This is a genomic window from Shewanella vesiculosa (assembly GCF_009994065.1).
Lineage (GTDB): Bacteria > Pseudomonadota > Gammaproteobacteria > Enterobacterales > Shewanellaceae > Shewanella > Shewanella vesiculosa.
Genome location: NZ_JAACSD010000013.1, coordinates 57672 through 149379, shown reverse-complemented (window position 1 = coordinate 149379; position 91708 = coordinate 57672). Strand labels below are relative to the sequence as shown.

The following is a 91708-nucleotide window of genomic DNA, read 5'->3' as shown; positions in this document are numbered from 1 at the left end:
TGTTGCGGGGCGGCTGGGCTAATTCATTTATAAAGAGTAAAGAGGGAATAGCCGTTGATTTCCTCTTGGTCTGGTGTGGGCGAAGCACCACGACTTTAGTGGCCGCAGGTCATAGCCTAACCAACTTTGGGGCATCAATGCGTTAGCGACTTATTGTAAAATGAGTCTAATTTAATCTTTAACCTTTACCCAATTCATGTATTTCTCATCAGCAATACTCAACATATCTAAATCTTCAGTGGTATCGCCGTAAGCATAAACACAATCATAATGATCTAAATTAAAACGTTCACAGATCCGTTTAGATTTCATTTTTTCACTACAATCGCCTGAGGTATAAAAGCCAGATAATTTGCCATTGTTTACCGCTAACTCACTACAAATCAACATCACTCCTAATTCATTACACCAATGCTTTAAATAGATATCAATGGATGCAGATACCACAACAACATGATCGCCGTTATCTTTATGCCAGCGAATTTTATCAAGTGCGTGTGATCGAATGAACTGAGGAATAACTTGTTTGGTAAAATCCAATCCCATTACATCAAGCGCATGGTGTTCTTTTTGATAAAAAGCGACAAAACTGGCAATGGGGCGCATTTTATTGGCAGGAAGTATGCCCAATTTATACATAATCACAAAAGGAGCGAGCAACACATTACCTACTATTAATCGAGCACCTGTGGTCGAGTAACGTAAAAATTTACTATACATATCGGCATTCGTAATCGTGCCATCAAAATCAAATAAGGCTAAATTCACTTTAATCTCCTTTAATGCATTAGCTTTTATGGCGATGATTAAGTGACTCACAATCTATTGACTGAATATATATAAATTTTCTGCTTCGATTCAGATTCGATGTCATGACACTTATTAGCTGAAAAAATAAAATATGCTACTCAATTATAATTGCTGCAACCTTTGAACATGCTGCATCAGTAAAGTGTCTAACACTTCAGGGCTTAAGCTAAATATTTGTACTATTTCTTCGCCGGTTTTAGAAAGCGTTGCTTGCTTGTCTTCAAAAGTAATATGTAAACCTAACGCTTTTAACGTCTGCTGATCATAACTGTATAATGGCGTGTTTCGTTTATCTTTTAAGCTTGGCATCATCCCCAATACTGTGACAGCTTGATTAACCTTAACCTTGTCAAAAAATACACGTTCGGCTTGTTCCCACTGCAAAATATATTCAACCATAGTTTTGCTGTACTTACTTAAGTCTTCCGAGCCGTATAATAGTGGTTGTAACGCCCCACCATGCCAACCTAACAGGGCATCTTGTTTTATCGTCACATCATCACTGGCCGTTACAACATAATTAGCACAAGATGACGCACAGACTTTATCGACTGTGACCTTTAATTTATGCCGATATACCAATTCACCTAATCGTATTCCAGCAAACACATCGCCCCCACCACTAGTAATAACCAATGAGGTGATTTGAGTTGAGCTATTTGCTATACCTTGTTCAAAGGCGGCAACATTGTCTGGGTTAATTTCACCGTTATAATTAATGGTATTGGGAAGTAAGGGATCGATAACAAGGCTGAAAGGAGGTTGTTTGCTTGCACAACCGGTTAAGGTTAGCAGCATAGCGAGCAGTAGATAACGCATTCATATTCCATCATGATGTTGAGTTGGCAAAAAATTAGCACAACAAGTTCATTATCCACAAGTAAATGATGTCACTTCCTCGATAATATTGATTAATCAGACTCTAACTGAACATTATTGCCAAATACCTCTTATTGCAGGTCGTTGGACTATATAGCTTTTAGATTATGTTGCTGCTTTAACCATCCGGTTTCATTTTGATTGAGTGCGTTGAAGACTCTTTATAAAAGAATGCATGAGCCTGACATGGCCTGTCTCGCACATCTGACCTATATGGATATTGGAAATGTCATAATGATGTCGGGAACATCATTGACCATGTGCTTTAAGGTATTCAGACATCCTGTCTATCAGATTCCCATAGGAAGCGTTAGTATTTTACTGTTTATTAATAAGATGGCCGAAGCGGAACTCAAACTAAGCCAAAAGCTGGCTCAATCCCCATGGCGACCTTTTCGTATATGTTGTTTTGTAAATAGCGAAAATGTTGCGGGGCGGCTGGGCTAATTCATTTATAAAGAGTAAAGAGGGAATAGCCGTTGGTTTCCTCTTGGTCTGGTGTGGGCGAAGCACCACGACGTTAGTGGCCGTAGGCTATAAAAAAGCTGGATTCCGGCTCAAAAAATAATGCCGGAATGACAGCAACATTGGCCCTACTCTATTGGTAAAGCTGCATCTCCGCCCCACACAGCCCAAGAACCATCGTATAAAACCGCTTGATGGTGTCCGGCTACATAGGAAGCTAAAATCAAAATACATGCGGTAATGCCTGAACCGCAACTAAACACTCGTTGAGCATTATTACTGGTATCTAAGGTCGCGAAAATAGTATGCAATTCACGAATCGATTTCATTTTAAAACCATTTAATACCTGCGCAAAAGGCAAGTTGAGCGAACCGGGAATATGACCACTGCGCATGCCCACTCTAGGCTCTGGTGAGGTACCATTAAAACGCCCTGCTGCACGAGCATCAATCACATCAACATTGGCATGGCCAAGATGGGTTAACACAAACTCAGTGTCACACATTTTGTGTTGTTGCAAACGACCTTTGATATCGCCTAAGTGAGTAGCAGATGAGAATTGGCGGACGGTATCTCGTCCTTCTGCATGCCATTGTGGTAAACCACCATCGAGTACAAATACCTTATCAAAACCCATAGTTTTGAAAGTCCACCACGCTCGCGGAGCAGAATAAATACCTTGATTGTCGTAAATCACTACTGTGCTGTTATGGGTTATTCCCAATGACTGCGCAGCATCAGTAAACTGCTCAGCCGTAGGCATTGCATGAGTTTGTGATGATCGATGATCAAAAAAAAGCTTGTCCATTTGGCATGATAACGCGCCAGGGATAACGAAAAGTTCATCGTATACTAATGGCTCTTTTCCCAGCACAATTTCCATACTGGCATCAAGTAACACAAGCTCAGGATCATCAAGATGTAATGCTAACCAATCAGTTGTCACTAAAGGATTATTCACGATTAACCTCACTGCAATTTGTTTATAAAACAACAATATTGCACTGTCATAACGCAATAGCAAGTCATTCAGCTATTGATAGCAATTAACCTCATTGTGCTCGATTAATATCCATATCTTTATTCGCTGGATAAATGAAATCCTACACCTTAAATTGTGACACTAGCTGGTTTAACTGCTCAGCTAAACGGGCTATTTCAGCACTTGAACTGCGGGTTTGAGTTGAAGCTTGTGAGTTTTCTTCGGCGATACGTTTAACATTAATAATATTCTCGTTAATGCTCTCAGCCACTGAACTTTGTTCTTCTGCGGCGCTGGCTATTTGCATGTTCATGTCATTGATCAAATTTACAGCATTCGTAATTGATTTTAGTGCAGTATTGGCTTTACTGGCTTGCGCTACACAATGTTCAGCTTGTGTTTTTCCCTGGCTCATCACAGAGACGGCATTTTCTGTTCCGGCCTGAAGCTGTTCTATAATGGTCTGGATTTCAGACGTTGACCTTTGAGTTCTCTCTGCAAGAGTGCGAACTTCATCAGCCACAACGGCAAAACCTCGCCCTTGCTCTCCTGCTCTAGCGGCCTCAATAGCAGCATTTAACGCAAGTAAATTGGTTTGCTCTGCAATACTTCGAATAACACCTAAAATGGAACTGATGTTTAGGACTTCTTTTTGCACTTCGTGTAATTTCTCTGAGGAATCATTCACACTCGATGACAGAGAATTGATAGAGCTTATTGTTTGGTCCACAACTTGTGAACCTGATAATGATTCAATATTTGCCTGATTAGCGGCATCAGCCGCTTTTGCCGCACTATCTGCAACATCATGAACGGTTGCAGCCATTTCATTCATTGCGGTGGCAACCATATCCGTTTCAGATTCTTGTCGAGAAATCCCATTGGACGTTTGTTCTGTCACAACAGCGAGCTCTTCAGATGCTGATGCTAACTCAATACTGGCGGCATTAATTGTGGTGAGCATCAGTTTTAATTTAGTTGAAGTATCTTGAATAGCATTCAGCAACATACCCGTTTCATCTTTACTGCTACTCTCTAACCGAACCGTTAAATCGCCTAAAGCCAATTGATTTGCCGCATTAACAGCGGTTTGGATGGGCCGAGTAATACTGATGGTAAGAAGATATGCAATAACGAGCCCTATGACGATTGCAGCGATAGACATGATCAATGTGAACTGAATACTGTCTGCAATGGTGACATCAAGCTCAGAGCCTAATGCTTTTTGCTCATTCATTACTGAGAGTTTGATGTCTTCTGTGGCATGAGCGATTTTAGGGCCATGCACATCTAAAACATTTTTAATTAAGTTATTTCTGCTGACAATAGAATCATGTACCTGATTCATTGATGCTAAGTAAATTTTATGGTTTTTTTCAAACTCGAGCATTAAACTTCTTTGCTCGCTTTGATTAAGATTTTTATCGAGTTGATCGAGCTTAGTTGCCATCAGATTAGTCATTTTCTCAAGGGCTAAGCCAAAATCACTTTCTTGATTAGTTTGCAAATACTTCACCATAAATAAACGCCCCATTAGCAGGGTGTCTTTAACATAACTGGCATAATAAACCGCTTGATTATCTTCATTATCATTTGACGATTGAATAAGACTTTCTATGGTGGCAAGCATTCTCTCTCCGCTTGGTACCAGCTGAGTGTCATTGATTTTATGTCTTTGTCGAATCAACTCAACAACCTGCTCAAATGATTGTTGGTAAGTGCGAAATGATTCTTCAACAAAGGTAATCTGCGCGGCTCTCTCAGGCGCCTTGATTTGCTTTTTCGCTTCCTCAAGGTAAGTTTTCATTTTGGTCACATCACTGTTGTACTCGACTAAATCTTCATCGGACTGGCTGATGAGATAATCTTTCACCTTAATACGCACCAATAACATATTAGCCTGAAGTCTTCCGGCGATATTCGTGTCTTGTGCTAGTGATTTATAATGAAGAAAACTCGAACCAGATGAGTTAAGTGCGCTAATGCTAGTCACCACAACAATTGCAAGTAGTATGAGCACCAAACCAAAACCGCCACTGATTTTTGCACCGAGCTTTAGATTGTTAAACATGAGTCACCTCAAATAATATCAACTAGCAAAATTGTGATTAGCTGAATGTCGCCATCAACAGCTAAAAGGATATAACCAGCAAATATTATTACCAATATCTTGCCAACATATCAATTTAAATAATTGATTTAAAATGCTAAAAACCATATTTATCAACCAATGATAAAACCAAAGGTTGACATTTAAATTGATAATTAATACTTAAGGCTAGTGTTAAATAAAGAGTAAATAAGAAATACAAAGGTAGCTAAATAACAATGAAAACTGAGAAATTTGACGGGAATGACTAGGACAATAGTCGCTGGATGAAGCATATTTGGCGGCAGTACTCACCACATAAGGGGGGCTAGAAAGGTGTTACTTTTAGCAATATGCTTTTGCATCTATGCTGATATGTTAATCATAAATAAACCGTGAGATCATCCTGCAATCAATTTATCATCTGACTAATTTTGAATCATTTATACACTGTGGTTTAGGGCGAGTAATCACATTCTTTAGCTTGAATACCTACTAATAAAAAAGCCCTTTATTAGCAAATAAAGGGCTTTTCACATCTAAAACCTTAGTGACTATAGAGCAATCCAAGTCGCTTTAAGTTCAGTGTACTTATCAAACGCATGTAATGACTTGTCGCGGCCATTACCAGACTGCTTATAACCCCCAAATGGAGCCGTCATGTCACCACCGTCATAATGGTTTATCCACACCATACCGCTGCGCAGCGCTTTAGCCGTTTTATGGGCTTTACTTAAGTTTGAGGTCCACACACCAGCAGCTAGGCCATAGATAGTGTCGTTGGCAATCTTAATGGCTTCTTCCATGCCATCAAATTCAATAACCGATAACACAGGACCAAAAATCTCTTCACTGGCAATTTTCATGTCATTTTTAACATTACTGAAAATAGTCGGTTGCACAAACATGCCGCCGGTTTCTACCATCACTTGTTTGCCGCCATCAACTAAGGTAGCACCTTGTTCGCTGCCGCTTTTAATATAGTTCAATACATTAGTGAGCTGTTGTTGATCGACCATAGCACCACAAGTGGTTTTAGGATCAAGTGGATGCCCTGGTTGCCAGCCCTGCATTTGTTCAACTATCAACTTGATTAACTCATCTTTAACGCCTGACTCAACCAATAAGCGAGAACCAGCAGTACACACTTCGCCTTGGTTAAACGCAATCGCTACCGCAGCGGCTTCTGCTGCCGCTTTCAAATCTGGTGCATCGTTAAACACAATGTTTGGGCTCTTACCACCAGCTTCCAACCATACCCGCTTCATGTTCGACTCACCCGCATAAATCATTAACTGTTTGGCAATTTTTGTTGAACCGGTAAATACCAAAGTATCAATGTCCATGTGCAACGCCAGCGCTTTACCCACTGTATGACCAAAACCAGGCAATACGTTTAATACGCCGGCAGGAATACCCGCTTCAATGGCTAACTGGGCCATACGAATAGCGGTTAATGGCGATTTTTCTGATGGTTTTAAAATCACACTATTACCTGTCGCTAATGATGGCCCTAGCTTCCAGCACGCCATAATCATCGGGAAGTTCCACGGTACAATCGCGGCAACCACACCAACGGCTTCACGGGTAATCATGCCAATTTCGTTATGGGCTGTTGGCGCTATTTCATCATAAATTTTATCGATTGCTTCACCAGACCAACGGATAGCACGGGCAGCACCGACAACATCAACCCCTTTAGAATGCTGAATGGGCTTCCCCATATCTAGGGTTTCGAGTAACGCCATTTCATCGGCATTGGCTTCAAGTAAATCGGCAAACTTAATCATGACTTCTTTACGTTTTACTGGTGGTAAATTAGCCCAGGTACCCGCTTCGAATACTTCACGCGCATTGGCAACAGCAAGGTTTGCATCGGCTAAATCACAGCTCGCGACTTTGGCAAGAACTTTGCCATCAATTGGGCTGATACAGTCGAAAGTGTCACCAGACACAGCACTTTGATATTGACCATTGATAAATGCACTGCCATTGATTTGTAAACTTGCTGCCAGTGCTTCCCAATCGCTACGACTTGTTGGAGTACTCATTGTGACCTCGAAATAATAAATGGATTGATAAACACCAAAACTAAGAAATAAAGCAGGTGCCAAGACTAATTTGTGCCGTCTAAAATGGATTACTGACACATTTATGTTAATCAATATTGTCACCTGATTATGCTGAACAGCAAGAAATTTTCAATATATTTTACAAAATAGGCACATTTAGTTTAAATAAATGCACAAAACACTTTTATGTTCATTATTTTTGACATAGCATAGCGAATATTCGTCACTCATTATTTAATCAGTTTAAGATGAATCCCTAATAATTGTAGCTATCAATGTAGAGTCAATTTATGAGCGAATATAAGCAAAATGGAATCAGCGATTCATCACAATCTTGGCCAAATATGGCGCACTTTTGGATGCCATTTACCGCCAACAAGCAGTTTAAAGCCAATCCACGTCTCCTTGTTTCGGCACAAGGAATGTATTACACCGATATTGAAGGCAATAAAGTACTCGATGCTACCGCAGGTCTATGGTGTTGTAATGCGGGACACGGAAGGCAAGAGATCTCAGAAGCGGTAAGTAAACAAATTAGCCAAATGGATTATGCGCCGTCGTTTCAAATGGGTCATCCACTTGCATTTGAATTAGCGCATAAACTCAGTCAGCTCAGTCCAGATGGATTAGATAAGGTATTTTTTACCAATTCAGGCTCAGAGTCGGTTGATACTGCACTTAAGATGGCACTTTGTTATCACAGAGCCAATGGTCAGGCATCTCGAACGCGCTTTATCGGCCGTGAGCTTGGCTATCATGGTGTCGGTTTTGGTGGCATCTCAGTGGGTGGCATTAGTAATAACCGTAAAACATTCAGCCAACAATTACTGCAAGGTGTTGATCACCTGCCTCACACTCTCGACATTGCCAATAATGCTTTCAGTCATGGTTTACCTCCACATGGCTTAGATAAAGCCGAAGTACTTGAGCAACTGATTACGTTACATGGCGCGGAAAATATTGCCGCTGTCATTGTCGAGCCAATGTCAGGATCAGCAGGGGTTATTCTGCCACCAGACGGTTACTTGGCGCGCCTGCGTGAAATCACTCAAAAACACGGTATTTTGCTTATTTTTGATGAAGTGATCACCGGCTTTGGCCGAGTTGGTGCTGCTTTTGCCAGTGAACGCTGGCAAGTGACGCCAGACATGATAACCACAGCGAAAGCGATTAATAACGGTGCAATTCCGATGGGCGCTGTATTTGTCAGTAATACCATTCACGATACATGTATGAATGGCCCTAATGAGTTAATTGAATTCTTCCATGGTTACACTTATTCAGGCCATCCGGTTGCCGCAGCGTCAGCACTTGCAACTTTATCAATATATGAAGATGAGCAGTTATTTGAACGCGCTAAGGGACTTGAGGCTTACTTTGAGCAAGCCGTTCACAGCCTTAAAGGACTGCCAAACGTCATTGATATTCGCAATACCGGTTTAGTGGCAGGTATCCAACTGGCACCGAGCGATAAAGGTGTGGGTAAGCGAGGTTACGCCATTTTTGATCACTGCTTTAGGCAAGGTGCCTTAGTGCGAGCAACCGCTGACATCATCGCGTTATCACCGCCATTGATTGTAGAAAAATCACAAATCGACGACATGGTTAATCACATAAGCGATGCGATTAACGCGGTTGGTTAATCGTTTTTAAATACCAATTTCTTGAATACCTATTTTGCTTAGAAGGATCCAGTTCATGCTTAACATTACTCATTTTGTCGATGGGCAACACACACCAGCGAGTCAGCGTAATCAAACAATCTATGATCCTGCAACGGGTGAAACCCGTGGCCAAGTATCACTGGCGAGTCATGAAGAAGTGAGCTTAGCGATTAGTGCGGCCAAAAAAGCTTACCAAACCTGGTCACAAGTCACCCCACTCAACCGTGCTCGGGTATTATTTAAATTTAAAGCCTTAGTCGAGCAACATGTTGATAAATTGGCACAATTAATCACTCTTGAACACGGCAAAGTATTAGATGATGCTAAAGGTGAAATCACCCGAGGGCTAGAGGTTGTTGAGTTTGCTTGTGGCATTCCACATTTGCTCAAAGGCGAACATACTCAGCAAGTCGGTGGCGGCGTTGACTCATGGTCAGTTAACCAATCATTAGGTGTGGTGGCGGGTATTTCTCCGTTTAACTTTCCAGTGATGGTGCCAATGTGGATGTTCCCTATCGCGATAGCCTGCGGTAATGCTTTTATCATGAAGCCATCTGAAAAAGATCCAAGTGCAGTAATGTTTATTGCCGAATTGCTTAAACAAGCCGGTCTACCTGATGGTGTATTTAACGTTATCAATGGTGATAAAGAAGCGGTTGATACCTTGTTAACTCACCCTGATATTCACGCCGTCAGCTTTGTTGGCTCAACCCCTATTGCTGAATATATTTACAGCACAGCTTCTGCTCACGGTAAACGTGTACAGGCGTTGGGCGGTGCTAAAAATCATATGTTATTGATGCCAGACGCTGACTTAGATCAAGCCGTTAATGCGCTAATGGGAGCTGCATACGGTAGTGCCGGTGAGCGCTGTATGGCGATTTCAGTCGTATTGGCGGTTGGTGATGTGGCTGACAAATTGGTGGAAGCATTACTGCCACAAATTAGTGCCTTAAAAGTGGGTAGCGGTGTGACGCCGGAAATGGACATGGGGCCGTTAATTTCGGCGCAACACTTAGCCAAAGTACGTGATTACGTTGATGCTGGCGTGAATGAAGGCGCGACGTTAGTGGTTGATGGCCGCGATATCAGCATTAGCGACCACCAGCAAGGTTACTTTTTGGGTGCGTGCTTATTTGATCATGTCACGCCAAACATGAGCATTTACCAACAAGAAATTTTTGGCCCTGTATTAGCAATAGTGCGAGTCGATACCTATGCCGAAGCCTTGGCGTTAATTAACCAACATGAATTTGGCAATGGCACCGCCATTTTCACTCAAAGCGGCCAAGTTGCACGCCATTTTTGTCACCATGTTGAAGTGGGTATGGTCGGAGTGAATGTGCCCATTCCGGTACCTATGGCATTTCATAGTTTTGGGGGGTGGAAACGCTCACTATTTGGGCCTCTGCATATGCACGGACCTGATGGAGTACGTTTTTATACTAAGCGAAAAGCCATTACGGCTCGCTGGCCACAAGCTAAAAGCGACAGTAACGAACCTTCAGCATTTATCATGCCTACGATGAAATAAGTGAATTCGATGAACAAAAACATTAGCGATATTACCGTGTTTAGTCGCCAATCAACTGCGGTTGAGTCTTATCACTTGGCCAATGAAAAACTGATAACAGGTAATCCATTACAGTCAGTACAAAATCATTTTGAAAGCCAATGTAAGCAATTTAATGTCGGTATTTGGCAAAGTGAGTCTGGCAGTTGGAACATTAATTATAGCGAATATGAATATTGCGACATTCTCGAAGGCACTAGCATCATCACTGACAGTCAAGGCCAACGCTTAACCGTCAGTACGGGTGATAAGTTTGTTATTCCAGCTGGATTTACCGGCACGTGGGAAGTGGTTAATCACTGTAAAAAAATCTACGTTATGTTTGAACAACAGTAACGTTTAACCGCCATGCGGTACAGACGAAACCATGACGGTTTTGCTTCTGATAAGTGGCATACGCAGTAGCTAGATAGCTCAATATCAGTCACTGTATTTTATGTAAATGGAGATAATATCGTGTCGAAAACATTTAAAAGAACGCGAATTGCACTGTTAAGCGGATTAACGTTATCAGCTACTCTTCTGGCTCCGTTAGCCACGGCAGAAGTATCTGGTGCGGTCACTGTAACCAACGATTATCGTTTCCGTGGAATATCACAAACCGCAGGGGATCCAGCGCTACAAGCTAATATCGATTGGAGCCATGAAAGTGGTTTTTTTGTCGGTGCTTGGGGCAGTAATGTCGATTTCGATGAGCCAGATTACAATGGCCCAGACGTCGAAATAGACTTGTATGCTGGTTACTATGGTGAACTTAACGACGATACCAGTTATGACTTAACCTTATATCGTTACAACTACCCAGGCGAAAGCGATCTGGATTATTTAGAGATTAGCGCAGGTATCGACTTCAGTGGTTTCAGAGCAGCCTATTGGTATACTAATGACTACGGTGGAAGCGATCTTGATCTGCACTATACCGAAATCAATTATGGCTGGGAGTTTGCCGAAAACTGGAGTTTAGACCTGCATTATGGCTACAACTTTGGTGACGCCATTGATGATGGTGAAGGTTTTGACAGCTATTCAGATTACTCTGTGGGCGTATCAACCGAAGTCTCTGGTTTTGGCTTATCTTTAGCTTATTTAGACACCGACATGAGTGGTGATTACAAAGTAAGCTCTGGGCTATATAAAAACTCAGGCACAGTACTAGCCAGCGTTAGTTACGCATTTTAACCCCTAGGGGTTAATTGCTACGCAACAGCGCTGATCATTGTTTATCGTATTAGCACTAGTCCATTGTGGCTCACTATGTACAAGTTGCAATGTGACATGAGTGTTGACGATTAAACGGATATCAGCCGGTGTTAAAAACAAAAAACCGCATAATGCGGTTTTTTTATGTTTTAACTATAAACCAAGATTGGATATTGATTAAAAAGGTCATAAAGCAGAAGTTATTTGGTCGACAATCCATTTAGCGATTGCCCTTGGGCTTGCTTTTTAACGCATTGCCAGCCGTCAGCAATATGTTGTAATTGTTCGCGTCGCTGCGGGAATTTATCAGCTAAATCGAGCATTAAAGATGTTTGGATTTCACAGATTTCGGCCCAACGACTAGCATTAGAGAGTGACATATTTAGTCCTTAAATAAGTTATACATCCATTTACATGCACCTGCATCGTCATTAAATGTAGCACATATTCATCGTTTATAAAGCCATTTCGATAACTAAACCAGCCTAAAGATCACCCCCTCAGATATCCATTATGCCCTAGCTTAAATGACAGCAAATTTGCTTTAGGCAGCACTCAAATGACAAAATCATCTTGGATTAATCAATAAGGTCTTAACCATAGAATATAACTTGGATCTAGCGCATATATTTTAATAAATTAGCATTGCATCCAGAGCGTAGCATAGTATCTTATGGTAATAGCCATCGTATAAATATACGGTTTAAAGGAGCAAACTATGGTTGATACCATCATCAAAGTACTGATAATTGCAGTATTATTTTTTCTGGCCTACAAACTAATTTTCAGTGGTAGCCGTGGATTAACCCTTTTTGAAATGCATTTCAAAGATGGCAAACTCAACAGACACAAAGGCAAAATACCAGAGAAGTTTGAGCGAGACTGCCGTGCAATCGCTAAATCAAACAAACTCACTTGCACTATTAGAGCGGAAAAGTCAGGTGACGTGCGTTTACATGTTTCGGCCAATATAGGCGATAACCTAGTACAACAGATCCGCAATCAGTTTCCATTTGAATATTACGATAAAAAACATGTTGATGCGTCTAAGCTTAAAGGCTAATACAGCTTAATGACGAACATAAAAAATGGACTCTAATGAGTCCATTTTTTATGTTCGCAAAGCACCAACCTATAGCTTGGTCCGCTACTTAATCAGCTTGCTTAGCAATAACTAAAGTGACCTGAGCTACCGTAACACCAAACTTAATGATGTCACTTTTATTGATAATGGTTTGGTCATCGACTAAAAACATCCAATCATCAAAATGCACTTGATACTCACTGCCATCAACAGCTAATTGCATATCATAGCGCCAGCGTAATGCGCTGCCGCGCGACTCACCCTCTGCAATACCTAATATATCATTGGCTGTGCCTTGGTAAATACCATTACCTTTGTCAGTAATTTTCCATACTCGAGTTTGTTTTTCGCCATCATCGTAAACAAACCATTCGTTAATCACACCTTGCTTGCCTTGTGGTGTGTCGGTCCAGTGCGCTTCCATAGTCACAGTAAATTTACGCGTCACCTTGCCAGAAAAATCTTGTACTATGCCTGCCGCCGTTAGCTTACCGTCAAAAAATGTGGCTAAGTCTAACTTAGGCGTCGTTTGTTGATAATCTTCAATCGAGGCTGATGAACATGACATCACACCTAAAAGTAATCCGCTAAACAAACACACATGAGCAAACTTTTTAATCATGCCGCGCGCTGAGAAAGATATCTTTTGAGGTATGGATAATAGACTGGTGCGCATTAGTTGACTCCAATTAATTGTTTACGTAATTCGGGGTGACTGGTTTTTTCTGACAACCAGATATCGAGAAAAGCTTCAGGGAACTGACTGTTATTAACTTGATAATATGGCTTATCATTAAGTAAAAATGCTGCATCTTCAGGCGTGTTAACTCTAAACGTGAGTCTGTCGCCCTCTTTAACATCAGGCCATGCTTTGACTATCTGTTGACGATAAAGCTCAATATTATCTTTAGTTAACCCTAGATGCTGCCATTGCTCAATTGTCGCATCAACCAAATCACCGGCATCAATATCGCGGTGATATTGGATGTCGAGAGTCATTGGAAATCGATTAGCTTGATATTTACCGTCGATGGAAAATAATTTAGCGCTATAGATATCCAGCCACAGAAGGCTCATGTCGGCTGTGCCAACTTCAATCAGTGGCACATCAGCTGTGTCGGCTTTAACCAAGGGGGCTGTTGTCGCAAGATGTGAAACACTGTCACCATCATTAGCAAAAGCATCACTGACACTCAACATAACAACAAGTGCTAATACCATTGCGCCCACCACACCAAAGAGTAATTCTGCTAACCAGTGCATCGATTGAGGTATCTGCCAATTTGGCTGCGATTTAGCAGTCTTGGTTAAGGTTTTCATCTAGGATTCTCCAAAACGAGAGCCACCGTTGTAATACGGGAGTTTTTTGCTACTGATTATTAACAGTACGGGAAATAAGCCACTCCAGATCAGTGCCAATATCAGTGCACTCCAAGCATCTCCCAATGGCAGCTCCACGGCATCAAATTTAGCGCCAGCAAGATAACTTAAACAACCAAATACCCCACCCAATACTGACTGTAACCACAGAGGGAACTTTCTGAACACAGATAAGCTGTAGTCTAAACAAAGTGCAAAATAGAGCCATAATAGTCCCAACCAATAAGGGATATTAGCGAATTCAAATACGCCAAACCACACCAATAGACTATCAACCGCGATGCCAATTGCCCCACAAACACCCATAACTAATGCATCATGACGCGCTGATGGTGACAATAAAAAGTGACTAATGATCAATAAAATAGACAGTAATAAGAGTTGATTTTGAGCCAGTACTCCCGCCCACCAAACTAATTGGAAGCACACGGCGTTAATTAAGATAAATAACGTTGGCGGAATACCGTAAGAAGACATAACACCTCACACACAGGATGAGACGTCCCGGTAATATATTACCGGGGATGTAAATAGCAAGATAACACTATCATTGATTAAGATCGGTATTGAGGACGCACGGCAACTAAATGCACTGTACTTGTGGTACGTTCTAAAAAACCACCTTCGCAGTAGCTCAGATAAAACTTCCACATACGAATAAAGTCATCACCATAATTTAAGGCTTTTATTTTGTCGTAAGCAGCATCAAAATTCTCATGCCAATGCTTTAAAGTACGCGCATAGTCTTTACCCATATCATCAATAGACCAGGTGACCATGTCGGTTTTCTTGGCGATGTGACGAGTCATTTCACTCACCGACGGTAAGCAACCGCCGGGGAATATATAGCGCTGTATAAAGTCGACACTCTTGCGATAGCTATTGTAACGTTGGTCGGCAATGGTAATCGCCTGGATAAGCATGCGCCCGTCTGGTTTAAGCATATGCTGCAGTTTTTCGAAAAAACCGCCTAAATATTCGTGGCCGACAGCTTCAATCATTTCAATCGATACGACTCGGTCATATTCACCCGTCAATAAACGATAATCTTGTTTCAATAAGGTAATACTATTTTCAAGCCCTTCTTGCTTCACTCGCGCTAGTGCATAATCGTACTGAGCATCGGAAATGGTCGTGGTAGTAACATGCACGCCATAATGTTTCGCCGCATAAATGGCCAAAGCGCCCCAACCGGTACCAACTTCAAGCAAGGTTTGGCCTGGACTTAAATCTAAACGCTCACAAATGGTGTGCAACTTGTGTAATTGCGCTTCATTTAGACTGCTATCATCTGCCGGATAAAGTGCACTTGAATACATCATTTCTGGGTCAAGAAACTCTTTATACATGTCATTACCTAAATCGTAATGCGCCAGAATATTTCGCTTAGAGCCGGTTTCAGAATTACGATTAAATACATGTTTAATGCGATTGAGACCATTGCTCAACCATGAAAAATAACGCTCGATATTGTCTAGCAAGGCTAAGTTTTTGGCAAAAATCTGCACCACTTTGGTCAAATCAGGGCTACACCAATGGCCTTGAATATAAGCTTCACCAGCGCCAATTGAACCGCCAAACACCACTTGACGATAAAAGTTAGCATGCTGAACCTGCATTGTGGCGTGCACATCGCTTTTAGGATCGCCAAATTCTGAAGTTTGATTACCATCAACAATCGTTAAATGACCTTCAGCAAGATGCGCTAATGCGCGAAGAAGAATTTTCCTTGCCAGGCTGTCAGATAAACTCGCTTGAGTCATACTACTTTCTGTCACCATATTTTCCATGTCATTTCTCCAGTTCATACACTGTCTTATTCGATCGCTTTATTGGCGTAATGCAACTGTAATACGTGATAACCACTTATTTGGTTTACATTTTTCAATAATGATTAATTCAACTTAACGGTCTGCTTGCCAACAAATGGGATCCGTTTAATAAATAACTTCATAGCTTGCCAATAAATACCCAACATAATTTTGAGCGTCATCAATGGGTAACCCAACATAAATTGGCGTATCGAACTTGAGGTAATTAGTTGGCGTTTTAACACTAAACCAGCATCAAATAGCTTATCGTTATTGGCATTTCTATTTTCAATAGTCACTTTCAAATGTTTAGCTGGGGGCGAAATACGCCACAAGTAATGCATATCTAAGTTCATAAAAGGCGACACATGAAACACTTTGTCTGTTTGAGTAGTATTGGCAATATCCACCAGATAACAATGACGCTCATTCCAAGGGGTATTACTCACCTCAGCGAGCATATAGATTAGCTCATCTTGATGATAACAAAAGTAAAAATTGACCGGACTAAAATAAAAACCAAAATGGCGTATCTGCCCAGAAAATATCACTTTATCGCATATTTGTGTAGCACCTAAATGCTCAATGGTTGCCAACACGCGATGTTTCAATGCCACAGCATCAGAGCCTACACAAGCTTGGCTTAACGCAAGTTCCTCACCAAATTGCTGCTCAAGCGCATTGAGATAATCGCTAGGCTTAAATTTAAGTGGGGTAAACTTGTCTGTTGAAAACAACTTACTCACCGCGGTTAATGCTGGCAGTTCATCTAAATCAATTGCCATCATCGCAATGTTATAACCGAAACTGTGCACCTTAGGCGTATGACGGCGATGGTTAACCTTGCCACAATAAATGCCACTGTTTAATTGATCATGTTTCATTACCGATGTGGGTTGATTCATAAACTAATCCCAAAAAGATCGCATACTTCAACCGCACTCCGAACGCCGTCTTCATGAAATCCGTTGTGCCAGTAAGCTCCCGCAAAGTAGGTATTGTGTTTACCATTGATAAGCGATCTTTTTGCTTGAGACTTCATGCTGGCATCATTAAATACTGGATGAGCATAATTAAACTTACGCAAAATTTTACGTTCGTCAATTAACGCCGTTTGATTGAGAGTGACACAGAATGTTGGCGCACTTGCTGGTAAACACTGCAAAATATTCATGTTATAAGTCACACTGGCAGGACGCTGGGCAATATCTTGCTGATTTTTACCATCTAAACGATAATTCCAGCTTGCCCATGCTGCTTTGCGTTTAGGCAGCAGATTAATGTCGGTATGTAATACCACTTCATTATTCTGGTATTCCATCGCACCTAACACGTCGATCTCATCTTGAGTGGCATCAGTTAACATCGCTAATGCCTGATCGCTATGGCAACTTAATACCACATCATCAAAACGCTGCCATTCCCCTTTAGCCACTTGAACATATACGCTATCATCGCTGCGCTTAATACCTGTAACGGGAGAATTAAGCTGAATGCGATCTTTGAAAGGTGCCGTTAAAGCAGGAATATAACTGCGCGAACCGCCTTCAAGTACATACCACTGCGGGCGATCATTAATATTTAATAATCCATGATGTTGGAAAAAACGAATGAAAAATCGCAGTGAAAAACCGCGCATATCATCAATACTGGCAGACCAAATAGCGGCGCCCATAGGTAAAATATAATGCTCACAGAAAAAGGCAGAAAAACCTTGCTGGTCAAGATATTCACCTAGTGAAGCCGTAGGGTATTTATCTGCCTCATAAATCACTTTACAACCATTGTTAAACCGAACTATCTCGCCTAAAAACTTGTAAAAACTTGGACGAAATAAATTACGGCGCTGGGCAAATAAACTCCACAAATTATGGCCATTATATTCAAGCCCCGTGAGTGCATTGTTAACACTAAAGCTCATTTCAGTGGGTATCGATTTAATCTTAAGTTGCGCCATTAATGTTTCAAAAAGCGGATAAGTACGATCGTTAAACACAATAAAGCCTGAGTCGATTGCGTATTGCTGGCCTGCAACTTCTACATCTATGGTAGCCGTATGACCACCAATATAATCATTAGCCTCAAACACAGTTACCGTGTGTTCACGGCTGAGTAAGTGGGCACTCGTTAAGCCTGCAATTCCACTACCTATTACAGCAATATTTTTCATTTCGTTAATCCCTGACACTAAGACTTTATTGTTGATTGACTTGAGCGAGCTATTTAGGAGCCAATAAAGACACTAATAATTTTTCTGGCAATAAAGAGGCTAATTTAAGTAACCAAGTGAATTTGGTTGGAAAATGGATCTCACATTTTTGGCGTTGCATACCGTTATAAATGGCCACAGCGGCTTGCTGAGGCGAGATTTGCATTGGCATAGCAAAGTCATTTTTAGCGGTTAAGGGGGTTTTAACAAAACCAGGGCAAATCACGCTAACCCCAATCCCATGTTTGGCAAGATCAACTCGTAAACTGCGACCTAAATAAGTAATGGCCGCTTTTGATGCGCCATAGGCTTCGGCACGCGGAAACGGCAGATAGGTGGCGCTTGAACTCATCAGCCCCAGCTGAGCACCACGGCCTAAAAGCGGTAAAAAATGTTCTAGACAATAACCCATAGCAACCACATTAGTATTGATCACTCGCGCAAATAAAGCCGAGTCAAAATGCAATGCATCATCAATGTATTCGCAGCTTCCGGCATTCAATACCACTTGCTGTAGCTGCCAACCATTATGCTGCAATAGTTGCTTAAGCTTAGCGGCGGCGGCTTGTACCTGCTCATTATCAGTAATATCAAATTCTAACGGTGTGGCGCCGGTAATCGCCTCTAATGCTTGAGAATTTCGGCCACAAGCTATTACAGCAATACCTTTTTCAAGGTAATATTCAGCTAAAGCTAACCCAATACCTGAGCTGGCTCCAGTAATTAATACGGCCTTGGAACTCGCGTTAACAGTTGCCATTACTTCGCCACCCTATTTTTAAGTAAGCCGATGAGACCTCCTAAAAAAGGCACTTGCTCATAGAGCATTTGTCCTAGGTCAAAGTAGTCTCTATGAGAAAATATCTTATCGGAAAATTTAAGTTGCGACATGCCTTCAACATTTATTAGCTGGCCTTTACATAATTTAGGATGTGTATAACTCATGGTCCAATACAAAGCGGCTTGCTGATTATCAGCACTGATGACCACTTCTTTGATATCAAATTCAATGTGGGTGACGTTTTGATACATGTTGGCAAAATAATGCGTTAATGCTTCCATGCCCTGGACATGATGCATCGGATCTCTAAAGCAAATATCATCGCGATAGACTTGACTGAGTAGAAACAAATTATCTTTATTGAGCTGTTGATACATATTAATAAAGGCATCAACAATAGCCGGATGACCACTCACAGACGCAGAATTGTCCGTATTTAATGGTACTGATTGAGTATCAACTATCGATTGTGCACCTTGCATTAACAGACTCCTACCACGCGACCCTAAAAACTCACGGAACATAAATATAACAATGCCTTATATGACAATCAGATAAAAGCATTTAATGACCGTGAAACAAATAAAAACTTATGGGGGTTGATACGACATACTCGCAAAAGTAGATCAACATGTTAAATGAGCCACACAGCAAAACGCCTAAGTAGAGCTTAGGCGTTAATAAAGTCAGTAATAGTGTGTTTTATTCAGAAACTGAGTAACCTGTTTTGGCCACTGGATGCCAGTATTTATCAACTTCCTGTTGAATAAATGCATGTTTCGCCTTCATCGCGTCGGCTTCAACAAAGCCAATAGCGGCGTGGGCTTTTTCTTTGGTACTGTAATCTGGGTACTCAACTTCAGTAACTGACATTTGACTTAATATGCGGGCCAATACTTCACGGGCATAAGTAACCTGTTCAGTCGATTTATCCAGTAGTTCAATCCCTTCTTTAGGATTATGAGCGTACATACCATGCGATGCAGTGGCAAAATCCCAACGCCATTGTGAATGACGAATAGCCATAATCGCATCATTCATTTGCGCCCATGTAGCCCCCGCATCCCACGCAGCTTTGGCTTCGTAATGCGCCTTAATCAGCAATGACTCTACATGTCGTGCTTTAGCATCAATAGTAGCTTTGGTTTTATCAAGCTTTTTGGTGATGCCCGCTTTACTGCTATGACAATTTGCACAACTACGATCAAAATTGTCTAATGCACCACCAACCTTATGGTCAGTAAATGTAGCGCCTTTTTCATCGGTCGCAGGCGGCATATGACAGGTTATACAGGTCACGCCTTGCTTAGCGTGAGCCGAACGACTCCAATGTTCAAACTCTGGATGACGCGCTTTTAATATTGGGGTTTTAGAAATAGGGTGGATCCATTCGTAAAAGCGACGTGTGTCGTAATACTTTTCAATTTCATCGGCAGTGCTGCCAAAAATCCATGGAATATTAACCTTGTTATTATTTTCAGGCTGGAAATAATAACTCACATGACATTGACCACAAACCTGTGCCCCTTGCATTGTGTGGTTTTGCTTATCAAAAGGCAGTTTAATTTTTGCCATCGCATCTTGTGCATGTGGTCGAGGTAATGCGAGTTTAGCACTGCCATCAAGATGACAATCACTGCAGTAAACAACGGATTTGATTTCACGGCCTAAATCGACAAAATTGGCACCTGAAAAACCTTGAATACCCATTTCTTTAATCAATCTAGGGGCATCGGGTGTTTTACAGGTCCAGCAACTGGCTGATAAACCTTTGTCACCTTCAGCTATTGCAACACCAGTACGCAAGGTATGTGTCACGTCAGCTACAGCAAACTGATGCCCGCGAGGGCTATGATATTCTTTGGCAAATGATGAACCTGCCCATAAAATGATATTGGCAGGATATTGCGCCAGTATATCGTCTCGCTCTACTTGGTCTTCGGTTGCTTGCCATGAGTCATATTGTTGTGGAAACTTTAGTTGATTAGGATCCACCTCAGCACCTTTGAGCGACCAAGAGGTTAGACTCAACAGAGCTATTGCCCCAAGAATAACACTTAAGCCTACCTTGCTTCGCATCGGCTGCGTAGCCTTCATTATCACCTCGATAAGTAGATCCATCATATTGCTAACCTTTGTTTATTCATCACGTTAATTAATCTTTGAGAACTAAGCCTAAAGTACTGCTTATCTATAAATGGGTTCACTGGTTATGACACCGTCTGTTTAACTACCTAGCCGGGTTATTACTTAAATAACTTGATATAAAAGATACAGTGGCCAGATTATCCCGGACGACCATCAAGACGTGGTCGCATTAATATCGGCGCGTAAAACCACACAAATAATCCAAAGCCCATAAACCAACAAGCCCCTGCTGCCCATAACCAAATTTGCGTGTATTCAGGCATCAACAAAGGCATAACGGCACGTAACACTGCAGCAAGCGGCACACATAAAAATGCCCAGGTCATGTTAGGTCCTTGGTAGATATTACGACTAGTATGCCCAAGTGAAACTCTTGAAATCATTGATAAACATAATGAAGCAATCCCGCCAATGGCAAACAGATGCAGCAAGGTACGATAGGCATATTCGTTATCAATATTTACAGCCATTAATAACAGTGTGATAGGCAACGAAAAATACGATATATGTAACGACCATAACATCGGCTCTTTTAGGGTTTTATGTGCTTGCCATCGTGCAAAACGGAGTAAATGTAATATGCCTGCAACAACAAGCAGCAGTTGCTCTGCCCCCTTAGGAAGCCAATGAGTGATGGCTTGAATAAACAGTAAACCCATTGCCAATATTAACGTGTTCTCGAGTGCGATAATGGGATCGGGTTTGGGTTGTTTAATTCTCATTGCGGTAAAAAATGGGATCACGCGGCCACCGACTACAGTGATCACCATGGCGAACCACCAAATCATCCCTTGCCACAATTGAGTTGATAACGAGAAGTTACGTTCAGACAGAGCATAGTAACTGACTAAGTTGACCACTAAGGCCACCAGCAATAGCAGCGGAAACCCAATATTTCGCCATTGCTTAACGGGATAAATACAACGCCACAATGCATAAGCGCTCAAGCCTAAAAATAAGCTGTCGAATATTGCCGGTAAAAATAAAGGAATATTCATTGGCAACAGCAACATCAAGCGAGCAATAAACCAACACCCAAAGGTGATCATTAATACGCGCCCTTTAATGGTCGGTTGGTTAGTCCACGCCTGAACGGCTGTGAGTAAAAAGCCACATACTATCGCCATGGCAAAGCCGAATAACATTTCGTGAGGATGCCACCATAACGGCACCACGTTAGCCCAAAATTCACTGTTAAATAGGCTAAATTGTGGCGTAAACCAACCCATTAACCACAATGGAATATATAAGGCCGCAATACTCGCCCCACCCAAAAAAAATGGTCTAAAGCCTAAACGCCATATAGCAGGAGTGTTATCAGTTTCCGCAGGATCATCAATATTTAACATAAACAGTTCACTCACTTAGTGGCATAACAGCAATAAGATTTAAACATGCATAAATTTTAAATCTTTAATAAGTCATTCTATGCCGTTAATTGAACTGCTTCAATCAATACCCACCAATCGACCGCTTAGCCAAGCCCATAGTGTGATCTAAGCCCAAAAAAAAGGCCGCTATTATCATAAGAGATAATAGCGGCCTTAAACTGTATTCACCGATTTGCGAACTTAAGCAGTCAAGTTAATCAACTCAATAGCTCGTCAGTAGTGACAATAAATAGGATTAACCACGCTTTAGCGCACTTAACACTTCTATTGCCCGGAGGCGGGCCATCTTGTGTTCAACAATAGGTTTTGGATAACTGTCGCCTTGTGGTGAGGCAAATAAGTCATTAACGTTAACCGTTTTAGGTTCATGGATATCTTTTAACGACCAGCGAGCAACCTCTGGAACGTAACGTTTAATAAAACTGCCATCAGGGTCAAACTTACTACTTTGGGTCATAGGGTTAAATACCCTAAAATAAGGCTGCGCATCGCATCCGGTGCCAGCAGACCATTGCCAACCACCATTATTGGCCGCTAAGTCTCCATCAATCAATTGCTGTCTAAAGTAACGTTCACCCCAGCGCCAATCGACCAATAAGTGCTTGGTTAAAAAACTGGCGACCACCATACGTAAGCGGTTATGCATCCAACCCGTTTGATTTAATTGGCGCATGGCAGCATCAATAATCGGATAACCCGTCTGCCCATCGCACCAGGCGGTAAACTCCTGAGCATTATTTCGCCAAACAATCCCTTTACCCAGCTCATTAAAATTTTGCGCCATTGATAAATAGGGGAATGCCACGAGCAGATGTCGATAAAATTCACGCCAAATAAGCTCATTTAACCAGGTTTTCGCCGCGCAAGTATCATCAACTAATGCTTCTGGGTATCGCGCTAATATTGCCGCAACACATTGACGAGAACTCACCACTCCGATAGCTAAAAAGGGTGATAAGCGACTCGTGCCTTCAAGGGCGGGGAAATCTCGTTCTGCTTGATAATCTGCAACCTGACTTGCTAAAAATTGTTCAAGTATTCGCTTTGCTGCACCTTCGCCAGCTGCCCATTGTTCGCTGTTACGCGAAGGGCAAGTAAACTCAATAGCGACAGGTGATGGCAAGGCTGCCGCAACTGGAGCTGGCACTGCGAGGGGAACTATCGCTTTTTGACTGGCAATGCTTTTCCATTTTTTCGAAAATGGGGTAAACACCTTATACATATCACCAGACAAATTTTGCACTTGCCCACTTGCCAATACACAGTCTTGATCAATTAACGTCAGGGGTAACCCTTGCTCAATTAAGCCACTGTCGCGGCGGCGTTCGTTAATTTCCGGCTCGCTACCGGCAAACACGGCATCAATATTATGCTGCTGCAGGTAATCATTTAACGCGGCATGAGTATCACTAAACCACTCAAGATGCAGTACGTCCAAGGGGATGCCTAACGCGGCAAGTGACTGGGCTAATAAATTGACGTGCCGCTGAATAAAGTTAATTTGTATTGGCGCGACATCATGCTGCGCCCATTGCGACGGAGTCACAATATACACAGCCCTAACCTTACTTTGATGTTGCTTGGCAAATTGACAAGCCGCGACTAATGCTGGGTTATCGGCAACACGTAAGTCTTGCCTGAACCACATCAAGCTATTCATAGAAGTCATTAACACTCGACCTAATAGGCGTAACGAAGCTTTAACGCTTCAGGGTGCGGATTTAAATACACTTGCTCTTCAATATAGGGTGTCGGAAACTCACGCACATAATGATTTATCAAGGTAATAGGAACCAGTAAAGGTAATAGTCCTTGACGATATTTTAAAATCGATTCGCTTAATTCTTCTTTCTGGGCTGCCGTCAGTTTTTTCTTAAAATAGCCCTGAATATGCTGCAAGGTACTGGTGTGATTTTTACGGGTGGCAATAATTTTAAGCGCGGTCATAAAGCCCTCAAAGTATACCTGCGCCGACTGCTCAACATCTTGAATATCAGCCAGAATAGGGCCTAGCTCGCGATACCATTGGGGGCTATGTGCCATAAGTAAGTACTTATAACGCGAATGAAACTGCATTAACTTGTGCTTAGTTAACCCCGACTGAGTCATTTTACGCCAATCGTTATAGGCAAACACTCGAGTAAAGAAATTCTCTCTTAATGGCAAATCATGTAAACGGCCTTCTTCCTCTACTGGTAGTAGTGGATAACGCTCCATTAATTTCTTGGCAAACACGCCGACACCAGTCTTGGTTCCATTATTGGTGCCAATTTTGTACTCGGTTACCCTTTCCATACCGCACGTTGGCGATTTAGCACATAAAATATAACCACCAAGGTAGTCTAACTCTTCTACTTTAGCTTGAGAGTATTCATTCAATTTATCGGTCACGTCTAACGAGCCATCGGCACTGCGGATATGGACAATATCGCCATCTCGCACTTGGCGAATACTTTTACGTGGTGCACCCATGCCAATAGCCATTTCAGGACACACTGTGGTGTATTCAAAAAACGGTTCAATTTCTTGTCTGCAGTAATAGGAGTTTTTGTGGCCGCCGTCAAAACGAACTTGGTTACCCAGCAAACAGCTGCTGATCCCAATCTGGATTTTTTCTGGCACAAATATATCGATATCTGGCATGTTATGCACTCCTGTGGCAAAAGTAATATTCCCAAGGTGGGATTAAAAAAGATAGCATAGTTAACGCATATGTAATTAGACCAAATATACGAATAAAACAAAATTAAGTTCATTGTTTATAGGGATATTTGTGGTTTTGTGCAATATAAGATTAGGGCGGTTAAAGTTTGTTCGCAGCAAACGGTTTTCAATCGCAGTATAAGATGTGCCACTGAGTCATGCTAAACAAAACCTGATAACAAACTCATTGTATCAAGATAACCAAGACCCTTTAGCAGCCCATTTGGATAGCATCCGAAGCCACCTTCTAGTGCGTTATTGGCTTATTATCGAACAACCATTTGCGGCAAAACATAATCAAACATAACACCAACATAAGCTTACTTAAAAATAGCGATAAAAAAAACAGAACCTAAGTTCTGCTTTTTATTCATATGCAACTTAAGGCGTTAACTCAACGCCACAGATTGAAATGTTATATGAGTTTTACGCTCGACTACCCACGCGCTCTAGCCCCCAAACCAAACCAATGCCAATCAGCAGACACACTATAGCGACGATCATTTGTGATGACTCACCGGTAATGTGCTCAAACTGAAACGGAGATAAATTTTGCTCAACCAATGGCACTAACTCGCCTTTAGAGTTTTCACGCCAGCTAATCACTTGTTTCCATGGCCAGATTTTACCGAGCGTGCCTAACATCAACCCAGTTAAAAAGAGTAAAGTCGCATCGTGGAATTTACGCAACAATGCCGATAACACATGGCTAAAACTCAATAGCCCCGCAACAGCACCTAAAGCAAAACAGGCTAAATAAACAATATCAAACCCTTTTGCAGCAGCTAACACTGCAGGATACATCCCTAAGAGCAGTAAAATAAAACTGCCCGAAATGCCTGGTAATATCATGGCGCAAATAGCAATGGCACCACAGAAAAAGAAGTTAAGGTAACTCACCTGCATTTCAATAGGGTGCAACACTGTGATTGCCCATGCAAATGCGACACCGACAATAAACATAACAACCCGAACAACAGTGAATTTATCCACTTGCTTGAGCATGTGAGCCACAGAAAACAAAATTAAGCCAAAAAAGAACGACCACACAGGAATAGGATGCGTCGCTAATAGCCAAGAAATTAATTTAGCTAAGGTAAAAATGCTGGTTAAAATACCGCCAAAAACACACAATAAAAAAGGACCGTTAATGTGTAAAAAAGCACCTTTAATCCCTTTTTGTTTAATCACCCCCACTAACGACAAATTAATTTTGCGAATACCATCCAACAGCGGGTCTAAAATACCGGTAATAAATGCAATTGTGCCGCCAGACACCCCAGGAACAACATCTGCCGCCCCCATAGCCATACCTTTAAAATAATTTAATATCAGTGAGTCAGTTTTCAAAATTCATCCTTAAAGTGTCTAATCAAGTAAATTATACCTGTGGCCAGTGTAATGAGCGATAGAAAATATTGATCATGACTTCACCGCAGGTTACAACAATGCTAACCTCATCCGACCAGACAACTTACTTACACAATAACCAGAGTCTTTCCAATGGCCCAAACTAAATCTAATAAAGTCATGTCGCTATATCAAAAAGTGACCGCGTACCCTTTTGGTAAGCATATATTCTCTAAAATGGTAGCGCGTATGGCGCCCTATTTTGGCACAGTACATCCTTACATAAGCGATTTACGTGTAAACCGTTGTGAATGTTTAATCAAAAAGCGTAAAAAAGTCCAAAATCATATTGGCACTGTGCATGTTATTGCTATTTGTAATGGTTTAGAAATGGCTATGGGCACTATGGCTGAAGCATCGATTCCGGCGCATTTGCGCTGGATACCAAAAGGAATGTCGGTCGATTACACTGCAAAAGCGGCGAGTGATATTCTATGTGTTGCAGAGGTAAAGCCAGAGCAGTGGCAAGTGGGCGATATGTTAGTCGATGTTAAAGCCTATGATACCAATGGTGTGGTGGTCGTCCAAGGGCACATTAAACTGTGGATTTCACAGAAACCTCAAAAATAATTAACTAAAGGTTGTCTATATCCACAGTTTTTATTGAGTTTTTTATTCAACTGATTGAAAGGCATAATGTTAATAACGCTGTGCGCAAGCCAATATAAATCATCATAATGGCTATGCTCTATGATGACTGTAAAGCTCACAGTTAAGGTATTTCAGACGAGATTAGTCAGTTTAAATGGCAGAACTCACTCAATCATCTTGTTGATTAATAAGCAATAATATTCCCATCAGCTCAGAGAGTGTTCGAGTCTGAGCTTTAAAAGGCGTCATATAACATGACGCCTTTTTCATTGGTTATACGCTAAGAGTGTGACTTGTCGAATTCCTTTTTAGCCTCATCTTTAGCCATACCATATTTCTCTTGCATCTTACCTTGGAATTTCTCAAGTTTTCCATCGATTTCCTGTAAATCATCGTCGGTTAATTTACCCCAACGTGCTTTTAGTGAACCAGATGCCTGCTTCCATTTACCTTTAATAATGTCGTTATTCATAATTAAATACTCCTCCAGGTGAGAAAAATTCTGGGTCGCCGCAGTAGACATATCCATCTTAAATAATGACATCTTGGACAAAACCCACAGCCGATGATGTGTATTGATGATGTGGCTCGGTATTAAATACACATCAGCGACAGCTATAATTTAGATATATCCCTAATCCGTAGTCCGGCTTTAGAGATTATAACCAAGCATTCAAATACCCCGCCACAGGGCATTTACACAATGAACCAGTACTAGTTTTTCTGTAACTGTTGCAGAGTTTTCATTTCGTCGTGCATCGATTGCGCATCCGCTCGAATATTGGTCAGTATAAGCAATGCCTGGCCCTGTTGATTTTTATCGATTGCATCATCTAGCACTTCAAGCACCTTATCTTCAACTTCTTCAAGTTGCTTAATATAGGTGTAGTCTTCATCACTTGAGAACACTGCCACAAATTTGGTGTATATTTTGCGCGACTCTACCGCAAAAGAACTCCCATCTTCAATATCACCTTGCTCAGCAATGGCGAGTGGTTGTAATGCTTGAATCGCTGTGGCTTTTTTCGTGGCCATTTTGGTGAAAGTACTTTTGAGCGCTGGATTACTGACCTTCTCAATCGCGTCTTGGTAAAACTCGACACCAGCTCTCATAACTTGGATGACATCTGTTACATTCTCTACACTTGTTTTTTGATTTAACATATTCACTCCTGTTTTGACTGTACTACTAACCATTGTTAGCTTACTTTCTTAGATGCAATAAACACCCCAACAATAAAATAAACTTATCAACTTGATTTTATTGAAAAATAAAATCAACCTTGACCTGCTTAATCTATAAAAGATGAATAATTTACAAGGAATATGAAGTTTTTACACACACGGTTGTGGTTTAATTTACTCCCCAATAGAGAACATAAACTTGTCTGATATCTACATGATTGACTCAAGTCATTTAACCAAGCCTTGTGGAGTATTAATGTTTATTCCGGAGTGAATAACAGATTAAATAGCAATTAAGTCGTCAATGTTTATGCAGGTTTGTGGCAGCGCAAAAAGCTCACCTACTTAGCTCACTTCAACTCGAGTTAAGTGGTGGGATATGTAAGGAAAAAGACAATATTAGTGGGTACACTTATTTACCGCTGGTTTCTTAAACACTAGCGTACAAGCAAAAACATATAATCCAGAAGTAGATGTTGAAATTAACTTTGGTAACTAGGGCAAGAATTTAGCCGATGCAGATACTAATGGCTATTCCCTAGATTTATATTTAGGTTTGCCAATTTCAGACAACATCAGTCTTTATGTCCGTGGTGGTCAATTGTGCTACAAGACTGATTATTCGGTTCTTGGCGCTCGCGACAGCACTGATGATGAAGGTTTATTTGCTAGTGTTGGTGGTAGTTATCATATTAACGAAAGCTGGACCGCTGAGGTCGACTACACACCATATGACAGTGACTTAAACCTTGATAGTGCAACCGATGATATTGATGATGCTAATTTCTCAACCGATTTAAAATAGGCCTCGGTCGGGTTTAAATATAAATTTTAATCGTAGTGATTCGGGATAAATAGCCCCATGTTTTTATCCAAAGGTAATTATCAATGGCTTCAACACTAAAATGTGTTGGAGCTTTTTTAGATAACGATTCAGCCCGTAATATACTTTACAGCCAGTAAGCACATATCTAAATAATCTCTTATACCGTTTTATACAACCATAAAATGAAACAAAGGCGCTGGCCTAACTAAGTGTATTGTAGGTAAGTATTACAGCGCTAATGTAACTATTACACCTTCATTATTAAACACGACTATATTAGCTGTGCCCTGTTGGGCTGTTAGGTAAGAAGAATTGATAGGATAATCGATTAATTTGCTTTAGGGCTAGCGCTGATGCAGTGCATCGGCAAACTATCCCTATGGCTATGAAGAAAATTTACGTTAATAAAATATGAATTAAACAAACTAATTTAATGACTTACGCTACTTTATTCCCGCTACTTAGTTGGCATAAGGGTTATTTCACGTATATCACATCGCGGATTAGCAGAAATAGCATATATAACAGCATCTGCTATATCGCTAGGGTCTAGTTTGTCAGGTTTAGCCTCATCGAAAAATGGCGTGTTAACCATGCCGGGGCATATCGTGGTACACCGTCCGTTCCATTCAGCCATTTCGGCTGCCAAATTCTGTCCAAACCCGTAAGCAAACCATTTTGAAGCGCCATAAACAGAGCCTTTAAGCGTTATCTTGCCAGCAATTGAACTGGTAATAATAAAGTGCCCCTGCGTTTCTTTTAGCGAAGGTAAACTGGCTTTTGCGGTAAATAATAAAGCGTTAATATTGACGTCGAGCATCGTTTTCCATTCATCTGGATCGCCATTTTCAATGCCAGCAGCATTAACACCAGTACCGGCATTAGCAAAGACAACATCAATTCGACCAAATTTCTCTTTCGCCTTGGCAACGACATTGTTAATCTCATCCAGTTTGGATACATCTGCCGTTACCGCCAAGACCTTGTCTTCGCCCCAACGTTTAGCTATTTCATTAAGTTTATCAGTGCTTCTTGCCGTGATCACGGCTTTGTGTCCAGCTTCTAGTACCTTATCTACGGTTGCGGCACCTATGCCACTAGAGGCACCGGTAATCAATATTATTTTTTCATTTGTCATGAGATTTATCCTTAATTCAAGCATTACTTAACTTGTTGGTTTTTTTCTGTGAAATGGTATCGATAAAAACAACAGCAATGCGATATCGCTGCTAGGTATGGTTATAGCTATGCAATACAGATACCACTTTACTCAGTACAAAACTCAACGTTGGGCCTATATAATGGTTTTTTCAAGCTTAAACGCATTATCTAGTTGCATTACAACAGGTGGTTGGTAATCTCTAACAGCACCTCTTTAATGAATAAAGAGGGTTCATAAATAGCTAATAGCAAAAGGAATTCGGTTATTAACGTTACAACTGACATGGATGAGCAAACTGCTCCGAGTAAACCGATACGTTTGGCTAATCTTGACGCGATTAGAGGGCTTGGCGTATTAGGTATTTTCTTCCTTAATATCTATTTTATGGGCAATAGTTTTTTCGGGTATGCTCCCCATGAAGTTCAACCCAGCTCAGATATTGGCATACTCATTTTTAGCAATTTCTTTTTAGAAGGTCGTTTCTTTAGCCTATTTGCGATGATTTTCGGTGTAGGAATGTTAATCCAATACCAACGCCAGCAAATGGAAATGGATACAGCCACCACTACCCAGAAGAATAAACACATAAAAAGCCGCCAATATTGGCTAATTGCCTTTGGCGTAATACACGCCATATTCATCTTTCCTGGCGATATCTTATTATCATATGGTGTCGCAGGACTATTAGCTTTTCGCTACATCACACTCAGTGCCGATGAGCAAATTAGCAAGGCTAAATGGTTTATCTTTTTATCACTAATCCCCATCGCGCTTATTTCACTGATGCCTGACGATCAAGTTTACTCACGCGAGTCAGCTTTTTTCACTGAGCAACTGTCGGCTTGGACCGGCAGCTATTCGCAACAACTGAAGCTGCATTTAAGCTTGTTTGCTTACATGTTAGCGGTGATCCCATTAACGTTAATGTGGTATATCGCAGGCTTAATGCTATTGGGCATGGCGTTATATAAACGTAATATATTTATTGATGGGCTGGACAATAAAACCCTGTGGCAATGTGTGTTTTGGGCCGTGGTATTGTCATCATTAGATTCACTGCTGAGTCTTAGCGGTAATCCAATGTGGGAAGCGATATCAGATCTATTATTATGGTTCAGCGCGCTTGCGACTGCTTTGATTTATATCCATATTATTGTAAAGCTATGCAAAAATACTCCCCATAGATTAACTCTGCTGCAGAACGTTGGTAAGCTGGCATTTAGTTTATACATTCTGCAATCAATTGTCGGTATATTGCTACTACGTTATATCGCACCAGAGTGGCTGTACTCGCTAGATAGAACAGGTTACTTATCAATTGCAATTATCTACAGCCTGTTACAGCTGGTGTTAGCCGATGTCTATTTACGTATATTTAATCAAGGTCCGCTAGAAAAGCTTTGGCGTATGCTAGTCTCACGTACCAGCTAATGAATAATCAATACTTATGAGAAAATCGTCTATAACAGACATTCTGTGCAATATTGCTCTATCTCATCAGATAGATGAACTTACTCTTACTGGGCTGACGCTAGCATGAATAAATTTGCTTGGTTAATGTTACTGCTTATCGGTGCTATTTGGGCTGCAGTCCAGCCTTGGCTTGCTGGAGTATATGGCATAATTAATCTGCTCACATTTACCTTGTACTACCGCGACAAATCGGCGGCTAAACGAGGGAAATGGCGCATAAAAGAAAGTACCTTACAATTTTTTGCCTTAATTGGCGGCTGGCCTGCAGCGCTACTTGGGCAATATCACTTACGCCATAAAACCCAAAAATCATCTTTTAAATGGGTGTTGTGGTGTTGTATCGTACTCAACTCAGCAGGGCTCAGCTTATTGTGTTACCAGCAGTGGCATCCGTTATTAGACGCATACCGTTAACCTCTTAGCTCAATGTTACCTTTAGCTACGTTGAGAAGTATTAGCCCAGCAGTTTTTGCGCTAAACTAGTCGCACTATCTACCCAACAATTCGAGATCAATTATGCGTATGATTTTGGCCGTACTGGTCATTGCGGGCGTTATTTTTTATTTTTTTACTCAATCTAACAATTCTAAAGCCGCGAAAGAAAACATTGAGAAAGGTAAGGTTTTTTTAGCTGAAAATGCCAAACGCCAAGGTGTGATACAAACCTTATCGGGCTTACAATATGAAGTATTAGTCAAAAGCGAAAACACTGAACATCCGAGCGCAAAAAGTAAAGTCACCGTGCATTATCACGGTACACTCATTGACGGTACAGTATTCGACAGCTCTGTTGATCGCGGCGAAACAATCAGCTTTGGCTTAAACCAAGTCATAGCTGGTTGGACCGAAGGTGTACAACTAATGAGTATTGGCGATAAATTCCGTTTTTATATTCCTAGCCAATTGGCTTACGGCAATCGCTCCACCGGCAAAATTGAAGGTGGTTCAGTACTCATATTTGACGTTGAGTTATTTGAGATTAACTAATCAGCACTGAGTATCAGTTTAAACTGAAAATAAAAAAGCCTCCTTGTTGGAGGCTTTTTGTTATGGGTTATTGACTCATTAGCCTTCACTCGATAACAATTTGATTATCATGCTAGATAAAACGGATCATCGATAGACTTCGCCGGCGGTGTAAACCATTTAGGCCCTTGCGCTGTCATATAGAAATGGTCTTCATGGCGAATACCAAACTCGCCTGGTACGCATAACATTGGCTCGTTACTAAAGCACATACCAACCGCCAGCGGGGTAATATCATTACCCACCAAATATGGCCATTCATGAATGTCTAAACCAATACCGTGGCCTGTACGATGAGGTAAGCCCGGAACTGCGTAACCTGGACCAAAACCAGCAGCTTCAAGTACTTTGCGCGCAGCAGCATCTACCTCGCCACACGGTGTACCAATTTGCGCCGCCTCAAATGCGGCAATTTGCGCATCTTGTTCAAGTTGCCATAACTGACGTTGACGAGCGTTGGGTTCACCAAATACATAAGTACGGGTGATATCTGAGTTATATCCCTGTAACTGGCACCCTGTATCAATCAGGACAGTATCATTTAGCGCTAATGCTTTAGGCGATTTAACCCCATGCGGATAAGCAGTATCTTGGCCAAATAGTACGATGCAAAAATACGATCCTTTAGGCGCACCAACGGCAACATGAGCTTGGTGAATAAAGTTTTCAACCTCTGTGGTAGTAATGCCCTCGTATAATATGCTGGCCGCCGCTTTATGTACTTCAAGGGTCATGTCTTTAGCACGTTGCATTAAGGCAATTTCAGCAACCGACTTCATCATCCGACATCCAGCTGTGACCGTTGTGGCGCTGACAAATCGATGCTGTGGAGCGGCTTGGGCTATGCCATCACTGATGAAAAAGGCGGTTGACTCATCAATACCAATTTTGGCTTGGCTCACGCCAATATTATCTAACACGTCGGCAAATAGCTGAAATGGACTTTCATCCTCATGCCACGTATTCACTTGGCCCTTAATGGTCATATATCCCTGTAACGTATCGAGCTCAAAAGCTGGCGCAATATACTGCACCTCACCCACAGCAGGGATAATAGCACCAACCATACGCTCACTCGCAAACCAACGAGTACCAGTAAAATAGTACAAGTTAGTGCCAGCATTAACATAAATCGCATCTAAACCGTGTTGTGCCATCAATCGTTGTGCATGTTGAATTCGTCGATTAAATTCATCATCACTTATCAACCCTATGCCATGAGTCATATTCGTGAGTGTGGCTAATGCTTGTTGCGGGCTAACGCCGCCGACACCGATTGTCATAGGTTTTCCTTTAGTTATTTTTATTGTTATTTATCTAGCAATAGAATGATTGAATCAAATCGTCTTATCTTGTCCAAATATACAAGATAATTACTACCGACAAGAATACCGTCTGCATCGCTTTGTTACCATTGTATACAATATAAGTTTACAATTTTTGTCTGTTTGATAAACATTATGTCAGCGACTTCACTTGCCAGTTTGCCGTCACACTTGCGATAATCCCCCTTCATTCTACAGAGCTGAGTTCATCAGTCGCCTCCAATGGAGAAACCATGTCCAATATTATTGCTACGCGCCTTAGCGCCATTCGCCAGCTGCTTGAAGTAAACCAAATAGATGCATTCATCATTCCCCGCGCTGACGAATATTTAGGTGAATACGTACCTGCCCGTAATGAGCGTTTACATTGGGCCACTGGCTTTACCGGTTCTGCTGGCATGGCTATTGTGCTAAAAGACCGCGCGGCAATATTTACTGACGGCCGTTACACAGTGCAAGTGCGTCAACAAGTAGACGGTAACTTGTTTGAATATTTAAGTCTGTATGACGATCCACAAATTGACTGGTTAATTGACACGTTACCTGCTGGCGCGAGTGTCGGCATCGATAGCCGTTTACACACCCTAGCTTGGTATCAACAAACTAAAGCACAATTTGATAAAGCCGACATCAATCTCGTCGACGTAGATAACAACCCAATCGATATAAGTTGGTTAGATCGCCCTGCACCGTCAGCATCAACCATGACGCTATTCAGTCATCAAGGAGCAGGACGTAATAGCGTTGAGAAACGTCAACAAATTGGTGTGCTGGTTAAAAAACAAGGTGCCGACGTCGCTCTAATTGCAGCATTAGACTCATGCTGTTGGTTACTCAATATCCGTGGTAATGATGTACCACGCTTCCCCGTCATTCTTGGTTGTGGATTATTATCAACCAATGGCGACATGACCTTTTTTACCGATTTAGCCAAAGTGCCGCAAAATATTGCCGCGCACGTTGGTACTGGCGTGAGCTTTAAAGATGAAGCAGAGCTGGCTTCTGTGTTGGCACAAATGAAGGGGGTTAAGTTATTAGCTGACCCATATTCTGCTAACGCATACTCGCAACTACTCGCACAAAAAGCTGGCGCAAAGCTGATTGTAGGTAGTGACCCTGTTGCATTACCTAAAGCACAAAAAAATAGCGCCGAATTAGCCGGTATGCGTGCATGTCATATCCGTGATGGCGCAGCAGTGAGCCGCTTTTTAGCCTGGTTAGACAACCAAGTTGAGCAACACATCATGCATGATGAAGCCCAACTGGCTGACAAGTTAGAAAGCTTTAGATTACAAGACCCACTGTATCGCGAACCAAGCTTTGACACCATTTCAGCTACCGGCGCCAATGCCGCTATGTGCCATTACAACCACAATAATGGCACGCCAAGCACCATGACCATGGACAGCATTTATTTGGTCGATTCTGGCGCGCAATATTTAGATGGCACCACAGACGTCACTCGCACCATCGCCATTGGCAAGGTGACCGATGAGCAGAAGAAAATGGTCACGCTGGTATTAAAAGGCCATATTGCCCTTGATACTGCCCGTTTCCCTAAAGGCACTTCTGGTCAACAACTCGATGCGTTTGCTCGTCAGTATTTATGGCAGCATGGTTTTGATTATGACCATGGTACTGGCCATGGTGTCGGTCACTTTTTAAGTGTTCACGAAGGCCCGCAGCGTATTGGCAAAAACGTCAATGGCGTGGCATTACTGCCGGGCATGGTATTGTCCAATGAGCCTGGTTATTATCGCGCCGACGGTTTTGGTATTCGTATCGAAAACCTGGTTACAGTGCAGCATTGCCAAGCCCTAACGGGTGCAGAGCGTGAAATGTACGAGTTTGATGTGTTAACTCATATTCCAATGGATGCACGCTTAATTGATAAGTCATTGTTAACTGATTTTGAAGTCAATTGGTTTAATCAATATCAGCAAAAAGTGCATCAAACCTTAGCGCCATTAATGCAAGGTGATGAGTTAACTTGGCTCAATAAAGTAACTGCTGCGATTTAAGCGTTAACCAATACAACATAACGCGCAAGCACTGAATATAGGGCTTTAGACGAATAACTCGTCTAAAGCCCTTTTAGTGAAATACCATTAAGCTCAAACTAGGTCATAGCACGCTAAGGCACGACATCAGCGGCAATATTTCCCCCATCATCACAAGCATATTTATCGTCAGATTTATCATGAGTTAACCTGTATACATGTATTAACCCGTTTGGATCGTAAGACGTCACTGTTATCTCTTCATCGATAATGCGCAATAACAGCATAATGTTGCCAACGTCGATCTTGAACTCACGTCGGTTAATTTGCCTATTTTTGGCAAACGCCACTATTACTAAATAATGGTATTAAATGGCCATACCAAGGGCGGCGATCCGTTATTAGTGATAAATGCTCAAAGTGTTATAACTGCAGCGAGTTAATTTTATTGTGAGGTATACAAAACAATCTGTTTTTAGTGCGTTTTTGCCTATATAACAAAAAATGTTAGCCGCTTCCTATTTCCGCATTGTCGATTGTTGTAAACTCCGCGCCAACAAAGGCTATGTTGGTAAGAGTAAATTTTACCAGACATGTGTTTAACAAAGTTGTTTAGCACAATACTCGCAGGTCACTAACGCTATATGCGCCAAGTGGATCTCTCACCTAAGTGTTTCTTGTTTAGGGCTCTACCTGCCATAGCCGTGTCGCCAATGAATGACCATTGGTTAACTCATAATTTAAGAGATCAAAAGGTATAATCACTATGAAGTCTGAACAGACTCTCTCTAGCTCGACCGCCGCTTCTGATTCATTTTTGGATCGTTATTTCAATATATCTGCCCGAGGTAGTACCTTAAAACGTGAAGTCATTGCTGGCTTAACGACGTTTTTAGCGATGGTTTATTCGGTGATTGTGGTGCCAAACATGCTCGGCGCGGCAGGGTTTGATCCTGCTGCGGTATTTATCGCCACTTGTTTAATTGCCGCGTTTGGTTCATTACTCATGGGACTATGGGCTAATTTACCTATGGCCATAGGGTGTGCAATATCACTCACCGCATTTACTGCATTTAGCATGGTGCTGGGACAGGGAATATCGATTCCAGTGACTCTTGGCGCTATTTTCCTGATGGGTATCGTATTTACACTTGTGAGTGTCACAGGGATCCGTCAATGGGTGCTCACTAACCTGCCAACCGGTATCGCTCACGGTACGGGAATTGGTATTGGTCTGTTTTTACTCCTTATCGCAACCAATAGCGTTAAATTGATTGTATCAAACGATGCCGGTTTACCCGTAAAGCTTGGTGATATTAATAGTTTACCGGTTATCGCAACGATTATTGGTCTTGCTATGACCATAGGGCTTGAGCGCCGGGGCACACCAGGTGGCATATTATTGGTAATAGTCGGACTATCGATTTTTGGGTTAATATTTGATCCAAGCGTGACTTATCAAGGGCTATTTGCTTTGCCGGACTTAATGTCTGATACATCGCTGATTGGTCAACTCGATATTATGGGCGCATTGAATCCAGTAGTACTGCCGATTGTATTGGCATTGGTGATGACCGCCATTTTCGATGCAACAGGCACGATTAGGGCAGTTGCCGGACAAGCGGAACTTCTCGATGATAACGACAATATTGTCGGCGGTGGTAAAGCACTGACATCAGACTCAGTCAGCAGTATTTTTGCTGGCGTGGTAGGCGGCGCTCCTGCAGCAGTTTATATTGAATCCGCAGCTGGAACCGCAGCAGGTGGCAAAACCGGCCTGACTGCAACCATCGTTGGCTTGTTATTTTTGATGATGATGTTCTTAGCGCCGTTAAGCTTTTTGGTACCCGCTTATGCGACAGCTCCTGCGCTTATGTATGTTGGCTTACTGATGCTAAGCAACGTCACCAAGCTTGATTTTGACGATAAAGTCGATGCAATGGCGGGCCTAACCTGCGCGGTATTTATCATTTTAAGCTGTAATATCGTTACTGGGATTATGCTTGGCTTTGTTACCTTGGTTATTGGCCGCATATGTAGCGGCGAGTGGCGTAAGCTGCGACTTGGAGTCATCTTAATCACCCTAGGTTTAGTCGCTTTCTACATGGGTGGCTGGGCGATTTAACCCAATTGTAAACTCGATATTAAGGCCAGCCATAGAGGCTGGCCTTTTTGTTTTCAACAACCATATAAGCTAACTTGGTTTTGCCTAATTACGCGTTAGTACAATTACTCAGTCATTTGGAAAAAATCAAAAGTTTGATAATAGTCTCTATAAGTCTCAGGCCTTAGCTGAGATGGGTGTTAACGTCGACATATGGCCTATTTTCCACAAACTAAGGAAAACCCATCGCTGTAACGGGCTTTTTTACTCAAAAATACTCAACGCTGCCGTATATGCTGAGGTTCAGAATCTATCATTTCTTGAGCTAGGCTAAAGTCATTATTAGAAGAAAAAATAAACCTAGTAGAGTATTTAACTTGAAGGGAATTCAAGTTAGTTACATTACTATCTGTAGAGGCCAAAACTTTGCCGTTTTTAATGCAATTATATACGTTTTCTATAGATTCAAATTGTTCAGGGTGTAATTGCTTAAGTTTCTGGTCATCTTCTATCAACTTATACTGATCACAGATGAACTTTGTTGTGCCCCCACACAAAAGTACCAATGTAAGCTCTGTAGTTAGAGGGAGATATACTTCTATTCCATCAACTTCCAAACCGATATTCCCCCTTTCACCTTCCCTCTTTGAGTTTTGAAAGGATATAGGATTATCTGAAATCCAAAACGGTGATGTTGAAGTTGAAGCTTGTAAAACCCAAGTTTTATTAAAAAAATGCTGAGAAAACATCTTAAAGTCAGAGAGACTGCTCAGCCTCCATAATCTCAGTGAGTCTTCGGTCAGCTCTTCATACCCTTCAATTTGCTCAGGACTAATACCTTTGAAAAACAGATCAGACATTAACTGGTCATAGAAATTGAGTGATTGATTAAAAGCAAATGGAGTTCTCAGATATTGAAGTGAAATAAACTCAGAAAAATTGTACTTATCATCATCAGTGAGATTTAGTAGAGAGTTGCTTTCTACAATACTATCAATAATTTTAGACGCTTTGGTTTCATATTCAGTTAGCTCATTCTCTAAAGTGCGTACAACTCCTGACACGTTATAATTGTAGTAATAATTCTCTGCTGCTACACCATTAATTGAAGATTCAAAAATATTTTTTTCCCATTTATCAAACACCCATAACTTCTCATTAATGTCTGTGAATCTTTTTAATAAAAGTCTTGGAACATAGTGTTGTCTCTTAGCAGTATTTTTTAGATTCATCAAATATTCTCATGTTATTGCTGCTATGAATCCAGCCAGCCATTATTAATCAGCTTGAAAGTGCTGACGATTTTTCGAGAAATGCCGTTGTCGTTTTTCTAAATGCTCACAATAAAAGATCAAGGGAGTTGGAGCGAATTAAGCCCTTAGAATAACTTAAGATACTTTCACTAATCAAAATTTCATAACTTAGATTTAAAGCTCTAGCTTATTTCTGTCCATAAATGATTTAACTCATGTTCTTGTATAGCACTTTTCCATAGCCATCAATGAAGTTGAATCGAAGAGACAAAAATTCAGGTGTAGATAAGCTAGGGAGTATCCAAAACACGGATGTTTTGGTTAAGCCCACAAGGACGTGCTAGCGGCGTCTCACTGGATTATCTGCACTAAAGCCTGCGGCAGGCAATTAATAACATTGAATTAACGACCTAAAATAAACTAGTAAATATGCAATAGGTTGGGCATTACTCGGACGAAAGTCCAACTACCAGCCAAGAATTTAGTTGGCTCAGGGTAAAATTTACAAAAAGATAAGTTATAACCCACTTTTGTCCAAAAACGAGTTAACAGCCACGCACTTAAGGTGCTGTAATTGCCATGACTATCAATCCATATCATCTAAACTATTCCCTGCTAAAAAATCTTCTCTTTTGACACAGATAAAGTTCAGGATTTAAACAAAAGTTTGTTATACTCCGCGGCCGCTTATCGATGGCACTCAATTGGGTGTATCATTCAAGCTTAATGTTTTTCAGCTATCCGAAGACGTTAATCAACCCAGTTAAGCATGAGTTCAGCCATAAATAAGGCTATCGGCCCCAATATTCCAGATTGATGTTGTGAAGATAATATTAACTTATCGCAACTAAATCGCTTTGTTTTGATGTACATACAGGAACCGCACCATGAAATTCGAATCTTTTAGCTTCGCCCCAGAAATATTACGCGCGATCGCTGAGTGCGGTTATCAATCTATGACGCCAATTCAACAACAAGCGATCCCGGCAATCCGCCGTGGTGAAGACGTGTTGGCCAGCGCACAAACAGGAACAGGTAAAACGGCGGCTTTCGCACTGCCTATTCTGCAAAGAATGTGTGATAACCCAAAAGAAACGATGCCGTCTAACACTCGCGCCTTAATTCTTACACCAACTCGTGAGCTTGCCGCACAGGTTGCAGATAACATTACCGCTTACAGTAAACACCTCAACTTAACCGTATTAACCATTTATGGTGGCGTTAAGATAGATACTCAGTCACAAAAACTGAAACGCGGCGCCGACGTGATTGTAGCAACACCAGGTCGTTTACTTGAACACATAGTGGCGTGTAACTTAAGTTTATCTAATGTTGAGTTTTTAGTACTTGATGAAGCCGACCGTATGCTTGATATGGGCTTTAGTGCCGATATTAAAAAGATCCTCCAAGCAGTAAATAAAAATCGCCAAAACATGTTGTTCTCTGCCACCTTCTCTACCGAAGTGAAAAAGCTAGCGAATGAAATGCTTGAAAAACCAAAAGTAATTACTGTGGATAAACAAAACACCACAGCAGCTACCGTAAGCCAAGTTATCTACCCTGTTGAACAACGTCGCAAGCGTGAATTATTATCTGAGCTTATCGGCACTAAAAACTGGCGCCAAGTGTTGGTATTTACCGCGACCCGTGATGCGGCAGACAAGTTAGTTAAAGAGTTAAACCTGGATGGTATTCCATCTGGCGTGGTTCATGGCGAAAAAGCCCAGGGTAGTCGTCGTCGCGCGCTACGTGAATTTGTTGAAGGCAAAATTCGTGTATTAGTGGCCACCGAAGTTGCTGCCCGTGGTCTTGATATTCAAAACCTTGAATACGTTGTTAACTACGATTTACCGTTTTTAGCCGAAGATTATGTCCACCGTATTGGCCGTACTGGCCGTGCTGGTAAAACTGGTGTGGCAATTTCGTTTGTAAGCCGTGAAGAAGAACGCACATTAGCTGACATTGAAAAATTAATTGGCCAACAAATTCGCCGTGTTACGGTACCAGGTTATGAAGTGGGTAGCCGTGAAATGCTGCTTAAGCAAATTGAAAAACGTCGTAGTTTTGCCAAAAAGCAACAACGCGGTGATAACGCTGGCGCACAGATGATTGCCGAGAAAAACATGGATGGCCGTCGTGTTAAAGTCGGTAAAGTGAGCAGTACCGTGAAGTACAAAAAAATTAAGTAATCTTTTTGATGCAAACAAAAAGGCGCTTCGGCGCCTTTTTTGCGTATTCATTAAAGTCATTAGCGTGTCATCTGGCGCATTGCTACCAGCAATATCCTTTGTTATCACTATGGAGCATTCTCAGGATATGACGTCACAACTAGCCTAAGCATAAAGCCGAGCAATAATCGCAAAGAATGTAAATCCTGTCGTGCCATGACTCATAGCTACAACACATGCAAAAATCTAGACTTGTCGTCAAAAAAACACAATCTTTCATCACAAAAAACAGTCATATTCGTACTATTTTCGCCATAAAGTGACTTTTGTAATGGCTTTTTAATAGTGCATCTCGTTACACTGTTCGGCATATAAAAATATCCCTACACAGAGGCTGTACATCATCATGGCGATTCCTACTACATTTGGCACAGCAAATACTCCAGGCACGATTAAGGCGATGCTATTAGGCTGCGGTGAACTCGGCAAAGAAGTGGCTATTGAGCTGCAACGTTATGGTATTGAGGTGATTGGGGTTGATCGCTACCCTAATGCGCCTGCTATGCAAATTGCTCATCGTTTTCATGTAATTAACATGTTGGATGCTGAGGCATTAAAAGCGGTTATTGAGCTTGAAAAGCCTGATTTAGTCATTCCAGAAATTGAAGCCATTGCCACCCAAACCTTAGTGGAACTAGAGCAACAAGGTCTGCATGTCGTGCCGACAGCCAATGCGGCCAAACTGACTATGGATCGTGAAGGTATTCGCCGTCTAGCGGCAGAAACCTTAGCGATTCCAACTTCAAGGTATTTTTTCTGTGACACCAAAGCAGAATTTGAACAAGCCGTAGCCGATATTGGTATTCCTTGTGTGGTTAAGCCGGTGATGAGCTCATCTGGTAAAGGTCAGAGTGTGATTAAATCAGCAGACACTGTTCAGCACGCATGGGCTTACGCTCAAGAAGGCGGCCGCGCAGGCAAAGGCCGAGTGATTGTTGAGGCCTTTATTCCATTTGATTACGAAATTACCCTGCTAACCATTAGCGCTGTTAATGGCATTCACTTTTGTGACCCAATTGGTCACAGACAAGAAGATGGTGATTATCGTGAATCATGGCAACCACAAGCCATGCCAGCTGATGTACTACAAAAAGCTCAAGCTATGAGCCAACGTGTGGTTGAAGCTCTGGGTGGATATGGCTTATTTGGGGTTGAACTATTTATTCGCGGTGATGAAGTGTACTTTTCTGAAGTATCACCAAGGCCACACGACACAGGTTTAGTCACTTTAATCAGCCAAGATTTATCTGAATTTGCTTTGCATGTTCGAGCGATTTTGGGCTTACCAATCAGCAATATTGCCCAACATGGACCCAGCGCTTCTGCAGTGATTTTAGCAACAGGCACCTCGACCAATATTCGTTATCAAGGCATCGCGGCTGCGTTAGCCCCGGCTAACACTCAATTACGTTTGTTTGGTAAACCCGATATTGATGGTCGCCGTCGTTTAGGCGTTGCATTAGCTCGTGATAGCTCGGTGGAAGCTGCGGTCGAAAAAGCTAAAATAGTGGCGAGTAATATCAAGGTTCTATTTTAAATAACGCTTATCTCAGTTAAGCAATAACAGCTCAACAAAATGACTTGATAGACAAAATTAAGCTGCCGAATCTGTTACACGTTTCAGCGGCTTATTTTTTGCTTTTTGCTTTTTGCTTTTTGCTTTTTGCTTTTAAGTGTTTGAGTGAATGTATACCTTAGCTTGATAACTTAGTTTTTTGCTTTTGGCAGTGACTTACTGGCTAAATGAAAGTGGACTAACATCATTAGACGAAATAGCGCTTTGAGTTTACGTTCCTGATCAAACTTACCCACATTGATCAATTTTCGTAATACGGTAATTTTCATATACAGGTTTTTCACCAACACATCACTTGGCTCATCTAGATATTTATCAAACTCTTTATAACCCTCAATGGTTTTAGCGCTCAGTCGAGCTTGTCGAATACGTAAACCTGAGCTCATGGCATGTTCAAACGCTTTAGTTTCTAACCCTTTAATAATATCAGCGGCGCTGATTTCCTGCGCTAAGCCATCAACGATAAAATGAATATTTGATTCAATCTCAAATTGCAGCGCATGGGTATCATGACGTACGTTATCAAACTTTGTCCGTTCTTTATCAACAAAATCAAACAAGATTTTCCATAGTGACATAAGCGAATATCCGTATTACTGGTGGTGATTAAAAAGCCATTAGCCATTAACCTGATTCAACACTTTACCCTGTTGAAACTGGTGTACATTTTCAACCGCGATGTTGAGTAGATTTTGTCTAGCCTGCAATGTTGCCCAAGCAATATGTGGCGTAATGGTAATATTGGCAGCACTAAGGAGCGGATTATCATGACTTGGCGGCTCAGTTGATAGCACGTCAACGCCAGCAAATCCATGAGCATGGTTAAGCCATTGGGCTAAATCAATTTCATTAATCAAGTCGCCGCGAGCAGTATTAACTAATAAACAACCCGGTTTAAGTAAGTGTAAACTGTCACTGTTTATCATATATTTGGTTGCCGCATTAAGCGGACAATGTAGCGATATAATATCGGCTTGCTTAAGTAAATGGTCACGTTGACACCATTGAATGGCTGCTGGTAAATTCGTTTTCGGTTGCGTAGTGGTGATCAAGACATTCATACCGAATGCCACACCTAAATTGGCAACTTGCTGACCAATATCGCCATACCCCACCACCCCTAAGGTTAATCCTTTTAACGAGGTTAATGGACTCAAACTAAAACAAAAATCCCGATTAGCAGCCCATTGTCCAGCTTTAACAGCGTGATCGTGTAAGGCCACCTGCTGATGGTGATGCAGAATATGGGCAAACACCATTTGCGCCACGGCATCTGGGCCATAAGCAGGAATATTGGTGACCACAATCCCCTGCGCGGTTGCGGCATCCATGTCTACAACATTGGTGCCTGTGGCAAGAACCCCAATATAAATTAATCCGGGCAGTTGCTTTAAGGTTGCAGCACTCAACTGGGTTTTATTCGTCAGCACAATTTGTGCACCTTGGCAGCGACTGACGATTTGATCGAGTGGTGTATGGTCGTAAATATCGCACTCGCCTAATGCCTCAAGCGCCTGCCAATTCAAATCACCAGGATTCAGAGTGTAACCATCTAATACCACTATTTTCATCGATTTTTGGCCCTATTAATAACAGCGTGCACAGGCATTGAGCCTATTACTAACGCATTCCACGTGAAGTTTTAATTCGCTCGTAAGCAGCTTGAATATCTTGCGCTTTAGTGTTGGCAAGCTCCATCATTTCTTCTGGTAAGCCTTTTGCAACAAGCTTATCAGGATGATGTTCGTTCATCAGTTTGCGGTAAGTACGCTTAACGTCTTGATCGCTTGCAGACTCTGATACGCCGAGGAGTACATAAGCATCAGTCAGCGGCATTTTATTACCTTGCGGCGACTGATGATGACTGAATTCAGCTTGCCAACGAGCCAGTAACACATCAAGTTGTGCAGCAAGACCAAGCTTATTGGCAATAGCGGATAAAATTTGCTTCTCATTGGCATGTAACTCACCATCAGATAATGCAGTTTGAATTTGGATCTCTAAAAACATCTGCGCTAACTCAGCTCGGCCTTGAGTGGCTTGTCGAAACAACTCAAGCTGCTGTAACAGATCAAAATCAGCTTGGCGCCCTTGGCGAAAAGCTGTTTGCGCATCAATACGCGATTGTCCCGATAACTTCATTTGATCCATTAACATGGCCGCAATACGGATGTCGGTTTCAGTCACTCGCCCAGAGGCTTTAGCTACATGGCCCATGACGGCAAATGTAGAGTTGAAAAACATCGCCTGACGCTCACCGCCTTTACGCATTAACGCGCTTAAGCCTTGGCGTCTGTCATAAGCATGGCCTAACCATAAGCCTAAAATAGCCCCAAAGAAACGCCCAAACATAAACCCAATGATAAACCCAAAAACTTTACCCCAAATTCGCATGTTGTTTTCCACTACGGTTAAATAATTAATATGTCGCGCTTCGCATTTAGGCGCGCTCGCATGCCTTAATCTTGAGCCAGTAATCGACTCTGCAGTTGTTCTAGTCGCTCAATCGTCCCGACATCGCACCAATAAGCCTTAAAATGCACACCTTGTATCCGCTGCTGGCTCATTGATTGCTTCAGCACAGGTCCCAAGGCTTGTTTACCTTCGGGTAAGTTTATAAATAATCGAGGATGGTAAATGCCCAAGCCAGCAAAGGTTAACTTTGGCTCATCATCAACCGTTAATTGGCCATTCACATCAATAGCAAAATCCCCCTGCGGATGATGCGCTGGATTATCAACTAACCATAAAAACGCGTCCGCTTCAGCTTGGATAACCTTTCGATAAGCTAACGAGACATCGGGCAAGTAATCGATAAATATATCACCGTTGATGACTAAAAAGGGCTCATCACCTAATAATGGTAATGCGTGCTTGATACCGCCAGCCGTTTCTAACGCAGTGGTTTCATCGCTATAACGGATCTTCACTCCCCAACGACTTCCATCGCCTAATATTTCAGGTAATTTATGCCCTAACCACGCCTGATTGATCACTATGTCACTCACCCCCAGCAAAGCAAGTTTCTCTATGTGATATTCTATTAATGGTTTACCGGCAACGCTCACTAACGGTTTAGGTAAGGTGTCGGTTAAAGGTCGTAAACGCTCTCCACGCCCCGCAGCCAAAATCATTGCTTTCATGCTTCGCTTACCGCCTCATCAATACTTTTACGGTTTACTCGCGGTAAAATCACCTTATTAACCCATTGACTAAATTCAGCAATTTGTGAGTACTGCATACCAATATCAGCAACGTATTGTAAGGTTAATGGAATATCAGCCAAATAACCGCGCTTGGCATCACGATGGTATAAACGTGCAAAAATACCTGCGGCTTTAATGTGGCGTTGTATGCCCATTAAATCAAACCATTGTTGATAAGTTGAAAACGTTACATCGTCACTCATCAATTGATGATCAATTGCCAGTTGATAATGATATCTCATCAACGGATTAACGATATCGTCAGGCCAGCGCACGTAACAGTCACGTAGCAGAGAGACAGCATCATAAGTGACTGCGCCATAGACGGCATCTTGAAAGTCGATCACCGCTAAGGCTTGATTATTTATCAGTAAATTACGGCTATGATAATCACGATGCATACCGACTTGAGGCTGTGCAAGGACATTTTCGGTTAACGCATTAAAGGTCGACTCAATCATTGCCTGTTCATTGTCCGTCAACGAGTAATCTAAATGCTCTTTCAGAAGCCAATCGACAAAAATCGCTAACTCTCGCATCACAAAAGCAGCGTCATAATCAGCCAGCGGACCATCTTGGGTCTCGGTCACGGATGCAATAATGGGTAATAAGTTTAATGCGCGCTGATAATAGTCGCTCACATTAGCTTTATTCAGCACCGACAACAGTTGTAATTCGCCCACATCAGTTTGCAAAACAAAGCCATAGTCATCGCAGGTGGCAAGTACTTCGGGTACCAATAACCCAGCATGATGATAAGCTTTTGCAATCGCTACAAAAGGCGCGATAGGCACTAAATCAATGGGCGAATCAGAGACAATATAATGCTTACCTTGATACTGAATACGAAAATAACGTCGAAAACTGGCATCACCACAGATCAAACTAATGGCAACGTTATCGCCGAAATATTGGTTTAACCAGTTACTTAACGCAACAAATCTTGGGTCAGATAAAATCATCTCAATGGCTCTTAACTAAAAATTGCTTTATTATAGCCAGCATAACATTTGGAAACAGCTAAAGAATGGAATGTTTCATCTAGCTGAGTATCTTTTTCTCTCCAAAACTTTCCGGAATCAGAATTCATAAATTATTGACAACAATGCAGATCCGTTATTTTCTGGCACTAAGCCTACTCCCAAATATCGTGTTGGCTGATGAGCCAACAACGACCGAAGCGCCTGCGCTACAATGCGTTGTTGCGCCACCTGTTTCTCGTTCATTCGAAGATCGTGCAGCATTAACCGGTATTTCTGACGATCAGATTGTTATCATTAGTGATCACTCTGCTGTTTCTTATAATGAGCAAGCCGAATTTTCGGGCGATGTTAGTTTCAGCCAAGGGTTTCGTCATATTGCGGCTGACAATGCCGTATTAGATCAAAAGCAACAACGCTTAAATGCTAACGGCAACCTAATATTTAAAGATGAGTTATTTACCGTTACGGCCGATACACTAGAAGCTCAAATGAGTACCAATAACGCCACCTTAAAAGGCGCACAGTATTGGTTGCATGGCCAACAAGTTCATGGCGATGCTGAAAAGTTACAGATTACGTCAGACAATAATTTATTACTGACCAAAACTAACTTTTCAACCTGTCCTCCAGGTGATGAATCATGGCTGCTTGAAGCGGACATGATCAAAATTGACAGTAAAGAAGAATGGGGTGAGATTTGGAATGCCAAGCTGCGTATTGCAGACATTCCAGTGCTATATATTCCATATATGACAGTACCGGTATCTGATAAACGTAAAACAGGCTTTTTATTCCCAAGTTTCAGTACCAGTACCACTAACGGTGTGGAAGTCAGTACCCCTTATTATTGGAATATTGCGCCAGAGTTTGATCTTACTTTCACTCCGGATTTCATGTCATCACGTGGGTTGTATACCAAAACTCAATTTCGCTATCTTGCCGGTGAGCAACAAAACGGCCAGTTCAATGTCGAATACTTAAGTAATGATAGTAAGCTAACCTCAAACGCTGACCGATATTTGTATCATTGGAGTCATCAAGGGGCCATCAATAAAAACTGGCGCGTCAGATCAGACTATACCGATGTGTCTGATAACAATTATTTCAACGATTTAAATTCCGACGTTAACCGTTCAACCGACAACCAGTTATCACGCATTGGTGAAGCCAGTTATTTTGAACGTAACTGGGATTTCAATATGCGCGTACAAGACATTAAAGTACTTGGTGAAGATGAAAAACCCTATCAAGTGATGCCACAGTTAAACTTTAACTATCGTGCTGCCGATATTTTTAACTCTATCGACTTTAAGTTTAACTCTGAACTGACCAACTTTCGTCATCAAGATAATGACTACAATACCGCGACTCGCTTACACTTAGTGCCTAGCTTAATCTGGCCAATTCAAGGGCCTGCGGGCTCGTTTACCAGTGAAGTTAAATTACTGCAAACCCAGTATTGGCAGCAAAATATCGATCCCGATTCAACCTTAGATAACAGCGTAAGCCGCACTATTCCGCAAGCGCGTTTACATGGTCAGGTTAATTTCGAGCGAGCTACCCAAATGTTTGACGAACAATACCGTCAAACCCTAGAACCGCAAATTCAATACCTTTATGTCGGCTATGAAGACCAATCCAATATTGGTATTTATGACACAGCGCAATTACAAGAAGACTATTATGGCTTGTTCCGCGATCGCCAATATTCAGGCTTAGATCGTGTGGCAGATGCTAACCAGTTTACCTTGGGCTTCACCACCCGTTTATTTGACCAAGCTAACCGCGAAAAAATGAAGTTTAGCGTAGGTCAAATTATGTATTTACAAGACTCAAAAGTCAGCATTGATGATACCTATGAAGAAACAACGCAGTCGACGTCGGTATTAGCAGCAGAACTCGATGCTCAGTTATATAATGACTGGTTTATCAGTGGTTCGGTTCAGCACGACACTCAAACGGGTGAGAATAAAAAGAATGAAGTCACCTTGGATTATCGTCCAAGTAATGACAAATTATTACAGTTAAGCTATCGCTTTGTTCCAGACTTACTCAATACCAATACCAATGATAAAGTTGATATTTCTCAAGCAGGCGTAAGAACATCTTGGCCTCTTAGTGACAACTTATATTTTGTTGGTAACTACTATTATGACCTTAATGAATCTCGTAGTATTGAAACTTATACAGGCGTGCAGTATGAGTCATGTTGCTGGGCATTGCGTCTGAGTTATCATTACCGAATTAAAACAAACTACGATGATGATTTGTCAGCCGCCATTGACGGACGTGAAGAGTTTGAGAGCGGTGTTTATCTAAACTTTGTGATTAAAGGCTTAGGCGGATCGGGTCCATTAGGAGTCGACGACATGTTAAATGAAGGCTTATTTAACTACCGTAAACCACTTTACTTGAGGAATTAACAATCTTTTGTGATAGATTGCTGAACCTAGCGATAAACTCATAGTCCAATAACAACAAACATGCTGTTGAGTATGATGTAGTAACCTTATTTTGGCGATCTATTGCCAGTTTATATTGAATCGAATGTGCCAAGGATTTTGTGGATGAAACACAGTAAAAAAATAATTTTTGCATTACTAGCACTGGCTATAAGCAACACCAGTATTGCTGAGCCAATACCATTAGATCGCGTAGCGGTACAAGTTAATGACGGTATCATTCTTGAAAGTGAAATCAGCAACATGATTACCACAGTCAAAGCCAATGCCAAATCGGCTAATCAAACGTTGCCTTCTGATGACGCCTTGCGTACTCAGGTTATAGAACGCCTCATTTTAACCCATTTGCAAATGCAAACAGCTCAACGTATCGGTTTGCAAATTGGCGATTTACAATTAGACCAAACAATTGAAAATATTGCTAAAGAGCAGAAAATATCGGTTGCACAGATGCGCCAATCGATTGAGAGCGAAGGCACTAGCTTTAGTCAATATCGGGAACAGTTACGTCAAGAAGTCACCCTAGGTGAAATTCAGCGTATTCAAGTACAACGCCGAATTCAGGTGTCGCCGCAAGAAATTACCGGCTTAGTGAAACTGATTCAGGAACAAGGTTTAAAAGATGTTGAGTTTCAAATTGGTCACATCCTGATTGAAGTACCAAGTAACCCAACCAGTGAACAACTTGAAAGTGCTAGTCGCCGTGCAGATATCGTCCTTAAACGCTTAAATGACGGTGATGATTTCCGTAGCACAGCTATTGCATCGTCTTCGGGTCCAAAAGCGCTAGAAGGCGGGATCTGGGACTTTATGAACATCAATGAAATGCCAACCTTATTTGCTGAAGTGGTTAGTACAGCTAAAAAAGGTGACATTATTGGTCCGATTAAATCGGGGTCAGGTTTTCATATTATCAAAGTAGTCGATACTCGTGGCTTACAAACTCAAGAAGTTGAAGAAGTAAAATCACGCCATATCCTATTAAAGCCCTCACCGATTTTATCGGAAGAGCGTGCTAAAGCGATGTTAGCCAACTTTTTAATTCAAGTGCGTGCCGGTGATGCTGATTTCGCTAAATTAGCCAGTCAGTACTCTGAAGATCCTGGTTCTGCAGCTAAAGGCGGTGAATTAGGCTGGGCAGACCCAAGCATGTATGTGCCAGAGTTTTCACAAACTCTAGCAAGCCTTGAAGAAGGTCAGTACAGTGAACCGTTCCGTTCAACGCATGGCTGGCATATAGTCCAACTTGAAGCTCGCCGTAAAACAGACGCTACAGAACAATTTAATAGCAACCGTGCTCATCAATTAATCTTCCGTCGTAAGTTTAATGAAGAGCTACAAACCTGGTTAGACGAAATGCGTTCAGAAGCGTATATCGAAATCGTTGAGCCAGAAAGCAAACGAGGCTAAGCATAATTAATGACTAAACGTATTGCCATAACACCAGGCGAACCAGCAAGTATTGGTCCAGACTTAGTCATCAAACTCGCTCAACAGGCTTGGCCTGTTGAGTTAGTTGTTTGCGCCGATCCTGATTTGCTCATGACGCGAGCAAAAATGCTTGGATTACCCTTGCAACTTATGCCTTACCAATCATCACAACCACCAAAACCTCAAGCCGCAGGAACATTAACCATTGCGCCTTTTGCATTAGCTGAAGAAGCTAAATGTGGTGTGTTGAATGAAGCAAACAGTGCATATGTAGTAGAAACCTTGCGTTACGCCGGTGAGAGAAATATGTCGAATGAATTCGACGCCGTCGTCACTGGGCCAGTGCATAAAGGCATTATTAACCAAGCGGGTATTCCGTTTAGTGGTCATACCGAATTTTTTGCACTGCAAGCTAACTGTGCTGATGTTGTCATGATGCTTGCCGCTCCAGGCTTGCAAGTGGCATTGATGACGACTCACATTCCTTTAGCGTATGTCGCTAAAGCGATTACCCGTGATAGACTGCATCATATTATTACCATTTTACATCGCGAGTTAGTCAGTAAGTTTGGTTTAGGCTCACCTAAAATTTATGTGTGCGGACTCAATCCACATGCAGGAGAAGATGGCCATTTAGGCCGTGAAGAAATTGATACCATCATACCTGCGCTCAACGAGCTACGGGAACAAGGTATGGATATTGTTGGCCCCTTACCGGCCGATACGCTATTCCAACCTAAGTATCTCGAACAAGCTGACGTGGTATTAGCCATGTATCATGACCAAGGATTACCTGTGCTTAAATCATTAGGATTTGGCAAGTCGGTCAATATCACCTTAGGTTTACCTTATATCCGTACTTCAGTCGATCACGGCACCGCGCTAGAATTAGCCGGCAGTGGCCAAGCGGATAGCGGCAGTTTTACCTGTGCATTAAACAAAGCCATCGAATTGGCCTCAAAAAGTAAGTAACCCATTTTAATGAGTAATAAAGTACATTTAGGCCATACGGCCAGAAAGCGTTTTGGACAAAACTTCTTAACTGATCAAGGCGTGATTAGTAGCATAGTCGGGGCTATTGCGCCTGATAATAATCATGTGATGGTCGAAATTGGACCTGGCCTAGGTGCCTTAACTGAACCTGTTGCAGACATGATTGATAACCTCACGGTTGTTGAATTAGATCGCGACTTAGTTAAGCGCCTACAATATCATCCAACACTAAAAGACAAACTGACCATTCACCAAGGTGATGCATTGCAGTTTGATTTTAACCAATTGCAACAAGCTGGCAAAAAAATGAAAGTGTTTGGAAATCTTCCTTACAACATTTCAACGCCCTTGATGTTTCATTTGTTTGAGTTTGCTGAACAAATAGAAACAATGCATTTTATGTTGCAAAAAGAAGTCGTATTACGTTTATCGGCTAGCCCTGGTAACAAGGCATATGGCCGCTTAACGGTAATGGCACAATATTATTGCCAAGTGGTTCCTGTACTAGAAGTGCCGCCAACCAGCTTCACTCCTGCCCCTAAAGTGGATTCTGCAGTCGTCAGATTATTGCCTTATGCAGTCAAGCCTTGGCCATGTCAAAATGTTGATGTATTAAGGCACTTAGTGACTACCGCATTTAATATGCGCCGTAAGACATTACGTAATAATTTAAAAACATTATTGTCAGACGACGATTTTGCTACGTTACAAGTTGATGCTAGTTTGCGGCCCGAACAAATTAGCGTCGAGCAATACGTCACAATGGCTAATTTTCTGTGTGACAAAAAAGATTAAATATAAGGGCATGCGTATTGAGCATGCCCTTTTGCTTTAGGATCTAATATGAGCCAAGTTGAATCACCGATAAAAATTAAAGTCGACACCCAATATTTAGAACAACAATCTGATGTTGCCGATAATAAATACCTCTTTAGCTACACGATAACCATTATCAATCTGAGTGATAACAAAGTAACTCTAAAAGACCGTCATTGGATTATCACCGACGCTGACGGCGATAAAAATGAAGTCAAAGGCCCTGGTGTTGTGGGCGAAACGCCGACCATTGCTCCGAATACCGCATATCAATATACCAGTGGTACTGTAATGGAAACGCCAGTCGGTTTTATGCAAGGTTTTTATGGTATGGAAGATCATAAAGGAGAGCGTTTTTTAGTCGCAATCCCACCTTTTCGTCTAGCGGTTCCTGGGATATTTCAATAACTTATGGCTAACTATTTTGTTGGCGATATTCAAGGTTGTTATTCAGAATTACAACTACTGCTGCAAAAAGTGGCTTTTAATCCGTCTAAAGACCAACTCTGGGCCGTAGGTGATCTTATTGCCAGGGGAACTGAGTCACTTGCAACCCTGCGTTTCTTTCAATCCTTACAAGATTCTGCAAAAGTGGTGCTCGGTAATCACGATTTACATCTGCTAGCTTTGCACGGAAAATTAAAGCGACCTAATCCCAACGATCATCTTGACGAACTCCTCAATGCACCTGATATTGATAATTTGGTCACTTGGGTTCGTCAACAACCCTTGATTCGGACCTTACCCGAACACAATATCATCATGACGCATGCCGGTGTTCCCCCTCAATGGGACTTGGCCATAGTTGAGCGTGAAGCAAAACAAGTGAGCATAGCTTTACAGCAAGATGATTATTTAAGCGAATTAATTGGCCAAATGTATAGCGACGATACCGAACAATGGTCGCCAGCACTGGCAGGTATAGCTAGGCTACGTTACTGTATCAATGCCTTAACTCGAATGAGATTCTTGCACTTAGATGGAAGTCTTGATTTTAAGTGTAAATTGCCGCCCAGCAAACAACACTCATCAGATTTACGCCCATGGTTTGAATTCCCATCGAAAATAGTGCCACAAAACACCTTAGTTTTCGGACATTGGGCAGCATTAATGGGGCAAACAAATAACCAGAAAATTCTGGCATTAGATACTGGTTGTTGCTGGGGAGAGCACCTCACATTATGGCATCTTGAAAAGAATGAAAATATTACCCAAAAAAGGTTAGTTTAACGTTAAACTAAAGTAGCATTTAGCCGATAACTAAATGTAGAATTTGTTACGCTTGCCTGAGAAACAATCACCCTCTAATAAATTCGATATGATGACATGCAACAGCACACACCAGAAAAATCAGGATCAAATAATAATAGCCGGAGTACTGTATGAAAATTAATGTAGCGACCAGAGTCATTGGCGGTTTTACCGTGGTGACGCTGTTATTGATAGTACTCGGTGGTGTAACCATGCTGAGTAATGACAGAATTAAAGATGGAGCGACGATTCTTAACACTATCAGTTTACCTGCGCTTGAAAGAACGAGCATTTTAAGTGAAAACTTAAGCTCGCAACAAATTGAAGCACTACTGGCTTATTACAGTACTCGTTCATCCCAAATTCCTGCCATAAAAAAACAGTTATCAGATTTAGATAACACCTTTAAACAAGACCTCAGTAGCTTAAACAACTTAGTCAGTAAACAGACGCAGCTTTCAGCCCCCTTAGCGGCATTAAATAAAAGCTATACTTTGTATGGTTCCAATGCCACAAAGATGCTTCTTGAACGTCTAAGTGCGCTTACTTTACAAGAACAATTACTTAAGATGCGCAGTAATCTTGAAAACGCAGCGGATGACTCCTCATCGATTCTGTTAGATATTATCGATCTAGAAACTAGCGAGGACGAAACTGAACGCAGTTTAGCCGCAACCGCCAGTGTAATCGATAGTACATTCATCAATATCATTACCACAATTTATGATTTAGTGGCGACAACTGAACAAAGCAAATATGACTTAATCATTAAAGAACTCGATTACATGGTCAGCGAAGCATCGACCAAATTAGACTTTATCAACACTAAAGGTAACGGTGTTGTAAACAGTTCAACTTTAGAAGATTTAACTGCTGAAAGCGCAAAAGTATTTACTTTGCTAAAGGGTAATGACTCAATTATTGCTCTTAAACAGCAGCAATTAAGTCATGAGTTTGCCGCGGCTAAACAGCTTGTAGAAACTCAAAGTTCCGCCAAAGACGTCAACAAGAAGATGACTGTTTTGGCAAAATCAATCGATACTTTCGCAAGTGACATCAGTAATTCGGCGTTAGATATTATTGATTCCGCAGCGATTAAAACCCTAATAGTGGTATTAATGGCAATTGTCGTCGCTATTATCGTTAGTATTGCGGTTGTTAAACCACTGACTAATTCGTTAGAAAAAGTCAATAAAGCCCTTAATGTATTGGCATCAGGTGACTTAACTCATAAATTAGATGACACAGGTCACGATGAGTTTGCCGAATTGGCTAAAAACTGTAATCGCTTAGTCGACAGCCTACGCAGTCTTATTATTGGTATTGTCGATCGCTCGAACCAATTAGCGGCTGCAGCTGAAGAGACCTCTGCCATTACCTCGCAAACAACGATAGGTATTCAAGAACAAAAGAGCCAAGTCGATCAAGTTGCTGCTGCGACGACTGAGTTGAGCTCAAGTGCACAGCAAGTGTCAATGAGCGCAGATCAAGCACTCAATGAGATTAAGCAAGCTGACAATGAAACCCAGCACATGCGTACCCTTGCAGAAGAAAGCAAAAATACCATTATTGCCCTTGCAGAAGAAGTCGCCAGAGCCGGTGTTGTTATTAATAAGGTTCATTCAGACAGTGCATCGATTGGTTCTATCTTAGACGTAATCCGTGGGATTGCCGATCAAACCAACTTACTGGCGCTAAATGCCGCGATTGAAGCAGCAAGAGCGGGTGAACAAGGCCGAGGTTTTGCGGTTGTTGCTGATGAGGTTCGTAACTTAGCATCACGTACACAACATTCAACCAGTGAAATTCAGCAAATGATTGAAGTTTTACAAGTCGGCACTCAGGAAGCGGTTGCAGTAATGGAGCAAAGTCGAGGTCAAGCCAACAGTTGCGTTGAAAAGAACGAGCAATCTAATATTGCCCTCGAAACTATCAGTAAGTCGGTTCACCGAGCCTATGATTCGGGTAATCATATTGCCCATGCTGCGCAAGAGCAAAATATCGTTAGCCAACAAGTTTCCGAAAAACTTGAACATATCGCATCGATTTCAGAAGAAACCTCAATCGGTGCCGATCAAACTGCACAATCAAGTCATCAAGTTGCAATGCTTGCTGAAGAGCTACAAGCCTCTGTACGCGAGTTTAAGGTTTAATTGATACCATTATGCTCAAATAAATAAAAGGTCCCTCTGGGGCCTTTTTTATTGCTATCAATATCAAATGCAAGGTTAACCCTAATCTATGGTAGCGCTGGTTTATCACATTGATTAACCCACTTTAGTCTGACATATAACAGCTAAAAATAGATTAACTCACTATAGTCGAACATATAACAGTTAAAAATAACCGCAACTGAAGTTTAGGGATCGAATCAGTAAAGCTTAATAGCAACATTTGGCCTAGCTCTTATCAAACTCATACTCAATGTAGCCTATTGCAAATCAATGCAGCTGGCGAGACTGAGAAGAGTTAGATATATGTTTATATTCCCAACCAAGGTTAAATAGCACACTAAAATGAGCTTTAATCGAAATAAAACTCTTAAGCTTGCTCATAAATTACCGACATAAAAAATGCCGATAATTACTTATCGGCATTTCTGGTTCGCTTTATGTTACTGCATACTCAGATGATTAATCATCTGACTCAGCACCACCACCAAGACGGTCTTTGATCGCTGTTGTTATTTCGCTTGCATCGTAACCATTGGCAGAAGCCCAATCTAAAATAGCTTTACCGTCAGCTTCTGGAGCAGCAAGATCTGATGATGGCATACGTTTAGCAATAAATTCACCCACATTACCCGCGTTCGACTTGTAGGCAGTACGCAATAAACTGCTGCCATCACAAGAAATACTGGAGTATACGTTACGTAATTTAACACGGCTCTCTTTCATTTTTTTACGTAAGCGGTTTTTATCATCTGATTTCACATAATCACAAATATTTGCAACTAATTGATCTGTATCGGCAATAGCAGGTACTGATACAAAAGATGATCCAATCAGGGCTGCGATAGCTACAGGCAATAGACGCATCTGACACTCCTTTATTTTTTTATAGTTATATAGCTATGTATAGAGATCATATTTTAGATCGCTGTCAAACTAATTCAGGGTTAAACACGCCTAATTTAACACTTTTTATGTAAAGTGTTAAAGCTATATTGCAATCCTTTGTCGTTTGTTGCATTTACTGAATTCTGTAATTGCCAAGATCCATCATCCCAATCAGGAAACAAGGTGTCACCATCAACATCAAGATCGATTAACGTAAGATATAAAATATCAGCTTTGGGTAATAATTGTTGGTAAAGCTGACCACCACCAATGACTACTATTTCGTCACAATTGCCAGCAGCGGCAACAGCATCATCAAAGCTTTGAACACAGGTCACGCCATCAATACTCAGCTGGCTGTTACGACTTATGACGATATTATGTCGACCGGGTAATGGCCGCCCAATTGATTCAAATGTTTTACGACCCATTACCACAGGTTTAGACAAGGTCATCGCCTTAAAATGACGTAAATCTTCCGGTAAATGCCATGGCATTTTATTGTCTTTGCCGATAACTCTGTTGTTGGCCATTGCGGCAATCATTGCAATACGCATTGAGGCAGAATCCTTGTGGTTAGATAATCGATCTGGTGCGATAGTAGAGTAAGCTTGGTAACGCGAGCCCAACGGCAAGCGCACCTAAAATAAATACCGTTTTTAAGCCGTTTAAAATGACTTGTGCAGTGAGTTCAGGGCTGACTTGACTTTGGGCGGTCAGTTGAATCAGAGCAATCACGGTATTAAATGCATAAGTACCTGGCACCATAGGGATAATAGCTGCGACAGCATACATTAATGGTGGGGCTAAATGTTGCTTTGCAAACCGAATCGTCACGACGCCCACAATTGCAGCGGCTGCAAATGTCGCCCATTCTATCGGCATTGAAAATTGCATTAGTAAGGTTCGAGAACTGTGACCTATCGCACCAGCAAGAGCGCAATAGAGTAAATATCGTTTGGGAACGTTGAACACCATGGCAAAACCAATTGCGGGTATCGCGGAAAAAAAAGCGTCATGCAATAACAAACTAATCAGCTCAAGCATTAGAAAATCCCCCCCAATTGCATGGCGATGGTGATACCGATAACAGAAGCTAATGTTAATAACGTTGCATGACCCCAGCGAGAAATGCCTACGTTCATATGACCTTTAACCATATCTGAAATAGCATTAATCAACGGAAATCCAGGCACCAGCATTAATACGCTTGCGGCCATTGCCACTTGGGGAGTATGGGTAATTGGCCACATATAACCGGCTTGGGCAACAACAGTAATAATGAATGCTGTAATCGAAAAGTTAACCAATAAATTGAAATGGCGCGATGCTAGAAAAAGCCGCACCATCATGCCAATCGACGAGGCAAAAAATGTGATTAAACATGCCATCATGTCGCCATCGAATAAATGACAGAAACTGGCACATGACAAACCAATCATAGGGACTACGGCGATTGCAGGATAAGTTTTAGGGGTAATATGAGCGAGGCGGCGGCGAACTTCATTGGCACCATAAATGCCTTTTTCTGCCAATATACAAATTCGCTGTAATTCACAAATCACCGTCATATTAATGCCATGAGCACGAATACGACGAGTGGTCGTGACACAGCGACCGTGTACTAAGCTGGTCAGAACTAATGCATTAGATGAAATTGATATCTCAATGCTAGCAAGACCGAGTGCTTTACCTAGGCGCTGGCTAATCTCTTCAACAAGATCAGACTCAGCACCATAAGCCAACAGTAGTTGCGCACAACGCACTACAAGGCGGGTAATTTCATTTTGGCTATCTTCGTACACGATATCCTCAAATGAGTCTATTAACGTTGATAGATCACTTCTACATCATAATCGTCATCATCAAAATCATCGTCAAAATCATCATTATAATCTTCATTAACGACTTCATCTTCAGCGCTATGGTAATTATCCCATTTAAATTCAACATCAGCATCTGGCGTTATTTCTTCGACAATAGCCGGTAAACTTCTGATGTAGTCGAGCATCTTAATGCTTAACTCTTCAGTACCGGTTCGATTGTAAGCAGACATAGTATAAACATCTCCTTGCCAATCTAGCTCTTTAACGATGCGATCGATTTTACCCTGTAACTCTTCGTCAAGCAGCAAATCGGTTTTATTGAAGACTAACCAACGCGGTTTTGCCGCAAGCTTTGGAGAGTACTTCTCAAGTTCACCAACAATAGCGCGAGCTGAATAGACAGGGTCAACACCATCGATAGGTTCAATATCAATAATGTGTAATAACATGCGACAACGTTCAAGATGCTTTAAGAAACGAATACCTAAACCAGCACCTTCTGCAGCGCCTTCAATCAAACCAGGAATATCAGCAATAACAAAGCTTTGACCTGGACGCGGATTCACCACACCAAGGTTTGGTACTAAAGTTGTGAACGGATAATCAGCCACTTTAGGCGTTGCACGTGAAACTGAGCGTATAAAAGTCGATTTACCAGCATTTGGCATACCGAGCAAACCTACATCAGCAAGCAATAAAAGTTCAAGCTTGATTGAACGAACTTCACCTGGAGTACCTAAGGTCTTTTGACGCGGAGCACGGTTAGTACTGCTCTTAAAACGAGTGTTACCTAGACCGTGGAAACCACCTTTAGCAACGAGAAGCTTTTGTCCATGCGAAGTAAGATCGCCAAGTGACTCTTCTGTTTCTTGGTCAATAGCACGAGTACCTACAGGTACTTGAAGAACTAAATCACTGCCGCCATGACCGGTACAATCACGACCACGACCATTGGTTCCGCGCTCAGCCATATGGAAACGAGTAAAACGGTAATCAATTAGCGTATTAAGGTTTTCATTAGCTTGTAGGTATACACTACCGCCATCACCACCGTCACCGCCGTCAGGGCCACCATCTGGGACATACTTTTCGCGTCTAAAACTCACGCAACCGCTTCCGCCGTCACCTGCTTCTACGCGAATATTCGCTTCATCAACAAACTTCATACTGACTCCTGACGCCACTTAATCTGTAATTATAAACCCAAATAACTGAGTTTTGCAGGAAAGCGCTGAAGATAGCATTCATCACGATATCGCCTACTGCATATAAACAAAATCATCAAACTATCCTATAACAGTTTAATGATATAAAAAACACAAAAGCCCCACCATAGGCAGGGCTTTCGAGATCTAGCTTAGAAAGAATTAAGCTTCGATGCTAATAAACTTACGATTATTAGGACCTTTAACTTGAAACTTTACTTTACCGTCTGTTAATGCAAACAAAGTATGGTCACGACCAATACCTACGTTTACACCAGCGTGGAACTTAGTACCACGTTGACGAACGATAATGTTACCAGCTAGAACTGATTCACCGCCAAAGCGTTTAACACCAAGACGTTTACTTTCTGAATCGCGGCCGTTACGAGTAGAACCGCCAGCTTTTTTATGTGCCATGAGTTAGACTCCTAAATTATGCGCTGATCGCAGTGATTTTAACTTCGGTGAACCATTGACGATGGCCCATCTTCTTGTCGTGATGCTTACGACGACGGAACTTGATAATAGTTACCTTGTCGCCGCGACCGTGGCCAACTACTTCAGCTACGACTTTACCGCCAGCAACTAAAGGAGCACCAACATGCACTGTTTCACCATCAGCGATCAATAAAACTTGATCGAATTCTATGGTTTCACCAGTAGCAACTTCTAATTTTTCTAAACGAACTGTATGACCTTCAGCAACACGGTGTTGCTTTCCGCCACTTTGAAAAACAGCATACATGGCTATTTTACTCCAAATGACTAACACACTAACTCATATTATTGACGAGACTAGGTGCTAAAAAACTTTTAATGACAATGGGCGCGGATTCTACGCGAAGAATTATCATCCGGCAAGTGCTAATTCACTATCAAATAAAAAAGACCCTATTACTGCACACTATTCATTAATAGCTAATGTGCCTTCTTTAAAATTTAGTTAACATGTTTGAGTTAATCTATGCCTAAATTTTATAGGTAAATTGGCAATAATCCAGCAAACTATCGCGAAATCAGGATAATGTAAGCGCAATTGTGTAAATACATACTTTGAAAAATAGCACTAATATCCTGTAAGATATGCGCTCTAATTCGATATGACTAATTAAGGGTGCAAAGCCTGTCGCCCAACAACCAGAGACTATTATGGATTTAAACGCCATTCGTCAACTGGCTGACACTGATATGCAAGCAGTCAATCAGCTGATATATAAACAACTTGAATCTGATGTAGCCCTAATTAATCAATTAGGCTTTTACATAATCAATGGCGGTGGTAAACGTTTACGTCCGTTATTATCTGTATTGGCCGCCCGAGCTGTTGGCTATCAAGGCGAGCATCATTTAAAACTCGCTGCGATTATCGAATTTATTCATACCGCGTCTTTATTGCATGACGATGTTGTTGATGAGTCAACACTGCGTCGCGGCCGTGAAACTGCCAATGCGTTATTCGGTAATAGTGCAAGCGTGCTGGTTGGCGACTTTTTATATACTCGCTCATTTCAAATGATGACCGAGCTTGACAGCATGAAAGTGCTTAAAGTCTTAGCCCATACGACTAATGTACTTGCTGAAGGCGAAGTATTACAGTTAATGAACTGTAATGATCCCGATACGACCGAAGCAAACTATATGCGGGTTATCTACTGTAAAACCGCTAAATTATTTGAAGCGGCAACTCAATTAGCCGGCGTATTAGCAAATGTCAGCCCGGAACAAGAACAGGCATTAGCCAATTACGGCAAATACCTAGGTACGGCGTTTCAGTTAACCGATGATTTACTTGATTACACGGCTAACTCCGACGAACTCGGCAAAAACATCGGTGATGATCTCGCCGAAGGTAAACCGACGTTACCGCTGATATATGCTATGGAAAATGGGTCTGATACTGCTAAAAAGCTGATTAGAGACGCGATTGAACAAAGCGACGGTACTAAAGCTATTGATGAGATATTAGTGGCATTGGGCGAGTCTGGTGCATTAGTTTACACCCAAGAAAAGGCGCAAGCTGAAGCACAAAAAGCCATTGATGCACTCGGGGTTTTTCCTGATAATGACTACAAACAGGCATTAATTTCATTGGCTCACTTATCGGTTAATCGCAGTAGTTAGCAATCATCAAGAGCTCAACAATTACCATAAACAGTGGTTTTCTGATGACAAGATTTTATGACTAACGGTATTGAGAAAGGTGTGAATATAAATTCACACCTTTTTTGTTATCACACTTGCCAATTTATCGGTTTATTACCCTGGTTAATTAATAATTGATTGATACTTGAAAAATGATGACAACCAAAAAAACCACGATAAGCAGATAAGGGGGATGGATGCGGGCCGTTCATCACATGATGATGAGGTGCGGTAATCAATCGACCTTTTTTAATTGCGTGATTGCCCCAACACACAAATATGATTGGTGATGCTTGTTGATCTAAGCACTTCAGCACACTATCGGTAAATGTCTCCCAGCCCGCCTTAGCATGTGAATGAGCTAACCCCTGCTCTACTGTCAACACAGTATTGAGTAACAACACCCCTTGCTTAGCCCAAGCGCTTAAATCACCATGTTCTGGGATCACAAAGCCGTCAATGTCATTGGCTAACTCTTTATAGATATTAGCCAATGAAGGCGGTGGTTTTATGCCCTTCTTAACCGAAAAAGACAGCCCGTGAGCTTGATTTGGGCCATGATAAGGGTCTTGCCCTAGTATCACGACTTTAACCGCTGACAAGGGCGTTAAATTAAAAGCAGCAAACACTTCATCATCCGGTGGATAAACAACCTTATTAGCGGCCCTTTGTGAGGCAATAAAGTGCATCAAATCTTGATAATATGGCTGTGATTGTTGTTGTTCAAACAAGGTTTGCCAATGGGAAGTCATCTAATGTATTCCTTCAAAAAGTTAGCGATAAATTAGCGAACAGCTCAGTCTTTAGTTTACTATCAACAGATTAATCACTTTTATGCCTAATATGATGCCATTACATAATAACAAAAACACCCCTAAAAATGGTTTTACCCTTATTGAACTCGTCGTTGTTATCATCATACTTGGGATTATCGCAATGATTGCCTTACCAAAATTTGTTGATATCGGCAGAGATGCTAAAATCGCTACGGTAAAAGTCACTGGTGGGGCGTTTTCGTCAGCAATAACCCTAGCGCACATGAAATGGGCAGCCATGGGGTATTCTGGCCCGGCAGATAATTTAGCGATTTTCAATCAAGCTGGAACCGATGGCCAACTTGATATCAACCAATGGGGTTATCCAGCACAGAATTACCCACCTTACGAGGCTTCGCCAAGACTGGATAATAATAACGACTGCCTCTCAGTCTGGCCTACGCTATTACAAGATGGCCCAAGTGTTTCAATTAGTGCAGATAAGGATATATCGGATTATAGAGCTGAATATATCAATCCAGATCAGTGCCGTTATTACTACAATTTACTACCACTGGTATCCATATACTATGATTCGCGTAACGGCGAGGTCTTGATAGATTCAAATCCTGATAGCTAATTTTTTACCTGAAATTTTCAAATAAAGACGTTACACTCATTGGAAAATTAACTCACCAACAAAGTGGATATGATGTCTGAAGCCAAAACAGAATTAACAATGTATCAAATAGCTGACCAATTTATTGCCTTAGCCAATCAACTTAGCCAACAAGAAAATGATATTGGCAAAGTCGGTACCGCAATGAGATTTGCCTCTGCTCGTTTTAATGCGTTTGAAGCATCGATTAAATCAGCTAATCTTGCTGCGGAAAAAGATCATGCACTCGCTTGGTTTTCTGATGAATTTAAAGCAATGTTAAAAGAGAATTTAGAAGACCACATCGCTAATCCTCCTATTGCTGCAGAGCAACAAGAGCCAGAAAGCGATGACAGCGTGCAAATGTTTAAAGGCGTTTAACCAGCATATGACGCGTTATAACAATAATGCCTAACAGATTATTGCTAGGCATTATTGTTCATAACTGACTGATTTTGCACCGTCAGCAATACGGTTCATCCTAGCCGATATCATGATGACTATTTATAGTCGCAAAATTCAGATATTACAGCAGAGTATAAATCACCCTCATTGCGAGTAAAATTAACACCACACCTGAAAGCCTATCAATTAATTTGGCCTGATTTCGTAACTTAGGCAACACGGCAGAATGAGACAACAAAAACGCAATAATGGTGTACCATAATCCATCAACGATTAATGGCGTAAACACAATTAAACCTTGGCCAATAGCAGTCTGAGCTGCTAATACAAATTGACTAAATAAAGCCAAAAAGAACAGGAGTATTTTGGGATTAAATAATGAAATAGCCATACCATCTCTTGCTGCAATCCACAGACTTGTGGGTTGACCCGCCGCCAATTTTTGCTGCATTCCGCCTTTAGACCTAAGTGCTTGCATCCCCATCCAAGCTAAGTAAATCGCTCCAGTTACCGCGATGGTATTAAAAATAACCGGCGATGCTTTTAATATTGCTGCCAACCCCAATAGAGTTACCAGAGCGTAGACACCAATACCGATTGAATGTGCCCAAGCACAGACGATACCGTGTAATCGGCCACCGCCAAGGGTATGCCGCACCACCATGGCTAAACTGGGGCCTGGGGACATCGCCCCCAAACAACATATCGCCAATAATCCCAGCCAAGTACTTAACGTCATAAAACTCCTCTACTTGTAGTCACCTAATTTGTGCAAAATACATTTTAACAACCAGTTAAGCATGCGCTGCTAGTGTAGCGCCGCTGATAAGGATGGGTATGATAACGTATTTACAGGGGAAACCTATGGCGACATTAATGATGATATTACTCTTGGTTATTTTTAGTGCCGTGGTGTTACTCATCAGGGCTAAAATTAAAGGTAAATCGATTCCGACCCTGATTATTGTCATGCTCCTTTTTATGGGGATCTGTTTTGCTGGTGTGCTCGCTTTTATTAATAAAGGTGAAAACTATCAAGCTTACCAAATGCTTCGTTGGCAGCCGCTACAGCCCGAAAAAATTGCCTCTTATGTTGCACAGGGCAATATTGTGTTTGTTGATATCACAGCTGATTGGTGTGTGCCCTGCCAGACCAATAAAGCCAATGTGCTTCACCGTGAACAAGTCGTAAACCAATTAAACCAACAGCATATTATCCTCATGCAAGGTAACTGGACCCATGCCGATGCGGTCATAGAGCAATACATGGGGCAACAGGCTGTTGCTGGTACGCCGTTTAATAAAGTGTATGGCCCTAGCTACCCAAAAGGGATTGAGTTGCCTAAAGCGCTCATTATCGATGACCTTTATCAAGCGTTATCTCTAGTCGCCCAGTAAATTATCATCCTTGTGATACTTGAAATAAAAAAGACTGCCGAAGCAGTCTTTTTCGTTATTGTGCCATTAACAACAATGGCAGTTAACTTATATTAGAAGCGATAGTTAACACGGCCGTAATAGAAGCCACCGTTGTAATCGAATGGACCACTTTCGTAGTACACTCCACCTAACTCACCTAATGTGCCATCTTTTAACTTCTGCGCTTCTTGATCGAAGATGTTATTAGCACCTACAGATACCGTTAAGTTATCAAGTACCGCATAACTCACTTCAAGATCGATAGTCACTGCAGCATCAGCAACCTCAGAACCCCAATCAGAAGTATCATCAGCATGTGTTGCGTAATATTCACCAAAATAGTTAGCACGCACAGACATGCTTAAATCATCCCAGCTTTGGCCCCACGTTAGAGTGGCACGATGTGCTGGAATACCATCTTCTAAACGACGAACTTTACCTGCATCAGTTGTTTCTGGATCATACTTATCAACACTAGTATCAGTCCAACCATAGGCTAAGCTAAACTTGGCATCGCCAGAAAGCATTTCAGTAGTATACGAACCGACAATATCAACACCTTGAGTGGTGGTATCAAAGTCATTGGTATAGAAGGTTACCGCTGAAATCAGTTCAGGAAATTCAACACCAGCAGCTCTTAATGCATCATAATCACTTGCTTTAACCGAAATTTGGCTTGACTGAGCAATACGACCGGTGACTTCAATGTTGTAGTAATCAACTGTTAAGAACAAGTTTTCATATTGATACACCAAACCAGCTGCATAGCTAACAGACTCTTCAGGCTTAAGCACTTCACCGCCATAGAAAGCCGCTAATGGATTTGTTGGTGGCGCAATAAAGGTCTGAATCAAATCACCATTAACAATCGATGTTTGCGTATTAACTACGTTTTCTTGACCGACTGTAGGTGCACGGAAACCGGTGCTGTGTGAAGCACGGAACGATAATTCATCCGTTGCAACATACTGCGCGGTTAACTTGTAGTTTAATGTGTCACCAAAAGTAGAGAAATCTTCGTAACGAAGTGCGACACCTAGTAAGAAGTCTTCGGTTAAATACGCTTCAACGTCAGTATAAATACCAATGTTGCTACGGTCGTTTTTACCAGCTGATTCTGGACCAAAACCTTTAAATCCATGTGAGCCGATGTTGAAACCTTGGTCTGCGTAAGGGCCAGCAATCCAAGAGGCTTCATCACCTTGACCAATTTCAAATGACTCTTTACGCCATTCAGCACCCGCAGCAAAACTAATGTCTTCAATGCCACCTAAAGTCACAAAACGCGAGAAATCAAGGTTTACCGTTGTTTCAACTTGCTCGTAAGAGCCGGTGTCAAAGTCTGTTGGCGTATCTAAGCCCAACGATGGGTTAAGAGAGTTTTTTAAACCAAAGCTGGCTTTGTTACTACCTGTACCTGCACTGGCATCGTACATCCATTCACCTAACTCGCCTTTAACACCGGCAAAGAAAGACATGTCTTCAATTTTACCGGTAAATTGTGGCGTATACCCACCTGGGCGAATTTGGTTCATCGCAAAACAATTTGGATCGGCGACCATAGCTTGATACTCAGGGGTATCAAGCACGTTAGGAACATTAGCTGGCACAACCGCACAAGTTGATTGATCGCCATTAACAGCACCTACGAGTAATGTTTCACCACCATCGTTGGAATACACGTTACCGCGGTTATGTGGGTTACGATAGTAGAAACCACCTGTTGCTTCACGTGAAGATACGTTACCAAAAGCATACAAATGAGTGTCATCATTAATATCAAAACCTGAGTTTATGAAAACAGTATAGTCATCATTAATCTCTGGATTACCCCATGTTTGTGCAGGGTCTTGAATTGAAGTGTTGCCAGCGGCGGCAATCGCAGCGGCATCTGGACGCTGTACACTGCGACTAGTCGCATCAGCGGTTTTATATTGCGCACTGATGTTAACAAAGCCATCATCAGTTAACGGTAAACCGATGTTACCATCAATAGTAGTTGCTGCGCCGTCACCTTCGTAGTATTCACCTTGACTGACGGTGATAGAGCCACCTTCAGAGGCGTCTTTTAATACAAAGTTCATAACGCCCGCAATCGCATCAGAACCATACTGAGCTGCAGCACCATCGCGTAATACTTCAACTTGCTTTAATGCTACACCTGGAATAACTGAAATATCTGGACCTTGAGCACCATCGTTAATGCCACCACCTTGGAAAGCAATAACTGACGCACGGTGACGGCGTTTGCCGTTAACCAAAATAAGCGTACTGTCAGACGGTAAACCACGTAAGTTAACCGGACGAACTAGCGTTGCTGCGTCACTAATAGGTTGCGCACGAGAGTTAAAAGAAGGCACAGATGTCACTAACATGTCGATCATGTCAGTTGAACCATTTTTCTTTAAATCATCACTGCTGATGATGTCAATTGGAACCGGTGAATCACCAATTGAACGCGGTGCAGCACGTGAACCAACTACTGCGATTTTTTCAACATTTTCTTTGTTTACAGCTTCTTCATCTTCAGCAAAAGCTTGAGAGCTAATTACCGTTCCGGCAAGTGCAAATGAAATGGCTAAGCTTAAAGAGCTAATACCAAATTTAGATTTTTTTGATTGCATCATCATTATTATGTTCTCAACTGCTTATTATTGTTGTTTGTCGACTATGTCTTTTACAAAAATTGCTAAAAAACACGTCACACTATCGAAACAATCCCTATCCCGACTACATTTCTATAACAATTGAATTACAATTGCTAACACTTTTTGGGATAAATAAGCACTTGCTAAAGATTGATCAACACAATAATGATCTAAGCTTTTGATTTTTAGTGACATACATCACAAAACGAATTATTTTCAATAAGTAAATATTTTAAGCATAATAACAACAAACCTTAAGTGTAATTATAATTTTACACTTTAAGCTGCATTTTTATCCTAGAAGTTTTTAGAGGATTAACCGAAATGAACAAGCTAATTTCAAATCAATATCAGTGAGGCTTTGCCAATTGATATTGACCCGTGTAGGTTAGTCAACATAATCTAAACGGACGTTTGATTTCTATAATAATAACTCAAACATAAAAGGAGATAGCATGCCTTATGATGCTGATTCAACACTCGACCTAGATCAATACTCATCCATTGTTGATTTAATCGAAACAGCGTGTGAAAAGTTCGCTGGCAATACTGCGTATGCTTGTCTTGGTAAAAGCACCACCTTTAGTGAAATAGAACGTGATTCACGATCTTTTGCCAGCTACTTACAGCATTGCACCTCATTGCAAGCGGGTGACAGAGTCGCAATCCAACTGCCTAATATTACTCAGTTTGTCATTGCGGCTTATGGGGTTATTCGCGCGGGGATGGTGCTCGTGAATACAAATCCTATGTACACAGAACGTGAACTAATTCATCAATTTAATGACTCAGGGGCTAAAGCATTAATTGTATTATCTGATCTATTACCAACATTAACTAAGGTTATCGATAACACCGCTATCGAGTTAGTTATTTCAACGCATGCAATGGACCTTATTCAGCCACAAGGCCAGCCAGAAACACCATTTAGTAAAGTAGAATTTATGGCCGTGCTTGCTGAAGGTGCCAAACATCCATATAACCCAATAAAGCCCAACCATGATGACTTAATTGCGCTGCAATACACTGGTGGCACAACCGGTTTGTCCAAAGGTGCTATGCTCAATCATGGCAACCTTTTAGCCAACTCAGGCCAAGTGAAATCGCGAATTGCCAGCACCATGAACGAAGGGCATGATGTATTTGTCGCGCCATTACCGATTTATCATATCTATGCTTTTATGGTTAATTTAGTCCTGTATTTTGAATCAGGTGGTTGCTCAGTATTAATCCCTAATCCTCGCGACATTGCAGGGTTGATCAATACTATGAAAGCTTATCCCTTTACTGGGTTTGCAGGCTTAAACACATTATTTGTCGGTTTATGTCATCAACCCGAATTTAAAGCCTTAGATTTCAGTAGAATGAAAATAACCATTTCAGGTGGTACCGCCTTAACCAGCGCCGCGGCTAATTTGTGGCAACAAACCACTGGTTGTATGATTTCAGAAGGCTATGGTTTGTCTGAAACATCACCTGTCGTCAGCCTTAATGCACCTGGTCATCAGCGTCTTGGCACTATTGGCAAACCCGTTTTGGGCACTGAAGTGCGAGTGCTTGATATGGATGACAATGAAGTGGCTATCGGTCAAGCTGGAGAACTTGCTGTTCGCGGACCTCAGGTGATGCAAGGGTATTGGCATAAAGCCGAAGAAACGGCTAACGTCATGACTAAAGACGGCTTTTTCAAAACCGGCGATATTGGTATTGCCAGTGTTGATGGTTATCACACCATTGTTGATCGTAAAAAAGACATGATTATTGTCTCGGGCTTTAACGTCTATCCTAATGAAGTTGAAGACGTACTTGCAAGCCATGAGCTAGTGCTAGAGTGTGCGGTCGTCGGGGTGGAAGATGAACGTTCTGGCGAAGCGGTAAAAGCAGTGATTGTATTAAAACAGCCGCCAACGGATATTGAGGCAGTAAAACAGACAATTAATGATTATTGTCGAAGCCAACTCACGGCTTATAAAGTCCCACGTATTATTGAATTTACCGAACAACTGCCAAAAAGCACAGTAGGTAAAGTTTTACGTCGTGAATTACGCAAGTCAGCTTGATTAGCAATCGATGGTTTGGAACATTCTCCCTAAGGTGAATGCTTGTCGATAATACCGCGTCCCGTTCATCAATAAACAAGATGCTAAGGCATATAGTTTATTGATGAACGATTAACATACTGAATTAGCCAATCAATTCTGAGCTGATTAAATTGCGGGCTCATCGTTATCCATTAATAACTGTAAGCTAGCAAACTCACGATATAATTCGTTACTGGTCATCAATTCGCTATGGGTTCCGCTGGCAACTAATTGCCCCTTATCGATGACAAAAATCCGATCGGCATTAATCACTGTCGCTAAACGATGGGCAATAATCACTGTGGTACGTTGAGCCATTAGAGAATCAAGCGCCTGCTTAACTTTTATCTCGCTCACAGCATCTAACGCACTAGTGGCCTCATCAAGTAACAGTAATGGCCTATCGGCTAAAATCGCTCTAGCAATCGCTATCCGCTGCTTTTGACCACCAGATAAGCGCACGCCACGTTCACCTAAATAAGTTGCATAGCCTTGGGTAAACTCGCTAATAAACTCGTCGGCTTTAGCCGCAATACAAGCCTGCTTAACTTCTTCATCACTGGCATCTAAACGACCATATCGCACGTTATCGAGTACGTTCATAGCAAAAATCACCGACTCTTGCGGTACCAGTGCATATTGTTGGCGTAAATCAGCCAATGATAGCGTCGAAATATCAATACCATCTAATAAAATTCGCCCTTGTTTGGGCTGATAAAAGCGCATCATCAATTCGAATAAGGTACTTTTCCCTGCACCACTTGGACCCACTAATGCCACCCGCTCACCAGGAGCAATCGTCAACGACAGCTGGCGGATCACGTCTTGCCCATGATCCGATGGATAAGCAAAGCTCACATTATCAAAACTGAGCAAACCATTAACAGGCAGCACCAATTGCGCTGGTACAGCTTGCTGAGGTATGTCTATTGGGGTGTTAACTAATTCCACTAACCGTTCAGCCGCCCCAGAAGCCCGCTGAATTTCACTGAAGACTTCGCTAATAGTCGCTACAGCACCTGCGACCATCACAGCGTAAAACATAAACGCAGACAACTCCCCGCCAGTGATGCTGCCAGACATAACGTCTTTGGCGCCAATCCAAGTCACAAAGGCAATGGCGGCAATACTTAAGAACATCACGGTTGATATAAGTAGTGCACGATACTTGATACGGCCTTTCGCCACATCCATTACCGCCTCAACACGGTCGGAAAAAAGTTGACGGTCTTTAGCTTCATGGGTATACGCTTGAACGGTATGAATCTCATGTAACGTTTCATCGATATAAGCACCTAGATCGCCTACTCTATCTTGGCTTTTACGCGACAAAGCCCTTACTTTTCGTCCAAAAAAGCTCACAGGACCTAGTACCAAGGGAACCGCTAATAAGACTAATGCAGTCAATTTAACACTGGTAAACGCCATCATAACAATGCCGCCAATCACAGTGACACTTGAACGTAATGCCATTGATAAACTCGACCCAACAACGCTTTGTAATAAAGTACTGTCTGCGGTAAATCGTGAGATCACCTCACCAGTTCGCTGGGTGGCAAAAAAAGCTGGCGATAACGCGATTAAATGACTGTAAACCTGTAATCGAATATCAGCACTAACCCGCTCGCCGAGCCATGTCATAAGATAGAATCGGCAAAAAACCGCTGTGCCGCTGACCGCTGTTATCGCAATAATAAACAACATAATCTCATTTAGACGCCCTGCGTTATCGGCAACAAAGCCCTCATCCACCATCAGTCGCACACCTTGCCCAAGCGACAGCCATGCTAGCGATCCAATAAACAAAAAGATTATTGCTGCCACTACCTTCAAACGATAAGGCGATAGAAACTGTAAAATCCAAGGCAGAACAGGATGCGGTGGAGAAGATTTAGTAGGAGAAATAGCCGCGGTTGCAGTAGTCGTTGAATTCGTCACAGTATTAACCAGCATAAATAACTAAGATATTCTGATAGTACCAACAAAACATTGTAGATGCTTTAACTACAAGCACCCAAAACACCTGATTAATGTTCAGCAAAAATAATGCTAAGCGGGTACTGAACCTTGTTGGTTGAAATTTGTTAGTTAACATTCGTTCGGCACGAACAACTTAATGGTTTATTTAGGGATACGACATAAGCCATTACCCTAAAACAAACTAATTTGATGAAAATGCAAGCCGTGTAGCCGCCCACTTGGGCTGCGTTTGTGGCTTCTTGCTGCAGTATTAAAAGCCTTATGCATATAAAATATTGCCAGATACTGCGCCAATATTGTTATTGCAAGCTCCCCGCCCTGCTTTTGACTAACAATAATATGAGGAAAAATATAATGAAGAATAGCTTAAGCGCGTCAAGCGGTTTTACATTAATAGAATTGGTTGTCGTGATCATAATTTTGGCCATATTAGCTGTTGTGGCTACAAGTAAATTTATTGATTTACGTACTGATGCAATCGTGTCGACTATGGATGGCATGGAAACAGCAATGCAGTCAGCGGCGACCTTAACCTATTCCAAAGCCGCTATTGCCGGCGTAGAAAGACTTGCGTCAACGACACTTAATGTTGATGGTGTTGATATTAAGCTGGCGTATGGTTACCCAGATGGAAGTGCTGAGGGGATTGATCTATTAATAAACCCACCACAAGGTGATTGGAACAAACGCCCCAGCGTATTTGCTGGAGCCTGGATATATTGGCATGGTGTTATTGTTGAAGATGCTGGCACCGCAGCATGTTATTTACGTTACCGTCAGGCTACTTCAACCGGTGTTCGTCCCATTATAAATGTTCAAACTAGCGGCTGTTAATCGTCAAATATCATTTAACACACGCATTTATTGCAATCCACAAACATGATTAAGACTCAGGGTAGCGTTTTTCAATCGTTTTCAAAGAGCGTAAAAATAAGCCTAAACCACCCACACTAAGTACCAAAATAACAATTAAATCAAATGCACTCATGTAAGAGAATCGAAAATTAATCGAGCTTATTACGCCAAAAATTAATGCCACTAATGAGCCAAATGTCAGTAACCAGCCAAGTATGTTTCTGCCATTATAAAACATAATGCCCACGCCAAACATAAACGGGATCATCACCATACCACTGGTAAGCCCAAAACCACCCAGCTGATATAAATGGCTACTAAAGCCAAATGAACTGGTCACTTTAATGGCATTTAATAACATATAAAAGCCACCACACATCATCACTAATCCAATAAAGAACTGACCTATTCCGCCAGACGTTCCACCAGCACCTTTCATCATTATCCCTTGAAAACCATTATTTTAAATCAATAGATTGATGTTACTTAACCGTACAATTAATAGCAATCATCGGTATAACATGAACATTGTTACCCAATAATGCTTGATTGCCCTAGCGAGGTACTCTTAGCATCTTGTTTTATAAAAAATCTCCCTTGGCATTTAAATATCAATATCGCCTTAGCGAAAATAGCTGACGGATAAAATAGTAAAACTGAACTCATATTTTTCTTATCAACTTGTTTAAGCCTAAGCCTCGCGCTACTAGGTGTTATCTGAGATAATATTAGGCTATTTTATTGATATTCTTTTTTATTAGGTAACACAGTCATGACAACCCAATTTGCTTGTTCAGGTATAGAGCTTGAGCTTTTTCGTTATCCAAGCCAACAAGCATCCAACTTACAAGCATGGGACGCGGCTGATGAATACCTAATCAAATACCTCATTGATGCAGAAATAACCCCAAGCACAACCGCGATTCTTAATGATAATTTTGGTGCGCTGACATGTGCATTAGCAGCACAAGCTCCAAACAGTGAGCTACTAATAGAAACCGACGCAAAAACCAGTTTGCTAGGATGTCAGCAAAATTTATTAGGCAACAAACTGGCACCGACTAATATTCAATGGTTTAACAGTCGCGATACTCTGCCAGACAATATTCAATTAGTGTTGATGAAATTACCGAAGAATCTTCATTACTTTGGCCAGCAACTTGCGCGTTTATCAACTGTGCTTCCAGCGGGAACCCAAATATTGATCGGTGCTAAAGCCAAGTCAATCAACCCCGCATTGCTCGCCAGTATTGAAAAGAATCTAGGTCCTGCATCAGCCAGTTTAGCGTGGAAAAAAACACGGGTAATCAGCTGTATTAGCGATGGTAAACCACGCTCATTAGCGCAAGCGGTGAGTTGGAACGTCGATGAACTGAAACTGACGATGAGCAATCTTGCCAATGTATTTGCTGCCAATAAGCTCGATATTGGCGCAAGGATTATGCTCGATAACATGCCCAAAGGTGAATTCAACCACATCATAGACTTAGGCTGTGGTAACGGTATTTTAGGCTTACATGCAAAGCAATGTTATCCACATGCGCAGATCCACTTTGTCGATGATTCTGATATGGCTATCGCCTCGGCAAAACATAATTGGCATGCTAACGCCCTAGACGCTCAGTCCCAAGAACCACAAACAGAACAAACGCCACAAGCTTTTTTCCATTGGGACGATTGCCTGAGTAACTTGCCCGCAGATGTTGAACCAGACTTAGTGCTATGTAACCCTCCGTTTCATCAAGGGGAAGCTATTACCGACCACATCGCTTGGCAAATGTTTGTCGACGCACATAAACGCTTAAAGAAAGGCGGTTTATTGCATATTGTCGGTAATCGACATTTAGCCTACCACGTTAAAATAAAGCGCATTTTTAAAAACTGCACGACTGTGGCATCCAATGGTAAATTTGTCATTTTACAAGCGATAAAATAAGTTGATTGGCCGCTATATAAAAATTTGACAATAATCATAATGGACGAGTTTATTTAATGGACAATCAAGCAAAAGACTATTTAGCGATCAATAAACACGCATGGAACCAGCGAACTCAAATCCATCTTGACTCAACATTTTACGCCTTAGACGCATTTATCCTAGGCAAGTCATCATTAAACCCCATTGAACTTGAACAAGTCGGCGATGTACACAATAAAAGTCTGTTGCATCTACAATGTCACTTTGGGCAAGACAGTTTATCGTGGGCAAGACTTGGCGCCAATGTCACTGGCGTAGACTTGTCTAGCGAGTCGATTAAGACAGCCAAAAAGCTGGCCGCTCAATTACACTTACCAGCAACATTTATCAATAATGACATCTATCAGTTTGGTGACCACAATACCGAGCAATATGACATCGTATTCAGCTCTTATGGGGTGTTAGCTTGGTTACCCGATTTAACTCGCTGGGCCCAAACCATTGCGGGCGCATTACGTCCTGGCGGTGAGTTTCATTTAGTTGAGTTCCACCCGTTTAATGATGTGTTGTCTGGTTATGGCTATTTTGCGCAGTTACAAGCGGATATTGAAGCTGAAGTCACCTACACCGAAAACCATAATGACCAAATCGAAACCGTAGTCACTTGGCCACATCCGATAAGTGAAGTGATTAGCGCACTCATTGCGGCGGGCCTCAGCATCGAAGCGTTTAACGAGCACCCTTACAGTCCTTATAACTGTGTCGAGGGTTTGGAGTTTGTGGCAGGCAAAGGATATCAGCTAAAGCTTCAAGGCCATCTCATCCCACTTATCTACTCTATTAAAGCTAGCAAAGTGGGATAAAATGAGCCTAAAGCCTATTTAACTAAGCTTAAGCATCCGTTTTAGTTGATGACTGTTGATGTGTTGCAGGCGGTGCAAACAATATCCGCCAACGTTGTTTTAGAGATAATTGGGCTTGGGTAACATCACCCCACATCTCGCGCCATTCACTAAAGGTCACCACTAACGGATTAAAGCTGTTTACCGGTTTAGTAATACCGTAAATCACAGTTTCATTTTCAGGCTCGAATGTACCAAAGAGTTTGTCCCATATAATCAGAACCCCCGCATAATTTTTGTCTATGTATTGTGGGTTACGCCCATGATGAACTCGGTGATGGGACGGTGTATTAAAAATCAATTCCAATGGCCCTAACGACTTAATCGCTTGGGTGTGAACAAAGAACTGCAGCCCTAGATTGAGCAACACCGCAAATACCACCCAGTTAGGATCAAAACCAATTACCACCAGCGGTAACCAAAACAGCCACATTCCTGCCAATGGATACATTAAGCTTTGTCTAAAAGCTGTGCTGAAATTCATGTTCTCTGAACTGTGATGCACCACATGCGCCGCCCACATCCAACGAATACGATGACTAGCGCGATGAAACCAGTAATAACAAAAGTCTTGAGCTATGAGCAATAAACCAAAAGTGAATAAACTCATTTCCATATCAAATAAACGCCAGCCGAAAAAGTGTAAATAGATTTTCGCAATAAATAAGCCTGCAATGATATCCGCCACTTGATGCATGCCAGCTAATACAAAATTACACAGCACTTCGGCAGGGCGATATTGAGCATTACTCGGTAATCGCTGGGCGCGAACGCCAAACCACCACTCCAATAAAATGCAGCCGAAAAAGATCGGTGCTAACACCAATAATAACCACTCAGGGTGAGCAATCAGTAAATCCATGTCCATATTGTTATCCATTTCTATTTATTATTATTTTAACAAGGTTTGTACTAGCGCTTCGCTACGCCTAATGCTTAATCAACGCTTTGTTGCGCCAAAGCCATTTTAGTAAACCGCTTCCAATAAGCGCTTTTTAGTTATCCTTTGTTAGTAACCAGTTGTTAGTCATCCGTAAGCCATAGGCTAAAAAAGCACTCACCTAGTAGATACCATTAGTATTTATCACCATTTGGCAAAATGGTCTTCAGTTAAGCCAAGCTGATTTGTTAACTTATATTGGTTACCATTGTTATCGCAAATCACGCCACTAAAATAGCCAATGTATTGTCTAAAGTTGTTTTTTAACCAAATTAAATTGAGCTTTTCGCTGCGCTGATTTAATGGTCTAAAATGCAAGTCGACATTGCCATCATTAGTCGTGATATGCCATCCATCTTGTTGTGAGTGACGATTAAAATCAAAATGTGCACCACCCAATAAATGACGTTGACCATTAATCCACATTACATTTTCAGTCTGACCGGTTTCGTTAACCCCGGCGGCCAAATTAAGCCCAATAACACCATCGTTAGTTTGAGCATTGATTGAAGCCCAACGCCAACTGGTTTCGCGGCGCATAAATCCAGCTGAAAAGTCATAACCCGCCAATGCATATTGCAAAGGCTGTGGTTCATGATGAATGGTTAATTGTCCAGTGACGGCTAAGCCATTGTGCTTTTGAGTATAGGTCCAACCGTTATAACCCGTTGGGGTACACAAGCAGATGGGTAAGCTTAATGGTGCTGGCTGAATACGCAGATTGGCTTGTATGTCTGCAAGATTAATCTCGACATGCCATTGGCCGTCGACAATATTAATAACAATTCCTTTGCTTTTCCGGCCAATCTCAGCGCGCCCATGCTTAGGTGAGTCACTTAATTTACAGCCAAGCCCTAATGGGGTTAGCCATTGTGTTTGCGTTAGCTTATTAGCTTTGATGTCATAGAGGTAACAAAAGCCATTAGCAACATAACGAATATCCGCAATCGCAAGTGCAATGATATAATGAGGGGTGATAATACTCACAAATTGGAACTGCTTAAAATCAAAATGCTTAGCCACTGCTGATGCAGGTTTGTCCATTACCGTAGAGTAAGCAAACTGATCAACGTTGAGTGAATCAACAAGCCCATCAAACATGCCAAATACAGGCTGGCCATTGGCATTAATCAATTTATCTGGCGCCAATTGTGGCTGTTTATGTTGCATTGCATTACCTACATAATGTTGTTTATCAAACTTAAGTTGCATAATACTAACCTGAATTGATCAGTGATTAATGTCAACAACCCCGTAAGATTGTTGTCGGCATCTAAATTGAACCTCTGAAACAAGTTATTGATTATTGACTTAGCTATATACCTCGAGGCGTTCATTACCGAATTTATCTTTATAACAACATAACCTTAGCGATGCTGGAAACCCAGACAAATTCTGGTATCATTTATCTACCTTTTGCTTGTTATTGTTGCCTCATGAAGTTATTGATCCCTATTTTACTGTCTACATTATTGCTATCAGCTTGTGCGAGTTATGAGCCAACTCATGTTGGTCTCAATCCCACATTGGGGCCCGTCAAGTTACAAACTGAAGCTGATTATCCGCTAATGGTTGACACCATAGACACCCGCGAAGCCAGTTTTGTGGTACGTTTCAACGAAAAAGGCAAAACACCGAGATTAGTGAGTGCCAGTGAACCTATCCGCCAACAACTGGACAAATTATTTCGTAATGGGATGATCAAAGCTGGTTATGTCATAGACCCCGCCGCACGAAATTCAGTGCAATTTCAGTTGAATTATTTATTAGCAGATGTCACTGATACCACCTTCAGTTTTGAATCTAAAACACGTTTAGTGATTAATGTACTAGCTAAAAATTCACAGCAAGAATTTACTAAAACATATAATGCTAACGGCTACTTAAAGGGTCCATTGAGCCCTGATTTTGCCACGCTTGAATTAGATATCACCAAGCTAGTGGATAAACTCACGACTGAAATTCTTAACGATGAAGAGTTACACCAATTTATTCAACGTTAATTGACCACGGCTTAGCAGCGATGAGTCACGAAAGATGCCAATAAAAGGATTGCATATTATGTTTAAATGGCTTGCCACTTGTTTATTGTTATTGGCCAGCATAAGCGCCAATGCTGAAGTCGATATTCAAAAAGACACCCTATATCCGCAAGTAGAGTTAGACACGTCTATGGGGAAAATTGTGGTTGAGTTAGATCGAACCCGTGCGCCACTTACGGTCGATAACTTTTTAACTTATGTGGTTAAGGGTGAATACGACAATACAATTTTTCATCGGGTAATCGCCGAATTTGTGGTTCAAGGTGGTGGCTTAACTCCTAAATTAGAAGAACGTCCTTCGCTAAAGCCAGTGGTAAATGAGTCGGGCAATGGTTTATCGAACGCTCTTGGCACAATAGCCATGGCTCGAGATAATGACCCCCATTCAGCCACACGACAGTTTTACTTCAACATGGGTGACAATAAGAAATTAGATCCGTCTAAACGCCGCTGGGGCTACACCGTTTTTGGTGAAGTCACGAAAGGGATGGATGTGCTAGAAGCCATTTCATTGATGCCGACTGAACATAATAGCACCCTAAACTGGCCCGATTTTCCGGTAAAAACCGTAATACTAAAAAAAGCCACTTTACTGCCTCGCTAATTTCCCACGACTGATCTATACCTATCGATGGTAATAAGCGCATTACCATCGATATTGTCTTAATGCTTAGTCTCAAAAATTCTTAGTTTCAAAAATATCTGGACCAGCACAAATACCAGTGCATGATTGACGTTAACCAACACCAAGGGATGTTTAACATAATCATCCGACTACCTAGCCCCCTACATTTTTACTAGCTTATAAATCAATGAAATAGCACTATAGAATGACAAATATGACTCTTTTTTTAATGCTTATCACGTTAATCGCCAGATTAACGTCTATAATCTAGTTTACTCTTTCAGACAATTAGCTGCGCAACTCTTGGCACCGTACTTCTAATATTCAAGGACGTAAATATTATGACGGCTAATGATTTCATTGAAACCAAAGCCCCACAACTTGCCTATTACGGCAAAGCTTTTTTAGACAATCAATTAGATTACAAAGAAATACAACTGTACATGTGGGATGTATTAGAAGAGTGGCAATTTATATCAAACAATCCCAAGCAATTAACTGAGCAACCCAGTGATACAGAAAAAGTGTTTTGGCACTTATTGTATTGTTTTGATCATTGGTCTGGTTGGGCCATTAAAGGCAATCAATATTTACGCCAACAAGTACATGACTGTTGCGACTACATCAATATTGGTGGCAATGTGCCACAAAGCTGTATAGGTATCAGACCTTAAGTCAATTATCTGAATTATGGTCTGCATTCTAGTTTAACCTCAAACTGGCTGAATAATCTTTTAGAATGGCTTGAACCTAAACCTCTTGCAACATAAGCTAGAGCCATTCTCCATTATCCAGTTGTCTTATGTCGGTTTTTTTGGCTCGTACCCGTGAAGCATTATCGGTTTATTACCACAAACGAGTATTAATCTTACTCTTGCTGGGATTTTCTGCCGGCTTACCATTAATGCTGGTCTTTTCGACGCTGAGCTTTTGGTTACGTGAGGCAGGCGTTGACCGAGCCGCCATTGGTTACTTTAGCTGGATAGCACTCACCTATGCTTTTAAATGGGCATGGTCACCATTAGTCGACCGTATGTCTCTGCCCTTATTTACGCGTTTTTTAGGCAGAAGACGAGGTTGGATGCTGTTTGCACAATTGTGCTTAGTTGGCGCCATACTGGGTATGTCGATCAGCGATCCTGTGGTTAATCTTGAACGTTTGGCTTTGTGCGCGCTACTACTCGCCTTCGCCTCAGCGACTCAAGATATTGTCATTGATGCTTTTCGAATTGAATCTGCTCCAGAAAAAATGCAAGCAGCACTCGCAGCAGCCTATCAGGTCGGTTATCGAGGGGCGATGATCATTGCCACCGCAGGTGCCTTAACCATAGCAGCTTGGGTATCACCAGGTAATGATGCTTACAATCTACAAGCATGGCAAACAGCGTACTTTGCCATGGCAATGTTAATGGGCATTGGCATTATTACCACCCTATGCAGCAAAGAACCTCAGGTTGATACTAAATACGCTGACGATAAAGAACGGCAACTAAGAGCCGATTTTGCAGCCAAGTATCCAGCCAAAATCGCCGGAACGTTAGCCTGGTTATACAGTGCTAGCGTATTGCCTTTTATTGACTTTTTTAAACGTCACGGCAAAAGTGCCATTCTGATTTTGTTGCTCATTTCATGCTATCGCATCTCCGATATTGTCATGGGCATCATGGCAAATGTGTTTTATGTCGATATCGGTTTCAGCAAAGAGGAAATCGCTTTTATCAGTAAAGTCTATGGTTTAATCATGACCTTAGTCGGCGCCGCTTTTGGCGGAGTATTGCTGATGCGTTATGGCACCATGAAAATTCTATTCTTGGGCGCATTATTAGTTGCGGTAACTAACTTGTTGTTTGCCTGGCAGGCCTATATTGGCTATAACGTGCCATTTTTAACCTTGGCTATCTCGGTGGATAATTTTAGTGCTGGTATCGCGACTGCGGCATTTATTGCCTACTTGTCAAGTTTAACCAGTACGGGTTATAGCGCAACACAATATGCCTTGTTATCCTCAATCATGTTGTTGTTTCCAAAATTTATCGCCGGATTTTCAGGCTTATATGTCAATGCTTTTGGTTATATCAACTTTTTCATTGCTGCGAGTTTGATTGGTTTTCCAGTGCTGTTATTAGTGGTGTTGGTTAATCGATCGCAGCTACAAGTGATGGCACAGGCTCAATCATTAGATGGTTCGATTGATGTATCAACAGATGTGGCTAAACCACCTCTTTAGCAACGCTATGATCAATTTTACCTCAACTCGGTAATACTTAGTTGAGGTCATTCTGGTAGCGTTTCTGAGTCAGAATCTGCCTTTATCTTTTTGGGCTGTTAGGTGTTAGCAAACTTCAGTTGGATTTTGGTGACAAGGTTCTGCGCTGGCTAAAGAGAATGGCAAGTCTGATTAATCTCGCCTAATTAACATTGCTTAAGTACACCATGACGTGATTGAAACTAACCGCCTGGTGCAGGCCTAGTGCAGATGATTAAGCGAGACGCCAGCGGTAAATTTTTTACGGTAAGCATCCATGTGGGCGGCGCCAAAATGTCGCGGTTTGAGATGCTCGCCGATTCATCTACACGGGAAATTTCTCTCTTCAATTTAACGTCATGCTTGTCTGCCGCTAAGAGCTCAATAGAAAATCTAATCAAATCTAAGCAACGGACTTACTTTTGGACGAAATGTGTTGTCGTTAACGCCGCAGCTCCTTTAGCTCACCGCTGTGATATTCAAAATGAATAAGCCACTAGGTTGTGGTGGACCACGACGGCATAGCGTTATCGAAGCGTTTAGTGATGTTGAAGGTATTCAACTCGGCATAAAATTACCATGAAATCCTAGGGGCAGATGGTATGGTAGCCATGCTCTTGCAATGGGACCTGAAGATAAATCATTCACTGCAAAGATATTCAAACAAGTACGCTTTGTCGGTACATGTAGCGCGGTACCGATTAAGTAGCCGGTATTTTCGATAGCTTTTGGGCAAACACTAATGTGCTCTTCAACCAAGTAATCTTCCCCAAAATGGTAATGCTGTTCTGCGCCAGTGTCGGTGTTGAGAGATGATAATGTATCACTCCATAGGCTATTGGTTTTAGCTGACAGATGATATAAATAGTGGTTTTTTAAACCGACCACATGATCACACACGCGTGGGAACTCGCTCGTACCTGGCATTATTTGCATACTGTAATGACCCTCTGTGTGCAGAGTAATCAGCGCTGTTTTTGCTTTTGTACTGGCCTGTTCAATCTTGCCTTGCATAACATTAGACAGCTTATGCAATACATTCACGTCGGGATACAAGCTCGCATCAAAATGAATAGTGCCATTTATTTCTTCCCATGCATTTCCATAATGAAATACAAACCCCGCTGGAAGTTCGTAGTGCTTGATAACAGTTAATGACTGCTTACTAATCACTAACACCCTCATTGGAATGTCAGTATTGTATTTAATTTGTTCAAAATGTCCGTCAATAGATTTATCAGTAAACAGTGATGGCAGAATGATCAACAGGTGCTTGTCTGTGATGAGGAAATCATGCAGCATTGCGCCACGATATTGAGTGTTAATTACCCCTGCATTTTTGACGTTACCGTTCGCGGCCAAATGATAGAGCACAATATTACCTGATGGATGCAAACCAAAATTCCAAATATCACCACTAGGATCCACTTTTGGATGAGCAGAAAAAGGCAGCCCTTGTAAAGTATTGGCGTATTTTGACTCTGCTCCTAAATGAACTTGCTGTTGAAATTGCATTGAATCACGATCTATTTTTGTCGGAGACCCCGCCTCCCAAAGCGCCCAAAGATCATCACCAACAGCAATGATATTGGTATTGGCGGTATTGACTGTGTCAGGAGTCACCACCGGTAGCGCATGGGCAATTTTGGTCTCAGGGCCAGAATAAACAAATTGCTGGGCTTGTTGCTCTTGGCTAAATTTTGGTGTGTTAATAAACTGGCCGCGATGGACGATATTCTGATTTTTTATTTCAAAACGTTGCAACATGCCATCACCTTCAAAGGCATGTTGATATCGGATGGCTCCACGTTCATGTTTTGCTGGGCCATTGCGATAAAATACCCCATGTAAATCTGCTGGAATACGCCCTTCAAGTGAAAGTGTTTGTGGCTCAAAGTTACGTTCTACATTGGCAAAACCAATCAATTCAGGATGAACAGCTAAGGCATCATTAAATAACTGTTTAACATTGACCATAGCCGGAACTACGGGTGCGGTAAGTAAGGTTGCAGATGCGGGCAATACACTTGATGCACCGACTATAGCCATGCTTTTTAAAAACTGTCTACGTTGCATAATTAGCACCTCCCTATGTTAGTAGATAATGTGGGTTTGATTAATCACGGGATCTTGCTGTTCGGTTACGGTAAATGCCGCATCTTGATAACCAACTGGACCATAATTAGGTTTGGCGTTGTTTGAAAATCCATAACCTTCTGATGGCATTCCAAATAGGTTGGTGTCTAATGTGCCGTTATTATTTTCGTCTTGAAAGAAGCGAATAGCATATTGACCGACAGGAATATTAGTAAAAATAACCTTATTGATACCTTGCTTAGCTTGAAGATAAGTAGCACTAAATGCCTCTCCTTTTGAATAGCTGTCTTGACTATTAAACAGCTGTGCGTAAATCTTACTGGGTTGAGCGTTAACGCCCTCTATTTCAAAAGAGATATCTGCTGCAAAAACCGATGAAGTAAACAATGAACTGCAGAGTATTGAGGTCAGTATGACTTGGGTTAATTTATTGCTGTTAACATTTATTTTCTGGCTGTTGATGCTCATTTTTATATCCTTAGCAAATGGTGTCATTGTGCAGGCACGTTGACTTGTTAAATTGGAATATGCTGGTGAAGTATCACCGTTGCGTCTTGTTAAATAGACGATAGAATGGGCATTAGAAAAGCAACAGCCGCTTTACGTAAAATGGGTTAAAAACTTCGTAAGATGTCACTAAAAAGGAATGTGTACCATTGGCGATTCGTGAAATATCTACTAAAAATCAATCGGTAAACTTTACTTTTAATAAAAGTAAATTACTGCGAGAACTACTTGTTGTAATATCTATAGGACTTTTTATTGGTTTTTTAGCACCGTTTGGCATGCATGAGCTGCCGGTCTTTATGTCGATTAGCTATTGGGTTTTTACGTGTGTTTGTGGTTATTTTATTTATTCACCGTTAATCAATCTAGGGCATAAATATTTATCTGAGAAGTTCAGTGCTCCTTGGCTACGTGTTGCAATACCATCTTTAATAGCAAGTATATTAATGAGCTTAGTTGTGCCATTAATCACCATGATATTTTTTAATTCCCCTATTAATCTCATCAATGACTTTGTTCATTTCCTGCCTAAGACATTAGTGATTGGCGGTGTTATTACCTTTTTTAGTGTGTGGCAGAATCATGTTAAACAGCAGCAACAGCAGTTGGAACTATCAACTAAAGTGATTGAAGAGCATGCCTCAACGGCTGATACTAAGAGTATTCAAATTGAACAATTTATGTCGTTATTACCTATCAACAAACGCGGCCAGTTATTGTGCTTAGAAATGGACGATCACTATTTGAAAGTGCATACCGATAAAGGTAGTCACATGCTGTTGATGCGTCTGAAAGATGCTTTACTACAGCTTGAGGGGTTTCCTGGCTTACAAACTCATAGGTCATGGTGGGTGGCAAGTGATGCGGTCGTATCAGTAAATAAACAAAATAGGAAAATGACATTGTTGCTAAGCAATCACCTTGAGGTCCCCGTTTCAAGAACGTTTGTTGATGCGGTTAAAGCAGCAAATATTATTTAGGTATTTTGTTCAGAGAAAACAGTATGCTGTCGCCAAACAATGCCGGTTTCATGTCGATACACCTCAGAACGAGTATATGATTAGTCATCCATGAGGATTGTTGTAATGGATGTCTACCCTCTTGGGCGTTTTAAAACAATTTTTCAATATTGGTCATTGGAAGAAACAGATTGCTGTCACCATTATTACAGCCATTGTTTCGGGAAAAATGCCATGACGTGCGACAGCCTCGGTCATATTCCTAACAAACTAAAAAATAATTCGCTTAATTTAATAAAAAAGCCGATAGGGTTACCCGTATCGGCTTTTTCTGTTCAGAATGGCTGTCTTCAGGATTAATCTCTGAAGTTATTGAACTGGAATGGTTGGCCAAGATCAGACTCTTTCGCTAGGCGCATAACAGCTTGTAAGTCATCACGTTTTTTACCAGTGATACGAACTGAATCACCTTGGATAGCAGCTTGTACTTTAAGCTTGCTGTCTTTGATAGCTTTGACTAGCTTTTTAGCAATCAGTGAGTCGATACCTTGTTTAAAATTTACTTTTAAACTGAAGGTTTTTCCGCTATGAACCGCTTTCTCGTCAACTTCCATTGATGATGGATCGACGTTACGTTTACTCAGCTGAATGCGCAAAATGTCGACTAATTGCTTACAAATAAAATCATCTTCTGATTTTAAGGTAACCACATTGTCTTTCAAATCAATGTCAATTTCTTTACCACGTAAATCAAATCGGCCAGCAACGTCACGGCGGGAGTTTTCTACCGCATTGCGTAATTCTTCTTCGTCAACTTCTGACACAATATCCATAGATGGCATCTTGCTTTCCTCTTTGGTTCATCACATATATATTTTGCTATTTTACACTAGGAGTCATTATCGGGATAGTGGAGTGCGACCACAGATGTCATCACAAGGTTATTAATGACTAACTGGTGATTGATTAACAAAAAATCATCAAGCAGCTATTTTTATTGATAATATCACTATAAGGCTTATTTAGACTGAGTTTAACGATGATTAACTTACGATTATCAGCAGTATAAATGGCTCGACTATAACAATTATGACTTTCCAGAGAGGTTAATGAGTGACAATTTTCAGTAGGTTTCTTATTATTAGCCATCTTCTCGCTTCACTAGGCCAATATTACGCTCGTGATCACTTATAAAAATATTTTCAAGCTTGCCTTAGTTGTCGCCATCATTGTGACAAGCTATCTTGTTTTTTCAAAACCAAGTTATCCGCAGACTTTTGCTCATATGGACAAAGTAGGCCATTTAGGTAGCTTTTTCGCGCTTGCTTACCTAGCTCATTACGCTTTTAAACCACGCTGGTATTTTTTGTGTAGCGCTTTGGCGACCTATGCCGTGTTGATTGAGCTGATCCAATCACGTCTTCCCTATCGTAGCGCATCAGCTGCCGATGTTATCGCTGATCTTACGGGTATTGCCCTGTTTTATTTAGTGCATTTTTCGATGATTAAATACCGTAAATTAAAAGCGAATCGCTAAAAAACATGGTAAAAACATCACTATTGCCACCATCATCCACGCACGATAGTCATCGACTGATTGCCATATTAGGCGCGGGTGCAATTGGGCAATTGATGTATCACAAACTGACTGTCTGCTCGCCAACGCCAGAAGTAGACGATGTGATGTTTATTGGCCGAGATAAACAAACTCGGCAACAAAAACTGGATTTTATTGACGATAAGCAGCAATGCCATAAAGCATTAGCGACCATATTGGGCACCGAAGATAACCGCTTAGCCCAGGTTGAATTACTGCTTGTGTGTGTCAAAGCCTATCAAGTTGAACTAGCACTTATCCCCTTGTTAACCAAACTGTCTCCTCAATGCCATATTGTATTACTTCACAATGGTTTAGGCCCCCACTTTTCGGTGGCTGCTGTATTGGCAAAGGATCAAGGATTGACGTTAGGCACAACATCGCAGGCGGCATTGAAACAAAATCAGTGGCAAGTAAAACACAGCGGCTTTGGCGTAACCCAACTGGGGCATTTTAGCGGCCCTCTTATGCCGACAGCATTAAAGATGCGCCTAAATCATCTGCACAGTGACCATCAACCCATTGAATGGCATCAGCCTGTTTTACCCGTGTTATGGCAAAAGCTGGCGATTAATGCAGTCATAAACCCATTAACTGCATTAAATCAGTGTGCTAATGGTCAATTAGCCGCGACTCAATACCAAGCACAAATTGCGGCAATTATTGATGAATTAGTCCAAGTGGCTCAATGTGATGGCATAAACTTAGATAAAGCAGCACTGAGTGCGCGGGTATACCAAGTGATTGCGTTAACCTCAGCTAACTTTTCATCTATGTATCAAGATGTCGCTCACGGTAGACCCACTGAAATTCATGAGATTAATGGCTATATTTGCCAGCAAGCTAAGGCGCATCAGCTTGATGTTCCCCAAAATCAAGCTCTCCTCGAGAGAGTTTTACGACTCAGTAAGCCTAATAATATTAACTCCACATCACTAAAATAGCCGCAATAGCGATTAGCAGTAATCCGGCAACATCATTAATTTTCACTTTCTGTTTCAGCCAAAAGGTCGCAATAATCAGGGTAAAAAACACCTCAACCTGACCTAAGGTTTTCACATACGGTACAGCCTGCAACGACATTGCGCTAAACCAGCCAATCGAACCAATACAACTGGAAACGCTAATGGCTAAGGTTAATTTAGGTCGTTGCCACAAGGCTGCTAAAGTCGATTTATCTTTTGCCAGTAAATAACCAATTAGCACTATGGTTTGTAACCCAATAACCCACAGCAATACCCAGGCTGCACGATGCGTAAATGGCCCTTGTAGGGTTAAACTGGCTTCTCTTACCCATAAGGATGTCAACGCAAAAGCACTGCCGCATGCAAGCCCTAACAATACCGTTTTCAGTGATAACTGTTTAAAACCCTGCTTGCTACTGAGCAACATGACTGCCAAACCGCCGATGACAACGCCTATCCAACCTAGTATTGATAATTGAGTACCAAAAAAGATAACCCCAAGGATAGCGGCTACTAAGGCTTCGCTTTTGGCTAGCCCAGCACCTATGGCATAGTTCTGCATTTTAAACAGCTTCACCATAAGCCCTGTGGCTAAAATTTGCATTGATGAAGCACCAATAACAAAGCCCCAGAAGCTGGCATTAAAAGTGGGTATTACAGTAGGGGAATATTGATGCAAACTAAATAGATAGACAGCTGCGATGGGACCAGCCCAAATAAAGCGCGCCAAGGTTACGCCTGCCACACTGACGTCTTTACTCAGCTTGCTTTGAAATGCATTGCGCCACGCCTGCATGAATGCGGCGAGAAAGGTAAACATGATCCACATATTGGTTACTGCTCTAAAAAAGCCCTGAAACTTGGTAAAAAGTCAGGGCTTATACAAGGGCAATTAGATTACTGTTTACGACGATTAAAAGACACTTATAAAGTGCTAAAGTGATTAATAATCAACTTATCGAGTTATTAGTCATCCAATGCTATTAATAATTTACTTGCTGGTATCAATGAACTCGAATGATTTTACTAAGTCATCAACCGCTTTCATCTGGGTTAGGTATTTCTCTAATAAATGCAATGGGAGTGCACATGGGCCATCGCATTTTGCATTATCAGGATCAGGATGTGCTTCGATAAATAAGCCTGCTAACCCTAATGCCATACCGCTGCGCGCAAGTTCAGTTGCTTGTGCACGACGTCCACCAGCAGAGTCTGCACGTCCGCCTGGGCGTTGCAGTGCGTGGGTAGCATCAAAGATCACTGGATAACCCGTTTGCTTCATTTCATCCATGCCCAGCATGTCGACAACCAAGTTGTTATAACCAAAGCTACTGCCACGTTCACATAAAATAATATTGTCATTACCCGCTTCATTAAACTTAGTAATGATATGACGCATTTCATGCGGCGCTAAAAACTGCGGTTTTTTAACGTTAATAACGGCACCGGTTTTCGCCATCGCCACAACCAGGTCTGTTTGACGCGCAAGAAAAGCCGGTAACTGAATAATATCAACAACGTCGGCGACTGGTGCACACTGATAGATTTCGTGTACATCGGTGATAATTGGCACATTGAAGGTTGATTTTATTTCTTCAAAAATACGAAGACCTTCTTCCATACCTGGACCACGGTATGAGTTAACCGATGAACGATTAGCTTTATCAAACGAAGCTTTAAACACGTATGGAATACCAAGCTTTTGGGTCACTTCCACATAATGTTCTGCAATCGACATGGCTAAATCACGTGACTCAAGTACATTCATGCCCCCAAATAACACAAACGGTTTATCGTTGGCGACTTCAACATGATTAGTTAACTGAATAATTTTTTGATCCATTTGATCCTCTTAGCGCATTACGCTGCAACAATTTGTAATAACTGACCACATAGCCAAGCCATGTAAGTACCTAATGCATAACCGAATACTGCCAGCAACACCCCTACAGGTGCTAAGGCTGGGTGAAATGCTGCTGCCACTACGGGAGCTGATGCCGCTCCACCAACGTTGGCTTGGCTACCCACTGCCATATAAAATAATGGGGCTTTAATGAGTTTAGCCACTAATAACATTAACCCTGCGTGCACTAACATCCACACAATACCTACTAAGAAATAAATCGGCGTATCCATTATTTTAGACACATCCATATGCAAACCTATGGTCGCAACCAGAATGTATAAAAATGCCGAAGCTATTTTAGAGGCACCAGACGCTTCAAGATGACGCACTGGAGTAAATGAAAGTCCTAAACCAACGGTAGTCACAATAACCACTAGCCAGAAGAATTTAGAGGTTAAACTATAATCTTCGGTCCATGGATAATGAGCTTCGAAAAACGGTCCCAAGAAATCAGCTGCAAAATGGGCAAAACCAGTGACACCAAAACCAACTGCCACAATCAACATAATATCGCGCAGCGAAGGAATGCGCGAATTTTCGGCGTGATACTTTTCGACTTTCTGTTTCAGCGCTTCAATGGCTGTGGTGTCAGCGCCAGTTCTGGCATCAATCTCTTTGGCTTTTGACGCCATAAAGAGCAACACGGCCATCCAGATATTGGCAACGATGACATCAACCGTCACCATAACGGAGAATATCTCGCCACCAACCTCATAAATTTCTTTCATTGCAGCTTGGTTAGCACCACCACCAATCCAGCTACCCGCTAAGGTTGTCATGCCGCGCCAAACTGCATCAGGACCATTGCCACCTAAAAGTGATGGATCGATGATCGACACTGTCATTAATGCAATCGGCCCACCAATAACAATCCCAAGCGTACCGGTTAAAAACATAATAACCGCTTTAGGGCCCAAGCTAAGAATAGCTTTTAAATCAACACTTAAAATCAATAATACCAAACATGCAGGCAGTAAATACCGTGATGCAACAAAATACAATTGTGATGAATGGCCGTCAATCACACCAAAGGTATTTAATAATGAAGGTAAGAAATAACACAGTAGTAAAGCTGGAATGTACTTATAAAACTTTTGCCAAAAAGGATGAGTGGACGAGCTTGTGTAAAAAACAAAACCTAAAATAACGGCGAGTATACCCAGGGCGGTGGCATCATTGCTCACCATTGCTGACGTTGACATGTAGAGTTCTCCCTTACAAATACATTATATTTTTAGTTGTTATTGTTATTGTTGTTATTTTTGCTGTTATGAAAATCGATGATGATAACTTATCTGCTGCGCGCTGGTAATCAACTTGCAAGAAGTTCACTGCGAATAAAGCAGCTTTGAGTTAACTCAAAGCTGCCTAGGTTGCAGGTTATCAAATCATTAATGATAAACCTGCATATGTTGACTGAGTTCCTTTA

85 protein-coding genes and 1 pseudogene (1 of these 86 running past the window's edge) are annotated in these 91708 nt (G+C 41.6%); 36 read left to right on the top strand and 50 right to left on the bottom strand.

Annotated features, from left to right (window positions below; all coding sequences use genetic code 11):
- Positions 1-171: 171 nt before the first annotated feature.
- The 5 genes from GW828_RS15060 to GW828_RS15040 form a co-directional block, all read right to left on the bottom strand.
- Entirely contained in the window at positions 172-768 is a 597-nt protein-coding gene (locus tag GW828_RS15060) for an HAD-IB family hydrolase (RefSeq protein ID WP_273058514.1), read from the bottom strand.
- Positions 769-912: 144 nt separating this feature from the next.
- Positions 913-1629 carry a hypothetical protein gene (locus GW828_RS15055; RefSeq protein ID WP_273058513.1) on the bottom strand — a complete coding sequence of 239 codons (717 nt, stop codon included), beginning with the start codon at positions 1627-1629 and terminating at the stop codon, positions 913-915.
- A 653-nt stretch (positions 1630-2282) separates the two neighbouring features.
- A complete protein-coding gene (locus GW828_RS15050; protein WP_273058511.1) occupies positions 2283-3116 on the bottom strand; it encodes a sulfurtransferase in 834 nt (277 codons plus the stop codon).
- Positions 3117-3258: 142 nt separating this feature from the next.
- Complete coding sequence (locus tag GW828_RS15045; RefSeq protein ID WP_182698963.1) at positions 3259-5208, bottom strand: HAMP domain-containing methyl-accepting chemotaxis protein; 1950 nt, start codon at positions 5206-5208, stop codon at positions 3259-3261.
- A gap of 572 nt (positions 5209-5780) precedes the next feature.
- The gene (locus GW828_RS15040) at positions 5781-7277 is read right to left on the bottom strand and encodes an aldehyde dehydrogenase (RefSeq protein ID WP_182698964.1); all 1497 of its coding nucleotides are present in this window, start codon (positions 7275-7277) and stop codon (positions 5781-5783) included.
- Between the two features lie 311 nt (positions 7278-7588).
- Between GW828_RS15040 and aptA the strand changes: the two genes are divergently transcribed.
- The 4 genes from aptA (at position 7589) to GW828_RS15020 (ending at position 11714) form a co-directional block, all read left to right on the top strand.
- Positions 7589-8941, top strand: a complete 1353-nt coding sequence (gene aptA / locus GW828_RS15035; protein WP_124017899.1) for an omega-aminotransferase AptA — start codon at positions 7589-7591, stop codon at positions 8939-8941.
- Between the two features lie 55 nt (positions 8942-8996).
- Positions 8997-10496 carry a CoA-acylating methylmalonate-semialdehyde dehydrogenase gene (locus GW828_RS15030; protein ID WP_182742295.1) on the top strand — a complete coding sequence of 500 codons (1500 nt, stop codon included), beginning with the start codon at positions 8997-8999 and terminating at the stop codon, positions 10494-10496.
- A 9-nt stretch (positions 10497-10505) separates the two neighbouring features.
- Positions 10506-10871, top strand: a complete 366-nt coding sequence (locus GW828_RS15025; protein WP_273058507.1) for a cupin domain-containing protein — start codon at positions 10506-10508, stop codon at positions 10869-10871.
- Positions 10872-10991: 120 nt separating this feature from the next.
- Positions 10992-11714, top strand: a complete 723-nt coding sequence (locus GW828_RS15020) for a TorF family putative porin (RefSeq protein ID WP_124017896.1) — start codon at positions 10992-10994, stop codon at positions 11712-11714.
- A 221-nt stretch (positions 11715-11935) separates the two neighbouring features.
- On the opposite strand, the gene GW828_RS15015 is transcribed toward GW828_RS15020, so the two are convergent.
- Positions 11936-12115, bottom strand: a complete 180-nt coding sequence (locus GW828_RS15015; protein WP_124017895.1) for a hypothetical protein — start codon at positions 12113-12115, stop codon at positions 11936-11938.
- Positions 12116-12453: 338 nt separating this feature from the next.
- Between GW828_RS15015 and GW828_RS15010 the strand changes: the two genes are divergently transcribed.
- A complete protein-coding gene (locus tag GW828_RS15010) occupies positions 12454-12798 on the top strand; it encodes a DUF3634 family protein (protein ID WP_273058505.1) in 345 nt (114 codons plus the stop codon).
- Positions 12799-12886: 88 nt separating this feature from the next.
- Here GW828_RS15010 and GW828_RS15005 read toward each other — a convergent pair whose 3' ends face one another.
- The 13 genes from GW828_RS15005 to GW828_RS14945 all read right to left on the bottom strand — a co-directional run bounded on the left by GW828_RS15005 (position 12887) and on the right by GW828_RS14945 (position 26592).
- A complete protein-coding gene (locus tag GW828_RS15005; protein ID WP_124017921.1) occupies positions 12887-13441 on the bottom strand; it encodes a DUF3833 domain-containing protein in 555 nt (184 codons plus the stop codon).
- 53 nt (positions 13442-13494) lie between these two features.
- Positions 13495-14139 carry a chalcone isomerase family protein gene (locus tag GW828_RS15000; protein WP_273058503.1) on the bottom strand — a complete coding sequence of 215 codons (645 nt, stop codon included), beginning with the start codon at positions 14137-14139 and terminating at the stop codon, positions 13495-13497.
- A complete protein-coding gene (locus tag GW828_RS14995; protein ID WP_273058502.1) occupies positions 14140-14676 on the bottom strand; it encodes a DUF2878 domain-containing protein in 537 nt (178 codons plus the stop codon). It abuts the gene before it with no gap.
- A gap of 77 nt (positions 14677-14753) precedes the next feature.
- Entirely contained in the window at positions 14754-15989 is a 1236-nt protein-coding gene (locus GW828_RS14990) for an SAM-dependent methyltransferase (RefSeq protein ID WP_182698984.1), read from the bottom strand.
- Positions 15990-16093: 104 nt separating this feature from the next.
- Positions 16094-16915 (bottom strand): DUF1365 domain-containing protein, encoded by an 822-nt coding sequence (locus GW828_RS14985; protein WP_273058500.1) that lies wholly within the window; start codon positions 16913-16915, stop codon positions 16094-16096.
- Positions 16912-18180: an NAD(P)/FAD-dependent oxidoreductase gene (locus GW828_RS14980; protein WP_273058498.1), complete on the bottom strand. Its 1269-nt coding sequence runs from the start codon at positions 18178-18180 to the stop codon at positions 16912-16914. The genes GW828_RS14985 and GW828_RS14980 overlap by 4 nt, the downstream gene beginning before the upstream one ends.
- A gap of 49 nt (positions 18181-18229) precedes the next feature.
- On the bottom strand, positions 18230-18979 hold the full coding sequence (locus tag GW828_RS14975; RefSeq protein ID WP_182754231.1) for an SDR family NAD(P)-dependent oxidoreductase: 750 nt from the start codon (positions 18977-18979) through the stop codon (positions 18230-18232).
- Positions 18979-19482 (bottom strand): nuclear transport factor 2 family protein, encoded by a 504-nt coding sequence (locus GW828_RS14970; protein ID WP_404716985.1) that lies wholly within the window; start codon positions 19480-19482, stop codon positions 18979-18981. Before GW828_RS14970 ends, GW828_RS14975 begins: the two co-directional genes overlap by 1 nt.
- 220 nt (positions 19483-19702) lie before the next feature.
- Positions 19703-21124 carry an ammonia-forming cytochrome c nitrite reductase subunit c552 gene (locus GW828_RS14965; RefSeq protein ID WP_273058495.1) on the bottom strand — a complete coding sequence of 474 codons (1422 nt, stop codon included), beginning with the start codon at positions 21122-21124 and terminating at the stop codon, positions 19703-19705.
- Between the two features lie 161 nt (positions 21125-21285).
- Positions 21286-22497 (bottom strand): NnrS family protein, encoded by a 1212-nt coding sequence (locus GW828_RS14960; RefSeq protein WP_182754224.1) that lies wholly within the window; start codon positions 22495-22497, stop codon positions 21286-21288.
- Between the two features lie 277 nt (positions 22498-22774).
- Entirely contained in the window at positions 22775-24208 is a 1434-nt protein-coding gene (phrB, locus tag GW828_RS14955; RefSeq protein ID WP_273058493.1) for a deoxyribodipyrimidine photo-lyase, read from the bottom strand.
- An 11-nt stretch (positions 24209-24219) separates the two neighbouring features.
- Entirely contained in the window at positions 24220-25182 is a 963-nt protein-coding gene (locus tag GW828_RS14950) for a YbgA family protein (protein WP_220487700.1), read from the bottom strand.
- 486 nt (positions 25183-25668) lie between these two features.
- Entirely contained in the window at positions 25669-26592 is a 924-nt protein-coding gene (locus GW828_RS14945; protein ID WP_475909052.1) for a polyprenyl-phosphate transporter, read from the bottom strand.
- A gap of 153 nt (positions 26593-26745) precedes the next feature.
- On the opposite strand from GW828_RS14945, the gene GW828_RS14940 reads away from it, so the two are divergent.
- Positions 26746-27222 (top strand): hotdog fold domain-containing protein, encoded by a 477-nt coding sequence (locus GW828_RS14940; RefSeq protein WP_182722487.1) that lies wholly within the window; start codon positions 26746-26748, stop codon positions 27220-27222.
- Between the two features lie 301 nt (positions 27223-27523).
- Here GW828_RS14940 and GW828_RS14935 read toward each other — a convergent pair whose 3' ends face one another.
- Together GW828_RS14935 and GW828_RS14930 are read right to left on the bottom strand one after the other, a co-directional pair.
- Positions 27524-27715 carry a CsbD family protein gene (locus GW828_RS14935; protein ID WP_124017883.1) on the bottom strand — a complete coding sequence of 64 codons (192 nt, stop codon included), beginning with the start codon at positions 27713-27715 and terminating at the stop codon, positions 27524-27526.
- A gap of 242 nt (positions 27716-27957) precedes the next feature.
- Complete coding sequence (locus GW828_RS14930) at positions 27958-28407, bottom strand: PA2169 family four-helix-bundle protein (RefSeq protein WP_124017882.1); 450 nt, start codon at positions 28405-28407, stop codon at positions 27958-27960.
- 544 nt (positions 28408-28951) lie between these two features.
- Between GW828_RS14930 and GW828_RS14925 the strand changes: the two are divergent.
- Positions 28952-29233 (top strand): annotated as a pseudogene (locus tag GW828_RS14925) (outer membrane beta-barrel protein); the annotation flags it as partial.
- Positions 29234-29711: 478 nt separating this feature from the next.
- Here the strand turns inward: GW828_RS14925 and GW828_RS14920 are convergent.
- Positions 29712-30392, bottom strand: coding sequence for an SDR family oxidoreductase (locus tag GW828_RS14920; protein ID WP_182742087.1), 681 nt, complete (start codon positions 30390-30392; stop codon positions 29712-29714).
- 306 nt (positions 30393-30698) lie between these two features.
- Here GW828_RS14920 and GW828_RS14915 point away from each other — a divergent pair, with 306 nt between their 5' ends.
- The 3 genes from GW828_RS14915 (at position 30699) to GW828_RS14905 (ending at position 32876) form a co-directional block, all read left to right on the top strand.
- Positions 30699-31847 (top strand): DUF418 domain-containing protein, encoded by a 1149-nt coding sequence (locus GW828_RS14915; protein WP_273058489.1) that lies wholly within the window; start codon positions 30699-30701, stop codon positions 31845-31847.
- A gap of 105 nt (positions 31848-31952) precedes the next feature.
- Positions 31953-32303, top strand: a complete 351-nt coding sequence (locus tag GW828_RS14910) for a DUF1294 domain-containing protein (protein WP_124017878.1) — start codon at positions 31953-31955, stop codon at positions 32301-32303.
- A 102-nt stretch (positions 32304-32405) separates the two neighbouring features.
- Positions 32406-32876 carry a BamJ family beta-barrel-assembly machinery protein gene (locus GW828_RS14905; protein WP_124017877.1) on the top strand — a complete coding sequence of 157 codons (471 nt, stop codon included), beginning with the start codon at positions 32406-32408 and terminating at the stop codon, positions 32874-32876.
- 107 nt (positions 32877-32983) lie between these two features.
- On the opposite strand, the gene GW828_RS14900 is transcribed toward GW828_RS14905, so the two are convergent.
- Complete coding sequence (locus tag GW828_RS14900) at positions 32984-34198, bottom strand: M24 family metallopeptidase (protein ID WP_273058486.1); 1215 nt, start codon at positions 34196-34198, stop codon at positions 32984-32986.
- A 275-nt stretch (positions 34199-34473) separates the two neighbouring features.
- Here GW828_RS14900 and GW828_RS14895 point away from each other — a divergent pair, with 275 nt between their 5' ends.
- Together GW828_RS14895 and GW828_RS14890 are read left to right on the top strand one after the other, a co-directional pair.
- Entirely contained in the window at positions 34474-36261 is a 1788-nt protein-coding gene (locus GW828_RS14895; RefSeq protein ID WP_273058484.1) for an aminopeptidase P family protein, read from the top strand.
- A 745-nt stretch (positions 36262-37006) separates the two neighbouring features.
- Positions 37007-38365, top strand: coding sequence for an NCS2 family permease (locus GW828_RS14890; protein ID WP_182698982.1), 1359 nt, complete (start codon positions 37007-37009; stop codon positions 38363-38365).
- Between the two features lie 257 nt (positions 38366-38622).
- Here GW828_RS14890 and GW828_RS14885 read toward each other — a convergent pair whose 3' ends face one another.
- Entirely contained in the window at positions 38623-39576 is a 954-nt protein-coding gene (locus GW828_RS14885; RefSeq protein ID WP_273058482.1) for a DUF4238 domain-containing protein, read from the bottom strand.
- 908 nt (positions 39577-40484) lie between these two features.
- On the opposite strand from GW828_RS14885, the gene GW828_RS14880 reads away from it, so the two are divergent.
- Both GW828_RS14880 and purT read left to right on the top strand, forming a co-directional pair.
- Positions 40485-41786: a DEAD/DEAH box helicase gene (locus GW828_RS14880; protein ID WP_124017872.1), complete on the top strand. Its 1302-nt coding sequence runs from the start codon at positions 40485-40487 to the stop codon at positions 41784-41786.
- A gap of 385 nt (positions 41787-42171) precedes the next feature.
- Positions 42172-43362 (top strand): formate-dependent phosphoribosylglycinamide formyltransferase, encoded by a 1191-nt coding sequence (purT, locus tag GW828_RS14875; protein ID WP_273058479.1) that lies wholly within the window; start codon positions 42172-42174, stop codon positions 43360-43362.
- A gap of 170 nt (positions 43363-43532) precedes the next feature.
- Here purT and GW828_RS14870 read toward each other — a convergent pair whose 3' ends face one another.
- The 5 genes from GW828_RS14870 to GW828_RS14850 form a co-directional block, all read right to left on the bottom strand.
- Positions 43533-43979 carry a hypothetical protein gene (locus GW828_RS14870; protein ID WP_124017870.1) on the bottom strand — a complete coding sequence of 149 codons (447 nt, stop codon included), beginning with the start codon at positions 43977-43979 and terminating at the stop codon, positions 43533-43535.
- Positions 43980-44018: 39 nt separating this feature from the next.
- Positions 44019-44972: a D-2-hydroxyacid dehydrogenase gene (locus GW828_RS14865; RefSeq protein WP_273058477.1), complete on the bottom strand. Its 954-nt coding sequence runs from the start codon at positions 44970-44972 to the stop codon at positions 44019-44021.
- Positions 44973-45021: 49 nt separating this feature from the next.
- A complete protein-coding gene (gene djlA, locus GW828_RS14860) occupies positions 45022-45795 on the bottom strand; it encodes a co-chaperone DjlA (protein ID WP_182754196.1) in 774 nt (257 codons plus the stop codon).
- Positions 45796-45860: 65 nt separating this feature from the next.
- A complete protein-coding gene (gene murU, locus GW828_RS14855) occupies positions 45861-46544 on the bottom strand; it encodes an N-acetylmuramate alpha-1-phosphate uridylyltransferase MurU (RefSeq protein ID WP_182742080.1) in 684 nt (227 codons plus the stop codon).
- Positions 46541-47569: an aminoglycoside phosphotransferase family protein gene (locus GW828_RS14850; RefSeq protein WP_182754193.1), complete on the bottom strand. Its 1029-nt coding sequence runs from the start codon at positions 47567-47569 to the stop codon at positions 46541-46543. The genes murU and GW828_RS14850 overlap by 4 nt, the downstream gene beginning before the upstream one ends.
- Positions 47570-47712: 143 nt before the next feature.
- On the opposite strand from GW828_RS14850, the gene lptD reads away from it, so the two are divergent.
- The 7 genes from lptD to GW828_RS14815 all read left to right on the top strand — a co-directional run bounded on the left by lptD (position 47713) and on the right by GW828_RS14815 (position 56696).
- Positions 47713-50013: an LPS assembly protein LptD gene (gene lptD, locus GW828_RS14845; protein WP_182698690.1), complete on the top strand. Its 2301-nt coding sequence runs from the start codon at positions 47713-47715 to the stop codon at positions 50011-50013.
- Between the two features lie 144 nt (positions 50014-50157).
- Positions 50158-51462, top strand: coding sequence for a peptidylprolyl isomerase SurA (gene surA, locus GW828_RS14840; protein WP_273058472.1), 1305 nt, complete (start codon positions 50158-50160; stop codon positions 51460-51462).
- A 9-nt stretch (positions 51463-51471) separates the two neighbouring features.
- A complete protein-coding gene (gene pdxA, locus GW828_RS14835; RefSeq protein WP_124017863.1) occupies positions 51472-52455 on the top strand; it encodes a 4-hydroxythreonine-4-phosphate dehydrogenase PdxA in 984 nt (327 codons plus the stop codon).
- Between the two features lie 9 nt (positions 52456-52464).
- Positions 52465-53271, top strand: coding sequence for a 16S rRNA (adenine(1518)-N(6)/adenine(1519)-N(6))-dimethyltransferase RsmA (rsmA, locus tag GW828_RS14830; RefSeq protein ID WP_124017862.1), 807 nt, complete (start codon positions 52465-52467; stop codon positions 53269-53271).
- Between the two features lie 48 nt (positions 53272-53319).
- On the top strand, positions 53320-53700 hold the full coding sequence (gene apaG / locus GW828_RS14825; protein ID WP_124017861.1) for a Co2+/Mg2+ efflux protein ApaG: 381 nt from the start codon (positions 53320-53322) through the stop codon (positions 53698-53700).
- A gap of 3 nt (positions 53701-53703) precedes the next feature.
- A complete protein-coding gene (locus GW828_RS14820; protein ID WP_124017860.1) occupies positions 53704-54522 on the top strand; it encodes a symmetrical bis(5'-nucleosyl)-tetraphosphatase in 819 nt (272 codons plus the stop codon).
- 152 nt (positions 54523-54674) lie between these two features.
- Positions 54675-56696, top strand: a complete 2022-nt coding sequence (locus GW828_RS14815; RefSeq protein ID WP_124017859.1) for a methyl-accepting chemotaxis protein — start codon at positions 54675-54677, stop codon at positions 56694-56696.
- A 480-nt stretch (positions 56697-57176) separates the two neighbouring features.
- On the opposite strand, the gene GW828_RS14810 is transcribed toward GW828_RS14815, so the two are convergent.
- From GW828_RS14810 to rplU, 7 genes are all read right to left on the bottom strand, one after another.
- On the bottom strand, positions 57177-57581 hold the full coding sequence (locus GW828_RS14810; protein WP_124017858.1) for a DUF3718 domain-containing protein: 405 nt from the start codon (positions 57579-57581) through the stop codon (positions 57177-57179).
- A gap of 95 nt (positions 57582-57676) precedes the next feature.
- Entirely contained in the window at positions 57677-58159 is a 483-nt protein-coding gene (gene folA, locus GW828_RS14805; RefSeq protein ID WP_273058466.1) for a type 3 dihydrofolate reductase, read from the bottom strand.
- Between the two features lie 19 nt (positions 58160-58178).
- Positions 58179-58649, bottom strand: coding sequence for a threonine/serine exporter family protein (locus tag GW828_RS14800; protein WP_124017856.1), 471 nt, complete (start codon positions 58647-58649; stop codon positions 58179-58181).
- Positions 58649-59407: a threonine/serine exporter family protein gene (locus tag GW828_RS14795; protein ID WP_124017855.1), complete on the bottom strand. Its 759-nt coding sequence runs from the start codon at positions 59405-59407 to the stop codon at positions 58649-58651. Before GW828_RS14795 ends, GW828_RS14800 begins: the two co-directional genes overlap by 1 nt.
- Positions 59408-59427: 20 nt before the next feature.
- Positions 59428-60594, bottom strand: coding sequence for an Obg family GTPase CgtA (cgtA, locus tag GW828_RS14790; RefSeq protein ID WP_124017854.1), 1167 nt, complete (start codon positions 60592-60594; stop codon positions 59428-59430).
- A gap of 201 nt (positions 60595-60795) precedes the next feature.
- Positions 60796-61050: a 50S ribosomal protein L27 gene (rpmA, locus tag GW828_RS14785; protein WP_011638531.1), complete on the bottom strand. Its 255-nt coding sequence runs from the start codon at positions 61048-61050 to the stop codon at positions 60796-60798.
- A 16-nt stretch (positions 61051-61066) separates the two neighbouring features.
- On the bottom strand, positions 61067-61378 hold the full coding sequence (gene rplU / locus GW828_RS14780; RefSeq protein WP_124017917.1) for a 50S ribosomal protein L21: 312 nt from the start codon (positions 61376-61378) through the stop codon (positions 61067-61069).
- 404 nt (positions 61379-61782) lie between these two features.
- Here rplU and ispB point away from each other — a divergent pair, with 404 nt between their 5' ends.
- Complete coding sequence (ispB, locus tag GW828_RS14775; protein WP_124017853.1) at positions 61783-62754, top strand: octaprenyl diphosphate synthase; 972 nt, start codon at positions 61783-61785, stop codon at positions 62752-62754.
- Positions 62755-62864: 110 nt separating this feature from the next.
- On the opposite strand, the gene ung is transcribed toward ispB, so the two are convergent.
- Positions 62865-63527: a uracil-DNA glycosylase gene (gene ung, locus GW828_RS14770; RefSeq protein ID WP_273058461.1), complete on the bottom strand. Its 663-nt coding sequence runs from the start codon at positions 63525-63527 to the stop codon at positions 62865-62867.
- 91 nt (positions 63528-63618) lie between these two features.
- Between ung and GW828_RS14765 the strand changes: the two genes are divergently transcribed.
- Together GW828_RS14765 and GW828_RS14760 are read left to right on the top strand one after the other, a co-directional pair.
- A complete protein-coding gene (locus GW828_RS14765) occupies positions 63619-64170 on the top strand; it encodes a prepilin-type N-terminal cleavage/methylation domain-containing protein (RefSeq protein WP_273058522.1) in 552 nt (183 codons plus the stop codon).
- Positions 64171-64242: 72 nt separating this feature from the next.
- Positions 64243-64569, top strand: coding sequence for a DUF3144 domain-containing protein (locus tag GW828_RS14760; protein WP_124017850.1), 327 nt, complete (start codon positions 64243-64245; stop codon positions 64567-64569).
- A 145-nt stretch (positions 64570-64714) separates the two neighbouring features.
- Here GW828_RS14760 and GW828_RS14755 read toward each other — a convergent pair whose 3' ends face one another.
- Positions 64715-65332 (bottom strand): LysE family translocator, encoded by a 618-nt coding sequence (locus GW828_RS14755; protein ID WP_124017849.1) that lies wholly within the window; start codon positions 65330-65332, stop codon positions 64715-64717.
- Between the two features lie 98 nt (positions 65333-65430).
- Here GW828_RS14755 and GW828_RS14750 point away from each other — a divergent pair, with 98 nt between their 5' ends.
- Positions 65431-65991: a thioredoxin family protein gene (locus GW828_RS14750; protein WP_420542439.1), complete on the top strand. Its 561-nt coding sequence runs from the start codon at positions 65431-65433 to the stop codon at positions 65989-65991.
- A gap of 92 nt (positions 65992-66083) precedes the next feature.
- Here the strand turns inward: GW828_RS14750 and GW828_RS14745 are convergent, their stop codons facing one another.
- Positions 66084-68639, bottom strand: a complete 2556-nt coding sequence (locus GW828_RS14745; protein WP_182698698.1) for a TonB-dependent receptor plug domain-containing protein — start codon at positions 68637-68639, stop codon at positions 66084-66086.
- 476 nt (positions 68640-69115) lie between these two features.
- On the opposite strand from GW828_RS14745, the gene GW828_RS14740 reads away from it, so the two are divergent.
- Positions 69116-70720 carry an AMP-binding protein gene (locus GW828_RS14740; RefSeq protein WP_182742558.1) on the top strand — a complete coding sequence of 535 codons (1605 nt, stop codon included), beginning with the start codon at positions 69116-69118 and terminating at the stop codon, positions 70718-70720.
- Between the two features lie 147 nt (positions 70721-70867).
- Here GW828_RS14740 and GW828_RS14735 read toward each other — a convergent pair whose 3' ends face one another.
- Positions 70868-72694, bottom strand: coding sequence for an ABC transporter transmembrane domain-containing protein (locus GW828_RS14735; RefSeq protein ID WP_182698685.1), 1827 nt, complete (start codon positions 72692-72694; stop codon positions 70868-70870).
- A gap of 381 nt (positions 72695-73075) precedes the next feature.
- Here GW828_RS14735 and GW828_RS14730 point away from each other — a divergent pair, with 381 nt between their 5' ends.
- Complete coding sequence (locus GW828_RS14730; RefSeq protein WP_273058458.1) at positions 73076-73555, top strand: type II secretion system protein; 480 nt, start codon at positions 73076-73078, stop codon at positions 73553-73555.
- A gap of 49 nt (positions 73556-73604) precedes the next feature.
- Here GW828_RS14730 and GW828_RS14725 read toward each other — a convergent pair whose 3' ends face one another.
- Positions 73605-74015: a hypothetical protein gene (locus tag GW828_RS14725; RefSeq protein ID WP_182722466.1), complete on the bottom strand. Its 411-nt coding sequence runs from the start codon at positions 74013-74015 to the stop codon at positions 73605-73607.
- Positions 74016-74348: 333 nt separating this feature from the next.
- On the opposite strand from GW828_RS14725, the gene GW828_RS14720 reads away from it, so the two are divergent.
- Both GW828_RS14720 and GW828_RS14715 read left to right on the top strand, forming a co-directional pair.
- Entirely contained in the window at positions 74349-75512 is a 1164-nt protein-coding gene (locus tag GW828_RS14720) for a methyltransferase (protein WP_182698683.1), read from the top strand.
- Between the two features lie 56 nt (positions 75513-75568).
- Positions 75569-76357: a class I SAM-dependent methyltransferase gene (locus GW828_RS14715; protein WP_273058454.1), complete on the top strand. Its 789-nt coding sequence runs from the start codon at positions 75569-75571 to the stop codon at positions 76355-76357.
- Between the two features lie 28 nt (positions 76358-76385).
- On the opposite strand, the gene GW828_RS14710 is transcribed toward GW828_RS14715, so the two are convergent.
- Positions 76386-77264 carry a sterol desaturase family protein gene (locus tag GW828_RS14710; RefSeq protein WP_273058452.1) on the bottom strand — a complete coding sequence of 293 codons (879 nt, stop codon included), beginning with the start codon at positions 77262-77264 and terminating at the stop codon, positions 76386-76388.
- A gap of 216 nt (positions 77265-77480) precedes the next feature.
- Positions 77481-78548 (bottom strand): DUF2804 domain-containing protein, encoded by a 1068-nt coding sequence (locus GW828_RS14705; RefSeq protein ID WP_273058450.1) that lies wholly within the window; start codon positions 78546-78548, stop codon positions 77481-77483.
- A gap of 224 nt (positions 78549-78772) precedes the next feature.
- Between GW828_RS14705 and GW828_RS14700 the strand changes: the two genes are divergently transcribed.
- The 4 genes from GW828_RS14700 (at position 78773) to GW828_RS14685 (ending at position 82230) form a co-directional block, all read left to right on the top strand.
- On the top strand, positions 78773-79339 hold the full coding sequence (locus tag GW828_RS14700; RefSeq protein WP_182754166.1) for a YajG family lipoprotein: 567 nt from the start codon (positions 78773-78775) through the stop codon (positions 79337-79339).
- 58 nt (positions 79340-79397) lie between these two features.
- Entirely contained in the window at positions 79398-79982 is a 585-nt protein-coding gene (locus GW828_RS14695) for a peptidylprolyl isomerase (RefSeq protein ID WP_124017840.1), read from the top strand.
- Between the two features lie 362 nt (positions 79983-80344).
- Complete coding sequence (locus GW828_RS14690) at positions 80345-80677, top strand: hypothetical protein (protein WP_124017839.1); 333 nt, start codon at positions 80345-80347, stop codon at positions 80675-80677.
- Positions 80678-80805: 128 nt separating this feature from the next.
- Complete coding sequence (locus tag GW828_RS14685; protein ID WP_273058448.1) at positions 80806-82230, top strand: AmpG family muropeptide MFS transporter; 1425 nt, start codon at positions 80806-80808, stop codon at positions 82228-82230.
- 576 nt (positions 82231-82806) lie between these two features.
- Here the strand turns inward: GW828_RS14685 and GW828_RS14680 are convergent.
- The gene (locus tag GW828_RS14680; RefSeq protein WP_273058446.1) at positions 82807-84324 is read right to left on the bottom strand and encodes a carotenoid oxygenase family protein; all 1518 of its coding nucleotides are present in this window, start codon (positions 84322-84324) and stop codon (positions 82807-82809) included.
- 18 nt (positions 84325-84342) lie between these two features.
- Positions 84343-84813, bottom strand: a complete 471-nt coding sequence (locus GW828_RS14675; protein ID WP_182698678.1) for a DUF2141 domain-containing protein — start codon at positions 84811-84813, stop codon at positions 84343-84345.
- A gap of 188 nt (positions 84814-85001) precedes the next feature.
- Between GW828_RS14675 and GW828_RS14670 the strand changes: the two genes are divergently transcribed.
- Positions 85002-85832: a LytTR family DNA-binding domain-containing protein gene (locus tag GW828_RS14670; RefSeq protein WP_273058442.1), complete on the top strand. Its 831-nt coding sequence runs from the start codon at positions 85002-85004 to the stop codon at positions 85830-85832.
- 335 nt (positions 85833-86167) lie between these two features.
- Here GW828_RS14670 and GW828_RS14665 read toward each other — a convergent pair whose 3' ends face one another.
- Positions 86168-86653: a YajQ family cyclic di-GMP-binding protein gene (locus GW828_RS14665; RefSeq protein WP_124017834.1), complete on the bottom strand. Its 486-nt coding sequence runs from the start codon at positions 86651-86653 to the stop codon at positions 86168-86170.
- A gap of 338 nt (positions 86654-86991) precedes the next feature.
- Here GW828_RS14665 and GW828_RS14660 point away from each other — a divergent pair, with 338 nt between their 5' ends.
- Together GW828_RS14660 and GW828_RS14655 are read left to right on the top strand one after the other, a co-directional pair.
- The gene (locus tag GW828_RS14660; protein WP_124017833.1) at positions 86992-87348 is read left to right on the top strand and encodes a VanZ family protein; all 357 of its coding nucleotides are present in this window, start codon (positions 86992-86994) and stop codon (positions 87346-87348) included.
- Between the two features lie 5 nt (positions 87349-87353).
- Positions 87354-88352 (top strand): ketopantoate reductase family protein, encoded by a 999-nt coding sequence (locus tag GW828_RS14655; protein WP_273058440.1) that lies wholly within the window; start codon positions 87354-87356, stop codon positions 88350-88352.
- Here GW828_RS14655 and GW828_RS14650 read toward each other — a convergent pair.
- The 4 genes from GW828_RS14650 to GW828_RS14635 all read right to left on the bottom strand — a co-directional run.
- Positions 88330-89202, bottom strand: coding sequence for a DMT family transporter (locus tag GW828_RS14650; protein WP_273058438.1), 873 nt, complete (start codon positions 89200-89202; stop codon positions 88330-88332). The two genes, GW828_RS14655 and GW828_RS14650, sit on opposite strands and share 23 nt — an antisense overlap.
- A 162-nt stretch (positions 89203-89364) precedes the next feature.
- Complete coding sequence (gene kdsA / locus GW828_RS14645; RefSeq protein WP_124017830.1) at positions 89365-90216, bottom strand: 3-deoxy-8-phosphooctulonate synthase; 852 nt, start codon at positions 90214-90216, stop codon at positions 89365-89367.
- Between the two features lie 17 nt (positions 90217-90233).
- Positions 90234-91481, bottom strand: coding sequence for a DUF819 family protein (locus tag GW828_RS14640; protein ID WP_124017829.1), 1248 nt, complete (start codon positions 91479-91481; stop codon positions 90234-90236).
- Positions 91482-91670: 189 nt separating this feature from the next.
- On the bottom strand, positions 91671-91708 hold the final stretch of the coding sequence (locus GW828_RS14635; protein WP_124017828.1) for a transglutaminase family protein. The gene runs 751 nt beyond the window's last position; 38 of the gene's 789 nt are visible here — the last part of the coding sequence; its start codon lies beyond the right edge, outside the window; it ends in the stop codon at positions 91671-91673.

What these genes read in the sequence shown, in the direction of transcription:
- GW828_RS14800 (WP_124017856.1), bottom strand. Translation starts at nt 58,649, where the DNA reads ATGCTTGAGCTGATTAGTTTGTTATTGCATGACGCTTTTTTTTCCGCG.
- GW828_RS14970 (WP_404716985.1), bottom strand. Translation starts at nt 19,482, where the DNA reads ATGCAAGGTGCACAATCGATAGTTGATACTCAATCAGTACCATTAAAT.
- GW828_RS15005 (WP_124017921.1), bottom strand. Translation starts at nt 13,441, where the DNA reads ATGATTAAAAAGTTTGCTCATGTGTGTTTGTTTAGCGGATTACTTTTA.
- GW828_RS14820 (WP_124017860.1), top strand. Translation starts at nt 53,704, where the DNA reads ATGGCTAACTATTTTGTTGGCGATATTCAAGGTTGTTATTCAGAATTA.
- GW828_RS15010 (WP_273058505.1), top strand. Translation starts at nt 12,454, where the DNA reads ATGGTTGATACCATCATCAAAGTACTGATAATTGCAGTATTATTTTTT.
- GW828_RS14685 (WP_273058448.1), top strand. Translation starts at nt 80,806, where the DNA reads ATGTCGGTTTTTTTGGCTCGTACCCGTGAAGCATTATCGGTTTATTAC.
- GW828_RS14655 (WP_273058440.1), top strand. Translation starts at nt 87,354, where the DNA reads ATGGTAAAAACATCACTATTGCCACCATCATCCACGCACGATAGTCAT.
- GW828_RS14890 (WP_182698982.1), top strand. Translation starts at nt 37,007, where the DNA reads ATGAAGTCTGAACAGACTCTCTCTAGCTCGACCGCCGCTTCTGATTCA.
- GW828_RS14935 (WP_124017883.1), bottom strand. Translation starts at nt 27,715, where the DNA reads ATGAATAACGACATTATTAAAGGTAAATGGAAGCAGGCATCTGGTTCA.
- GW828_RS14745 (WP_182698698.1), bottom strand. Translation starts at nt 68,639, where the DNA reads ATGATGCAATCAAAAAAATCTAAATTTGGTATTAGCTCTTTAAGCTTA.
- lptD (WP_182698690.1), top strand. Translation starts at nt 47,713, where the DNA reads ATGCAGATCCGTTATTTTCTGGCACTAAGCCTACTCCCAAATATCGTG.
- GW828_RS14715 (WP_273058454.1), top strand. Translation starts at nt 75,569, where the DNA reads ATGGACAATCAAGCAAAAGACTATTTAGCGATCAATAAACACGCATGG.
- GW828_RS14675 (WP_182698678.1), bottom strand. Translation starts at nt 84,813, where the DNA reads ATGAGCATCAACAGCCAGAAAATAAATGTTAACAGCAATAAATTAACC.
- GW828_RS14650 (WP_273058438.1), bottom strand. Translation starts at nt 89,202, where the DNA reads ATGTGGATCATGTTTACCTTTCTCGCCGCATTCATGCAGGCGTGGCGC.
- GW828_RS14885 (WP_273058482.1), bottom strand. Translation starts at nt 39,576, where the DNA reads ATGAATCTAAAAAATACTGCTAAGAGACAACACTATGTTCCAAGACTT.
- GW828_RS14640 (WP_124017829.1), bottom strand. Translation starts at nt 91,481, where the DNA reads ATGTCAACGTCAGCAATGGTGAGCAATGATGCCACCGCCCTGGGTATA.
- GW828_RS14810 (WP_124017858.1), bottom strand. Translation starts at nt 57,581, where the DNA reads ATGCGTCTATTGCCTGTAGCTATCGCAGCCCTGATTGGATCATCTTTT.
- GW828_RS14915 (WP_273058489.1), top strand. Translation starts at nt 30,699, where the DNA reads ATGGATGAGCAAACTGCTCCGAGTAAACCGATACGTTTGGCTAATCTT.
- GW828_RS14930 (WP_124017882.1), bottom strand. Translation starts at nt 28,407, where the DNA reads ATGTTAAATCAAAAAACAAGTGTAGAGAATGTAACAGATGTCATCCAA.
- GW828_RS14895 (WP_273058484.1), top strand. Translation starts at nt 34,474, where the DNA reads ATGTCCAATATTATTGCTACGCGCCTTAGCGCCATTCGCCAGCTGCTT.
- GW828_RS14690 (WP_124017839.1), top strand. Translation starts at nt 80,345, where the DNA reads ATGACGGCTAATGATTTCATTGAAACCAAAGCCCCACAACTTGCCTAT.
- GW828_RS14950 (WP_220487700.1), bottom strand. Translation starts at nt 25,182, where the DNA reads ATGCCAGATATCGATATATTTGTGCCAGAAAAAATCCAGATTGGGATC.
- GW828_RS14815 (WP_124017859.1), top strand. Translation starts at nt 54,675, where the DNA reads ATGAAAATTAATGTAGCGACCAGAGTCATTGGCGGTTTTACCGTGGTG.
- GW828_RS14740 (WP_182742558.1), top strand. Translation starts at nt 69,116, where the DNA reads ATGCCTTATGATGCTGATTCAACACTCGACCTAGATCAATACTCATCC.
- GW828_RS14665 (WP_124017834.1), bottom strand. Translation starts at nt 86,653, where the DNA reads ATGCCATCTATGGATATTGTGTCAGAAGTTGACGAAGAAGAATTACGC.
- GW828_RS14750 (WP_420542439.1), top strand. Translation starts at nt 65,431, where the DNA reads ATGATAACGTATTTACAGGGGAAACCTATGGCGACATTAATGATGATA.
- GW828_RS15015 (WP_124017895.1), bottom strand. Translation starts at nt 12,115, where the DNA reads ATGTCACTCTCTAATGCTAGTCGTTGGGCCGAAATCTGTGAAATCCAA.
- cgtA (WP_124017854.1), bottom strand. Translation starts at nt 60,594, where the DNA reads ATGAAGTTTGTTGATGAAGCGAATATTCGCGTAGAAGCAGGTGACGGC.
- GW828_RS14705 (WP_273058450.1), bottom strand. Translation starts at nt 78,548, where the DNA reads ATGCAACTTAAGTTTGATAAACAACATTATGTAGGTAATGCAATGCAA.
- GW828_RS14990 (WP_182698984.1), bottom strand. Translation starts at nt 15,989, where the DNA reads ATGGAAAATATGGTGACAGAAAGTAGTATGACTCAAGCGAGTTTATCT.
- GW828_RS14680 (WP_273058446.1), bottom strand. Translation starts at nt 84,324, where the DNA reads ATGCAACGTAGACAGTTTTTAAAAAGCATGGCTATAGTCGGTGCATCA.
- GW828_RS14965 (WP_273058495.1), bottom strand. Translation starts at nt 21,124, where the DNA reads ATGATGGATCTACTTATCGAGGTGATAATGAAGGCTACGCAGCCGATG.
- GW828_RS14700 (WP_182754166.1), top strand. Translation starts at nt 78,773, where the DNA reads ATGAAGTTATTGATCCCTATTTTACTGTCTACATTATTGCTATCAGCT.
- GW828_RS14850 (WP_182754193.1), bottom strand. Translation starts at nt 47,569, where the DNA reads ATGATTTTATCTGACCCAAGATTTGTTGCGTTAAGTAACTGGTTAAAC.
- GW828_RS14730 (WP_273058458.1), top strand. Translation starts at nt 73,076, where the DNA reads ATGAAGAATAGCTTAAGCGCGTCAAGCGGTTTTACATTAATAGAATTG.
- GW828_RS14865 (WP_273058477.1), bottom strand. Translation starts at nt 44,972, where the DNA reads ATGAAAATAGTGGTATTAGATGGTTACACTCTGAATCCTGGTGATTTG.
- GW828_RS15030 (WP_182742295.1), top strand. Translation starts at nt 8,997, where the DNA reads ATGCTTAACATTACTCATTTTGTCGATGGGCAACACACACCAGCGAGT.
- GW828_RS14940 (WP_182722487.1), top strand. Translation starts at nt 26,746, where the DNA reads ATGGCCCAAACTAAATCTAATAAAGTCATGTCGCTATATCAAAAAGTG.
- rpmA (WP_011638531.1), bottom strand. Translation starts at nt 61,050, where the DNA reads ATGGCACATAAAAAAGCTGGCGGTTCTACTCGTAACGGCCGCGATTCA.
- purT (WP_273058479.1), top strand. Translation starts at nt 42,172, where the DNA reads ATGGCGATTCCTACTACATTTGGCACAGCAAATACTCCAGGCACGATT.
- GW828_RS14995 (WP_273058502.1), bottom strand. Translation starts at nt 14,676, where the DNA reads ATGTCTTCTTACGGTATTCCGCCAACGTTATTTATCTTAATTAACGCC.
- ung (WP_273058461.1), bottom strand. Translation starts at nt 63,527, where the DNA reads ATGACTTCCCATTGGCAAACCTTGTTTGAACAACAACAATCACAGCCA.
- surA (WP_273058472.1), top strand. Translation starts at nt 50,158, where the DNA reads ATGAAACACAGTAAAAAAATAATTTTTGCATTACTAGCACTGGCTATA.
- GW828_RS14720 (WP_182698683.1), top strand. Translation starts at nt 74,349, where the DNA reads ATGACAACCCAATTTGCTTGTTCAGGTATAGAGCTTGAGCTTTTTCGT.
- GW828_RS14910 (WP_124017878.1), top strand. Translation starts at nt 31,953, where the DNA reads ATGAATAAATTTGCTTGGTTAATGTTACTGCTTATCGGTGCTATTTGG.
- GW828_RS14960 (WP_182754224.1), bottom strand. Translation starts at nt 22,497, where the DNA reads ATGTTAAATATTGATGATCCTGCGGAAACTGATAACACTCCTGCTATA.
- rplU (WP_124017917.1), bottom strand. Translation starts at nt 61,378, where the DNA reads ATGTATGCTGTTTTTCAAAGTGGCGGAAAGCAACACCGTGTTGCTGAA.
- GW828_RS14765 (WP_273058522.1), top strand. Translation starts at nt 63,619, where the DNA reads ATGATGCCATTACATAATAACAAAAACACCCCTAAAAATGGTTTTACC.
- GW828_RS14695 (WP_124017840.1), top strand. Translation starts at nt 79,398, where the DNA reads ATGTTTAAATGGCTTGCCACTTGTTTATTGTTATTGGCCAGCATAAGC.
- GW828_RS15040 (WP_182698964.1), bottom strand. Translation starts at nt 7,277, where the DNA reads ATGAGTACTCCAACAAGTCGTAGCGATTGGGAAGCACTGGCAGCAAGT.
- GW828_RS15025 (WP_273058507.1), top strand. Translation starts at nt 10,506, where the DNA reads ATGAACAAAAACATTAGCGATATTACCGTGTTTAGTCGCCAATCAACT.
- GW828_RS14725 (WP_182722466.1), bottom strand. Translation starts at nt 74,015, where the DNA reads ATGAAAGGTGCTGGTGGAACGTCTGGCGGAATAGGTCAGTTCTTTATT.
- GW828_RS14870 (WP_124017870.1), bottom strand. Translation starts at nt 43,979, where the DNA reads ATGTCACTATGGAAAATCTTGTTTGATTTTGTTGATAAAGAACGGACA.
- pdxA (WP_124017863.1), top strand. Translation starts at nt 51,472, where the DNA reads ATGACTAAACGTATTGCCATAACACCAGGCGAACCAGCAAGTATTGGT.
- kdsA (WP_124017830.1), bottom strand. Translation starts at nt 90,216, where the DNA reads ATGGATCAAAAAATTATTCAGTTAACTAATCATGTTGAAGTCGCCAAC.
- GW828_RS14920 (WP_182742087.1), bottom strand. Translation starts at nt 30,392, where the DNA reads ATGACAAATGAAAAAATAATATTGATTACCGGTGCCTCTAGTGGCATA.
- GW828_RS14985 (WP_273058500.1), bottom strand. Translation starts at nt 16,915, where the DNA reads ATGAATCAACCCACATCGGTAATGAAACATGATCAATTAAACAGTGGC.
- ispB (WP_124017853.1), top strand. Translation starts at nt 61,783, where the DNA reads ATGGATTTAAACGCCATTCGTCAACTGGCTGACACTGATATGCAAGCA.
- GW828_RS14735 (WP_182698685.1), bottom strand. Translation starts at nt 72,694, where the DNA reads ATGCTGGTTAATACTGTGACGAATTCAACGACTACTGCAACCGCGGCT.
- folA (WP_273058466.1), bottom strand. Translation starts at nt 58,159, where the DNA reads ATGCGTATTGCAATGATTGCCGCAATGGCCAACAACAGAGTTATCGGC.
- murU (WP_182742080.1), bottom strand. Translation starts at nt 46,544, where the DNA reads ATGAAAGCAATGATTTTGGCTGCGGGGCGTGGAGAGCGTTTACGACCT.
- GW828_RS14975 (WP_182754231.1), bottom strand. Translation starts at nt 18,979, where the DNA reads ATGGCAACTGTTAACGCGAGTTCCAAGGCCGTATTAATTACTGGAGCC.
- rsmA (WP_124017862.1), top strand. Translation starts at nt 52,465, where the DNA reads ATGAGTAATAAAGTACATTTAGGCCATACGGCCAGAAAGCGTTTTGGA.
- GW828_RS14900 (WP_273058486.1), bottom strand. Translation starts at nt 34,198, where the DNA reads ATGACAATCGGTGTCGGCGGCGTTAGCCCGCAACAAGCATTAGCCACA.
- djlA (WP_182754196.1), bottom strand. Translation starts at nt 45,795, where the DNA reads ATGCGAATTTGGGGTAAAGTTTTTGGGTTTATCATTGGGTTTATGTTT.
- GW828_RS14980 (WP_273058498.1), bottom strand. Translation starts at nt 18,180, where the DNA reads ATGAAAAATATTGCTGTAATAGGTAGTGGAATTGCAGGCTTAACGAGT.
- GW828_RS15045 (WP_182698963.1), bottom strand. Translation starts at nt 5,208, where the DNA reads ATGTTTAACAATCTAAAGCTCGGTGCAAAAATCAGTGGCGGTTTTGGT.
- GW828_RS14905 (WP_124017877.1), top strand. Translation starts at nt 32,406, where the DNA reads ATGCGTATGATTTTGGCCGTACTGGTCATTGCGGGCGTTATTTTTTAT.
- phrB (WP_273058493.1), bottom strand. Translation starts at nt 24,208, where the DNA reads ATGACTTCTATGAATAGCTTGATGTGGTTCAGGCAAGACTTACGTGTT.
- GW828_RS15055 (WP_273058513.1), bottom strand. Translation starts at nt 1,629, where the DNA reads ATGCGTTATCTACTGCTCGCTATGCTGCTAACCTTAACCGGTTGTGCA.
- aptA (WP_124017899.1), top strand. Translation starts at nt 7,589, where the DNA reads ATGAGCGAATATAAGCAAAATGGAATCAGCGATTCATCACAATCTTGG.
- GW828_RS14760 (WP_124017850.1), top strand. Translation starts at nt 64,243, where the DNA reads ATGTCTGAAGCCAAAACAGAATTAACAATGTATCAAATAGCTGACCAA.
- GW828_RS14755 (WP_124017849.1), bottom strand. Translation starts at nt 65,332, where the DNA reads ATGACGTTAAGTACTTGGCTGGGATTATTGGCGATATGTTGTTTGGGG.
- apaG (WP_124017861.1), top strand. Translation starts at nt 53,320, where the DNA reads ATGAGCCAAGTTGAATCACCGATAAAAATTAAAGTCGACACCCAATAT.
- GW828_RS15000 (WP_273058503.1), bottom strand. Translation starts at nt 14,139, where the DNA reads ATGAAAACCTTAACCAAGACTGCTAAATCGCAGCCAAATTGGCAGATA.
- GW828_RS14710 (WP_273058452.1), bottom strand. Translation starts at nt 77,264, where the DNA reads ATGGACATGGATTTACTGATTGCTCACCCTGAGTGGTTATTATTGGTG.
- GW828_RS14880 (WP_124017872.1), top strand. Translation starts at nt 40,485, where the DNA reads ATGAAATTCGAATCTTTTAGCTTCGCCCCAGAAATATTACGCGCGATC.